Source organism: Nocardia sp. NPDC049737 (assembly GCF_040674755.1).
GTDB lineage: Bacteria > Actinomycetota > Actinomycetes > Mycobacteriales > Mycobacteriaceae > Nocardia.
In genome coordinates this window covers 1-115,343 of sequence record NZ_JBFANH010000005.1, presented here as the reverse complement: position 1 = coordinate 115,343, position 115,343 = coordinate 1, and the positions used below count along the sequence as shown (strand labels likewise).

The 115,343-nt window shown below is 65.2% G+C and carries 89 protein-coding genes, 1 tRNA gene and 2 pseudogenes (1 of these 92 running past the window's edge); 47 read left to right on the top strand and 45 right to left on the bottom strand.

The window, feature by feature from the left end; genetic code table 11:
* The 8 genes from AB0J47_RS09040 to AB0J47_RS09005 form a co-directional block, all read right to left on the bottom strand.
* Positions 1–315, bottom strand: partial view of a hypothetical protein gene (locus AB0J47_RS09040; protein ID WP_364343068.1) — the beginning only. 975 nt of this gene lie to the left of the window's left edge; only the first 315 of its 1,290 coding nucleotides appear in the window; the start codon lies at positions 313–315; the stop codon falls past the left edge of the window.
* Positions 316–323: 8 nt separating this feature from the next.
* On the bottom strand, positions 324–968 hold the full coding sequence (locus AB0J47_RS09035) for a DUF6084 family protein (RefSeq protein ID WP_364342320.1): 645 nt from the start codon (positions 966–968) through the stop codon (positions 324–326).
* Positions 965–1,597: a DUF5947 family protein gene (locus AB0J47_RS09030; RefSeq protein WP_364342317.1), complete on the bottom strand. Its 633-nt coding sequence runs from the start codon at positions 1,595–1,597 to the stop codon at positions 965–967. The genes AB0J47_RS09035 and AB0J47_RS09030 overlap by 4 nt, the downstream gene beginning before the upstream one ends.
* On the bottom strand, positions 1,594–2,508 hold the full coding sequence (locus tag AB0J47_RS09025) for a NifU family protein (protein ID WP_364342314.1): 915 nt from the start codon (positions 2,506–2,508) through the stop codon (positions 1,594–1,596). The genes AB0J47_RS09030 and AB0J47_RS09025 overlap by 4 nt, the downstream gene beginning before the upstream one ends.
* Before the next feature lie 29 nt (positions 2,509–2,537).
* Positions 2,538–4,334, bottom strand: a complete 1,797-nt coding sequence (locus tag AB0J47_RS09020) for a nickel-dependent hydrogenase large subunit (protein ID WP_364342311.1) — start codon at positions 4,332–4,334, stop codon at positions 2,538–2,540.
* Between the two features lie 12 nt (positions 4,335–4,346).
* Complete coding sequence (locus AB0J47_RS09015) at positions 4,347–5,402, bottom strand: hydrogenase expression protein HypE (RefSeq protein WP_364342308.1); 1,056 nt, start codon at positions 5,400–5,402, stop codon at positions 4,347–4,349.
* 112 nt (positions 5,403–5,514) lie between these two features.
* The gene (hypB, locus tag AB0J47_RS09010) at positions 5,515–6,315 is read right to left on the bottom strand and encodes a hydrogenase nickel incorporation protein HypB (protein WP_364342305.1); all 801 of its coding nucleotides are present in this window, start codon (positions 6,313–6,315) and stop codon (positions 5,515–5,517) included.
* Positions 6,273–6,647, bottom strand: a complete 375-nt coding sequence (locus tag AB0J47_RS09005) for a hydrogenase maturation nickel metallochaperone HypA (RefSeq protein ID WP_364343065.1) — start codon at positions 6,645–6,647, stop codon at positions 6,273–6,275. The genes hypB and AB0J47_RS09005 overlap by 43 nt, the downstream gene beginning before the upstream one ends.
* Before the next feature lie 171 nt (positions 6,648–6,818).
* On the opposite strand from AB0J47_RS09005, the gene AB0J47_RS09000 reads away from it, so the two are divergent.
* Positions 6,819–7,946: an MAB_1171c family putative transporter gene (locus AB0J47_RS09000; RefSeq protein WP_364342302.1), complete on the top strand. Its 1,128-nt coding sequence runs from the start codon at positions 6,819–6,821 to the stop codon at positions 7,944–7,946.
* 123 nt (positions 7,947–8,069) lie between these two features.
* Here the strand turns inward: AB0J47_RS09000 and AB0J47_RS08995 are convergent, their stop codons facing one another.
* The 3 genes from AB0J47_RS08995 to AB0J47_RS08985 form a co-directional block, all read right to left on the bottom strand.
* Complete coding sequence (locus AB0J47_RS08995) at positions 8,070–15,239, bottom strand: IPT/TIG domain-containing protein (RefSeq protein WP_364342299.1); 7,170 nt, start codon at positions 15,237–15,239, stop codon at positions 8,070–8,072.
* A 663-nt stretch (positions 15,240–15,902) separates the two neighbouring features.
* Positions 15,903–16,874, bottom strand: coding sequence for an IS21-like element helper ATPase IstB (gene istB / locus AB0J47_RS08990; RefSeq protein WP_364342296.1), 972 nt, complete (start codon positions 16,872–16,874; stop codon positions 15,903–15,905).
* An 84-nt stretch (positions 16,875–16,958) separates the two neighbouring features.
* Entirely contained in the window at positions 16,959–17,126 is a 168-nt protein-coding gene (locus AB0J47_RS08985) for a hypothetical protein (protein ID WP_364342293.1), read from the bottom strand.
* A 544-nt stretch (positions 17,127–17,670) separates the two neighbouring features.
* On the opposite strand from AB0J47_RS08985, the gene AB0J47_RS08980 reads away from it, so the two are divergent.
* Positions 17,671–19,680 carry a polyprenyl synthetase family protein gene (locus tag AB0J47_RS08980; protein WP_364342290.1) on the top strand — a complete coding sequence of 670 codons (2,010 nt, stop codon included), beginning with the start codon at positions 17,671–17,673 and terminating at the stop codon, positions 19,678–19,680.
* A 72-nt stretch (positions 19,681–19,752) separates the two neighbouring features.
* On the opposite strand, the gene AB0J47_RS08975 is transcribed toward AB0J47_RS08980, so the two are convergent.
* Complete coding sequence (locus AB0J47_RS08975; RefSeq protein WP_364342287.1) at positions 19,753–20,571, bottom strand: hypothetical protein; 819 nt, start codon at positions 20,569–20,571, stop codon at positions 19,753–19,755.
* Complete coding sequence (locus tag AB0J47_RS08970; RefSeq protein WP_364342284.1) at positions 20,568–21,230, bottom strand: ABC transporter ATP-binding protein; 663 nt, start codon at positions 21,228–21,230, stop codon at positions 20,568–20,570. The genes AB0J47_RS08975 and AB0J47_RS08970 overlap by 4 nt, the downstream gene beginning before the upstream one ends.
* Between AB0J47_RS08970 and AB0J47_RS08965 the strand changes: the two genes are divergently transcribed.
* Entirely contained in the window at positions 21,146–21,766 is a 621-nt protein-coding gene (locus AB0J47_RS08965; RefSeq protein ID WP_364342281.1) for a hypothetical protein, read from the top strand. The genes AB0J47_RS08970 and AB0J47_RS08965 overlap by 85 nt on opposite strands.
* Here the strand turns inward: AB0J47_RS08965 and AB0J47_RS08960 are convergent.
* Positions 21,725–22,003, bottom strand: coding sequence for a hypothetical protein (locus AB0J47_RS08960; protein WP_364343120.1), 279 nt, complete (start codon positions 22,001–22,003; stop codon positions 21,725–21,727). The two genes, AB0J47_RS08965 and AB0J47_RS08960, sit on opposite strands and share 42 nt — an antisense overlap.
* Before the next feature lie 247 nt (positions 22,004–22,250).
* On the opposite strand from AB0J47_RS08960, the gene AB0J47_RS08955 reads away from it, so the two are divergent.
* The 4 genes from AB0J47_RS08955 (at position 22,251) to AB0J47_RS08940 (ending at position 23,984) form a co-directional block, all read left to right on the top strand.
* Positions 22,251–22,433 carry a hypothetical protein gene (locus tag AB0J47_RS08955; protein WP_364342278.1) on the top strand — a complete coding sequence of 61 codons (183 nt, stop codon included), beginning with the start codon at positions 22,251–22,253 and terminating at the stop codon, positions 22,431–22,433.
* Between the two features lies 1 nt (position 22,434).
* On the top strand, positions 22,435–23,259 hold the full coding sequence (locus AB0J47_RS08950; RefSeq protein WP_364342275.1) for a DUF998 domain-containing protein: 825 nt from the start codon (positions 22,435–22,437) through the stop codon (positions 23,257–23,259).
* A 101-nt stretch (positions 23,260–23,360) separates the two neighbouring features.
* Entirely contained in the window at positions 23,361–23,588 is a 228-nt protein-coding gene (locus tag AB0J47_RS08945; protein WP_364342272.1) for a hypothetical protein, read from the top strand.
* Positions 23,589–23,714: 126 nt separating this feature from the next.
* Positions 23,715–23,984 (top strand): dioxygenase, encoded by a 270-nt coding sequence (locus AB0J47_RS08940; RefSeq protein ID WP_364342269.1) that lies wholly within the window; start codon positions 23,715–23,717, stop codon positions 23,982–23,984.
* A gap of 416 nt (positions 23,985–24,400) precedes the next feature.
* Here AB0J47_RS08940 and AB0J47_RS08935 read toward each other — a convergent pair whose 3' ends face one another.
* The gene (locus AB0J47_RS08935; RefSeq protein WP_364343062.1) at positions 24,401–26,491 is read right to left on the bottom strand and encodes a trehalose-6-phosphate synthase; all 2,091 of its coding nucleotides are present in this window, start codon (positions 26,489–26,491) and stop codon (positions 24,401–24,403) included.
* Between the two features lie 98 nt (positions 26,492–26,589).
* On the opposite strand from AB0J47_RS08935, the gene AB0J47_RS08930 reads away from it, so the two are divergent.
* Positions 26,590–27,576, top strand: a complete 987-nt coding sequence (locus tag AB0J47_RS08930) for a carbohydrate kinase family protein (RefSeq protein WP_364342266.1) — start codon at positions 26,590–26,592, stop codon at positions 27,574–27,576.
* Between the two features lie 51 nt (positions 27,577–27,627).
* On the opposite strand, the gene AB0J47_RS08925 is transcribed toward AB0J47_RS08930, so the two are convergent.
* The 6 genes from AB0J47_RS08925 to AB0J47_RS08900 form a co-directional block, all read right to left on the bottom strand.
* A complete protein-coding gene (locus AB0J47_RS08925) occupies positions 27,628–28,845 on the bottom strand; it encodes a hypothetical protein (RefSeq protein WP_364342263.1) in 1,218 nt (405 codons plus the stop codon).
* A gap of 9 nt (positions 28,846–28,854) precedes the next feature.
* A complete protein-coding gene (locus AB0J47_RS08920; RefSeq protein ID WP_364342260.1) occupies positions 28,855–30,261 on the bottom strand; it encodes a pyridoxal-dependent decarboxylase in 1,407 nt (468 codons plus the stop codon).
* Between the two features lie 1,215 nt (positions 30,262–31,476).
* Complete coding sequence (locus AB0J47_RS08915; protein ID WP_364342257.1) at positions 31,477–32,043, bottom strand: isochorismatase family protein; 567 nt, start codon at positions 32,041–32,043, stop codon at positions 31,477–31,479.
* Positions 32,044–32,428: 385 nt separating this feature from the next.
* A complete protein-coding gene (locus AB0J47_RS08910; RefSeq protein WP_364342254.1) occupies positions 32,429–34,261 on the bottom strand; it encodes a tetratricopeptide repeat protein in 1,833 nt (610 codons plus the stop codon).
* Between the two features lie 26 nt (positions 34,262–34,287).
* Positions 34,288–34,788 carry a hypothetical protein gene (locus tag AB0J47_RS08905; RefSeq protein ID WP_364342251.1) on the bottom strand — a complete coding sequence of 167 codons (501 nt, stop codon included), beginning with the start codon at positions 34,786–34,788 and terminating at the stop codon, positions 34,288–34,290.
* 631 nt (positions 34,789–35,419) lie between these two features.
* On the bottom strand, positions 35,420–36,481 hold the full coding sequence (locus AB0J47_RS08900) for a LacI family DNA-binding transcriptional regulator (protein ID WP_364342248.1): 1,062 nt from the start codon (positions 36,479–36,481) through the stop codon (positions 35,420–35,422).
* A 134-nt stretch (positions 36,482–36,615) separates the two neighbouring features.
* Here AB0J47_RS08900 and AB0J47_RS08895 point away from each other — a divergent pair, with 134 nt between their 5' ends.
* From AB0J47_RS08895 to AB0J47_RS08875, 5 genes are all read left to right on the top strand, one after another.
* Entirely contained in the window at positions 36,616–37,644 is a 1,029-nt protein-coding gene (locus AB0J47_RS08895; RefSeq protein ID WP_364342245.1) for a sugar ABC transporter substrate-binding protein, read from the top strand.
* A 137-nt stretch (positions 37,645–37,781) separates the two neighbouring features.
* Positions 37,782–38,780 (top strand): ABC transporter permease, encoded by a 999-nt coding sequence (locus AB0J47_RS08890; RefSeq protein WP_364342242.1) that lies wholly within the window; start codon positions 37,782–37,784, stop codon positions 38,778–38,780.
* On the top strand, positions 38,777–39,619 hold the full coding sequence (locus AB0J47_RS08885) for an ATP-binding cassette domain-containing protein (RefSeq protein ID WP_364342239.1): 843 nt from the start codon (positions 38,777–38,779) through the stop codon (positions 39,617–39,619). The genes AB0J47_RS08890 and AB0J47_RS08885 overlap by 4 nt, the downstream gene beginning before the upstream one ends.
* The gene (locus tag AB0J47_RS08880) at positions 39,606–40,580 is read left to right on the top strand and encodes a carbohydrate kinase (RefSeq protein ID WP_364342236.1); all 975 of its coding nucleotides are present in this window, start codon (positions 39,606–39,608) and stop codon (positions 40,578–40,580) included. The genes AB0J47_RS08885 and AB0J47_RS08880 overlap by 14 nt, the downstream gene beginning before the upstream one ends.
* A gap of 585 nt (positions 40,581–41,165) precedes the next feature.
* Positions 41,166–41,417 carry a tyrosine-type recombinase/integrase gene (locus AB0J47_RS08875; protein ID WP_364342233.1) on the top strand — a complete coding sequence of 84 codons (252 nt, stop codon included), beginning with the start codon at positions 41,166–41,168 and terminating at the stop codon, positions 41,415–41,417.
* Between the two features lie 40 nt (positions 41,418–41,457).
* Here AB0J47_RS08875 and AB0J47_RS08870 read toward each other — a convergent pair whose 3' ends face one another.
* Positions 41,458–41,769 carry a hypothetical protein gene (locus AB0J47_RS08870; protein WP_364342230.1) on the bottom strand — a complete coding sequence of 104 codons (312 nt, stop codon included), beginning with the start codon at positions 41,767–41,769 and terminating at the stop codon, positions 41,458–41,460.
* A 211-nt stretch (positions 41,770–41,980) separates the two neighbouring features.
* Between AB0J47_RS08870 and AB0J47_RS08865 the strand changes: the two genes are divergently transcribed.
* The gene (locus AB0J47_RS08865) at positions 41,981–42,418 is read left to right on the top strand and encodes a DoxX family protein (RefSeq protein ID WP_364342227.1); all 438 of its coding nucleotides are present in this window, start codon (positions 41,981–41,983) and stop codon (positions 42,416–42,418) included.
* Between the two features lie 459 nt (positions 42,419–42,877).
* Here AB0J47_RS08865 and AB0J47_RS08860 read toward each other — a convergent pair whose 3' ends face one another.
* On the bottom strand, positions 42,878–43,036 hold the full coding sequence (locus tag AB0J47_RS08860; protein ID WP_364342224.1) for a hypothetical protein: 159 nt from the start codon (positions 43,034–43,036) through the stop codon (positions 42,878–42,880).
* 200 nt (positions 43,037–43,236) lie between these two features.
* Positions 43,237–43,542, bottom strand: a complete 306-nt coding sequence (locus tag AB0J47_RS08855) for a DUF1330 domain-containing protein (protein WP_329090650.1) — start codon at positions 43,540–43,542, stop codon at positions 43,237–43,239.
* A 188-nt stretch (positions 43,543–43,730) separates the two neighbouring features.
* On the opposite strand from AB0J47_RS08855, the gene AB0J47_RS08850 reads away from it, so the two are divergent.
* A complete protein-coding gene (locus AB0J47_RS08850; protein WP_364342220.1) occupies positions 43,731–44,633 on the top strand; it encodes a LysR family transcriptional regulator in 903 nt (300 codons plus the stop codon).
* A 232-nt stretch (positions 44,634–44,865) separates the two neighbouring features.
* Here the strand turns inward: AB0J47_RS08850 and AB0J47_RS08845 are convergent, their stop codons facing one another.
* Positions 44,866–45,075, bottom strand: a complete 210-nt coding sequence (locus tag AB0J47_RS08845) for a hypothetical protein (protein ID WP_364342217.1) — start codon at positions 45,073–45,075, stop codon at positions 44,866–44,868.
* Positions 45,076–45,610: 535 nt separating this feature from the next.
* Complete coding sequence (locus AB0J47_RS08840; RefSeq protein WP_364342214.1) at positions 45,611–45,784, bottom strand: hypothetical protein; 174 nt, start codon at positions 45,782–45,784, stop codon at positions 45,611–45,613.
* A 108-nt stretch (positions 45,785–45,892) separates the two neighbouring features.
* On the opposite strand from AB0J47_RS08840, the gene AB0J47_RS08835 reads away from it, so the two are divergent.
* Positions 45,893–47,023: an FAD-dependent monooxygenase gene (locus tag AB0J47_RS08835; RefSeq protein WP_364342211.1), complete on the top strand. Its 1,131-nt coding sequence runs from the start codon at positions 45,893–45,895 to the stop codon at positions 47,021–47,023.
* A gap of 359 nt (positions 47,024–47,382) precedes the next feature.
* On the opposite strand, the gene AB0J47_RS08830 is transcribed toward AB0J47_RS08835, so the two are convergent.
* From AB0J47_RS08830 to AB0J47_RS08820, 3 genes are read right to left on the bottom strand one after another with little or no spacing between them, the layout of a single operon-like run.
* Entirely contained in the window at positions 47,383–48,546 is a 1,164-nt protein-coding gene (locus tag AB0J47_RS08830) for an MAB_1171c family putative transporter (protein WP_364342208.1), read from the bottom strand.
* Positions 48,543–49,046 (bottom strand): hypothetical protein, encoded by a 504-nt coding sequence (locus tag AB0J47_RS08825; RefSeq protein ID WP_364342205.1) that lies wholly within the window; start codon positions 49,044–49,046, stop codon positions 48,543–48,545. Before AB0J47_RS08825 ends, AB0J47_RS08830 begins: the two co-directional genes overlap by 4 nt.
* 14 nt (positions 49,047–49,060) lie before the next feature.
* Positions 49,061–49,279 (bottom strand): hypothetical protein, encoded by a 219-nt coding sequence (locus AB0J47_RS08820; protein WP_364342202.1) that lies wholly within the window; start codon positions 49,277–49,279, stop codon positions 49,061–49,063.
* A gap of 506 nt (positions 49,280–49,785) precedes the next feature.
* Between AB0J47_RS08820 and AB0J47_RS08815 the strand changes: the two genes are divergently transcribed.
* The 3 genes from AB0J47_RS08815 to AB0J47_RS08805 all read left to right on the top strand — a co-directional run bounded on the left by AB0J47_RS08815 (position 49,786) and on the right by AB0J47_RS08805 (position 52,922).
* A complete protein-coding gene (locus AB0J47_RS08815; protein ID WP_364342199.1) occupies positions 49,786–50,520 on the top strand; it encodes a tryptophan 2,3-dioxygenase family protein in 735 nt (244 codons plus the stop codon).
* A 91-nt stretch (positions 50,521–50,611) separates the two neighbouring features.
* Positions 50,612–51,655, top strand: a complete 1,044-nt coding sequence (locus AB0J47_RS08810; RefSeq protein WP_364342196.1) for an aminotransferase class V-fold PLP-dependent enzyme — start codon at positions 50,612–50,614, stop codon at positions 51,653–51,655.
* A 10-nt stretch (positions 51,656–51,665) separates the two neighbouring features.
* Positions 51,666–52,922, top strand: a complete 1,257-nt coding sequence (locus AB0J47_RS08805; RefSeq protein WP_364342193.1) for a tryptophan 2,3-dioxygenase — start codon at positions 51,666–51,668, stop codon at positions 52,920–52,922.
* 30 nt (positions 52,923–52,952) lie between these two features.
* On the opposite strand, the gene AB0J47_RS08800 is transcribed toward AB0J47_RS08805, so the two are convergent.
* Complete coding sequence (locus tag AB0J47_RS08800) at positions 52,953–53,381, bottom strand: XRE family transcriptional regulator (protein ID WP_364342190.1); 429 nt, start codon at positions 53,379–53,381, stop codon at positions 52,953–52,955.
* Positions 53,382–53,723: 342 nt separating this feature from the next.
* On the opposite strand from AB0J47_RS08800, the gene AB0J47_RS08795 reads away from it, so the two are divergent.
* The 6 genes from AB0J47_RS08795 to AB0J47_RS08770 all read left to right on the top strand — a co-directional run bounded on the left by AB0J47_RS08795 (position 53,724) and on the right by AB0J47_RS08770 (position 81,025).
* The gene (locus tag AB0J47_RS08795) at positions 53,724–55,121 is read left to right on the top strand and encodes a hypothetical protein (RefSeq protein WP_364342187.1); all 1,398 of its coding nucleotides are present in this window, start codon (positions 53,724–53,726) and stop codon (positions 55,119–55,121) included.
* Between the two features lie 15 nt (positions 55,122–55,136).
* Entirely contained in the window at positions 55,137–56,711 is a 1,575-nt protein-coding gene (locus AB0J47_RS08790) for a hypothetical protein (RefSeq protein ID WP_364342184.1), read from the top strand.
* Positions 56,712–56,720: 9 nt separating this feature from the next.
* Positions 56,721–76,226 (top strand): helix-turn-helix domain-containing protein, encoded by a 19,506-nt coding sequence (locus tag AB0J47_RS08785; RefSeq protein WP_364342181.1) that lies wholly within the window; start codon positions 56,721–56,723, stop codon positions 76,224–76,226.
* A gap of 102 nt (positions 76,227–76,328) precedes the next feature.
* Complete coding sequence (locus AB0J47_RS08780) at positions 76,329–76,793, top strand: hypothetical protein (protein WP_364342178.1); 465 nt, start codon at positions 76,329–76,331, stop codon at positions 76,791–76,793.
* A 291-nt stretch (positions 76,794–77,084) separates the two neighbouring features.
* Positions 77,085–77,591, top strand: a complete 507-nt coding sequence (locus tag AB0J47_RS08775) for a hypothetical protein (RefSeq protein WP_364342175.1) — start codon at positions 77,085–77,087, stop codon at positions 77,589–77,591.
* 140 nt (positions 77,592–77,731) lie between these two features.
* Positions 77,732–81,025 carry a protein kinase gene (locus AB0J47_RS08770; RefSeq protein ID WP_364342172.1) on the top strand — a complete coding sequence of 1,098 codons (3,294 nt, stop codon included), beginning with the start codon at positions 77,732–77,734 and terminating at the stop codon, positions 81,023–81,025.
* Here the strand turns inward: AB0J47_RS08770 and AB0J47_RS08765 are convergent, their stop codons facing one another.
* Entirely contained in the window at positions 81,026–81,292 is a 267-nt protein-coding gene (locus tag AB0J47_RS08765) for a hypothetical protein (RefSeq protein ID WP_364342169.1), read from the bottom strand.
* 90 nt (positions 81,293–81,382) lie between these two features.
* Here AB0J47_RS08765 and AB0J47_RS08760 point away from each other — a divergent pair, with 90 nt between their 5' ends.
* A complete protein-coding gene (locus AB0J47_RS08760) occupies positions 81,383–81,520 on the top strand; it encodes a hypothetical protein (protein WP_364342166.1) in 138 nt (45 codons plus the stop codon).
* On the top strand, positions 81,510–81,929 hold the full coding sequence (locus AB0J47_RS08755) for a DUF6262 family protein (protein WP_364342163.1): 420 nt from the start codon (positions 81,510–81,512) through the stop codon (positions 81,927–81,929). The genes AB0J47_RS08760 and AB0J47_RS08755 overlap by 11 nt, the downstream gene beginning before the upstream one ends.
* 515 nt (positions 81,930–82,444) lie before the next feature.
* On the opposite strand, the gene AB0J47_RS08750 is transcribed toward AB0J47_RS08755, so the two are convergent.
* Positions 82,445–82,903, bottom strand: coding sequence for a helix-turn-helix domain-containing protein (locus tag AB0J47_RS08750; protein WP_364342160.1), 459 nt, complete (start codon positions 82,901–82,903; stop codon positions 82,445–82,447).
* Positions 82,904–82,982: 79 nt separating this feature from the next.
* On the opposite strand from AB0J47_RS08750, the pseudogene AB0J47_RS08745 reads away from it, so the two are divergent.
* Both AB0J47_RS08745 and AB0J47_RS08740 read left to right on the top strand, forming a co-directional pair.
* Positions 82,983–83,660, top strand: a pseudogene (locus tag AB0J47_RS08745) (SDR family oxidoreductase); the annotation flags it as partial.
* The gene (locus AB0J47_RS08740) at positions 83,640–84,005 is read left to right on the top strand and encodes a DUF1330 domain-containing protein (RefSeq protein WP_327101617.1); all 366 of its coding nucleotides are present in this window, start codon (positions 83,640–83,642) and stop codon (positions 84,003–84,005) included. The pseudogene AB0J47_RS08745 and the gene AB0J47_RS08740, both read left to right, overlap by 21 nt.
* Before the next feature lie 310 nt (positions 84,006–84,315).
* Here AB0J47_RS08740 and AB0J47_RS08735 read toward each other — a convergent pair whose 3' ends face one another.
* The 7 genes from AB0J47_RS08735 to AB0J47_RS08705 all read right to left on the bottom strand — a co-directional run bounded on the left by AB0J47_RS08735 (position 84,316) and on the right by AB0J47_RS08705 (position 90,610).
* A complete protein-coding gene (locus AB0J47_RS08735) occupies positions 84,316–85,485 on the bottom strand; it encodes a CoA transferase (RefSeq protein ID WP_364342157.1) in 1,170 nt (389 codons plus the stop codon).
* Between the two features lie 40 nt (positions 85,486–85,525).
* Entirely contained in the window at positions 85,526–86,461 is a 936-nt protein-coding gene (locus tag AB0J47_RS08730) for a CoA ester lyase (RefSeq protein ID WP_364342154.1), read from the bottom strand.
* Between the two features lie 2 nt (positions 86,462–86,463).
* Positions 86,464–86,949, bottom strand: a complete 486-nt coding sequence (locus tag AB0J47_RS08725) for a MaoC family dehydratase (protein WP_364342151.1) — start codon at positions 86,947–86,949, stop codon at positions 86,464–86,466.
* Between the two features lie 112 nt (positions 86,950–87,061).
* Entirely contained in the window at positions 87,062–87,550 is a 489-nt protein-coding gene (locus AB0J47_RS08720) for a MaoC family dehydratase (RefSeq protein WP_364342148.1), read from the bottom strand.
* Positions 87,547–88,548: an acyl-CoA dehydrogenase family protein gene (locus tag AB0J47_RS08715; protein ID WP_364342145.1), complete on the bottom strand. Its 1,002-nt coding sequence runs from the start codon at positions 88,546–88,548 to the stop codon at positions 87,547–87,549. The genes AB0J47_RS08720 and AB0J47_RS08715 overlap by 4 nt, the downstream gene beginning before the upstream one ends.
* Positions 88,545–89,774 (bottom strand): acyl-CoA dehydrogenase family protein, encoded by a 1,230-nt coding sequence (locus tag AB0J47_RS08710; protein WP_364342142.1) that lies wholly within the window; start codon positions 89,772–89,774, stop codon positions 88,545–88,547. Before AB0J47_RS08710 ends, AB0J47_RS08715 begins: the two co-directional genes overlap by 4 nt.
* 29 nt (positions 89,775–89,803) lie before the next feature.
* Positions 89,804–90,610: a maleylpyruvate isomerase family mycothiol-dependent enzyme gene (locus tag AB0J47_RS08705; RefSeq protein ID WP_364342139.1), complete on the bottom strand. Its 807-nt coding sequence runs from the start codon at positions 90,608–90,610 to the stop codon at positions 89,804–89,806.
* A 256-nt stretch (positions 90,611–90,866) separates the two neighbouring features.
* Here AB0J47_RS08705 and AB0J47_RS08700 point away from each other — a divergent pair, with 256 nt between their 5' ends.
* The 9 genes from AB0J47_RS08700 (at position 90,867) to AB0J47_RS08660 (ending at position 99,899) form a co-directional block, all read left to right on the top strand.
* Positions 90,867–91,523, top strand: a complete 657-nt coding sequence (locus tag AB0J47_RS08700) for a TetR/AcrR family transcriptional regulator (protein WP_364342136.1) — start codon at positions 90,867–90,869, stop codon at positions 91,521–91,523.
* 17 nt (positions 91,524–91,540) lie between these two features.
* Positions 91,541–92,179: a TetR/AcrR family transcriptional regulator gene (locus AB0J47_RS08695; RefSeq protein ID WP_364342133.1), complete on the top strand. Its 639-nt coding sequence runs from the start codon at positions 91,541–91,543 to the stop codon at positions 92,177–92,179.
* Between the two features lie 537 nt (positions 92,180–92,716).
* Positions 92,717–93,991 (top strand): cytochrome P450, encoded by a 1,275-nt coding sequence (locus AB0J47_RS08690; protein WP_364342130.1) that lies wholly within the window; start codon positions 92,717–92,719, stop codon positions 93,989–93,991.
* Positions 93,967–95,391 (top strand): aldehyde dehydrogenase family protein, encoded by a 1,425-nt coding sequence (locus tag AB0J47_RS08685; RefSeq protein ID WP_364342126.1) that lies wholly within the window; start codon positions 93,967–93,969, stop codon positions 95,389–95,391. The genes AB0J47_RS08690 and AB0J47_RS08685 overlap by 25 nt, the downstream gene beginning before the upstream one ends.
* The gene (locus AB0J47_RS08680) at positions 95,388–96,284 is read left to right on the top strand and encodes an SDR family NAD(P)-dependent oxidoreductase (protein WP_364342123.1); all 897 of its coding nucleotides are present in this window, start codon (positions 95,388–95,390) and stop codon (positions 96,282–96,284) included. Before AB0J47_RS08685 ends, AB0J47_RS08680 begins: the two co-directional genes overlap by 4 nt.
* A 13-nt stretch (positions 96,285–96,297) precedes the next feature.
* Entirely contained in the window at positions 96,298–96,492 is a 195-nt protein-coding gene (locus tag AB0J47_RS08675; protein WP_327098883.1) for a ferredoxin, read from the top strand.
* A gap of 2 nt (positions 96,493–96,494) precedes the next feature.
* Positions 96,495–97,724 carry an FAD-dependent oxidoreductase gene (locus tag AB0J47_RS08670; RefSeq protein ID WP_364342119.1) on the top strand — a complete coding sequence of 410 codons (1,230 nt, stop codon included), beginning with the start codon at positions 96,495–96,497 and terminating at the stop codon, positions 97,722–97,724.
* Positions 97,725–97,885: 161 nt separating this feature from the next.
* Positions 97,886–98,944, top strand: a complete 1,059-nt coding sequence (locus tag AB0J47_RS08665) for an alcohol dehydrogenase catalytic domain-containing protein (RefSeq protein WP_364342116.1) — start codon at positions 97,886–97,888, stop codon at positions 98,942–98,944.
* Positions 98,945–99,365: 421 nt separating this feature from the next.
* A complete protein-coding gene (locus AB0J47_RS08660; protein WP_364342113.1) occupies positions 99,366–99,899 on the top strand; it encodes a TetR/AcrR family transcriptional regulator in 534 nt (177 codons plus the stop codon).
* A 297-nt stretch (positions 99,900–100,196) separates the two neighbouring features.
* Here the strand turns inward: AB0J47_RS08660 and AB0J47_RS08655 are convergent, their stop codons facing one another.
* Genes AB0J47_RS08655 through AB0J47_RS08645 form a run of 3 tightly spaced genes read right to left on the bottom strand, consistent with a single transcriptional unit; the run spans position 100,197 to position 103,316 of the window.
* Positions 100,197–101,486 carry an acyl-CoA dehydrogenase family protein gene (locus tag AB0J47_RS08655; RefSeq protein ID WP_364342110.1) on the bottom strand — a complete coding sequence of 430 codons (1,290 nt, stop codon included), beginning with the start codon at positions 101,484–101,486 and terminating at the stop codon, positions 100,197–100,199.
* A gap of 25 nt (positions 101,487–101,511) precedes the next feature.
* Complete coding sequence (locus AB0J47_RS08650) at positions 101,512–102,576, bottom strand: phosphotransferase family protein (protein ID WP_364342107.1); 1,065 nt, start codon at positions 102,574–102,576, stop codon at positions 101,512–101,514.
* Positions 102,573–103,316: an SDR family oxidoreductase gene (locus tag AB0J47_RS08645; RefSeq protein WP_364342104.1), complete on the bottom strand. Its 744-nt coding sequence runs from the start codon at positions 103,314–103,316 to the stop codon at positions 102,573–102,575. Before AB0J47_RS08645 ends, AB0J47_RS08650 begins: the two co-directional genes overlap by 4 nt.
* A gap of 221 nt (positions 103,317–103,537) precedes the next feature.
* Between AB0J47_RS08645 and AB0J47_RS08640 the strand changes: the two are divergent.
* Positions 103,538–103,999 (top strand): annotated as a pseudogene (locus AB0J47_RS08640) (transposase); the annotation flags it as partial.
* A 1,079-nt stretch (positions 104,000–105,078) separates the two neighbouring features.
* Here the strand turns inward: AB0J47_RS08640 and AB0J47_RS08635 are convergent.
* Positions 105,079–105,163: transfer RNA gene (locus tag AB0J47_RS08635), tRNA-Leu, on the bottom strand.
* Between the two features lie 200 nt (positions 105,164–105,363).
* On the opposite strand from AB0J47_RS08635, the gene AB0J47_RS08630 reads away from it, so the two are divergent.
* From AB0J47_RS08630 to AB0J47_RS08620, 3 genes are all read left to right on the top strand, one after another.
* The gene (locus tag AB0J47_RS08630; RefSeq protein WP_364342101.1) at positions 105,364–106,524 is read left to right on the top strand and encodes a glycosyl transferase; all 1,161 of its coding nucleotides are present in this window, start codon (positions 105,364–105,366) and stop codon (positions 106,522–106,524) included.
* 101 nt (positions 106,525–106,625) lie between these two features.
* Positions 106,626–106,820, top strand: coding sequence for a DUF3046 domain-containing protein (locus AB0J47_RS08625; protein ID WP_364342098.1), 195 nt, complete (start codon positions 106,626–106,628; stop codon positions 106,818–106,820).
* Positions 106,817–108,013 carry a phosphotransferase gene (locus AB0J47_RS08620; RefSeq protein ID WP_364342095.1) on the top strand — a complete coding sequence of 399 codons (1,197 nt, stop codon included), beginning with the start codon at positions 106,817–106,819 and terminating at the stop codon, positions 108,011–108,013. The genes AB0J47_RS08625 and AB0J47_RS08620 overlap by 4 nt, the downstream gene beginning before the upstream one ends.
* Before the next feature lie 2 nt (positions 108,014–108,015).
* On the opposite strand, the gene AB0J47_RS08615 is transcribed toward AB0J47_RS08620, so the two are convergent.
* Positions 108,016–108,531, bottom strand: a complete 516-nt coding sequence (locus AB0J47_RS08615; RefSeq protein WP_364342092.1) for a CGNR zinc finger domain-containing protein — start codon at positions 108,529–108,531, stop codon at positions 108,016–108,018.
* A gap of 154 nt (positions 108,532–108,685) precedes the next feature.
* Between AB0J47_RS08615 and AB0J47_RS08610 the strand changes: the two genes are divergently transcribed.
* From AB0J47_RS08610 to AB0J47_RS08600, 3 genes are read left to right on the top strand one after another with little or no spacing between them, the layout of a single operon-like run.
* Positions 108,686–109,147 carry a VOC family protein gene (locus tag AB0J47_RS08610; protein WP_364342089.1) on the top strand — a complete coding sequence of 154 codons (462 nt, stop codon included), beginning with the start codon at positions 108,686–108,688 and terminating at the stop codon, positions 109,145–109,147.
* Between the two features lie 35 nt (positions 109,148–109,182).
* Positions 109,183–110,070 (top strand): pyridoxamine 5'-phosphate oxidase family protein, encoded by an 888-nt coding sequence (locus AB0J47_RS08605; protein ID WP_364342086.1) that lies wholly within the window; start codon positions 109,183–109,185, stop codon positions 110,068–110,070.
* A gap of 26 nt (positions 110,071–110,096) precedes the next feature.
* Entirely contained in the window at positions 110,097–110,546 is a 450-nt protein-coding gene (locus AB0J47_RS08600) for a nuclear transport factor 2 family protein (protein WP_364342083.1), read from the top strand.
* Positions 110,547–110,632: 86 nt separating this feature from the next.
* Here the strand turns inward: AB0J47_RS08600 and AB0J47_RS08595 are convergent, their stop codons facing one another.
* Positions 110,633–112,039 (bottom strand): MFS transporter, encoded by a 1,407-nt coding sequence (locus tag AB0J47_RS08595; protein ID WP_364342080.1) that lies wholly within the window; start codon positions 112,037–112,039, stop codon positions 110,633–110,635.
* Between the two features lie 97 nt (positions 112,040–112,136).
* On the opposite strand from AB0J47_RS08595, the gene AB0J47_RS08590 reads away from it, so the two are divergent.
* Together AB0J47_RS08590 and recA are read left to right on the top strand one after the other, a co-directional pair.
* Positions 112,137–113,159 (top strand): Lrp/AsnC family transcriptional regulator, encoded by a 1,023-nt coding sequence (locus AB0J47_RS08590; RefSeq protein WP_364342077.1) that lies wholly within the window; start codon positions 112,137–112,139, stop codon positions 113,157–113,159.
* A gap of 208 nt (positions 113,160–113,367) precedes the next feature.
* Entirely contained in the window at positions 113,368–114,414 is a 1,047-nt protein-coding gene (gene recA, locus AB0J47_RS08585; protein ID WP_364343058.1) for a recombinase RecA, read from the top strand.
* Positions 114,415–115,343: the final 929 nt, after the last annotated feature.

Genomic DNA, 115,343 nt, shown 5'->3' with positions numbered 1-115,343 from the left:
GGTAGCCTCGTCCCAGCTGACCCATCGGCGACCGTCGACGATCAGTTCGGCGCGCGCGCTTCCGTCCAGTTCGACTGTTCGGCGCTGCAGTTGCAGGAACCGTGCGGTGAGCGTGATCCGCGTGGCTCGGGACGCGCGGACGAGACATTCGGCGGCAAGCGAGTCGTCCTCACCGAATCCGGCCGCGGCCGCGTCGCGCGGCCCGAGCACACCGAACTGCCAGCGGGACTGGTTCTTTCGGGCGTCGGACCGGTACGGGTACAGCAGATACCCCTCGTACAGCACGGCGTCGGCGACGGCACGGGCGCGGGTCATGGCGGCGTTCACGACGCGGACTCCTCGGTGAGAAGTTTCGCGACGGCGTCGTCGAATCCGAGCAAACCGTGCGAGGACTTGTAGGCAGCCAGCGCTTCCACATTCTCCCTGCGCAACCGCACCCAGCCGGAGTTCGGATAATGGGTGTCCATGAGATCGCGCCACACGGCGACCGGCATATCGAATTTGTCCTCGCGGTCCCATGGCACCTGCTGAACCGCGAAACCCGTTTCCCCTCTGATGAATACGGTGCCGCTGAACAGGAATATCAGCGGCACGGTGCCCTCGCGCAGGGCGTGCAGGTACTTCGATCCGGTGACCTCGAAGTCGTAGGTGCACGGCATCGGCAGTTCCACCTCGGCGCCGCCGGAGAAGCCGGACACCATGGTGGCGCAGTGCATCCAGGTGAACGACTTCTGTGTTTCGTGCCAGCGTTCGCGCGGGCCGAAAAGGTCCAGCAGCCCCGCGCCTTCGGCGTCGGAGTAGCCGCGCCGGAAGGGTTCGATGCGCACCTGGGCGCGCAGCGCGATCGCGTGCACCGGCTCCTCGGCCAGCGCGGCGATGCCGATGCGCGCGGACAGATTCGGGGCGACCGCGTACGGTTCCGGCCGCACCTCGAGCACCGCGAAGGTCATCGCATAGGCCGGACTCATGACGCCACCTCCGGCCGGGCGCGAGCCGACATCGCGGTGAAGAATTCCGCGATGAAGTCTCGGGCTTCCTTGCCGCCGTCGAATCCGCGCCACAGCATCCGCATCCGTCCGACGAACTCGTAACAGGCATCGATCGGCAGCAGCAGCACCGCGCCGGGACCGCCGCGCTCCGGCATCCGGATGAGCAGCGCCTCGACATCCGGCGCGAGCCGGTCGAGTTCGGGATGGCGATCCAGGATCGCCCGCCAATCCTGCAGCGGCAGTTCGGATTCGGTGGCCCCGGCCGGTCCCGGATAAAACGCGACAGTACGCCCGAGCGTCGAATTGACGAAGAAGAACGCCAGCCCGACCGGGATGTCGAGGGTATCCCATTCACCCTGACCGATCACACAGTCCGGGAACGAGACGTAGTGGTCGGGCACCGCCCGGTAGCGCAGCGCGGCCTGCTGATCGGTGAACAGCAGATAGCAGCCCACACATACGCACATCAGCTGTCTGCCTTCGATATCCACCACATGGCGGTGCTGTGCACCGACCGGTTCGGCGCACATTTCGCACCGCTCTCCGGCCGCCGCGGGCGGGGTCGGGTCGGTCGCGATGCGGCGCAGTGCGCGCAGGCTCTGGTTCATCCGCGGACCTCCGCGGGTACCGCCACCGAGATCTCACCGGAGCGCACCAGCACGGGCAGCGGCTCCAGATGCCCGTCGCCGTCCAGCCGCGTTCCGGCGTGCACAACATCGAAATGGGCCTGGCATCCCGGACAGCGCAGCACCGCCGAGCCTGCCGGGGCCCCCATCCTGCGGTGCAGCGCGGACCCCGCCATCGAACGCCCACAGGCCGCGCAGCGGTCGCGATAGACGAACAGGTCCGTGCCGACCCTGCAGGCCAGTACCGGCACGTCCGCCACCGTGAACCCGCCGACCTCGCCTGCCGCCAGGTCCGCGAGCTCCGGGACCGAGATCCAGCTGCCCGCGGGCGGATCGCCGGTGTGCACCCGCGCGAACAGCGCCTCGGCCGGTATCACCCCCGCCTGTGGCTGTGCCGCCGCGGCGACCACCTCGATAGCCTCGATTTCCGGCGCGGCCGCGCGCACCGCATCCTCCACCGCCAGTTCCAGCGTCACCGACGATGAAGGGCACGTGCGACAGCTGCCGGACAGCTCGAGCCGCACGACAGCGTCGGCGACATCGATGAGCGTCACATCGCCGCCGTGCGAGCCGAGGTAGGGGCGGACGCTGTCCAGCGCCGTCGCCACCCTCGTTCGCACGTCGTGCGGGTGCAGGCCGTGCACCAACAGCAGGCTCGCGACCAGATCGTCGCGGGTCAGCTCCTCGACGGTCCGGTCGTCGAGCACGGCCATAACCCGGCCGAGTGCCGCGCCGTAGAGGTCGACGACCTCACGCACAAGACGCTCGGCGCGCTCGCGCGCCATCGGGCCGCCTGCCGAACAGGCATCCAGCAGGGTGTCGATCCGATCACCCGCGCCCCGCCACTGGTTGTCGTCGGTCGGTCCGGCTCGCTGCTGCGGGCGACCATCCACGCTGTACCTCCCGTCGTCGGCAGGACCCGTCATTCCGCGGTGAGCGTCTGCGTTGGTGAATGGACCTTGTCCAGGGTTACGCCATTGCCCAGATACATGTGCACCCCGCAGGGCAGGCACGGATCGAAGCTGCGCACCGTGCGCATGATGTCGATGCCCTTGAAGTGCTCTCGATCGTTCTCCTCGAAGATCGGCTGCCCCTGTACCGCGTCCTCGTAGGGCCCCGGTGTACCGAAGGAGTCACGCGGATTGGCGTTCCACGGCGTCGGGGGATACGGGTGGTAGTTGGCGATCTTGCCGTCCCGGATGACCATGTGGTGCGACAGCACACCGCGCACCGCCTCGGTGAAACCACAGCCGATGCCCTCGTCGGGCACCTCGAAGTGCTCCCAGGTCTTCGTGTGGCCCGCCCGGATCTCACCGAGCGCCTGCTCGGCGAAGTGCAGTGCGCACGCCGCCGCGTAGGCCTGGAAGTAGGTCCGAGCCCGGTCGCGTTCGATCGTGTTGCTGCCGTGCGTCGGGATCTTCCATTCCAAGGTGACCGGGCCCTTCAACGCGGTCTTGGGCAGGTTGATCTGCACGCTGGATCCGGTGGATTTGACGTAACCGATATCCACCAGCCCGGCCAGCGCCGTCGTCCACAGGCGAGCAAGCGGCCCACCGCCGGTGTCGAGCGCGAGATGGTCCTTGCCATCGAACCAGCGCGGGGACATCACCCAGCTGTACTTGTCGTCCAGGTCGCGCTTCTGCGGTTTCGGATTGGTGTGTTGATTCCAGGGGTGGCGCCGGTCGATCGGATTGCCGAGCGGATCGGTCGTGACGAACATTTCCTGATCGGTCCAGTCCTCGTAATACGAACTGCCCAACAGGATCCGGATGCCGAGATTGATATCGACCAGCGAGGTGGTGATCAGCTTCCCGTCCACCACGATGCCGGGACTGACGAACATCCGCCGACCCCACTGCTCCATATCCTTGTAGTCGAAGTTGCACACCGCGGGATCCTGGAAAGATCCCCAGCAACCGAGGAGTGTGCGGCGCAGGCCCACCTGCTCATAGCCCGGCAGCGCCTCGTAGAAGAAGTCGAACAGGTCGTCGTGCATCGGCACGACCTTCTTCATGAACTCCACATACCGCATCAGCCGCGACATGTAGTCGGTCATCAGCTGAATTGTCGCGACCGTGCCGACCCCACCGGGATACAGCGTCGACGGGTGCACGTGCCTGCCCTCCATCAGGGAGAACATTTCGCGCGTGTACCGACTGACCTGCAGCGCCTCCCGGTAGAACTCGCCGGTGAACGGATTGAGCGCCCGCATGATGTCGGCGACAGTGCGGTAGCCGTGGTCACCGGCGTGCGGCGCCTCGGCGCGTTCGGCGCGTTCGAGCACACCGGGATTGGTCTCGGCGACCATCTTCTCGCAGAAGTCCACCCCGACCAGGTTCTCCTGGAAAATATTGTGGTCGAACATGTACTCGGCGGCCTCGCCGAGGTTCACGATCCACTCGGCGATCGGCGGTGGTTTGACCCCGTAGGCCATGTTCTGGCAATAACACGAGCAGGTCGCGTGGTTGTCACCGCAGATGCCGCAGATGCGGCTGGTGATGAAGTGCGCGTCGCGCGGGTCCTTGCCCTTCATGAAAATCGAATAGCCGCGGAAGATCGACGAGGTGCTGTGGCACTCGACCACCTCGCGACTGTTGAAGTCGATCTTGGTGTAGATGCCCAGGCTGCCGACGATACGGGTGATCGGATCCCAGGCCATCTCTACCAGGGCGTCGGGTTCGATCTTGCGAAGCGACGGATCGGGAATGATCTCTGTCATCGAAATATCTCCCTACCAGGTGCGTGTCGCGCCGGATTCGAGCTTCCCGCCCTTGTGCCGCCAGCGCGGTTCCTTGTCGACGGTGCGGCCGGTGATGTGGCGGAGACTGCGGATCACTGACCCGTACAGCCCGGAAGCGGTCGAGGAGATCTTGCCGCCCGGCGGTTCGTCCATGAACGGCATGAACTTGTCCGGGAATCCCGGCATCGTGCAGCCGATGCAGATGCCACCCACATTCGGGCACCCGCCCACACCATTGACCCAGCCGCGCTTGGGCACATTGCACTTGACGACCGGACCCCAACAGCCCAGCTTCACAATGCATTTCGGCGATCCGTACTCTTCGGCGAAATCACCCTGCTCGTAGTAGCCCGCGCGGTCGCAACCTTCGTGGACGGTGGCGCCGAACAACCACTTCGGGCGCAGTGCATCGTCGAGCGGGATCATCGGCGCCTGGCCCGTGGCCATATAGAGAAGGTATGTAAGAGTCTCGGACAGATTGTCGGGCTGGATCGGACAGCCGGGCACGCAGACGATCGGAATGCCCGCTTTGCTCTTCCAATCCCAGCCGAGATAGTCCGGGACACCCATCGCGCCGGTCGGATTTCCCGCCATGGCGTGGATACCTCCGTACGTCGCGCAGGTGCCTACGGCGACCACCGCGGTCGCCTTGGGCGCCAGCCGATCGAGCCATTCGCTCGTCGTCATCGGCTGACCGGTCGCAGGATTGTTGCCGAAGCCGCACCAGTAACCCTCGTCGTGCAACTGCTCATTGGGGATCGACCCCTCGACGACCAGAACGAACGGATCCAGTTCGCCCCGATCTCCCTTGAAGAACCACTCCAGGAAATCGTCGGCGCCGCCGGCCGGACCGCATTCGAAATCGATGAGCGGCCAATGCACGGCAATCTTCGGTAAACCGGGGAGTGATCCGAGTGCGATCTCTTCGATGCTCGGCTGGGTGGCGGCGGTGAGCGCCACCGAATCGCCGTCACAGCTGAGTCCGGCATTGATCCAGAGGACGTGGATCAGGGTGTCTTCGGCTTTTACTGCTTCCTGAGTTGGCATCGGACTGCCACCTTCCGCAGCGGGGGCACGCGGATACATCTCCGGTTAGCTACGTCGACTATTCCGCGTGTGAATCTGATCACATGAGTCTAGGTCTGAGAGCTAACCGCTTTCAAGGCGTTGGGATGCCAACGGTTAGCCGGGCAGCGAGCCAGTCGTACCAGAGGGGCAGCCCGTCGCCGGTGGTCGCCGATACCGGAAGGATTTTTACGCCCGGATTCACCGACTGCGCATACTCCGCGCACCGCTCTAGATCGAAGTCCACATATGGCGACAGATCGGTCTTATTGATCAGCACCAGCTCCGCCGCGGCAAACATGTGCGGGTACTTCAACGGCTTGTCGGTGCCCTCGGTGACCGAGATGATCACGACTTTGCCCGCCTCGCCGAGATCGAACAATGCCGGACAGACCAGATTGCCCACGTTCTCCACGAACAGCAGGCTGCCCGGCGCCGGTTCCAGTGCGTCGAGAGCGCGCCGCATCATGTCGGCGTCGAGATGGCAGCCCGCGCCGGTATTCACCTGTACGACCTTGCATCCGGTTGCCCCGATGCGCCGCGCATCCAGCACGGTGGCCTGATCACCCTCGATGACGGCCACCGGAACGGATTCGAACTCGCGGATGGTTCGCTCGATCAGGGTCGTTTTCCCCGCCCCCGGTGAACTGGTCATATTCAGTGCCAAGATCCCACATTCGCGCAATCGCGCACGATTCGCCGCGGCGAGTTCATCGTTCTTGGCGAGCACCTTCTGTTCGAGGGTCAGTGTGGTCAGAGGGTGCTCATGGGAGTGCTGGTGTTCATGCCCGGGACCATGCTCATGGTGGCCATGATCGTGCGGGTGATCGTGGTCCTGATGTCCGACGGTGATCACGGCGACCCCGTCGCCTTCGCAGCCGCAGGTTGCGCACATCGCTCACTCACCTCCATAGATACGATTCGAAGTTCCCGCCCCGCAGTGATCTCGACCTCGGCGCTGCCGCAACGGCACAGCACGATGAGGTCGGGCAGAAGGAATTCCGCCCCGCAGCTCCGACAATGCGCTGCCCCGTCGACAATGCGCAGGTCCAATCGTGCTCCCTGAGCGATCGTCCCCTCGGTGGCAAGCTCGAAACAGAACTGCATGGACTCGGGCACCACAGCACACAGCGCGCCGACCTCGACCGTCACGTGGTGCACCGGGCGCCCTTGCGCATGCTCACAGACGGCGTCGACAAGGTACTGGGTAATAGCCATTTCATGCATCCCGACCTCGCCTTTCGACAAGCCCTGGAATGGATCCTACGCCGCGGCCAGGGCGGACCGGCGGGCCATGACCGCAAACGATGGGCAATGGATCATCTTGTTATCACCCTGGTGGCGGACAGCCGCGTACTGTGCGCGAGAACATATTCGCTCGGCCGGAGGGGTAGGTCCTTGTCATCGTTGATTCCCGGATTCATCGCCTGGCCGCTGACCGTCTGCGTCGCGGTCTTTGCGGTGGGCCGTTTCCTGCTGTTCCGGGACAGGATCGTCGACCGGCTCATCAATCGGCTGTACGCATGGAGCGCGGCGGCGATGCTCCTCTACCGGTTCGCGTCCATGTCGGGTGCTTCCGGTCCGGTATCCGCGCTGGCGCTGGCGCTGGGCTGCGTCGTGATGGCGACAACGTACCTTTACGCCATCGGGTGCGTCCACCTGAGCGATATCGCCCCGGACACCCTGCGGGGTCGTCTGCGTCGATGCAGTCTCGTCGCCCTGATATCGACGGTCGCGGTTCTGATCGCGGGCGCAAGGGCAAGCAGCGAAGGGCGCCCGGTCGACATGAGCCTCGCGTGGGACGGGATCGTCATCGCGATCGCGGTCGGCGCGCCGGCCGCGATAAACACGGCGGTCTTCGTTCGAATGGTCGTCCGCGAGTACCGCGCCGACGATCGCACCGCAGCGGAAAGGGTTGTCGGTGCGGGCATGATCCTCAGCATGATGTTCGTCTGGGGAACTCTGCTACTCTCCGGTCTTCAATTGACCACCGGGTGGCCCCAACTCGGACCTCATATGCCGCGGGCAGAGCTGGCATTCACGGTCGGCGTCGTGGTCAACGGCATAGCACCCGCGTTCCCGTTGTCGATGGCGTTTATGCGTGCAGTGGGCCTGGATCGCGAGGGACGGGTGTGTCGTCGGCTGGATCCGCTGTGGCGGGATCTCACGGCGGCGGTCCCGGAGATCGTGATGCACCCGGCGGTCGACACTGGAGCCCCGCGCGATCCGGCCACGCGAGTTTTCCGGAGGGCGGTCGAAATACGTGACGCGCTGATGCATCTCGCGCCCTATATGCCTGCCGGACAGCGGCCGCTCGTCGAAAGTGGCGGAAACCCCGAGGATTACGCGAAGCGGATCGCACACGCGGCGAGAGCAAGGATGACGGGCATTGCTCCTATGTACTCGACGGTTGCATCGCAGTCGCCCATCGGTGGTGGCGATTTCCATACCGACCTCGAGAAACTGCTCGACCTGGCGCAGGCGTGGCGTAACCTTCCGACAGTTCTGCAGGCGCGACGCGCTTGAAATGACAAAATCCCTTGCATCGCAAGGGATTTTGTCTATTCCAGTGTTCGGGGGGAGCTGATATCGGGCCGTCGGCAATAGCTCGCCGACGGCCCAGTCCATCAGCTATCAGACTTCCGGGTCCTAAACATAGGTGTAACCGACGGCGTTGCTGGTTCCACCTACGGTGCTGGTGGTGACCTGCACCGTTCCGGCCGCACCCGCAGGGGCGACGGCGGTGATCTGGATAGCGGAGTCCACGGTGAACGACGTCGCCGGTGTGGCACCGAAGTCGACCGCCGTGGCTCCGGTCAGATCTGTTCCGATCAGGACGACCGTTGTTCCACCGGCCACCGGTCCCACGTTCGGAACGATCGTGGCGAGGGTGGGAACCGCGACATAGGTGAAGGAGACACCATTACTGGTTCCACCAGCGGTGGTGACGGTGACCTGCACCGTTCCCGCCGCACCCGCGGGGACGAGGGCCGTGATCTGGGTGTCGGAGTTGACCGCGAACAAGGTCACCGGTGTCGCGCCGAAGTCGACCGCGGTGGCTCCTGTCAGGCCTGTTCCGGTGATCACAACGACTGTCCCACCGCTTACCGGGCCTGCGTTCGGAACGACCGTGGTCAGGGTGGGGACCGCTGCATAGGTGTAGGAGACACCGTTGCTGGTTCCACCCGCTGTGGTTACGGTGACTTGCACGGTTCCGGTTCCTGCGGGGGCGACCGCCGTGATCTGGGTGGCGGAGTCCACGGTGAACGAGGTCGCCGGTGTGGCACCGAAGTTCACCGCCGTCGCCGCGGTCAGGTTCGTCCCGGTGAGGACGACTGTTGTTCCACCGGCCACCGGTCCCACGTTCGGAACGACCGTGGTGAGGGTGGGGACCGCGACATAGGTGAAGGAGACACCATTACTGGTTCCACCAGCGGTGGTGACGGTGACCTGCACCGTTCCCGCCGCACCCGCAGGGGCGAGGGCCGTGATCTGGGTGTCGGAGTTGACCGCGAACAAGGTCACCGGTGTCGCGCCGAAGTCGACCGCGGTGGCTCCTGTCAGGCCTGTTCCGGTGATCACAACGACTGTCCCACCGCTTACCGGCCCTGAACTGGGAACGACCGTGGTCAGGGTGGGAACCGCGATATAGGTGTAGCCGACACCGTTGCTGGTTCCACCAGCGGTCGTGGCGGTGACCTGCACCGTCCCGGCCGCACCCGCAGGGGTGACCGCCGTGATCTGGGTGGCGGAGTCGATGGTGAACGAGGTCGCCGGTGTGGCACCGAAGTCGACCGCTGTGGCTCCTGTCAGCCCTGTTCCGGTGAGGACCACCGTTGTTCCACCGGTCACCGACCCGGCGTTCGGAACGACCGTGGTCAGGGTGGGGACCGCTGCATAGGTGTAGGAGACACCGTTACTGGTTCCACCTATGGTGGTGGCGGTGACTTGCACGGTTCCGGTTCCTGCGGGGGCGACGGCGGTGATCTGGGTGGCGGAATCGACAGTGAACGAGGTTGCCGGTGTGGCACCGAAGTTGACCGCTGTGGCTCCTGTCAGCCCTGTTCCGGTGAGGACGACTGTTGTTCCACCGGCCACCGGTCCCACGTTCGGAACGATCGTGGCGAGGGTGGGGACCGCGATATAGGTGAAGCCGACACCGTTACTGGTTCCACCCGCTGTGGTGGCGGTGACCTGCACCGTTCCCGCCGCACCCGCAGGGGCGACAGCGGTGATCTGGGTGGCGGAGTCGACAGTGAACGAGGTTGCCGGTGTGGCACCGAAGTTGACCGCTGTGGCTCCTGTCAGCCCTGTTCCGGTGAGGACGACTGTTGTTCCACCGGCCACGGGTCCCACGTTGGGAACGACTGTGGTGAGGGTGGGTAGCGCGATATAGGTGAAGCCGACACCGTTACTGGTCCCACCCGCTGTGGTGGCGGTGACTTGCACGGTTCCGGTTCCTGCGGGGGTGACCGCGGTGATCTGGGTGGCGGAGTCGACGGTGAACGAGGTTGCCGGTGTGGCACCGAAGTTCACCGCCGTCGCCGCGGTCAGGTTCGTCCCGGTGAGGACGACCGTTGTTCCACCGGCCACGGGTCCCACGTTGGGAACGACTGTGGTGAGGGTGGGTAGCGCGATATAGGTGTAGCCGACACCGTTGCTGGTTCCACCCGCTGTGGTGGCGGTGACTTGCACGGTTCCGGCTGCACCCGCAGGGGCGACCGCCGTGATCTGGGTGGCGGAATCGACGGTGAACGAGGTTGCCGGTGTGGCACCGAAGTTCACCGCCGTCGCCGCGGTCAGCCCTGTTCCGGTGAGGACCACTGTTGTTCCACCGGCCACCGGCCCCACGTTGGGAACCACGGTGGTCAGAGTAGGCACCGCGACATAGGTGAAGCCGATGCCGTTACTGGTTCCACCCGCTGTGGTGGCGGTGACCTGCACCGTTCCCGCCGCACCCGCAGGGGCGACCGCCGTGATCTGGGTGGCGGAATCCACGGTGAACGACGTCGCCGGTGTAGCACCGAAGTCGACCGCTGTGGCTCCTGTCAGCCCTGTTCCGGTGAGGACGACCGTTGTTCCACCGGCCACCGGCCCCACGTTCGGCACCACGGTGGTCAGAGTAGGCACCGCGACATAGGTGAAGCCGATGCCGTTACTGGTTCCACCCGCTGTGGTGGCGGTGACCTGCACCGTTCCCGCCGCACCCGCAGGGGCGACCGCCGTGATCTGGGTGGCGGAATCCACGGTGAACGACGTCGCCGGTGTAGCACCGAAGTCGACCGCTGTGGCTCCTGTCAGCCCTGTTCCGGTGAGGACGACCGTTGTTCCACCGGCCACCGGCCCCACGTTGGGAACCACGGTGGTCAGAGTAGGCACCGCGACATAGGTGAAGGAGACACCATTACTGGTTCCACCCGCCGTGGTCGCAGTGACTTGTACGGTTCCGATTCCAGCGGGCGCGACCGCCGTGATCTGGGTGGCGGAGTCGATGGTGAACGAGATCGCTGGTGTGGCACCGAAGTTCACCGCCGTGGTCCCGTTCAGCCCTGTTCCGGTGAGGACCACTGTTGTTCCACCGGCCACCGGCCCCACGTTGGGAACCACGGTGGTCAGAGTAGGCACCGCGACATAGGTGAAGGAGACACCATTACTGGTCCCACCCGCCGTGGTGGCGGTGACCTGCACGGTTCCGGTTCCTGCGGGGGTGACCGCGGTGATCTGGGTGGCGGAGTCGACGGTGAACGAGGTTGCCGGTGTGGCACCGAAGTTCACCGCCGTCGCCGCGGTCAGGTTCGTCCCGGTGAGGACGACTGTTGTTCCACCGGCCACGGGTCCCACGTTGGGAACGACTGTGGTGAGGGTGGGTAGCGCGATATAGGTGTAGCCGACACCGTTGCTGGTTCCACCAGCGGTCGTGGCGGTGACTTGCACGGTTCCGGCTGCACCCGCAGGGGTGACCGCCGTGATCTGGGTGGCGGAGTCGACGGTGAACGAGGTCGCCGGTGTGGCACCGAAGTCCACCGCTGTGGCTCCTGTCAGCCCTGTTCCGGTGAGGACCACCGTTGTTCCACCGGCCACGGGTCCCACGTTGGGAACGACTGTGGTGAGGGTGGGTAGCGCGATATAGGTGTAGCCGACACCGTTGCTGGTTCCACCCGCTGTGGTGGCGGTGACTTGCACGGTTCCGGTTCCTGCGGGCGTGACCGCCGTGATCTGGGTGGCGGAGTCGACGGTGAACGACGTTGCCGGTGTGGCACCGAAGTCGACCGCTGTGGCTCCTGTCAGCCCTGTTCCGGTGAGGACCACTGTTGTTCCACCGGCAACCGGTCCCACGTTCGGTACCACGGTGGTGAGGGTGGGTAGCGCGACATAGGTGTAGGAGACACCATTGCTGGTTCCACCGGCAGTAGTGGCAGTGACCTGCACCGTTCCGGTTCCGGCGGGGGTAACGGCGGTGATCTGGGTGGCGGAATCCACGGTGAACGACGTTGCCGGTGTGGCACCGAAGTTCACCGCCGTGGCTCCTGTCAGCCCTGTTCCGGTGAGGACCACCGTTGTTCCACCGGCCACCGGGCCCGCACTCGGAACCACTGTGGTGAGGGTGGGAACAACGACATAGGTGTAGGAGACACCGTTGCTGGTTCCACCAGCGGTGGTGGCGGTGACCTGCACCGTCCCGGCCGCACCCGCGGGGGCGACCGCCGTGATCTGGGTGGCGGAGTTGACAGTGAACGAGATCGCCGGTGTGGCACCGAAAGTCACCGCCGTCGCCGCGGTCAGGTTCGTCCCGGTCAGGACCACTGTTGTTCCACCGGCCACCGGTCCCACGTTCGGAACGATCGTGGTGAGGGTGGGGACCGCGACATAGGTGTAGGAGACGCCATTGCTGGTTCCACCAGCGGTGGTGGCAGTGACCTGCACCGTTCCGGCCGCACCCGCGGGGGCGACCGCCGTGATCTGGGTGGCGGAATCGACGGTGAACGACGTTGCCGGTGTGGCACCGAAGTTCACCGCCGTAGCCCCGGTCAAATTGGTCCCGGTCAGGACCACTGTTGTTCCACCGGCCACCGGCCCCACGTTCGGAACGATCGTGGTGAGGGTGGGAACCGCGACATAGGTGTAGGAGACACCGTTGCTGGTTCCACCCGCGGTGGTTACGGTGACCTGCACCGTTCCGGTTCCTACGGGCGTGACCGCCGTGATCTGGGTGGCGGAGTTCACGGTGAACGAGAGCGCCGGTGTGGCACCGAAGTTCACCGCCGTAGCCCCGGTGAAATTGGTCCCGGTCAGGACCACTGTTGTTCCACCGGCCACCGGCCCTGCACTGGGGACCACCGTGGTGAGGGTGGGAACCGCGACATAGGTGTAGGAGACACCGTTGCTGGTTCCACCCGCGGTGGTGGCGGTGACTTGCACCGTTCCGGTTCCAGCGGGGGTAACGGCGGTGATCTGGGTGGCGGAGTTGACGGTGAACGAGAGCGCCGGTGTGGCACCGAAAGTCACCGCCGTGGCTCCGGTCAGGTTCGTCCCGGTCAGAATGACCGTCGTACCGCCGGCCACCGGCCCTGCACTCGGAACCGCCGTGGTCAGAGTGGGAACCGCGACATAGGTGTAAGAGACACCATTGCTGGTTCCACCCGCTGTCGTGGCAGTGACTTGCACCGTCCCGGCCGCACCCGCGGGGGCGACCGCCGTGATCTGGGTGGCGGAATCCACGGTGAACGAGATCGCCGGTGTGGCACCGAAGTTCACCGCCGTGGTCCCGGTCAGCCCGGTTCCGGTGAGGACGACCGTTGTTCCACCGGCCACCGGCCCTGCACTCGGGACCACTGTGGTGAGGGTGGGAACCGCGACATAGGTGTAGGAGACGCCATTGCTGGTTCCGCCGGCGGTGGTGGCGGTGATTTGCACCGTTCCGGTTCCAGCGGGGGCGACGGCGGTGATCTGGGTGGCGGAGTTGACGGTGAACGAGGTCGCCGGTGTGGCACCGAAGTTCACCGCCGTCGCTGCGGTCAGGTTTGTTCCGGTCAGGACGACCGTTGTTCCACCGGCCACCGGCCCTGCACTCGGAACCACTGTGGTGAGGGTGGGAACCGCGACATAGGTGTAGGAGACACCGTTACTGGTTCCACCGGCAGTGGTGGCGGTGATTTGCACCGTTCCGGTTCCGGCGGGGGCGACCGCCGTGATCTGGGTGGCGGAGTTGACGGTGAACGACGTTGCCGGTGTGGCACCGAAGTTCACCGCAGTAGCCCCGGTCAAATTGGTCCCAGTCAGGACCACCGTTGTTCCACCGGCCACCGGTCCCACGTTCGGAACGATCGTGGTGAGGGTGGGAACCGCGACATAGGTGTAGGAGACACCGTTACTGGTTCCACCGGCAGTGGTTACGGTGACTTGCACCGTTCCGGTTCCGGCGGGCGCGACCGCCGTGATCTGGGTGGCGGAGTTCACCGTGAACGAGATCGCCGGTGTGGCACCGAATTTGACGGCCGTCGCTCCGGTCAGCCCGGTTCCGGTGAGGACGACCGTTGTTCCACCGGCCACCGGCCCTGCACTCGGAACCACTGTGGTGAGGGTGGGAACAACGACATAGGTGTAGGAGACACCGTTACTGGTTCCACCAGCGGTGGTGGCAGTGACTTGCACCGTCCCGGCCGCACCCGCGGGGGCGACGGCGGTGATCTGGGTGGCGGAGTTGACGGTGAACGAGAGCGCCGGTGTGGCACCGAATTTGACCGCCGTGGTCCCGGTCAGGTTGGTCCCGGTGAGGACGACCGTTGTTCCACCTGTTACCGGCCCCGTATTCGGGACCACTGTGGTGAGGGTGGGAACCGCGACATAGGTGTAGGAGACACCGTTACTGGTTCCACCGGCGGTGGTTACGGTGACTTGCACGGTTCCGGTTCCGGCGGGGGCGACGGCGGTGATCTGGGTGGCGGAGTTGACGGTGAACGAGGTTGCCGGTGTGGCACCGAATTTGACCGCTGTGGCAGTGGATAGCCCTGTCCCGGTGAGGACGACCGTCGTCCCGCCGACCACTGATCCTGAATTGGGAGTGATGCTGGTGAGGGTGGGAACCCCGGCATAGGTGTAGGACACCCCGTTGCTGGCACCACCCGAGCCGGTGACGGTGACCTGCACCGTCCCGGCCGCACCCGCGGGGGCTACGGCGGTGATCTGGGTAGCGGAGTTGACGGTGAAGGTGGTCGCGGTGCTGCCGAAGCGCACGGTCAAGGGGCCGGTGAACCCGGTGCCGGTGATCGTCACGCTGTTACCGCCCGAGGTGGGTCCCGCGGTCGGAGAGATGGACGTGATGGTGGGTACGACGACATACGTGTAGGTCACCCCGTTGCTGGTTCCGCCCGGGGCGGTGACGGTGATCTGCACAAAGCCGGTTCCGGCAGGAGCGACAGCCGTGATCTGCGTGTTCGAGACGACCGTGAAGGAGGTTGCCGCCGTACCACCGAAGCTGACCGCAGTGACACCTGAGAGATTGGTGCCGGTGAGGGTGACCGTGTTCCCGCCAGTGGTGGGACCTTGAGTGGGACTCACGCTGGTCAGGGAAGGAACCGGGAGATAGGTGTAGGGCACCCCGTTGCTGGTACCACTCGAGCCGGTGACGGTGACCTGCACCGTGCCCGTCCCCCCGGGGGCGATCGCGGTGAGCTGCGTACTGGAATTCACGGTGAAGGTGGTGGCGGTGGTGCCGAACCGCACGGTGAGCGGGCCGGTGAACCCGGTGCCGGTCACCGTGACGCTAGTACCGCCCGGGGCGGGGCCCGCAGTCGGGGAGATGGACGTGATGGTCGTCATGAGTAACTTCCTTCGAGAGTCGATCAGAGCCCTGGTCCGACCCTGGGGCAGTGGGCCGGGGCAGATTGTGCTGCTGGTGGGGGGGCGGCCCGGGCAGGGCACGAGAGCCTGACCGCTGCCATAGCGATATCGCCGATGACGTTGCCAGCGGTGAGTAATGCGGCCACCGATTGCCGGTGACGGAGTTGCATTTCAAGTAGCAGGCGAAGCTAGGTTCGCGCTGCCACTTCCTTCATAATTGTGATTCGGCTACATTTCCCTCGCTGAAAGTTAAATGGACAGAAACCCACCCGCAAACATACGTCTGCAAAAATAGGAGCGCAATAGTTTATTTCGGGCAGAAGCCGCGAGTTCAGGCAGGTCATGGATGGTTTCAATGGAATTCCCACGAATGTCGACAGCGTTTTATCATGAATGTCGACAGCGTTTTATCACGAATGCTGACGGCGTTTTATTGCGAATGTCGACGGCGCTTCATGTCGAGTTATTCGTGAATTTTGACGGCATCGGCGGTGCGTGCCGTTTCTGAATTTGGAACATTTGTTTCTCGCATACGGTCCGGGCTATCCGATGGAGCCGAAGCGGGGCGCCGACGAGCTGTTTGTTGAGCCGACGCAGCGGCGGGCGCGACAGCATCGTCGCGTGAGTCGAGGCGCGGGCGGGTCAGCGGGGTTTGTCGGTGGGTTCGGTTGCCTTGGTATGGGCATATCGGTAGCTGCGGGTGCCGGTCTCGATGATGGTGCCGCCGAAGGTAAGTCGGTCGATGATGGCGGCGCGAAGCTCAGCGTCGGGGAAGGTTTCGGACCAGTCGGCGAAGCCGCGGTTGGAGACGATCGCGACCGACTTCCTCTCCTCGCGTTCGGTCAATACCTGGAACAGCAATTCGGCGCCGCGTCTATCCAGTTCTGTGTAGCCGAGTTCGTCGATGCAGAGCAGGTCGACGCCGCTGTAGCGGGCGATGGTGTTGGTGAGCCGTTTGCCATCGGCGGCTTCGATCAGTTTGTTGACCAGCCTGGCAGCCAGGGTGTATCTGACGCGGTATCCGGCTTTCGCCGCCTCGGTGCCCAAGGCGATGAGCAGATGAGATTTCCCGGTGCCGGAGGCGCCGATCAAGCACAACGGCAGCCCTTCCTTGACCCAGTCGCATTTAGCAAGAGCGCGGATCATGGCAGGGTCGACACTGGTGTTGGCACTGAAATCGAAGTCACGCAACGTTTTAGAGCGAGGGAACCCGGCGGCCTTGATGAGCCGTTCGGAGCGGAGACGGGCTGTCATCTGTTCCGCCTGGAGCTGTGGTTTGCGTTCGCGGACATAGGCACTGACTCGCTGATAGGACACGTCCCTCATGCCGTGCTCCTCGAGCAAACGGTGATAGATCCGGGTCGCTGTGTGTCGTTGTCTACGAGGCGCATCCAGATCGGCGCGCAGCACATCGTCGATGAACGGCTTGTAGGGATCGAGCTTCTGTGCTCGCGGCGGATACTCCTTACGCGGCTCGGGCCACACCGACTCCGTCGCTCTGGCCACCGTACGCCACCCGACCCTGTGCTTGCGCTCGATGGCGCGCTTGGACAGGCCGGCACGGAGATCCTGGCGGATTGCCGCGTACAGCTCAACTTTCGACATGTCAGACATCCGCAGGCTCCCCTCGCCCCGCAATCGATAATTCCACTATAACCGCTGGTGCTGCCTTGAATTCGTGACTCCGCAACGCGCCCGTCAACATTCGTGAGCAACCGCCGTCAGGGTTGATGGACAGGAGGCGGGGCCGACGGGGACGTCCAGTTCGCGACTGATGGTGTGTTCGGGCACGAGGAACTCCGCCGCGAACTCGGTGTCGGCGAGAAGCCTTACCACACTGGACGGTCCGATGCCGCGCACGTCCATCCACGGAGCTCCCAGGTCGAGGTCGAGCTGCCGCAACTCTTAGTCCGCAGCCCTGGTCTTTGCGTCTATAGTTTCGAGGTCCTCGATCAACTCCACTACCAGTGGCGGACCCGGCTCGCGGGATCACGCGGTCCTGCGGCGTCGGCCGCGGCCCGGTCCTGGCGTGCGGACAGCAACCGCTAGCGGTCCCAACACCAATTTCCGACGGTCGGTCCCGGTTGCCGTCGGCCCGGCCCGCTTCGGGCGACCCGTCTTCGCCACCACCGAAACATATATTCGCACAACGGATTTCACGCGCGGAACAGCCAACTCGGCGACCGCCGGGTAGCTCATTTGGGAGGATGTTCTCCCTGGCTGATCGGGTTGTCCCCGGCACCGGCGATCGGGGCGGTACTCGCCCCCACGGCCTCACCAACCGACATCACCCAAGTTGGGAAGGCATCAAAATTGGCCGATACCAACATCTTCCGCGCCAGGGTGGTGTCAAATTGCCATTGATCGGCGGTGTTGGAGATGACCGATGTAACCAGTCAGGAGCGCCCGCGTGCCACGTGAAATCGATTCCGCTGTCTTCCCGCATCTGGATGCGGACCTCGACCGCGTCCGTGACGTTCTCGGACCCGTTCGGCTGGAGGGCAGGCCCGAACTCACCACCCTCACAGACGAATGGCCGGACACTTCTCGCCGCCTGGTTCGTCCCACTCTGACCTTATTGTCGTACTACCTGCTCACCGATCCCGCGGCCCCGGCCGACGACCGGGTGGTGCGCGCCGCTGCTGCCGTCGAATTGCTGCATGTGGGCTCGCTTTACCACGACGACGTCATCGATCACGCATACGAGCGTCGAGGCCGTCCCAGTGTCAACGTGGTGTGGGGTTCGCATATGGCCGTATTGGGTGGGGACTCGGTGATGCTCACGAGCGTGCGCATGCTGGCCGAACTCGGCCAGCGCGAAGTTCTCGCGGGAGCGATGGCGGGTGAGCAGATGTGCGCGGGCATGGTGGTCGAGGCCGCCGACCTCTACGTGGCCTCCCGCGGCGAGCAGTCCTACCTGGACGCGATCGACGGTAAGACGGCGGCGGTGCTCTCGCTGGCATGCCGGGTGGGCGCGATGCAGGCGGGCCGCCACGACGATGCAGAAGAGGCGCTGGCCCTGTTCGGTCGACACTTCGGGCTGGCCTACCAGTTGCATGACGACATTCTCGATCTGACCTCGACCGCCGAAGAAATGGGCAAACCCGTCAACGCGGATCTGCCTGCGGGCATCTACACACTTCCGGTGATCCGCGCGGCTGCGCGCGACCGGGACCTTGCCCGCCTGCTGCGCAGAACGATGACGCGTGAGCAAGCCGAACGTGCCCGCGAGCTCGTCATCACCTCCGGCGCCGTGGACGAAGCGCGAGCGAGAGCCGATGAATTCATGGACCAGGCTGCCGGTCAGCTTGCCGCTGTGCCCGTTGACCCGAGCGCCCGCCACGCGATGATCGCCTATGCCCGATCCATACTCGACCGGCGAACTCCTGGTTCCGCGGTTCCCCAGCAGCCGACGCGGCCATCCCGAGCCCACGGTGATGGGCTCTCGCCGCAGCTGGCGCAATGGTTGAAAAGCTGGCTGGTGGACACCGGCTTGGCCGTCTCCCCGGCCGAGGCCGACTACCACCGATGGACAGGAGCGATCCGGATCCCGGCACAAACCTTGGCCCCAGCAGCGGACGCGGCCCGTGAACAGACCGCCTACGGCATGGCCGTGCTGGTCCTTGTGTGGGACGACCTCTTCGAGGATCCGCAGCTGAGGGACCCGGAAGCGGTCACCGCGCTGAGGCGTGGCATGGTGGCAATGCTGCGTCAGGACCCGGAGACACCGTGGCGGTCCGGCGCGATCCCGACGGCTTGGGCGAGTTTGTGGCCGCGCCTGCGCGAGGGCCGGACGACCCGCTGGCAGGAGCGGTTCCTCGACGGCATCGAGGAGTGGTTCGAAGCCGCCGAACGCGAAGCGCACCATCGCATCAATGGCTACATCCCCGCCACGGCCGACTACCTGCCGCTGCGGATGTCGACCAGTGGGATCGAAACCGCCCTTGCCTGTATGGAGGTGCGCCAGGACCGGGAATTGCCGTCGAAGCTGCGCAACCACCCCGTGATCCGCCGTCTCGAGGAACTCGCCTTCTGGGTGACCTTTGTGGAGAACGACCTGGTGGGGCTGGATCAGGACGAGGCAGACCAAGTCCCCTACAACCTGGTCAGGGCGGTCCGTCACGAGACCGGCTGCACCCGCCGCGAAGCCGTCGAGCAGGTGCAGCGCCAGGTGGCGGAGCAGCGCGCCCAGCTCGAGGCGGTGATCCACTATGTCCCCGCGCTCCTCCGCGTGCTTCCCGGCCTGTCGGGCCGAGGAAAGGACTACGCGAAGATGTATGTGGACATGACGAGTGTGGGGCTCTGGGGGCGTGAGAGCGATCGTTACGAGCAAACCTCCACTTCCGCAGCGCCGGACTTGGAACGCTTGCGCCGTGAGGTCTACTTCCGGGCCGACGAACCGGCTCCTATCGCGCCGTAAGCCCGCGTAGCCGACAAGCCGGGTGTGTCCCGCGCGATCCGATCCACCGTGGTGGCCGCGCGGGACACACCCTCAGTGCTTCGCCGACTGTTCGGACCTCGTCGGTCCGGGAAGGCGGATCCACATCGTGGATCGAAGAGACGAGCGGGTGCGCAGATGGAAAGCGACCAATCCGACGAGGGCGCTCGCGGTGAACCAGGCCAGTTGCACGGCGAAGCCCGCGAATGGCGTGGTATCGGAGAAACCGGCCGCGGTCGCAGCCTGCATGGCCCCATAGGAGGGCAGCCAGCGCACGAATTCGCTGTCCGCCCCGATGCTGGCGATAGGGTTCTGCACGGCCATGTCGAAGCAGCTGATCATCGCGATGGCGAACATCCCCTCCACCTCGCGGCGCAGCAGCGCGCCTAGGGCGACACCCAGTGCTCCATAGGTCATCGCCGCGCAGAAAAGCGCAGCAGCGAGCAGGACAGGCTGCCGAGGCGACCAGTAGCAGCAGATCACTGCGGTGGCGTACGCGCAGACCACCACCGAGGCCACCACCAGGCAGGCGATCTTCGCCAGACCCAGCGCAACCCGAGGATATCCGGCCATCGACAGACGCCGATCGAATGCTCCGCTGCTGAAAGTCGCCGCGAACATCATGAACCCGATGATCAATGACACCGCGGTCAGGGCGCCGCTGATCTGGGCGAGCTCATTGCCGTTGGCGTGCAGAACGAGACCGGTGTCCCGAAGCCGGAACGGAACCTCGATGTCGGTGACGGCCACGCGCACCAGAGTGATCAATATGGGGACGAAGACAGCAACCAACAGCATGGCGAACCGGTTACGAGCATGCTCGATGAGGCCATAACGCGTGGCGATCATGAACAGCCGCGCACTCTCGCTCATCCGGCCTTCTCCTGTGTGCCTTGTAGGACGCCGTCGTGCAACCGCCACACCTCATCCAGCTTGTCGGTGTCGTGGGCTAGATGCGAGACGACCAGAACCGACCGGCCGGTGTCACGGAACTCTGCGACCAGATCCCAGAAACGCAGATACGTCTCCCAGTCGAAACCCTGGTACGGCTCGTCGAGCAGCAGAACCTGCGGATCATGCATCACCGCAAGCGTCAGGTTGAGCTTCTGCCGCGTGCCGCCGCTCAGCGTGGCGACCCGCTCACCGGCATACTCGGAGAACCGCAAGATCTCCATGGTCTGCTCGGCCCGCCGCAGATCCGGGATCGCATAGGCCGCGGCGAAGAAATCCAGGTGCTGACGAACCGTGAAGGCGTCGTTCAGGACCACCTGCTGGGGGCAGTAACCGAACCGCCCATGGTGCCGGACCACACCGCGGTCAGGTCGCAGCTCTCCGGACAGGACCTTCAACAGCGTCGACTTGCCCACACCGTTCTCACCGACGATTCCCACCAGCGTCCCCGCAGGTAACACAATGTCGATGCCACGCAGCACCGACCGCCTGCCATATGAATGGTGGACGTCCTCCACTTCCATCAACGCCCCTTGTCTGCCTTCGACGTAGTGGCCGGACAGCCGTTCGTATGCTACCAACCGATTATGAAAACCTATGGCGGAACGGCCAATTCGCGCCACCCACGCCTCCGTCCGGGCGGCGGGCCTTCGACGGAACCGGCTCAGCACGGGACTGGGCAGCGAAAGTCACTCGACTGCTAGGAGTCCGTGCCGTCGTCGCCCGCAGCTTCGAACGCATCCATCGCACGAACCTAGTCGCATTGGGCGTGCTGCCTCTGCAATGCCCCGACCTCGACCCCGATAACCTCACAGGCACAGAGGAATTCGACATCACCGGCCTGAACGGCGCGCTGAGCGTGAACGACGAGGTCATCATCACAGTCAGGCTAGGCTGCATCATCCTGCGCCGACACACCGGTCACACTCGCATCGATACAGCGGTCGAGCTCGAATGGATCCGCGCTGGGGCACTGCTTGCACACTCCTCATCGCGACCCGCTGACCGTGCGCAGACCCGAAAGCCCGCAGTTCGCGCCGCGTGTCGGTCTTGGCCAGTCAATCTGGATCGACGATCAGCACGAGCGCCACATCAAGGGCCGAATTGCCGCGGCTGACGAGACGACGCGCTCGCCTTGATGCTCCGGCGCGACGCCGGCGCGAACCAGGCCGTGGTGCGTGGGCAGCCGGTCGAACAACTCGACCTCGACATCGGCCGGGCGCAGCAGCTCCTCGGCCGCATGGCAGGCGGCTGGGCCCGCGTCGACGACGGCGACCGCACGTGTCCAGTTCCTTGGGCACGCGGGAGGGGTGTCCAGCGGCTCGACGCGGGTGCCACTAAAAGTAGGCGGCATTGATGTCGCGGAAGCGGGCCAGTGATGTGGTCAGACCGTCTTCTGGCTTCTCCGTCGACCGGCCGTGCCGGGGTACTGGCGTTGCACCCCAGCGGGTTTGCTGTTTCTTCATGAACCCGGTCTCGTCACCAACCAGCACGGCTCCATCGCAGCACAAACGGATCACCGGGATCGTCCTACGAAATGATGACGTGCACAACGCCTTTCGGCCGATGAATGGCACCCGGCGAGGCGGCACGATTGCAGCATGCAGATACGACTCGCGGCCGTCTTCGGGCTATTGCTCCTCATCACCGGGGCAGCATTGTGGCTTTTCGCGCGGGACACCGAATTCTTCGGGTTCCGGGGTGGGCCACTCGGCGCCGTGCTCGTAGTGGTCGGAGTGATCGACATCGTAACCGCGCTCAGGACGGGCCGGCAGGGGCTTTGACGTGGATGTGATTGTTGATCGCGGCAGCGACAACCGGCCGTCGTACGAAACTCTGGAACAAAACAGTCCTCGACCGCCTCATGACAACAGGAAGATGAATTTGAACTCGAGATTTGGGGCCCGCCCGTCCGCGTCCGAAAACCGCGGAACGACGACCGCCAAGGTCGGCGCCGCGGCATGGCTGGTCGGCGCCGCACAGTTCCTGGTCGCGCAACTGATCGCAGGAGGCGATTGGAGTACGCCCTACAGCTGGAAAGACAACAACATCAGCGACCTGGGTAACGTCCATTGCCAGATCTGGGACGAGTCCCGTCCCCGGTATGTGTGCTCGCCGCTGCATAGCGTCATGAACGTGTCCTTCGTCGCCCAGGGCGTTCTGCTGCTGGCCGGCCTGCTGCTGACCGGTGTCTTCTGGGGGCGAGGAGCGATTTCGCGAAGTGCCCGCATCCTGCTTGGCATTTGCGCTCTCGGGTGGCTCATGGTGGGATTCGTTCCCGCAGACGTCGACGAGAACCTTCACCTGCTGGGTGCACTGTTCATCATGGGATTGGGCAATATCGGACTCGTCTGCGCTGGATTTCTACCGCGAGGGACTCCGTTCGGAAGGATCCGGCCCGTCACTGCTGTCATCGCCACCGTCGCGGTGCTCGCGGTGTTTCTGTTCTTCGCCCAGCACGGTCCCGTTATCGGGATCGGCGGCATGGAACGAGTCGCCGCGTTCGCTGTGCAAACATGGACGGTCGTCGTGGCAATCGCAATACTCCGGACGCGTCGCACAGTTGGTGCGCATCCAGCGCCAGTCGCAGAGATTTCAGCCGCAAGATGACAGAGTTGCCCCGCTCACTCCTGCCCTCTGAGAATTCTGATCGTCGCGCGGGATGGGCCGGGTGGGGTTCATTTTCATGGCGAGGATCTCGTGCTAGCTCAGTGAAGGATTGGGCCCGGATCGTCGCGAAGTACGACCTGCGCACCCCGGACCTGCGCGACCTGGTCGGCTACGGTGAGCAGCACGCGGACTTCGCGTTCGCCTATGGCGCAACCGCCGGACCGCGCGCGTTCGTGAGCACCGTCCAGCTGCGGCGAGCCGGATTCACCACAGTGATCGACACCGAGGACTCCTTCCGTAACGCGCTGCAATCCCTCATCGACCGGTAAATACCTGCCGCCCGCGCACAAGTGAACATCGCGGCGGGCCACCATCCGATCGGCATCGCGCGAACGCCGCCAAGTGATTACCCAGGTACCTTCCTGTCAGCCCGGTGCGTGGTGTGATCACCAGGCATGCGATTGACCGGTGAAGAATGGTTCACCGCAATCGATTTCCTCGAGCGGGTAGGAGATACCACGAACCCGACCCGCCAGGAATTCGTTCTGCAACCCGGTGCCCGGTGCGCAGGCGTCGATCCGGGCGACGGTCTGCCGGATCGGCTGGACGTCGCCGGCGAGGGAGGTCAGCGGGAGGTCGACCGCGGACATCCGGAGTATCCGCGGTGGCGAGTTCCTCTCGGGTATAGGCATCTTCGCTATTGCGCAGCGCCTGACAGTCGATGAGAGCCTGTGTCCCTCAACCCGAGACCGCACGCGCAATTCATATCGGTCGGGTGCTGTCTGGTCCACGAGTGCTGTTCGGGCGATCCCCGCTACACCGGTCACGAGGTGTGGAACAAGCAGGGCAAACAGGAGTCGCTCAGCGACGTGGACGATGTCGCCCTCGGCCACGAACCCGGCTGGCATGGGACCCGAAAACCGACTGAGTCCTTTCCGATCAGCCCGCGCACGACCTGATCATCACGAAAGACACCTTCGAGCAGACGCAGGCTCGATTCGTCTGTGTCCGGAGGGGGTATCGACCAGTACGCCAACCTGCTGCAACACCGAAAACTGCTGGTCATCGGCAACGTCGGAACGCTCGAAAAGTAGCCGATTTCCGCGTGTTTCGCGATGTCCGAATCTGCCGAGTTGCGCGATCAGGACGGCTGGTAGGTGATCGGCGCTGCGGCCGGGTCGGGGGTGCGGACACGGATGGCGTCGATGATGCGGGTTGCCCAGTCGATGGGGCGGTCGTGGCCTAAGAGGTGTGCCAGACGTTTCGCGCGAGTGCGGCGCTCGGTGTGGTCGAGGGACAGTGCGCGGGCGAGTGTGGCGGTGAGGTCTTCGGGGGAATGCGGGTCGGTGAGTAGGGCGGCGTCGCCGAGTTCTGTTGCGGCGCCGGCGTAGCGGGACAGCACCAGCACCCCGGGCCGGGAGCCGGGTCCGGCCACTGCCGACTGGGCGGCGACGAATTCCTTTGCGGTCAGGTTCATGCCGTCCTGCAGGGAGGTCACCCAGAACACGTCCGCGGCCAGGTAGTGGTCCATCACCTCGGAGAGCGGCAGGTTGTGCGGGATGTAGTCGATCGGTTGCCAACTGCCGACACGCCAGGCGTCGTTGATCTCGGTGGTGCGTCGCTCGAGAGCGCTGCGAGTGGTGTCGTAGGCGGAGATGCCTGGTTCTGGTGGTGGGCAGACGAGCCGGAACACCAATCGGCTGTGCAGGTCCGGCCGTTGCTCCAGCAACGCCGCTATGGCCTCGACCTTGTGTACGGGGGCTTTGGTGTAATCGAGACGTTCGACGGAGAGCACCAATGGGTGTCGGCTGGGCTGTGTGCGCGAGGCGCGGCTGCGGGCGAGTGTTTCGATGGCTGGACGGTCGATACCCAGCGGATGGACACCCAAGGTCGGCAGTGTGGGCTGGCCGGCCAGGGTTTGTCGAAAGTTGTCGGCGAAGGCATTGGTATGAAATCCAGCCCAGTTCAACTGTATGAGCGAGGAACGAATTTCGTCTGCGGTGGGCAGGGCGGCGAACACCACCGGCGGCGGGAACGGAGTGTGGTGGAACAGTCCGATGCGCAGATCAGGGCGGACTCGGCGAAGCAGGCCGGGGACGAGCCATAGGTTGTAGTCGTGTAGCCATACGGTCGCGCCGTGCGCTGCTCGATCGCCGATACGCTCGGCGTATCGCTGGTTGATCACGCGATAGTGGGTCCAGGCCGCGGTGTCGAAGCGCATGCGATGCGGCTCGGACATGAGGATCGGCCACAGTGTGTCCTTGCATGCGCGATGGAAGTAGCCGCTCCATTCGTCGGGGGTTACCGGCAGTAGTGACAACGGGGCCTCGTGCTCGCGTGCGTCGACACCGTCCTCGCCGACCTGAGCGGCGACCCAGATGCCCGGTAACCCTTGGGCGAACAGGGCGGTCAGGCTGGGGAGAATCCCGTTGGGGCTGGACGGTGATCGTTGCTCACTTCGGGGGACCGGTGGTCGGTGATAGCCGACTATCAGGCAGTGCCGGTCCTCGGTGCAGTTGTCCGGTGAGACCCACCCCAGCGCGTGCAGTGCTGTGAGAATCCCGCCCGCGCCCGGACGTTCGGGGCGACGGATACGCGCGTCGAGGGGAACCGCCCGGTATAAGGCGGGCTCGGCGGCGCCGACTATCACGCCGTGTGTGCCCAGTTCGAACAGCGATGCATCGTTGAGCGAATCACCGGCCACCAGGACGGAATCCATTGGCCAACCGAGCTTTTCGGCCAGCGCCGCCACAGCATTGCCCTTGGATGCGTTGGGCGGCATGACGTCGAAGTAGCGGTCCGCGGAGTACACCCACCGGCATCCGAGCGCCTGGACAGCGGTGGTGAGTTCATCGGTCAGCTGGCCCGGTGCCAGGTGGTACGAGCAGCGCCCGTCCTGCGCCACCCGCTGGTATGTCAGTTGCCCGAAGCGGCTCAAAGCTTGCCGAACTTGTTGTGTCCCAGGCCATCCGGTACGAAGATGGGCCTGAATATCGCCGACCGGCCGCAGGTCGGTGCCGTCGACCACGGTGGCACCGACATCGGCGATGATCCAGCGTGGTCTCGGCACCAGCGGATCACACAGCACCTCGGCGACCGACGCCACGCCGCGGCCGGTGGCGAAAACCACCGTCACCTCGGGATGGCGGGCCAACACCGCGCACAGCCGACGCTGGTCGGCGATCTCCCCGCCCAGCAACGTACCGTCCAAGTCGGTGACCAGGATCCTCATCACCAATCCAAAGCTAACACCCGCAGCGTGAATCCCTGTGCCGCCGTGACCGTCTCGACCTCCCACATATGCCACGTCACCCCCGGTACGCTCATCGGATGGGCACAGACGAGCCGGGCGGGCGGGAAATTCTCGTGGTGGGCGCCTATTTTGTGGATCTGATCTTCCACGGGCTACCCGCGCCCGTCCGACCTGGCCGAGAGGTCTTCGCCGATGGGTTCACAATGATGCCCGGTGGCGCCTACACCCTGGCTATGGCCGCGCATCGGCTCGGGCACGATGTTGTGTGGGCGACCGACTTCGGCACCGATCCCTTCAGCGCCCATGTCCTGCACGCGGCACGCGCAGAAGGAGTGGACGAGAGCGCTTTCCGACATCAGCCGACCCCGCTACGCAGCCTGACCGTCGCCCTGTCCACGCCCGAGGAGCGTGCGATGGTCAGTTTCCAGGACCCGAGCTCCCCGCAACCGCTATCGTCGCTGCTGCGGCAATACCGACCACGTGTCCTGATGGTGCCGCAACTACGCTACGACGCCGACACCGTGCACGCGTTGGAGCTCGCCCGCCACCTCGGCACCACCGTAGTGATGGACTGCCAAGACATCGACGTCGATGTCGACACCCCCGGAGTGCGAGCCGCGCTGGCTTCCACCGATATCTTCGCGCCCAACGCCGAGGAAGCACTGCGGCTGACCAGGGCGCCGACCATGGACGATGCGATATCGCGGCTGAACGAACTTGTGCCGACCGTGGTGATCAAACTCGGCAGCGCCGGAGCCGCCGCGGCACACGACGGAGAACGTTATGACGTTGCCGCACCAGAGATTTCGGCTCTGGATACCACCGGAGCCGGTGACTGCTTCAACGTCGGTTTCGTTCATGGTCTGCTCGCCGGCTGGCCGCCGGCGAAATGCCTCGCCGCCGCCGTTGCGTGCGGAACGGCAGCCACCACCGGCCCAGGGTCCAGCACGGCTCCGGGGACCGCCGACCTCGAGCGGTGGCTCGCGCGAACCACAATATCGAGTCTTGCGGCTGCGGCCCGCGAACGACGCCGGCCAACGGTTCAGCCTCCCACAATGCACTGAAATGCCGATTAGCGGATTAGGTCGCGCCGGGGAGCGGGTGTGTGCCGAGTGTTATCGCCAGGTCGGTGTTTGTCCGGTGTCGGCGAGGCGCCAGCCTTGGTCGGGTGGGCAGGTGTCGTCGTAGTAGTACACGGTGTGGGGAAGGGCGAGTTGGGTTCCGTCGTTGTCTGCGAATGTTTTGCGTGCGAGCGATGGCAGCAGGTCGGGATCGAAGCCGAACAGGTCGGTGGCCAATGTGTTCAAGCGTGTGAGGGCGTGGTGGCCCATGAAGCTGTCGTAGACCAGGCTCATCAGGTGAGCGCAGTCGACCGCGACATCGCGTGGCACGACGTCCATCGGGGGCAGGTCGGCGGGATGCCCGAACCTGTGGCGTAGCGGGGCGAGGGTGTAGATCCCTCCGTCGCGGTAGGCAATTCGACTGTGGCGACCGTCGCGGGTGAAGCTGAGTAGCGTGTTCTGTCCGTGCAATTCGGGCAGGCAGCCGGTGGAGAACACGGCCCGTACCCAGAACGCGATCATCGGCTCGATGATGTGCTCGGCCAGGAATGCCGCGGGTTCGACACCGGCCCGAATCACCAAACGGTGCAGCAACGGCTGGCGGTCGGGTGACCGAATATCGTTGCCATACAAGGCGAATAGCGGCACTGTGTAGTCGAAATCGTGCCCGTCGCGGACGAGTGAATCCCGGACGAGGTAGCCCCAGGCAGTGCCGAGGTCTCTGCCGAACAAGCCGCCGCCGAGGTCGCGGAGAACGGGCAGGCCCGCAGTGTGCAGCTGCGTCGTGGTCCACAGCTCGTGGCCGAGGTCGGGCGCGTTCATGGTCCGCTGGAAGCGGGAGATCCGTTGCGGGAAGTGCAGTTTCAGAAAATGCGGTGCGGTGGGGACGCCGTCGGCGCCGAGCACGAGGACGGTGCGGGCGTTCGCCAGCGGCATCACGTCGAGCACCGGTCCGGCAGCCATGGTGAGGAGTTGGTCACGGCCCGGCAGGTGCGGTAACGCCAATGTGTCGGGATGGACCGGGAGCAGCAAGCGGTCGTTGCGGGAGTAGATCTCATGCAGCGGTGACGAGGCCGAGGTGCGGCGGTATTCACCGTGTTCGGAGTCGACCCAGAATGTCGGGAGTTGAAATCCGGGCGCGCTGCCCTGGGGGTGGTAGTCGGCCGACACCGGCATCTCGGCGCTGTAGCGGCTGTAGTTGCGGGTGCCGGCACCGAGGTAACGCTCGGCGGAGGTCCACAGTGCCGTGCGGTCGTTGCCGGGGGGCAGCATATCCGCCCCTCAACCGGCGAGGTCGGCGACGAGGTCCAACAGCGGTGCGAGATCGTCGCCGCTGGTTTGTGGATGCAGCAAAGTTGCCTTGAGCCACAGCTTGATACGGCCGTCGCTGTCGGCGACGCGGGCGCGACCGAGCACCGCGCGCCCCTCGGCAAGCAGTTCCCGGCGTACCCGCGAAACGAGCGCGTCACCCTCCTCGAAGCCCAACTCGTCGGCGACGACCGGCCGGAACAGGACAGTGCTGATGCCCACCGCGCCCGGGCGGCGCCGCATCCGCGGATGCGTGTCGACGATCTGCGCGAACTTCTCCGCCGCACACACGCAATGCTCGACCAATCCAGCCAGGCCCGCCTTGCCCAACGCCCGCATGGTCACCGCGATCTTGAATGCGTCGGGACGCCGGGAGGTACGGATGGATCGGCCCAGCAGGTCGGGCAGCCCCGCTGTCAGGTCATCGTCGGCGTTGAGATACTCGGTGCGATGCGCCAGCCCGGCCAACACAGCGGCATCGCGGACGGCGAGCACACCCGCGGCCACCGGCTGCCAACCAAACTTGTGCAGATCAAAAGCCACCGAATCCGCCGCGCCGACACCGGCCAGCCGCGACCGCAGTTCGTCGCTGAACAACAGCGGTCCACCGTAGGCGGCATCCACGTGTAGCCAAGCACCGTGCGCGGCAACCACATCCGCCAGTTCGGACAGCGGGTCGATCAATCCCGCATCGGTGGTACCGGCGGTCGCCACCACCAACACCGGCCACCGCCGATGCCCGCGGAGGACTCGCCCCACCTCGGCGGCTGCCAGCACCCCCGTCGGACAATTGACCGTGATCGGCTTGGGCAAGCCCAGCAGCCAGGCCGCCCGCGCCACGCTGTGATGCGCGTTGTCACCGCACACCACTTGCACCGCGGACCCCCCTGATGCGCGCGCAGTCTCCCGGGCCAGCAGGACCGCCACTAGATTGGATTCCGTTGCCCCGCTGGTGATCACCGCATCCGGTGCCACCGCCTCGGGGTAGATCAGGGCGGCCAGCGCCGCCGCCACCTCGGCCTCGATCGCCGCCGCCGCCGGAGCCTGGTCCCACGAATCCATCGAAGGGTTCAGCGCGGACGCGGCAAGATCGGCCGCGACAGCCACCGGCAACGGTGCGCAATGCAAGTGTCCGACACACCACGCCTCGGTCGGGTCTGCCGACCCGAGCACCAACGCACGCGTCAGCTCCCGCAGCGCGACCTCCGCGCCGATCCCAACCTGCGGCAGTACCGACCCGACCCGACCGGTCACACAAACCTTCACCGCCGCCGGACCACCAGCAGGCAACGGCCCGCCACGCCGCACCCTGCCCGCAGCCAGTTCGCCCAGCACCACCTCGGTCAACCCGCGCAACGTCTCATCTTCGTGGGGTTCCACGGCACCCCTTTCCATACGAGACAGCTGCATCGCTCGTCCCAGGCGCTCCAACCTCGCGCGCCGCACGATGCGCAGCACCCACGGTGAGGGCGCGTCCTCGGCGCACAACTCTCAATCAGCCTGAAGCGCAAACAATTTGCCAGCCCGACCTACATGAACATCCTAGATGCAGGACAGGTCCTCGACTGCGCGCCGAGCAGAGCGAGCTGACCGGTGTCCGGCATACCTATCTCCGAAACTCCATCGCCGGAGCCGGACTACGTCCCAGCCGATGACCTACGAGCGCTCGACCGAAACGTCCGGAGATGCCCCGACCCGAGCGAATCCGGCTGGTGTTCTGGGCATCGTGGAGCATGAGTACGTCATCGGATATCGACGTCACCTTCGCCGGTGACGATCTCGTACTGCGGCTGGCCAGCGCGGCCTACCTGGCCCGGTTCACCGGCAGCTCCCGTATCCATTGCGGATCTGATCTGCGCCTCTACTTCACCTGGTGCACCGAACGTCATCTCCTGCCGGTGTTAGCGGTGCGCGCCGAGATCGAACGGTACGTGCGGTGGATGCAGGAGACCCGCCGGTTCAAACCCTCCACCGTTGCCCCGCCGTACCGCGGTAGTGACCGGGTTCTAGCGCACGTGCGTCATCGACGGCGCGAAGGACCACTCGCCGGCCGAGTACGTCCGCCGACCCCGAGTACCGAACGGATCACCGACACTCGGACCTTCGCATCTACAGTTCGAAGCGCTGCTCACCGCGGCGCGCGATTCCGCCCACCGGTTCGACTTCGCGCTCGTTGCGATGCTCGGACTGCTCGGGTTGCGGATCTTCGAGACCTGGAGGTCCGACGCCGAGGACATCGGCGAGGAACACTGAAAAGGTTGCCGAAGGCTGCCAGCGATGGACGCCGATCAGCCAGCTACCGTGACTGGCGTGAAGCGGTAGCGCGCAGTTCGCCGCGTTCGCGGATCGCGCAGGCCAGTACAACCGCTCGCACCGATTCCGGGACTACAGATCAGAAGGTTAGTGGTCGGCGCGATACGAGCCAGCGCCGCTGCCAGGCCGATGTCGTTCAATGGTAGAACTCCTGGTCTAAAGCAGATTCTTGCTCATCGGCCCTCTGGTGTTCGGGACAATGCGAGTCAGCCCGCGGGCGCGTGAGGCGGGCCGGCAGGCCCGACTACGGGCCCGCACACGACGGCCCGATGAGAGTGTCCGTCAGCTGTCGATGTTTTCGGCGATCTCCACGCCCGCCGCCTGGAGTTCGTCCAGGGCCCGTTCGATGTTGGCGGGGGAGACGCCGACGGACAGGCCCAGGAGCACCCGGGTGTCGAAGCCGGCGGTGCGGGCATCGAGGGCGGTGGCGCGAACGCAGTGGTCGGTGGCGATGCCGCAGACGTCGACGGTGTCGATGCCCTTGGCGCGCAACCAGTCCGCGAGGGCCGTGCCGTCCTCGGTGGCGCCCTCGAATCCGGAGTAGGCGGCGGCGTAGGCGCCTTTGAAGAAGACCTCGTCGATGGGCGCGGTGTCCAGGTTCGGGTGGAAGTCGGCGCCGGCGGTGTCGATCCGGCAATGCGGCGGCCACGTGTCGACGAAGTTTGGGTTGTCGGAGAAGTGCGCACCGGGGTCGATGTGGTAGTCACGGGTGGCGGTGATCGCGGCGTAGTCGCTGGCACGCAGATATTCGCTGATCCGTTCGGCCAGCGCGGCTCCGCCTGCGACGGCCACTGAACCGCCCTCGCAGAAGTCGTTCTGTACGTCGACGATGATTAGAGCTCTGGTCATGACGCCTCCACGAGATCGGTCCCGCAACGACTTCGGCCAGCGCCTATTGTAGGTGTCTATCACCAATGCGCATCGCCGAACGCGCCGTCGGACACCCGCGCCCCCTGATCTGCTCAAACGATTATCGGCGGTCAGCCGAGAACACGCAGGTCAGCGCCGATGAGAGTTCGAGCGGGCATCCACCCGCAGGATCTTCCGCAGACTCCACCGCGAGCGCAGTTCTTGCAGGGCCTCCTCTAATTCGCGGAGGGGCGAATTCGGTGGCGTCGTCATCACCGGGGCGGGGGATGGCCACCGCAACGAGTTGCCGGGCGGCGGGGTGTACAGGTTGAACAGGAACGGGCAGCGAGCGGAGTCGGTTGGTCGTCCTCGCGGGTGCTGAAGGCTAACCGGGCGTGGATGTGGAGCTGTCGGCGTCCGGCCTCGGCTTCAATCTACGTCGGGCCGCCCAGTATTCGGCCCACGCCCATGCCGCCGGAAGTGTCAGCGCGCTCTGCGGTCTGCCCGCAGGGTGTTCTGTGGTGTCGGTGGCGCACCCGACCGGTGCTTCGGGCGGCTTCTTGTTGAGCAGGACCTGGAGATTGAATTCGGCCGACGTATGACCGCGGGCGGCTGCGCGGCGGTACCAGATCTCCGCCTCCGCCAGTTCGCTCCGCTTACCCAGCAGGACACCGAGATTGAACATGGCGGACAGGTCACCAGCCGCGGCGGCGTGACGGTACCAAGTCTCGGCTTCCTCCGCTTCTCCGCGTTTTCGAAGCAGGACACCGAGATTGGACATTGCATTGAGATCTCCGGCTTCGGCGCACCGGCGCCACCAGGTCTCGGCGCCGTGCGTGTCGCCGCGCTCGTGCAACAGAACGCCGAGGTTGAACATGGCGGACAGATCGCCAGCGTCGGCGGCGCGTCGACACCATGCTTCGGCCTCGTGCGTGTCGCCGCGCTCGTACAGCAGGACTCCGAGGTTGAACATCGCGTTCAGATCACCGGCCTCGGCGGCGCGGCGGCAAAGTTTCTCCACGACCGATGCCCGGCCCCGGAAGAACGCAGTCAAGCCTGCGGAAACCAGCACATCGACGTCGGCGTTCTCGGTGGCCAAGTGCCAGAAATCGGTGGAGATAGGGCGTGGCGAGCGGTGCTGACCGTCGTCTGCCGCGACGAGGTAATCGAACGGCCGGTATGCGCGGGAGCGGTCGGGGAGGCGATCGGTGAGCAGGAGCGCGACGTGCCCGACACTCGGGGAGGGAGTACGGGCGGCGACGATCGCGTCCTGCACCTGATCGGTACCGACCTCGAGCTCGGGGTACTGCTCTTCGGCGATCGCCATGGCGAGTTCGGCCAGGACGGGTTCGGGGATCGGGTCCGTGCGCCCGACGCGGACCCAGTCCACGGCGACTTGGATCACGGTGTGCAGCACGGGATTCCGGTAGCGGGAATCGTCGTAGTGCTTCAGCAGTTCGGGTGCGCCGGCGAGGACTTCGGCGAGTCCGTACCGGTCCAGGTTCAGCGACGGGTAGGCGGCCGCGGCATCGGCGTGCTCGATGAGACTGTTGCTGGTCGAGGACAGATCGATCTGGATGGCCTGCTGCAGCACCACCCGCGTGTCGTGTGCGAGATCCTCACTGCCATAGTGCAATCGGTCGCGAGCTTCGCACCGCAGCGTAGCGACCACGACGGTCGGTGCCGCGCGCGCGGTGAGGCGGCTGAGTGTCAACAGCGTCAGCGGCCGACTGGTCGTGACGAACCTGTCCAGGTTGTCCAGCCAGACCACGATCTGCTCCGGGCAGTCGACGAACTCCGCGCAGGCCGGTATCTGAGCGAGCGACTCGGGGGTGGGCACCAGGACTCTGGCCGTGGGCAGCGCCTTGCTGACGGCTTCGAACAGGCTGCGTGTCTTGCCTGCCTTCGAAGGGCCGACCACCACCGTGAGGCGGTCACCGGACAACGCCGCGGCCAAGCGGATATCGACCGCGTTGTGGGTGCGCGGCACATACGGGTCGGCACCACCGAACCGGCCGGGTTCGCCGAAGCGCGACGGTGTGGCCCCCAGCATGTAGGGATCCAGCTCGGTGATCAGCGGGAGTCCGCCCCCCGCTCCCCGCCGCTCCACCAGCTCGACGAGGGGTGCCTCAGTGACCACCGGCGAGGCGCCCGCGAACCGATAGGTGGTGATGAAGTCCCCGCCGACCGTCACCCCAGTCGCGGAGACAGGCGCCATGAATGTGGGCGCAGCGGAATGCCCGGTTACCGCCGCGCCTGCGAAGGGTGTGGCGGCTCCTGCACACCGGCCCGGAGCCCTTCGATCTTCAGTGTTCCGGACACTGTTGTGTCCGTGGCGATCACACCGCTTCCGCTACTCTCGATGTCGGTGATCTTCAGCTCACCGGCTCGGACCCGGGTCAACGTCACACCCACGGCCTGGGCGGCCTGTGGCGAGTGCTCCTCGATCAGCTGTAGGAGATGATGCGCCGCCGTCAGCAACTCCTGATCGTCCGCGGCGCCTGCCCGCGCCAATTCCTCGGCGAGCACCACTCGCCGCGAACCGGCTTCCGGCCGTGCCTCCACCACACCCACGTCCACAGAGCGATACCGGCGGGTGATCAATCCGCGCAGCGATTGATAGGAGTCGAGCACTCCCTGTTTCGCGGTATCGGTCAAGCCCGCGGTGGCACCCGCCGCTACCGCGGCCGCCACCAATGCCACCGGATCCACCCCGCCGAACCTCCCGCACTCGGACCTCGCCATGGCCGCCTCGTGCAGCGGCCACGAACAACCTAGCTACAAACAAAGCACGACGGAAGCCGTTCCGCGGCAAAAGAAGTGAACCACGATAGAACAAAAGGTGACCCGAGCGTCCAGTTGGGTGAGCGAGCTGGTTTGCATACGGCGGAACGAGTCCGCGACATCAGGTGACACGGCATGCAGGGTTGGTTATGGTCGCAGCGGCGCACGGCGCGGTCGAACGATCCGGTGCGTGATCTCCGGCCCCCGGCGGTCGCGTCCCGCCCGCCGACATCGCCCTACCTCTCGACGAGGCAGTCGGCGCACTCGCCAACGCTACTGTCGCACTCGGTTCGTGTACGCGCTGCAGGCCGCGTGCCTATTGAGCCAATAGGCACTTGCGATACCACATTCCACGAGTATGACTTGAAGCTGGAATAGCGTCTCTTTGTCAGCAATACGTGTCACTACGCTGCGCGGTGCCGCAGGAAGCAAGTGAACAGTGAAGGGACCGACGGTTCGTCTGGCGAGGGCACAGCAGCAGGACGCCACCCGCAGAAAGGTGTTGGCCGCGGCCAAGCGTCCTTTACGCGCTGCCGACAGCTGTGTCGTCGGTTATATACACCAGCTGTGCAATGAGTATGAAGCATCCTGGCTATTGACTGTGAGGTGACCGAAGGTCTGCAGAGATCTCGCCGGAACCGCGGACCAGTAGGCGAGTGGGTATCACCTCGTGGCGGGGGAGTCCGTCGTCACCATCCAGGCGGGCGAAAAGGATTTCGGCGGCGACGCGGCCGATCGTCGCCGGATCCTGGGTGATGGCGGTGAGCGCTGGCTGCAGCAGTTCGGCCAGCGGCAGATCGTCGAAACCGACAACAGCAATCCGGTTTTGCAAGCCACGCTTCCGGATCGCTTGCAGCACACCAACGGTCACCAGATTCTGGGCGCCGAACAGGGCGGTGGGGCGGTCCGGGCGGTCGAGCAGCGCCCCAGCGGCGGCCTCGGCGGCCGCCGCGGAGTGCAGGTCGGCGCAGATCAGGTCCGGATCGAGGGGGATGCCGGTGTGGGCGAGGCCCTCGATGTAGCCGGCGTAACGTTCCGCAGCGGTCCAGATCGTATGCAGGTCACCGAGATAGGCGATACGGCGGTGGCCTGCGGCGGCCAGGTGTTCGACGGCAAGGCGGGAGCCGGTGCGATTGTCGACTGTGACGCTGTCGATTTCGGTGGTGGCCGGCATGCGGTCCACGAATACGACCGGGGTACCGCGACGCTGCTCGTGCAGCAGAGAGCCGTGATCGGTGCCCACCGGCATTACGATCAGCCCATCCACTCGTCTGGACAGCAGGGCGTCCAGCACCTCGCGCTGGCGGGCCGGGTTCTCGTCGCTGCTCACCGCGAAGACGAGGGTGCCCCGGCTGTGCGCGAAATCCTCGACCGCCCGGTGCAGCGCCGAGGCGTACGGGTTCGCGACATCCATCAGTACCAGACCGATCGCGGCGGTCTTCTGGCCGTGCCCGCGCAACGTGCTGGCCGCCAGGTTGTGCCGATAGTCGAGCATGGTTGCCGCATCGGTGACCCGCGCGGCCAGTTCCGGCGATACGCCGCCTTCGCCGCGGACCACGCGCGACACCGTTTTGATACTCACCCTCGCCAGCGCCGCCACATCGCGCATGGTGGCGCCCCGGCGTGGCGCCTGGGATTCTGACAACGCTGACATGGCAACCCTCTCCGTTCGCTCGTGTTCGGTCCGAGAACCGTCAAATATGCTAGAAGAAACGTCTAGACGTGGCGTAGATCACGCTATATGGTCTCTGACAACGTTGTCTAAGTAGTACCTGCAGGAGTACACCGATGTCCTCTCGTGTCGTCCGCATCGCCGCCGTCTGTTTCGCGGTCACCTCTCTGGCCTTCTCCGTCGCCGCCTGCGGCAAGGGGGCGAGCAACAGCAACAACGGGCAGGTCGTCGTCGGGCTCATCACCAAGACCGACACCAACCCCTTCTTCGTGAAGATGAAGGAGGGTGCCCAGAAGCAGGCCGATGCCGCTGGCGTCAAATTGCTCACCGCCGCAGGCAAGTTCGACGGTGACAACGCCAGCCAGGTGACGGCGATCGAGAACATGGTCAATGCGGGAGCCAAGGGCATCCTGCTCACTGCCAGCGATACGAAGGCGATCGTCCCCGCAGTCGAGAAGGCCCGTGCCAAGGGCGTCGAAGTGATTGCCCTGGACACCCCGACCGATCCCCAGAGTGCGGTCGACGCGCTGTTCGCCACCAATAATTTCACTGCAGGCCAATTGATCGGCACCTATGCCAAGGCCGTCCAGGGTGACAAGCCGGTGAAGATCGCGATGATCGACCTCAACCCCGGCGTGACCGTCGGCGTATTGCGGCACAACGGATTCCTGTCCGGTTACGGCGCCGCGCAGGCCACTCAGGACATGACGCAGTACGTCACCGCCCCGAACGTGGTCTGTGCGCAGCCCGCTCAGGGCGACCAAGCGAAGTCGCAGACGGCGATGGAAACCTGCCTGCAGAAGGATCCGGACATCAACCTGGTCTACACCATCAACGAGCCGTCCGCGCTGGGTGTCTACACCGCGCTGAAGACCGCCGGCAAGGAGAACCAGGCGATGATCGTCTCCGTTGACGGTGGGTGCACCGGCGTGCAGGCGGTCCGCGACGGCAAGATCGCGGCGACCTCGCAGCAGTACCCGCTGAAGATGGCCAGTGCGGGCGTGCAGGCGATCGTCGATTACGCCAGGAACGGCAACAAGACCAGCGGCTACACCGACACCGGCGTCACACTGATCACCGCCAAGCCGCAGGCCGGCGTCGACTCCAAGGACGTGCAGTACGGCCTGGACAACTGCTGGGGCTGAGAACGCCCGTCCCCAGCCGGAAAGCACGCCGGGACGGCGAAGGACGCTGCGCCGTATGCCGGGACGGTGACGGCCCTCGTTGTCCCGGTGTGCGCTCGGCCCGGTCCACCTGATTTCGTCGACGAGCGAGGATTCGCATGACCGCAACTACAACGTCTCCCGCACCGCCGGAGCCGAAACACACAGCGCTGAACCGGATTCTGTCGGTGCCGAACGTCGGACCGGTGATCGCGATCCTGATCGCGGTGGTCTACTTCACCGCCCAGTCCGACCGATTCCTGGCCGGTGACAACTTTTCGCTGATCGTGCAGCAGGTGATGGTGGTCGGCACGCTGGCGATCGGCCAGACGCTGATCATCCTCACCGCCGGTATCGATCTGTCCAACGGTGCGGTGATGGCGCTGGGCAACATCGCGATCGCCAAGCTGGCCGTCGACACGGGTTTGCCTGTGCCACTGGCGATTCTGCTCGGGCTGGCGCTGACGGCCGCGTTCGGGTTGCTCAACGGCACGCTGGTGAGCCTGATCAAGTTGCCACCGTTCATCGTCACTCTCGGCACGTATGGCATCGCGTTCGCGCTCACCCACATCTACTCGCAGGAACAGACGATTTCGGGTCTGCCGGGCGCACTCACGTTCTTCGACAAGACATTTCCGCTGGGCGAGACCGACATCACCTACGGGTCGGTGGCGATGCTGGTGTTGTTCGCGATCACCTGGTACGGGCTGCGGCTGACAGCGGCAGGGCGGCACGTCTACGCCGTAGGCAATAACCCGGAGGCGGCGCGGCTCAGCGGCATCGACACTCGTCGTGTGCTTCTCGCCGTCTACACGGTCGCGGGCCTGATCTACGGCTTGGCGGCGCTGCTGCTGGTGGCCCGCACCGGCGTCGGTGACCCGAATGCCGGCCAGACCGACAATCTGGACTCGATTACCGCCGTGGTACTCGGCGGCACCAGCCTGTTCGGCGGACGTGGCAGCGTGATCGGCACGCTACTGGGCGCGCTCATCGTCGGCATCATCCGTAACGGCCTGCAACTGACGGGGGTGCCGTCGATCTACCAGACGCTGATCACCGGCATCCTGGTGATTGCTGCGGTGGCCGTGGACCAGCTCAACCGCAGGAGGCAGAAATGAGCGAGACAGCCACCGCAAGCGACGCCACCACCGCAGGCGACGGAGCTCAGGCCGCGGTACAGCCGGTGCTGCAGGCAAAGGGCCTGGTGAAACGCTACGGTCAGGTCACTGCGCTCGACGGCGCGGATTTCGACCTGCTGCCGAACGAGATCCTCGCGGTCATCGGCGACAACGGTGCCGGGAAATCCTCGCTGATCAAGGCGCTGTCCGGGGCGCTGATCCCGGATGAGGGCGAGATCCTGCTCGACGGCAAACGGGTGCGCTTCCGGCGCCCGACCGACGCCCGCCGGGCCGGTATCGAGACCGTCTATCAGGAGCTGGCGGTGGCACCAGCCCTCGATATCGCCGACAACCTGTTCCTGGGCCGGGAACTGCGGCGCCGCGGCATCCTCGGCTCGGTGTTCCGGATGATCGACAAGGATCGCATGGTGCGAGAATCGCAGCAGCACATGTCGAATCTGAAGATCGGGATCCGATCTATGAAGCAAGCGGTGGAGACACTGTCCGGCGGCCAGCGCCAGGGTGTCGCGGTCGCGCGCGGCGCGGCCTTCGCGCGGCACGTGGTGATCATGGACGAGCCAACGGCAGCGCTGGGTGTCAAGGAGACCGGTATGGTGCTGGATCTGATCCGCGAGGTCCGCGACCGCGGCTTGGCCGTCATTGTGATCAGCCACAACATGCCGAACGTGTTCGAGATCGCCGACCGGGTGCACATCCAGCGGCTCGGCCGCCGAGTCGCGGTGATCCGCCCGCACGAATTCTCCATGTCCGATGCGGTGGCGATCATGACCGGCGCGATGGCCGGTGCGGAGGTCGACAACAACCGTGTCCACCACTGAGGCCGTGGCCGATCGCGGCCTGATCGCGGTCGCGGGGGAGGCGCTGGTGGACCTGGTGCTAGCCGGCGCCCCCGATCGCTTCCAGGCGGTGCCCGGCGGCAGCCCCGCGAACGTGGCCGTCGGCTTGGCCCGGCTGGGCGTGCCGGTGCGGATGCTGGCCCGCTTGGGCGGCGACCCGCTGGGCCATCGCATCCGAAACCACCTGCGGGACAACGCCGTCGCCCTCGATCATGTCGTGGACGCCACCGAGCCGACCTCACTGGCGATCGTCGATGTCGACCCGGATGGCATGCCGCACTATGACTTTCGCGTCAACGGCACGGCCGACTGGCAGTGGACCGACTCCGAACTGTCCACCGCGCTCGACGGCAGCGTGCTGGCCTTGCACACCGGCTCACTGGCGCTGACCGTGCCCCCTGGCGCCGACGCCTTGACCCGCCTGGTGGACCGTGCCCGGTCTACCGCCACCATCAGCTACGACCCGAATTTCCGCCCGCAGTTGATGATTCGCGACAACACCCTGGACCGAGTACACGCCATGATCGCCCGTGCCGACATCGTGAAGGCTAGCGCCGAGGATCTGTCCTGGCTGTACCCGGGCCGCAACCCCGAGGAGGTGGTCGCCGACTGGTCCGCCCGCGGCCCTGCTCTCGTGATCGTGACACTGGGCCCCGACGGCGCACTTGCCGCCACTGCCGCAGACGCCACTCCCATCCATCGCCCCGGCCGCCCCGTCGAGGTGATCGACACGGTCGGCGCCGGAGACGCGTTCACGGCAGGCATTCTCGCCGGTCTGCGCGATCACCATCTGCTCGGTGCCGCGTACCGAGAAGCCTTGCGTGCCATCCCGAAGCACGTCCTCACCGCCATTCTCGACGAGGCCACGATGGTCGCAGCGCTGACCTGCGGCCGCCGCGGAGCGGACCCGCCGACGGCCGCCGAGCTGTTCACAGGTCGGTGACGGATCGGGTGGTTCGGCCAGCCATAAGTTGAACTGGCCGAACCGAGGTCCCTCCGCGGCATTTTGGGGGAGGCGCAGTAGGGCGTGAGCAGCGTCGGCATGAAGTCAGGTGGATCCTTTGGGGACGACGACTCTGAGTTCCGTTGATCCCGCGCTGTCATGCGATCGGCGTGTGAGCGTCGACCGGGCGGTCTCGACCGAGGAGGCGAACGGGCGAACGTTCCGCAGAAGGTCCCGCTGATCGGCGTGGCGAGCGGGGCCGTATCTCAGATCGAGTGAAGGCCTCGACCGATATCCGCAGAGCTGGAAAGAATTCCGTGATATGACGGCCCGTGATTCACCGGGCGACGTGCCGGTTTACTCAGGATTTTCTCAGCTGAACCCGAATTGAACCCCCAGGGCTCCCACCTGCGGTTCTGCGCCGATCGGCTCGACGCCGCCAGCCACCCTTCCTGCATAACCGCAGGTTGAACGGGTGACATGACGTAGTGTTTGTGCCCGGAGAGGGACACATGCGTTAAACACACAGATCGACCTGCGAAAACCAGGTCGATAAGCTGTCGAACTGCTCTCTTGGGATCCTCGATGAGGACCCGGCACACCTTTGCCTGCCGACTGATCAACCGTGACGTCCCGCAGGAAGTCCTACGCGTTCTCCCTGATCACGAGTCGTCCCGGATGACCGCCCACTATGCGCGGATCACCAACCAGACCATCCGTCAGGCGCGGCGGCCGCCGGCGAAGGCCGCCTGCTCCGAATTGCATGGAGCGGGCCGCAGGGCCTGCCTCGTTCGTTCGCGTCCGGTCATGGAGCCTGGAGGGTCGCGTCTGATCTGAAAGCTGCGCTACTTCCGGCCGGGGGAGGCGGCCGTCGGAATCAGTGCCATGGAGCTTTCGTCGACTTCGTTTCCGTCATCGTCGATGAACCGACATGCACCGGTCGTTCGGTGCCCGCGACCCGACGCAGGATGCGCCACAGCTCGTCAACGGCTTCGACGGCGTGCCCGGATTTGCGAGCAATCTCAGCGAGTCGCACAGTGCTGTCGCCGAATTGGAGCATCGCCCGGTATTCGGCATCGTCTAGGCCTGTCACGCCGAGTATGTGGGCGGGCAGGCCCAATCGCATCGCGATGTGGCGGCGGGCAGCCAGCGCCATGGGCAACTGGAAAACGGCGGGCGTCGTGGACATGTCGCCGGTCTGAGCGTCGCGATGCCGGTACCCGGGCCGGTCAATCGCTCATGAGTCGATCGTTGCGGGCGATGCTGGTGTCATCCAGGCTTCGGTGCCGGTGCCCTCGGTGTGGTAAATCTTCGCGGACAGCGATGAGTCCTCGGACGGTGCTCCGTCCTATCTGTTGAACGCGCTACCAACCCGGCGCGACCGACCAGAAGGACCAGAAATGACCACCGCCAACCCCTCCGCCGACTTCTCCAGCGACGTCACCGACCGTCCCGGCAAGATCGGCAACCGCGTCCTGTGGACCCTGCAGATCCTGCTCGGCCTGTTCTTCATCATCGCCTCCGGCGGGCCGAAGCTCGTTGTGCCGAACGCCCTGACCGACAACGCCCCCGAGAATCTGACCATCCCCCTCGGGCTGCTCATCTTCATCGGAGTTGCGGAGGTCGCCGGCGGTATCGGCCTGATGGTGCCACGGCTCAGTGCCCTGGCTGCCGCGGGTCTGTCGGTCCTCACCGTGCTCGCCGCCGGGACGCAGGCTTTCATCGCCGACAAGCCCTTGATGGGGATCTTCCCACTGGTGCTCGCCGCGATCTTCGCCTGGATCGCCTACGCGCGCCGCGCCACCATCACCGATCTGCGCAACTCGCTGTCGCGATGACAAATCCATACCTACGACAGGCGATCGGCGGCCCACCCACCGATCGCCGGTCGTGCGTTCTCGCCATCGATCGCCCGTCGGGTTGGCGGCGATCGATCCAACGGCCATCTATCCGCGCGGCGGTGACGGTCGCACTTGGAGTTGGAGTTCCTGGGTGTCGGGTTCGCGTCGGTGGAGCTGGTCGTTGACATGGCGGCCGTGGGCGATGTTTGTGCTTGAATTCCAGAGGTTTGCCAGTGTCTGCTCGCCCTATCAGCACACCGGCGGATCGAAACCTTACGAGAGGGTCGAGCACTTCAATTGTGCCACTGGCGAACAGGCCGATCTGATGGTCCGGGGTCATGACTTTCCGGCCTCCAGTCACGTGGTCCTCGAGCATCGGTCTACTCCGTTGGTTGTGCGCCGAGATCGCCTCGCCCAGTGGATATCCTTGTGTCGACAGAGGTTTTGCGGATGGCGTCAAGTGAAGTTCCACTCGGCGATGATGCTGTCGACATCGTGCTCACCGAGCACTGGGCCGCGCCCGTAGACCCGGCTGGGTGTGCGGGTCAGTTTGATGGGCTGACCGGCGACGGTAACCGGGGTGTCGCTGCCGGGTTGTTCGATCGGTACGAGCATTTCCCGCGCGGCGGTGTGTGGGTCGGCGTAGATGTCGGCGGAGGTCTTCCACCGACAGCCCGACGACGGTGCACAGCGCCAGCATCGGATATACCACGGTCGACGGATGTCCGTAGCTGCGGGCGAATTCAGCGTGAGTCGTCGTTGAGCCCCGTGTGCGTATCAGGTGACGGATGCTCAGCGATGGCTGGGCCCGCCGGTCAGTCGATGCCTTCGATGATGCGGAAGTCGCGCTCGACGCCGTCGGGGAGGGCCACCAGCGCCTTCTGGTATGCCTCGCTCTCGTATGCCGCGACGGCCTGTTCAAAGCTGTCGAACTCGATCAGAACGACGCGTTGCGTGATTCCGGCCTCGTGGGCGACGACTCGACCGCCACGGGACGGGAGGAGGGACAGGACGCGCCCGCCCCCAGCCTGGACAGCCGGACCGGCCAGCTTGTCGTAGGCAGTCAGCCTCTCAGGGTCGGAAATGGCGGGGTAGACACTGACCCAGTAGCCCTTAGCCATGGAAACCTCCTGTGTTCGGCCGGACACGTCCGACTTCGAACTGACACTCGGATCGATCGATCCCGGCGACGGGTACTGCGGTCAGTTGAATCGTCATATGCGCAGGTTAGGACTTGATGTGCGGTCGAGGGAAAGACCGGTCCGCGATAGACTCAGAACGGATCGTTATCAATCGACAGGGAGGGCACGTGGCGCCGGATACGGTGAGCCTGCGGTACTTCCTGGTGCTGGCGCAGGAGTTGAACTTCACCCGCGCGGCCACACGGATCGGTATCGCGCAGCCCGCACTCAGCGCCCGGATGCGCCGATTGGAGGCGGAACTCGGTACGGCCCTGCTGGTTCGCAACACGCGTAGCGTCGTATTGACCACGGCCGGTGCGGCTTTGGCGGAGTCCGCGCCGCCCGCGTTGGCGGCGCTGGACCGGGCATGGGACACCGCCCGGAGCGCGGGGGCCGGTGAACTGGGCACGCTGCGCATCGGATACAGCCTCAGCGCGGGGGCCGAGACGGCACCGGCCCTGGTGGACAGGCTCATTCGCAGCAGCCCGGGACTCGAGGTCGGCGCGGTCCCGATGGCGACACCGGAGATCTCCCCCGCGGTCGCCGACGGCCGCATCGATGCGGGGATCACCCGCGGTGAACAGCCGGGGCGTGGCGTGCGCCGGTTCCTGCTGCGGCGCGCGCGCGTCGGGGTCCAATTGGCAGAGCATCATCCGCTGGCCGAACACCCGGAGATCGAGATCGCCGACGCGGCCACGTATCCGCTGCGACTCCCCGACCGTGCGGCCAACCCCGTGATCCACGATCAGCTGTCCGCACTGTTCCGCGACGCCCGGCCGAACCCCCGATTCCACACGCCCGCAGTCTCTTTCGACATGTCTCAGCGCGACCTACACGACGGGCTTACCCTCGCCCCGGCCGGTGAAGCCGCGGTCACGACATCACCGGCCGGTCTCACGTGGCGACCGCTGCGGGGCGCACCCACCTTGACGATCCACCTGGTCCTCCCGCGCGTGCAGTCACCACTACACCGCCGCATCCGTGCCGTCGCCAAAACCCTGGCACACGAGCTGCACTGGCTGCCGGACTGACGCGCAGCAGGTCACGCGAGACGGACATCGGCAACTCGTCGAGCTCCTTGAATTACAGCTGACCGGCTTGTCGCCAGCCCAGGTACTGGGCGACCAGGCGAAAACCGCGCTCTCTACCAGCCCACTACGCCATATCCGCCCGAAATTCGGCCGATACGGCGACCCTGAGATGGGCGAACGGTATCGCTTTGTATCCGGTGAAATCGCTTACGCCGCTGGGTATTCCACGGGTTCACCTTTCCCGCAGCCGGTGGCGGCCCTGCGGGTGCGTGCTGGGGGAGCCGGTCACGGCGGGGATCTGGACGGTGGGTTCGTCGAGCAGCCGGTGCAGCCGTGCGCAGAACGCGTCGATCGACCCGTAGCGCAACAGGATCTCGCTGACCAACTGCCGCATACTCACGGCGACCAGGGGATCGGTCACCGTGTTCAGCGTCTCGTCCAAGTCCTGCCTCCTGTGTCCGGGGACGCCGCGAGACGAATCAGGCCCGGGACTTCTTGCTCGTCGATCGGGCTCCAGTGTGATCGGGGCTCATGAGCACCCGACAGAAAAGCGGTTTGCGTAACCGTCGAGTGATTCGACGCCGGGCGTGCGGTGGATTGCTCGCACCTTGTCGCGATCCGAGGTCATCCACTGACGTCTCGAGCTCCACGTGGGCCGGGTTCTCCGCCTTGTCTGGGGAGTCGGTCGTCATAGCCCACAAACCTAGGACCGCTACCTGACGGCGGCCTCTTCCATGTGCAGCTGCACCAGCGGTGGTGCGGCGCTATGCAATCCGCGCCGAAGGCATAGCCCTGTACTACCTCCGCCGGGCACGTTGCTGTTCAGCTGAACAACCAGTCGATGAGTTCGGCGCCGCCTTCGCCGGCCCCGCCGACAAGCGCTGCCGTTACCGCAGTGATCGCGAGGGCCCTGCCGCGTCTCCACCACGGGACGGAACTTGTCTCCTACGGTGGGTGGTCAGGGTCGGTCTGGCCCCTCAGGTGGCCCGGAGTCGAAGTGTTCCGCTGCGGGATGTGCTATCGGCTGGTTGATGCGGGGTCGTGATGTCGTATTCGTCCGGGCTGCGCAGTGCGTCGGCCAGCTCGACTGCGGTCGAGGTGAAATCGTCGCGCAGCTCCCACTCCTCATCCGGCCGCGACTTCGCCGTCAACTCAAAGATCCGGCACCCGGATTATCTACGAAGTTTGCTTGATGAGGCACTAGCGTCGATATGGTGGGTGCTGGCATCCACGGTCATGCCATCGTCGTAGGGGGGTAGTTGGCCGAAAGTATCAGGCGCGCAGGGATAGTCGGCGGCGGAATCGGCGGGCTCACCGCGGCGATCGCGTTGCGAGCGGCTGGCTGGGAGGTGACGGTCTACGAGCGAGCCGCCGAGTTCACCGAGGTCGACGCCGGGGTCATGCTGACCTCGAACGTGCTGGCCGCCCTCGATCTGATCGGGGTGGGCGAACCCATCCGAGCTGAGGCCATGGCGGACCACATCGGCGGGCTCCGTAGCCGGCGTGGGCGCGAACTGGTGCTCGGCCGGGTGAATGACGTAATCGGCGGCGACGATCTCGTGGTGGTCCATCGCGCCGATCTCATCGCTGTCCTGGTCGACGCGCTCCCGTCGGAGTGCCTGCGTCCCGGTTCCAGGGTTGTCCGCGTCGACGCGTCCGGAGACATCGAAACCGCCGAAGGCACTACCCAATTCGATCTCGTGGTCGCGGCGGACGGCATCCACAGTCTCACCCGCCGCCAAGTCTGGCCGGAGGCGGACGCGGTCCGGCACACGGGGATCACCGGCTGGCGATGGATCGTCGACGCTCCGCCGCCGGAGTGGGTGGGCCTGGTGTTGGGGTATCGGGCCGAGTTCGGCATCCTGCCGATGACGGGCAACCGGATCTACGCCTTCGCGGGCACTCACTCCGATGTCGAGGGTCTCGACCATTTCAAGGACTGGCCCGAACCCGTGCCGGCCATGGTGGCGGCAGCGGACCCGCGGCGGGTTCTCGAGAACGAGCTACTCGATATCCGCGTCCCCAAGTCGCTGGCACGTGGTCGGGTGGCGCTCATCGGCGACGCCGCGCACGGGATGCATCCCACGCTCGGGCAAGGTGCCGGGATGACGATCGAGGACGCCGTAACCCTCGCCGCCTATGCACCTGATCTAGCCGCCTATTCCAAGGCCCGGCGGCGCCGGGTCGGCCTCATCAGCTGGCTGTCGGGGCGCGCGACCCTGGTTACCGAACCCACGTCCAGGTTCGTGGACGTCACCAGGGACGCTACAGCAGCCCTGGTGCCGAACCGACTGGCTATCCTGGCCGGCAAACTGGGCACGAAGCTGCTGATCACCCGCTGGCGGCCACCAACGATTGCGACCAAACCTCGGCCAGTGCATCCCGGATGACCTGCCGGTCTTCCCGCCCGCCCCTGGCGGGAACGATCACGGAGACGAAAAGTCGTGACCGACAACCGCGCCGCCGCCGCGAATCCCGTCAACGCGACACCCGCTAACGAGCTGCTCAACCCGAATCCGCGCGATCGGCGAGCGTTCGGCCCGGTATCGACGTCGACGATGCTCGGGCTATCGAAGCCGGCAGCCAGGCGTTGGGCTGCCGCCCTATCCGCAGATTCGGACAGGCCGGTAACAACGTCTCGACCGGCTCCGCCAGCGGTGCGTTCTGTGTCGTGGATGTGGCCGAATCAAGAAGTGCTTCAATATGATTCGACGCGATGGTGGATTGGTCGCGGTCGCTGTCGTGGCAGTTAGACCTCAGCGTTGTGACGTACGATCTCGGAAGATCGCAGGGCGCGGCTGACACGTCCGAGCCATCTGGCTTCGTCGAGCAGTGTGTCAGCGCCACCATGTTCAGCGGACAGGGTCATCGTCGTGTTGTGCCGAGGCGGTATGCCTGCCCGCTTCGCCTGGATCGCGGCGGCGATGACGGCCGCCTCGATCATCGGGCCACGCTCATAGTCCGGCAAGCCGAGCGCGTCGGACCGCTCGGCGGCGAGTTGTCGCGCCCGTGGATCGGCATACCCGCGCAACGCCAGTTGCGCGTCCCGAATGTCGATGACCCGACGACAGAGCCGAAATTCCGCGTCCCGCATAGGATTCCATTCGCGACCGGCGGGCAGGGGCACAGCGCTCGCCGTGCCGGTGGCCGATGTCAGGTGCCGGCTCAGCGCACCGAGTTGTCGTTCAGCTCGGTGACATCGGTAAGCGTGCAGCAGCGCCTCCAGAAACTCACCTCCCGAGGGCAGTGCCAAACCGGTGATCACGGTGAGTAGGCCGGTCACGGTGAGTAGCCCGTCCACGGTGGCGTACACAGGCCGGGGTGGGTGGCCGAGATCGGCGGCGACGAGCACATATTGGAGGAAGACCAGGCGCGCGATCACGGCGATGCCGCCCAATGCGATGACCCGGAATCCGATCCGTAGCCACGGCTTCGCGGTGAGCGCGGCGTAGCGGAACCCGAACGCTACCGCCGCGACGGCGCTGACACCGACGTAGCAGATGAACAGATACCGATACTGGGCATCGTTCGCGGACGACGGCGGGAACGCGGCGAACAGTGCGACGATCGCGACGACGACAATAGCGAATCCCGCGTAGCACAGCGGTGACCTGCGGCGCGCGATCTCGATCGGGGTCGTGAGGTATACGAACCATATCTGGCTCGCGCACACCGCGAGCATAGCCGCGACGTCACTGAGCAGGATGCCCAGTGTCTGGATATGGGTGTGCTGGTCGATGGCATCGGATTCGAGCCAGAGCATCATGGTTGCCAGGATCGCGCCCACGAAAAGCGCACTCGCACGGTGCATCCCGTTGTCCGAGTCCCGCATGATGTCGCGAGCCTTGATGGCCAGCACCGCGCCGCAAGCGAACGCCGTGAGCAAGATCAGGAGAATCGGGTCGGGGGTCACAGTGAATTATCCAAGCGGCGGACTATGTCGGCGATCGCCGGATCGGCAGCGACGGTGACCGGTTGGCTCGACCGGTGCGCGCGCCGCAGCAGCAGCGTGGCCGTCATCTCGGCCTCGGTCTCCTGCTCGGTCGATCCGCAGGATCTGGCGAGCACCTGTCCTTGGATCTCATGGGCGATGTGGACGAACGTGCAGTGCCGTCGATCATCGCCGATCGGCCGACCCCGGTGACCGAAGAGCAGATGCGCGAATTCGTGGAAGATGATCTGCTGGCGGTGAATCGGACTGGCGGACTCCTCGTAGATGACCGAATGCCCGTGCTCGTCGGTGATCAGCAATCCGAGTGGACTTGCGGGTGGCAAGGCCATCGGGATCAGTTCGATCCGTCTGCTCACATGTCTCGCCAGACCCTCGCGCACCTCGTCGATACCGAAACGAACCGGTAGCCCGAGTACATCGATGCGCCGTTCGCAGCGCTTGCGCAAATCTGTAGTCCACATGGCAGTCTCCACGTCTACCGGGCGCCGGACGGACCGCCGGGCAGTCGCTCCCAGCGCTCGAAACAGTTGATCACGTCGGAGTACCAGACATACGAGCCCGACAGCGTCACTCCCTGGTTGCGCACGATTGCGGTGGCGATCTCCTCGTTGCTGAACTCGCGACCGTCGGGCCTGCGCACGACGTCGAACAGATGGGTCGATCTCGACGCCAACGTTGAGGCTGCCTCGTCCACCGATCGCCTTCCGTCAACTGGAATGGTTGCAATCCATTATTCCTTGACGACCGTTGACAGGACGTGCCAGCCGTGGCAATAATCAGCCTCATCAACTGGTATGAAGCAAATTTAGGTCCAATAGTCACACATGTTGACATGCTGGCAGACCCGTTATGTCGTGGCGAGAAGACCGGCAGTGGGCAGGAGCCACACCGGAGGCCGATCGTCGGCGGGTCCTCGCGAGGAGGCCACGACCCTGGCCGTCCACCGAATACAGTCCCGGCACCGCGGCCGGTGGGGACCGACTGCAGTGCGATATCGCCGGTGACGGTCGACGTACGTGCGGTTGGCATCACGCGCGGACGGGAGTTCCGAAGGAGATCATGTGGGCAACCGTTATGGGTCGATATGGCTACCCAGATTTCCGGTGACAACAAGCTAGGCTCGATCGGCTGGAAAATAACAGATGGAAATCAGCCTTGTCGGCGACGCATCGAGACAGTGTTTCGCATCGAGGTGTTGCGATGAAGGATTACTCCCAGCAGATATTGAGTGGCGAGGGCGATAATGATTATGCCCGTTACATGCGTACCGATCGACTGCTAGATTTGCAGCGCCGCCCCGACGAGAGCGTGCACCGTGACGAGTTACTCTTCCAAATCGTCCATCAGTCGACCGAGTTGTGGCTCAAGCTGGCCTGTGCCGAGTTATGCAAGGCGGCCGAGGATATCGATAATGCCGATCTGAACAGCGCAATCGCTTTGTTGACTCGAGCATCGCTGGCAATGGGGCTTATCACCGACCAGTTGGAGATGATGCGCCATCTGTCCCCGTGGGACTTCCAAATTATCCGTACCATTCTCGGCCACGGTTCGGGATCGGATTCGCCGGGCTGGATTTCGGTGCGGCGGGATAGTCGGACTATCGGGAAATCTTTCACCACGTTCGTGCAGAATCGGCGCATCGACCTTGCCGAAGTGTATCGGAACGAACAGCATTCCGAGATACACCGCCTGGCCGAGGCGCTGATTGAATGGGACGAGCGGGTATCTTTGTGGCGGGTCCGCCACTTCAAGATCACCGCACGGTTGATCGGACATCAAGCCACCGGCACACAGGGCACGCCGGTCGCAATGCTGACCAAACTGATCTCGCACAGGTTCTTTCCCGAACTGTGGGAAATCAGAAGTCTCCTTACCGAGACCGGGCCGATGGTGCAGCCGAATGCCGAACCTACCCGGAAAGTCGGAGATGAGTAGTCGGCCGATGTCTCCCGAGACATTCCGATCTCACTTTCCGATGTTGCAACGCGCAGTACATCTGGCTACGTGCAGCCTTGGGGCTCGTTCCGTGGAACTCGACCGCGCCGTGGCTCGGATGCTGGCGGAGATGACTCGTGGCGGCGCAGCTTGGGAGGCATTCGAGAACCAGATCAGTGTGGCGCGAAATCGGTTTGCGGCACTGATCGGCGCGCGGGTCGACCAAGTGGCGGTAGTGCCCAACGCATCGATCGGCGCCTTCCAAGTCGCCGCTACGCGGAGCTGGCGAACTCGCCCTCGTATCGTCACCACAACAGTCGAATTTCCGTCTATTGCCCATGTCTGGCGGGCCCAGAGGCAGCGCGGCGCCGAGGTTGTCGACGCCGGTCATACCGAAGATAGCTTCACAGCACTCATCGACCGAACAACCCGCTTGGTTTCGGTGCCTTTGATCAGTTATCAGCACGCGATCCGGCTGCCGGTCGTCGAAGTCGTCCACGCCGCGCATGCGGCCGGTGCCGAAGTCTTCGTTGATGCCTATCAGGCGGTTGGTGTGGATCCCGTGGACGTCGGAAGCCTCGGCTGCGATTTCCTCGTTGCGGGTACGTCGAAGTATTTACTCGGCTTGCCCGGCCTCGCTTTCCTCTACGCCCGTGCGCCCGAATATGGCGACCACATGCCGACTTTGACAGGCTGGTTCGGGCGAGTCGACCCGCATGCTTTCAACCCCGTGCAATTGGATTACCCGGCATCGGCGACTCGATTCGAAACCGGTACACCGGCCGTGCCTGCATGCTATGCGGCCGTGGCAGGACTGCAACTTATCGGTGAGCTGGATCTCGCAATTGTTCGCGATCACGTGCGACACCTGGGCGAACTGGCTCGCGCGCAATTGAGTGCACAAGGTGAGCATGTACGCCCCGTCCCGCTCGAGCACCGTGGCGCGCATATCGGAATTATCGACGCCGACCCCGCCGAACTCGGTCGCCAACTGGCCGGATATGACATCGCGGTCAGCCCACGTCACGACGTGGTAAGGGTTTCTTTTCATTACTACAGCAATGTCGAGGACATCATCGCCCTATGCGCAGCGCTGCGCGACATCCGACGTACGTCTGAATATTTGCATCGATAGAAAGGCTCTGATGTCCACCGCTGAACTCATGTCGTGGCTACGTGCGCCGGCCGCCGAACAATTTCCCTACGATGCAGTCCTTCGCCGGTATCACAGTGTGGGCAAGCACTTCGTGCCCACCGATACGTTGGAACTGCTCGACCGGGCCCGCGCGATACTGCCGCGGCTCGGTGGTCCTTGGCCACCGGTGCGAGTCCTATCCGCATTTCTGGACAGTGCGCTGGATAAACTGGATAACCGATATGATTATCCGACTTACCTGGCCCTGCGGCTGCTCGAGCTGCCCGTCATCGATGACCCGATAGAGCTGGCGCTTTTCGCGCAGTCTCGGTGTGATCGGCGCACAGTGCAACTTCTCGCGGATGTTCTAGCCTTCGAACTAGCCGCGATGCAGGGGCGGACCACGGTGCTGCCGACAATGCGTCCGCCACGCGATATGGTCGACAAGCGGATTCGGCATGGATTGCGTGCGATCCAGCCAGCGTTGGCGCGATTGGCACTGGACCGCGGATTGACCGATGGCGGGGCAGTCGACCGGGCGCAGCAAGTCAGCGCACTCGTGCACGCCGATATGTCCTTCGCGGAGCGGCGTGTGGTGGAGCTGAGCATCCTTCCCGTCTACACCATGCACGACGAGTACCTGTTTATTCGGGTGCTGCAGACCTTCGAAACAACCTTCACCCTGCTGGCCATGCATCTGCGCGGTGCCGTGGCGGCACTGACGGCCGGCGAAGTGAGCCGAGCGGTCTACTTCATCAGCAACTCGACGACTGCATTGCGCGAGGCGGCACCGCTGTTCTCGATGCTTGCCACGATGCAGGTCGAGTCCTTCAGGACGTTTCGTCAGTTTACCGAGGGCGCCAGCGCGATCCAGTCGCGAAGCTACAAGCTCGTCGAGTCGCTGTGTCGGCGCCCGGACGCCGAGCGTGTCGACTCACCCGCGTACCACTCGGTGCCTGAGGTGCGCGGCCGGGTCCTCGCCGGTCAGGAATGCACGCTCGACGATGCCTACACCGGTGCGAGCCGCTCGGGCGACATCGCCGGATCCGAACTGGAGCGGCTGGCAGAGGTAATGGCAAGCTTCTCGGCCGCTCTGCTCCGCTGGCGCACTACTCATTATCGACTCGCAGTGCGCATGCTCGGCGGTGCCAGTGGCACTGGATATACCGAGGGCACCCCATACTTGGCGGCCTCGCGCACGACTCCGGTTTTCACTACCGTCGAACCCGTCAGCAACGCGGCTCCCGACAACCCGATTGTGGTCTGACACCCTGGCTAGGTCGGAGTTCTTCGCGTGTTATTGGTCGCCGGGTGAGCCTGCGGGCAGTCGCTCCAATCGGCGAAAACGGTTGATCACGTCGGTGACCGCTGCCAGACTTTCGGCAGAAAGGCCCGCTGCCCGCAGCGCCACATCACGCACACCTGCGTCGCGCATGGCAGTCAGCAGACCCAGTTCGGCGTCGACTTCGCGACTGGTCTCGTCGTCGAAGAAGTACGCAGGGGGAACACCGAAGAATCGAGCCAGCGCGCTCAAGTGCCGAAAGGTCGGATTGTCTCGCTGACCGGTACGCAGGTACCAGACATACGAGCCCGACAACTTCACCCCCTGATGGCGCGCGATCGCGGTGGCGACCTCCTCGTTGCTGAACTCGCGACCGTCGGGCCTGCGCACGACGTCGAACAGATGGCTCAATCTCGACGCCAACGTTGAGGCTGTTTCGTCCACCGATCGCCTTCCCGTCAACTGAAATGGTTACGAGCCATTATCGCTTGACGACCGTTGACAGACAACGCCGGGCATGTTGCAATCACGATTATCAACTGATGTGAAGATAATTGGTGCCTCGTCGTCACGCATGTTGACATGACTGGCGCCACGCGCGGGCAGAGGTTCCGAAGGGAGATCAGGTGGGTCCACCATTGTGGGTCGATCCCGATGAGTTGCGCAGGTTGACACCGGAGCTGCATCAGCTCGCCGAGGAGATGGCGCAGTTGAACGCTGACCTCGCCCACGAAGCGGAGTGCCGGGCGAGCAGAACCCGTGGTTGCGAGCATATCGGAGGGTGCGGTGACCAGTTCCGGAGGTGAGGATCTCGCGGTGTTGGCTGATCGGATCGCGGAGGGGCTGCGCGGGCTCGCCCCGCCCGGGTGGCAACAGTTGACGGCATGGTTCGCGATGACCGTGGTCGCCGAATCGGCGCTGTTGAGGGTCGACGATGGCAGCCGGTCGATTCGGTACCAGGTTTCGGATGCGGTGTGGGACACGGTGCGTCGGCATCGGCGGCTGTCTGCGGGTTCGGAAGGTGGGCCGTGGTGGCGGTTGCTGGTGCGCATCGACGCGGACGGTGTCGATGTCGTCGCGGATCAAGGTGCGCAGGAGCCATTCCCCGGCGAGCAGTTGTTTACTCCGGATGCCTATCTGGCTGACCTGGAACGCTATCCGCGCGGTCGGTTGCCGGTGTGGTTGGCGGCTTACATCGGGCGCGGTGAACGCCAGTCGAGGCCGCCCCAGGCTGCCGTGGAGGGGATGCGGGCGGACCGGCGTGCCGGTGTTGGGGCGGTGGCCGTGGCTGGCGAGCTACCGGAGCTGGCGGTGTTGTGGGCCCGGTGGGCGGTGCTGGCTGCGGCCTTCGTGGCGGTCGGATCGAGGCGGGGCCCGCGGATAGGACCATCGGTGGGCATCTTCGAAAGTGCGGGACGCAGCGGCTCGACCTTGACTCGGCTGCCCGGTGACCGGGCGGTGCTGTCGGGCGGCGTGTGGGATGCCCCTGTCTTGGAGGCCGCGTACAACGGAAGCGGCGCGATGCCGAAATTGTTTGCGGGAGCCCCGGACTGGGTGGCGGACCCGGTGCTCAATCCGCGTGCGGTAACCGGATTGCTGTCGTTTTGTTACTGGTGGGAGGACGGTCGATGGTACGGGGGCGAGTCCGCTCCGATACCGGAGTGCGCGCCGGCGCTGCCTGCGGCGTGGACGGTCTCGACGGTTGCGGGCGTTATCGGCAGCCTGCTGGGTGAGCGGTCGGGTGCAAGTCCGGAAGCCGCTGAACTGTTGGTTTCGGCGGCGCAGGCGGGCGCGGTGACTCGCGAGGCGTTGGTGCAGGTCGTCGGCGATGGCGAGGGAGTCGACATCGCCGGTGGACTCTTCCAGTTGATGCTCGCGGATCTGGTTGCCGATCACGTTACTGGGATCCGCGAAGTGGATGCGCTCGATCTGGTACGGGATCACGTCCGCCAGCGCAGTTACGACACCACCGGTTACTCGCTGTCGACGTTGCGGGCCGATCGCATCAGCGTGGGCTGGTTGGTGCGTTCGCCGGTGCCGGACGGTGAAATGGCTTTGGACCGTGCCGTTTTCTATGTCGCTGATGATGGCGTCGTGGAGCGCTCCACCTCTTCGGTGCCGCTGTCGGTGTTCGTCGCCGATTTCGAGCGACGGTTCCGAATGCGCAGCAGCGGCCGAGCCTGACCGACGGGGTGGGACATGAACGGTGAAGTTCGGTTGGATCCGGACAGTCTGCGACATCGTGGAGCGCGGCTGGCCGAACTCGGTGACCGGGTGGGGCAGACCTATGCGGGCTTGCGCGATTGCGTGACACAGTCCGAAGGCAGCTGGGGCGACGACGATATCGGCCTCGCATTCGCCAAGGAGTTCAAGCCACACGCCGATCAGTTGCTGGCCGATGTGCGGGCAATGCAGGACAGCCTGCACGGCACGGCCGCCGGAATCATCGACGCCGCACGCCAATTCGAGGCGCAAGACGCCTACCTTGCCCGCCAGGTAGGCACCGCAGCCGAGGATACGGACCCGAACATCGGCGAGACGGCTCGGCAGCGGTCGGACGGCCCCGGCGGCACGCCTGCGCTCGCCGGTACGGACTCACCGGTGACGTACGACCCCGCGGCGACATCTCCGGCAGCGGCAGGTCAGCCGTATTCCACGGACCGGGCGCAGCCCACCGAACGATCCGCGCCCGGTGGTCCGCGGTCGCCGGACGCTTCCTCGGGGCGGTCCACGCCGCAGGATGGTCGGCGGCGCCCGGATCCTGCGGATCGGACAGGCCAGGGGTCGGATCGGGCAGGCCGAGAGGACAGTGCCAAATCCGGCGACCGTGTCGGCGACTCCGGTCGGCGGCCCTCGTCCGTGTTGCCCCCGTCCTCCCCAGTGTTGCCCCCAGCCGCCGCGCGGAATGCGGGCCGGTTGCCGGGCATGGCCGCCGGACCGCGGCCAGTGGTCGATATGGGGCGGCGAGACACCCCGTGGACCGGGCAACAGCCCCGGACACCCGGCCCACCGGCGAGCGCCCAGCCGAGTCCCTCGAGCCCTCGCTACGGTTCCCCGCCGCGATCGAACAAGCCCACCGACGAACAGCAGCGCGGGCGTGGCCGGCGCGATTCCGGCGGGCGGCCGGCTTCCGATCCCATGGTCGGATGGCTGGCGCGGACGTTGGCCGATCACCACGACGTGCGTGTGGCCGGATTCGATACGCCCGGGCTGCAGGTGTCGGCGGTGCGGGAGTTCGTGGCCGCGGTGGACCGGGTGCTTACCGACTACCCGGTGATCGCCCTGGATGTCGTCGCGGTGGCAGAACTCGGCGCCGAATCGGGCATGGTGCGGTGGCGTGCCGAACCGCACGAATCCTGGGGCGCGGCTCGCTCGATCACTCTCGACCAGCGGACCGCGCAGCAGCCGATGGAGGCTACCGAAACCGCGGAAACCGGTGCCGAGCTGGGTATCTACGAGGCCACGTTACGTGAGTTCGGCCGCGCGCTCGATGGCATCGGTGGCGGTCTCGCGCGCAGGCAGGCGCAGCGCGTCCTGCTCGCGGAGTATCTGCGTCGGGAGCCGGGACGACACCGCACACTCGCCGAGGTGGTGCACGGTTACCAGCACTGGCGTGCCGAGTTGACCGGGGATGCCACGGCCCCAGGCGGATTCGACGTGAGTCGAGCCTTCGGCGCCGCGTTCGCCGAGGTAGTGCAGCGCGGTAGCGATGCGGGCGTTCAAGCGAAAATACTGCATGCGGTGCTGGTCGACGCGGCCTCTCGGCCGGGGTAGGCGGTGCCGGTGGACGGTTCGTTGCCGCTGAACCCGGTCGTGGAGCTGCGCAACTCGTTCGAGGACCTGCCCGATCTGGTGCGGCGTCCGATCGAGATGGTGGTGTTCGGGGGAGAGTTGCCACGTGCCGATATTTCCGGAATGCGCCGGATGGCTGCGGAGTTCCGGGCGAAGGCAGCTGCGCTGGACGATCATTCGAAGGATGCGAAAGACCTACTGGCACAAGATGATTCGGTGGGCGTACTTGCCGAACGACTGCGCGAGACATTGGGTTTGCACCAGGCCGGGGCGGCCAGGCTCGGTGACGACGCGCTGGCGCTGGCCGATCAGGTGCAGGCCGCAGCCAACGATGCGGAGAAGACGCTGTGTGTGATGTTCGTCTTCGGGATCGAGCTGGCGTGGCGGATCTTCAGTGTGCTGTCCGGTGCGGCCGCGGCTGGTCCTGCCGGAGAAGTGGCGGCGGTGCCGGTGGTGGAGTCGATGCTGGTCGAGGGCCGCGGCAGTGTCGCGGTGATGCGTGCGGGCCTGGCGCAGGCGTTCAGGGCGGGCGCGATGAAGACGGCCGCCCGGCTGTCGGCGCTGGGGCCGCTCCGGTTGCCTGTCACGTTGGGTAAGGCCGCGGCGCTGCCGGTAGGTGTCGACGCGGGAGTGCAGGCGCTGCAGGTCGGGTCAGGTGATCGAACCCTCGCCGTGATCGGACCGGACGGCGAGAATCCGACGGGCATCGATCTGACATCGATCAAAGTCGCGGCCTTGTCGGGCGCAGGTGGTGCGTTGGGCGGCATGATCGCGGGCCGGGTCGCGCCGAAGGTGTTTCCTCGGATCGAAAGCAGCCGATTGGCGCTCGGGTTGGTGCATGGCACTGCGGGCGCGGTGACAGGTTTGGGTGCGGCGGCATTGGTGACCGGTTGGCCGGACCATTTCGACCACGTGCTGGCGCCGTTGCTCAACGGCGGTTTCGCTGGGGTGGTGCACGCGCACGCCGCTGCTCACCCGGGATCGAGTGCGCCGGCGGTGACCGACGGCGGTGGGGCTTTCACCCGGCCCGACCTGCCCTCGGTCATGCGCAGCACCGCGTCGCCGACACCTGCTCTCCCGCCGGTCGAAGTGTCCGCGGAATCGAAGCAGGCGTGGGCGGTCGCCAAGGCGGCGTGGGCGGCTGCTCCGGATACGGTGGCTGCCGGGGACGCGCGGGGGGAGGTGTCCACGGCCGGTGCGCACGGGAACACCGCGCCGGTCAAGTCCGGCGAATCGCGGTTGCCCGCAGCATCGGGCTCGATGCCACACAATGACGCGACTGGCCGTGCTCCGGTCGGACTCGACTCCGCGGCGCCGGCGGTGCGTTCGGAGACGGGTGCGCCGGTGGCGGGACCGCAGCGGGGCGAAGCGGTTTCCCGTACGAACGCGACAGCGCCGCGACCGGTCGAGGCCGGTGGGGAACCGTCGGCGGCGCCGACGGTTTCGACGAGCACCCCGGCCCGTCAGATCGGCACTGGGGCCGAAACACCCGTCGCCGGTGAACACCGATCATCAGGGAGTCACGAGCACGGCAACAACGGGAAGGTGAGTGCTGCGGGAGCTGAAACCCGCCACGAGACCCCCGTTGATGCCCGCCCGGCCACTGGTACCCGCGACGTGCCCGAAACGGCGGCGGCCGGTGAACACCGGTTGCCGGGGACGGAGGAGCACGCTCCCGCAGGAAAGGAGGAGCACGCTCCCCACGCTCCCGTGGCGGAGCGGAGCGTCTTGGCGGGTGCAACGGGCGACGAGGTGTCCTCCGGCCCAGCTGCGGATTCGGTCGACAGTGCCGGTTCGTCGTCGCCGAGCGCTCGTGATCAGGCGGTCGAGTTGTTGGCCGATTTCCACGCCGGTTCCGGTGACCACGTTCCGGAGCAGCTGCGGCTGTGCAACCTTCCGGACGAAGTGTTGAAGGCCGGATTGTTCGACAACGACGCACAGAAGTCGATGATCGCGACGGCGGAGATCATTCGGCGCGGCACGATCAGCGACGCGGTGCCAGGCGGGATGGTATTGCGGGTCGAGCAGGCGGAGGGGGTGCACGCGCTGGCCAAACGTCCGGTCGAAATGAAGCCGGGCGAGGGCAAGTCACTGATGTTCATGGCGGCGGCGATGCAGCGGGCAGTGCGTCACGGGGAGTGTCTTTTGGTGACGACGACCGACGGGCTCGCCCACCGGGAATTCACCAGGTACCAGCACCTATTGACCGATTTCGGGATCGACGTGTTCCGCGCCGACCAGCAGAACGGTTTCGGGCCGGTCACCGGCGGTCGGCCGGCGGTCGTGGTGGCCACCGGCGAAACGGTCGGGCATCTGTGCAACGCCGGTCATCGGCCGCCGCGCCACGCGTTGATCGATGAGATGGACGGGATCATCGACCGTGGTGAGAGGCTGTTTCTCCGGTCGGAAGGGGTGGAGCAGGCCGCACCAGAGGCGACTTCACGGGAGGTGTTCGCCGCACACGATTTCCTCGCCGACGCGCTGGCGAAGGGGACGTTGTCGCATGAGGATTTCGGTCTCACACGGATCACCGAAGAAGTCGGCCAATATTCCGACGGAACTCCTGAGGTCGAGTTCTGGTACGACGGTCGGGCGGAATTGACGCCGGTGGGAAGGGAGAAGGTCGAGGCGCTACAGGGCGGGAAACCATGGTTTGAAGGGTTGGGGTTGTCGCGGCTCGAGATGGCCGCTGCCGCCGAGTTCACCTGCCGCAAGAGCACCCACTACGTGATGGATGCGGGCAAGATCGTCATCATCGATCAGGGCGAACACGGTCTGCAACGCAACCCGAAGACCTCGAGCGAATCACGGTGGAGTGCCGAGCAGGGCAAGGCGAGCCTGGCTCAGGCCGTCGAGGCCAAGGAGATCCGGGCGGCCGAAGCCATCAGGATGAGCGCCGAGCAGCACCAGATCGTGGTGCGCGCCGACGCCGACTCGGCCCAGAAGATCAACGCCGCCGAAATCTATCGCACGGGTGGTCGACCGGAGGACCGGTTCTTCGATGAGGTCACCGGCGCCTCCGGCACACTCGCGGACCTCAACCCCGTGCTGGAAAAGATCTACGGACTGGAGGAAGCGCACCAGGTCGACCGGTCTCGGGAGCAGCGGTTGATGGAGGGTGCCCCCGAGGTGGTGGCGAACACCCGCGTCAAGCTGAGCGCTATCGCCGAAGGCGCGCACAGAGTGTGGCAGGGGGGCCGGGGCAGGTCCCAGGAAATCTTGTGTCATCGCAACGACCTGGTCGACAGGCAGGTGCAGGCGCTGGTGCACCAGGGTGTGCCGCGAGAGGCGATCGAGGCGGTCGACGCCGACCGGATCGCCGGGTGGGGCGCCGGGTGGGAAGGCCAGTTGCAGAAGATCTTCGATGCCGCCGGTGAGCAGGGCAAGATCCTGGTGATCAACCGGCAGGGACAGCGTGGTGTCGATATCGCGGTGTCGGAGGCGGTGCAGGCCAAGGGCGGCATGTTCGTGTGGATGACCGAAGTCCCCGAGCAGTCCTACATCCATGAGCAGGCCAAGAACCGTACCGCCCGCAATGGGGACCGTGGGTCCGCGCAGGCGCTGATGTCGCCGCAGGATGCGCTGATCCGCAAGGCTATGCATTTGCACGGGGTACGCGCGGCGGCGGTCCGCTACGAACAAGTCGCCGAAGCCCACCGCGCCGACCCCACCCCCGAAAACCACAACAACCTGGTCGAGGCCGGCCACAATCTCCGCTCGCTGGTGCCCGGACTGCAAGAGCGTGCTCTGCGCCACGCCACCGCCGACTTCATCCGCCACCACGCGTATCTCACCGACAACCCGGCCGCCGTTCTCGCCGCCGCCGAGGCGAGCTACTTCCCAGACCGCATGGACCTCGAGCAGCCGGACCAGGCTGCGCGCCTGGCCGGGCTGCTGGGGATTCCGACGTCGACCGTTGCCGACGCCGCTGCTGCGTTCGACCACGACGGCGCAGGCGATCCGCTGGGCCGGTTGCTGGTCCAGGCCGGTCTGCCGCCCGCCGCGGTGGAGGCATTGCGCCAACAGGTCGAGGCAACCGAACCTGCGACGGCTGCCCGGTACCCGCAGCTCACCGATGAGCAGGCCCTGGACCTGCTGATTCCGCAGCGGGACCGGCTGGCCGCCGAACTCGGCTGGGACACCGCGGACATCGACGGCGCCGAAGGCATGCGCATGATCGACCCCGCGCTGACGGAAGCCGGCGCCAACCTGGCGAAAGCGCTGGGTTACCCCGTCTCCGACATCACCCCCGCCGTAGCCCGCGACGTCCTGGGCGACGCAGTCGAGCACCACCGGGCCACCGAGGCCACCCGCCAACCGGTCGCCCCTGCCACCGCCTCCCCGCCAATGCACTCCGAATCGGTGAATCGAGTGGCCGAGCACCCGGCGACACCGGGCGACTCGGAGAACGCCGCCGTCGTCGACGACCCAGCGACCGGGGACCCGGTAGCCGATAACCCCGTGGGGGAGGAGGTTATCGCCGCAGCATCGCACTATCTGGCCACCGCGGCCCTGCTCGACCTGGTCGTGCGGATCCACCGCCGTAGCCCCAACAGCTGCGTCAACAATGCCGTGACCGGTATGCGGGTGTTGACCGCACGCCGCTTCGAGCCGCTGTCCAACGAACTGGCCGGCCACGGCCGTGACGTTGTCGAGGAGGTGTTCGGCGCCCCACTCGAGAATGCCGGCTCACTGGAGACGGTGGCCGAATCGCTGAAAGCCCGGCCGGGAGGCATCGCAGTCCTGGTCTACAAATGGAAGGACACCCAGGATCAAGGCAGCACCGCCGCCGACAACCACATGGTGCTGTTGGTCAACGACAGCAAGCCGGGTGAGCGTCCGAAACTGGTCGTCGTCGACTTGGCGGCCTCCCGAGACGGACGAAACAACACCGACTACGACCCGGAAGACCTCCGGAGCCGCCGCACGCTGCTGAATAAGGCCGTCCCGTTCGACAACTGGCGAGACGAACAGCAAAAGTTCATCGACAGACTGTCCCCGGACCAACGCAGATTCGAGACCATCGACTTCGACGCCGACGGTCACCTTGTCGCCAGTTCGCACCGCAACGCAGCCGCCGTCGCCGAAACCCTACCCCCGTCTCAGGACGTCGAGGTCAGTACAGAACTGGTGCGGGAAATCAACTCGATACAGCCAGGCCGGCCGGTAGATGACTACGGCACACCTGATCTCCCGTCGCGGACCAACGCGCACACGCCCCACAAGTCGGACATTTCCGCGTCGGCCGAACCCGCCCGCATCGGCAGCCGCCCGCACGACACCCCCGACCCGGCCGAGCCCGCACTCGAAACCGGGCAGCAACCAGAGGCGGTCTCGGCCACGCCGGCGGCGCTCGAGATGGCCCTGGCCGTGGTGGCCGGCCTCCGATGCGGCCCGGACATCGCGCGGGACGCACAGCGTTTCGTGATGAGGTGCTACGAGGAATACCGACAGCAACAAAGGGCCGCCCTTCTGAAGCGGTTCCGGGCCGCTCTGGTGAATCGGGACGGGATGGCACCTGAGGAGGCCGAGCAGGCCGCCCGGGAATACGTGGGCAGCGCTGAAGCGCGCCCCGCCATCGACGACGCCGCCGCTCAGGGCGTCGGCGAACTCATCCTCGACATGCATCGCACTGCCGATCGGGTACAGATCAATCTTCCCGGCAGTCTCGCCGACCTGTATCGAGCCGAAGCGAATACGGCGAACGCGCGGAGTCTGCAGCAGGCCTTCGCTTTGATCGGCCGTGACGAATCGAGTCCGGTTATCGCGCAGGACGCGAAGCGATTTGTTATGTCGTGCTACGAGGAATACCGACAGCGACAAGAAGCGACCGCTCGAAATGGGCGCCAGACCACTCTGGTGAACCGGCACGGGATGGCACCTGAGGAGGCCGAGCAGGCCGCCAGGGAACATGTCGGCAGCGCCGACGTGCGCGCACACATCGACAGCGCCGCCGCCGACAACACCCGCCGGCTCGTCCACAACATCCGAGCCGAGCGGACAAAAACAAGCCCGCCCCTCCTCGACATCCTCGCCCACCTTCACCGGGCAGAAGCGACCACAGCCAACGCGCGGACACTCGCGAAAAGCATGAAGGCCGACACAGGCGACACCCGAGACCCGGGCATCGAACACCGGGCACCCGGTGATCAGGTCGGCGGCCGGCCATCGGAGAATCCGGGCGATCGCTCCGATCGGTGGACGCAGGAGCGGGGTCTTCCGGAGGAAGTGGCGTCGGCCGCCGCGGACGACGCGCGATTCGATAGTCGACCGGCGACCGGCCGGACCGGAGGTCCGGCTGGGCCGATCGGTAGCAGGCCGTTCGAGGATTCGCCTGGTGAGCGTGCGTTCGCTGGTCCCGGGTTCGAGGAGTCGGTGCTGGCGGGCCTGGAATCCGGTATCGCGGAACGGTTCGTGGTGGAGGATGCGCCGGGGGTGACGGTCGAGTCGGTGACGTTCGGCACCGGCCTGCGGGTGTTCAGGGAGAGGTATACCGAGCCGATCTTCGCGCTTCTCCAGGAACTGGATACCAAGGTCGCCGCCATCATGGATGCTCCGGTCGCCCACGCGATGCTGAACCTGGACGACTTCACCGTCTATAGGGAACTCACCCCTGGGCAGCCCGGGGACAGCGTCGACATCGTGGCCCCGGACGTTCTGGATTCGGACTCGGCCCGGCGGCTCGGCTTGTTCGGCGCGGTAACCAGGACGAACCGGACAGCGCGACAGTGGAGTGTGAGCCCGGACAACACGGTGGCGGGCGGACGCTCGCAGCCCGACTTCGACTCCTCGTCGGTCGATATGTTCGCGGCGATGTTCGTGCGGCGTATCGACGGCCGTGAAGTGTGGCAGGACCACGCCATGCTGAGAATGGAACTCGCTGTCATTCGCGAGCAGGCGACGTACCTCGAATCATGGATCTCTGAACTCCCGATCCGCGAGGAAGAGCGAGATGCCCTGCACCGCGTCCTCGGTGTGTACGTGGCAGCGCTGGCGCAGATCGAACGGCACGCTGTGCGCATCCCGGTCGAGATACGGCATCGCGCGGGACTGGATGACGAAGCGAAAGACAAAGCGCGGTTCGTCGAGGCGTTCGGCCTGAAGTATCCACATGTCACGATGCTGGGGTTCGATCACCCGGATGTGCGCGCGCATGTCGTCGAGGAACTCCTCGGTGGCCTGGATGAGATGTTCACCAGGTTCCCGAACCGGACCAATATCCGCGAACTGCGCATCGATTACCTCGGCGATAAGTACACCAGCGCCGTAACACACTATTATCGGGACCTCGACTTGGCGGGTCGAGGGCGGATGCACTTCAACCTGGGTCTTGCGGCCAGACCGGACCAGACTGTCGAACTCGGTATCCAGGCGCATGAACTCGGGTGGAATCCAGTCGGCGACAGGCCGTTTCACCACGACGCTGTTCACGAATTCGTGCACGCGATCGATGCCAAGGAGTGGCTCTCGAGGGACCTGCGACAGGTGTTGTCCCAGGCCTGGTCACAGTTGTCGAGATCGGGCCTGATCAACGAGTCCTGGCAGACTTGGCTCACTCGACTGCCGGAGTACGCCTTCCTTGATGAAGCCAAGACGGGCCTCGCCGTGGAAGAGGCGCTGGCCGTCGGGTTCGCCGAGGCGGACATCCACGGCGTTTCGGTCGGCACGCCGCAGTGGGCGATCCATGAGTACGTCAGCGGTGGGCGTCCGCCGCGGATCACACCGGATCTCGAGGTAGATCTTCCGCCGCATGTGGATCGTCCGGATTCGGGTGGGCTGATCGGTAGCAGGCCAGGTGCGGAGCCTGGTCCTCAGTTGGATGTTGCGCGGGGTGAGTGGATCAAGGCGTTGCGGCTCGAGCGGGGTTTGACGCGGAAACAGCTCACGCAAGCGGCGGGCCTGGCGAACAGCGCACTGCCCGCAATCGAGAGCGGGCAGCGGAAGCCGCGGATCGGCTCCTTTCAACGGATCTGCCGAGCACTCGGGCTCGACGACGACGCGTTGAACGCCGCTGTCCGACAGTTCTATTCGGATGTCCCGCTGGATACCGGTGTAGCTGCCCATCAGTCGCCTGGTGACTGGGTGCGCGCTGTCCGTATCAGCAAAGGTATGACCCAGTCGGTCCTTGCACACGCGGTCGGTGTGGACCCTGTGCGCATCGGGGTCTACGAGAACAACCGGGAGCGTCCGCGCCCTGGCCTCTTCTTGCGGATTGCGCGAGTGCTGGGGGTAGAGCAGCAAGCGCTGGCGGAGGCGGCTCGCGAGTTCTATCGGGATATCGAGTTCGGTCTCGACCCCGCCGCGCACAACCCACGGTTGCCCGGAAGTTGGATTGCGGCGCTGCGCTATGACCAGGACATGTCCAGCGCCGAGTTGGCACGGATCGCGGGCATATCGGAAACATCTGCCAGCCGAATCGAGGGCGGACACTCTCCGAATTCGTTCGTCTTCTGGCGGATCTGCCGGGCACTGGGAGTTGCGCCGGAAGTACTCGCTGCCGCCGCGCGCCATTTCTATCGGAATCTCAATTTCGATACCGACCCGGCCGCGCACGATCCGGCGTCGCCCGGTAGTTGGTTCGTGGCGCTGCGGCATGACCGGGACATGTCCCAGAGCGAGGTCGCGAAGGCGATCGGTTCCGGTGCGGGCCATCTCTACCGGATCGAATCCGGAAGGAGCAGGCCGAGGTTCGCGGTATTCGGGCGAATCTGTGATGTGCTGGGGGTCGGTGACGAACTGCTGCGGGCCGCCATGCGTCACTTCTATTCGGATATCAATCTCGATATCGAACCTGCTGCGCATAGCCCTGGGTTGCCCGGAAGCTGGATTGCGGCGCTGCGTAATGACGCAGGTATGTCGGGCGGCGAGCTTGCGCGCCGAGCGCGGATGCCTCGGGACTCCATTTCCCAGATCGAAAACCAACGTTTTCGTCCGCGGTTGAGGAAGTTTCGGCAGCTCTGTGCGGCGTTGGGGGTCGGTGGTGATGTGTTGCTGGAGGCTGTCGAGCGATTCTACGATCGGGGTCGTTTCGGGCCGTCCGCTGATCGATATGAAGTAGACCTGTTCAATCGATATGTCGTGAGCAGGGTGGGTTCGCCGGAGGAGAGGGAAGTCCGGGACGAGATCTGCAAGAGGTTCGCGTGGGTTCGGAATGCGTTGGCGCTTCGTGAGTCTCCGGATACCCGAGACGAGGCGGGGCATGCCGCGTGGCTGGGGATTCTGAGCGCGATCGACAACCACTTCCCCTCCGCGTCGTTCGCCCATCATGCCTGGGCCAGCGGTAGCAGAGCAATTTTGCGATACCGCTCCAACCATCAGTTCCCAGATCTGAACAATCGCACCGTGCGGAAAGTCAACGCGGTGAGAGCACAAATGGCGAGAATGGTTGCTGCTGGTGAAACTCTCGACAACACGGAAATTGCCCGCGCGACACGATTGAAAATGGCCGATGTCATGCTGGCGCGGGAGATTTTGACGCGGACCACCGTACAACTGGATGCTCCGATCGGGGGGACGGACGGATTGCATCAGGAAATGGTCGATCGTGCTGCCTCCGCAGGGGCTTCCGATACCGATTTCGCGATGATGATTCGCGCCGCGCTAGCTGATATGGCTGATCCTGATGCCACGGAGCGGTTGGTGATGCTGCATCTGGTGGAGGGCGTCCCCTTGGCCGAGGTTGCTCAACGAGTGGCGTTACCGGTCGCGACCGCAGGTGAGGTGTTCGCCGATGCTGTTGCGCGGCTGCGCGATGCGTTCGACTCGGGGAGAACGGGCGAGGCGACCGCGAGTGAGCGGGGTCCGGGTGCGTTCACTGCAGGTGCCGAGGTGGCGCAGCAGGATCAACTGCCGGTAGGGACCAGTGATCCCGAGGCTGGTGACGGCGCTCCTGGTGGGCTGATCGGCAGCAGGCCGTTCGAGGATTCGCCTGGTGAGCGTGCGTTCGCTGGTCCGGAGTTCGAGGAGTTGGTGCTGGCGGGGCTTGAATCCGGTATTGCGGAACGGTTCCTGGTCGAGGATGCGCGGGGGGTGCGGGTCGAGGAATTGACGTTCGACAACGGCGTGCGGGTGTTCAAGGAGACGTATGCCGAACCGATGGATGCGCTGGTGCAGGCATTGCAGACCAAGCTCGCCATCATGATGGGTGCTCCGGTTGCCCATGCGATGCTGAACCTGGAAGACGACCGCGTTTATCGGGAAATCACCCCGGGGCGACCTGGGGACAGCGTCGAGGTTGTGGACCCGGAGGTTCTGGGCTCGGACTCGGCCCAGCGGCTGGGCTTGTTCGATGCGGTGACCGGGACGCACCGGACGGCGCGGGAGTGGAGTGTGGCCGACAACGAGGTGATGGGCGGACGTTCCGGATCCGACGTCGACGCCACGCAGACCAGTGTGTTCGCGTCGTTGTTCGTGCGGCGTATCGACGGTCGTCCGGTGTGGTTGGACCACGCCATGCCGACGTGGGAGGTCGCGGCCATTCGGGAGCAGGTGTCGCACCTCGATACGTGGATCTCGAATTTTCCGATGCCCGAGGAACACCGAGCGGCGCTGCTCCATCTCCACGCTGGGTATGTGGCAGCGCTGGCGCAGGTCGAGCGGCACGCCGTGGCTACCTTCGGCGAGCGAGTGCATCGCGCTGGGCTCGATGCGCAAGCGCAGGCCAAGGCGCGGTTGGTCGAGGTGTTCACGCTGAACTATCCGCACGTCACGGTGGTGGGGTTCGATCATCCGGACGTGTCCGCCGATGTCGTCGAGGAGATCCTGGGTGGGCTGGATGAGATGTTCACCAGGTTCCCGGACCGGACCAATATCCGCGAACTGCGGATTGATTACACCGACTGGGAGGCCACCAGCCCCAGAACGCACAACTATGCGGACCCCACGGCGGCGGGCCGGACACTCAGTATGCGGTTCAGCCTGCGCGATGCGGCCAACCCGGCACAGACTGTCAAACGTGGAATCCGGTTTCTCGAGTTCGGCTTGAATCCGGTCGGCGACAGGCCGTTTCATCACAACGCCGTGCACGAGTTCGTTCATGCGATCGATGCCGTGGAGGGGCTGTCGAAGAACCTGCAACGGATGCTGTCCCAGATCTGGGGACAGTTGTCGAATCATGGCCTGATCGAGGAGTCCTGGTGGACCTGGCTCACGCGACTGCCGAGGTACGCCTTCGTCAACGAAGCCAAGACGCTACTCAACGATGCGGAGGCGCTCGCTGTCGGGTTCGTCGAGGCGGACATTCACAGCGTGGCGGTCGGTTCGCCGCAATGGGCGATTCATGAGTACGTGACCACCGGTCGGCTGCCGCGGGTCACGCCGGATCTCGAGGTCGATCTCCTGCCGCATGAGGATCATCCGGATTCGGGCGGCCCGAGTGGGCTGATCGGCAGCAGGCCATATGCGGACGATTCGCACTCGGATGCCGCGCGGGGTGCGTGGATCAAGGCGTTGCGACTCGAGCGGGGGATGACGCAGAAACAGCTCGCGCAAGCCGTGGGCCTGACGAATAGCGCGCTGTCCACTATCGAGAGCGGGAAATCGAAGCCACGGCTCGGCAACTTTCAGCGGATCTGCCGGGCACTCGGGCTCGATGGCGAGGCTGTGACCGACGCTATCCGGAGATTCTATCGGGGCGTCGAGGTGGGAACCGCTGTGGCCGCCCATGATTCGCTGGGTAGCTGGGTGGCGGCTCTTCGTAACAGCAAGGGCATGACCAGGGCGGATCTCGCACGCGCAGTCGATATAGCGCCGACGAGCATCACGGAAATAGAGAATGGCGTGTACCCGCTGCCTGGTCTGTTCTTGCGGATTGCGCGCGTTCTGGAGGTAGGGCAGCAAGCGCTGGCGGAGGCGGCTCGCGAGTTCTATCGGGATATCGAGTTCGGTCTCGATCCCGCCGCGCACAACCCGCGGTTGCCCGGAAGTTGGATTGCGGCGTTGCGCTATGACCGGGACATGTCTCAGGCCGAGCTTGCCCGCACCGCGGGCATACCGGAACAATCTGTCGGTCGAATCGAGCGCGGGCGCACTCCGAAACTCATGGTCTTCCGTCAGATCTGCCGGGCGCTGGAAGTTGCGCCGGAAGTACTCGCCGCCGCCTTTCGCCATTTCTATCGAGGTGTCAATCCCGATATCGATCCTGCCGCGCACGATCCCGCGTTACCCGGTAGCTGGTTCATGGCGCTGCGACACGATCAGGGCATGTCCGGAAGCGAGGTTGCGAAGGCGATCGGGTCCAGCTCGGATCTGTCTCATATCGAATCCGGAAGGAACAGGCCGGAATTCGCGCTGTTCCGGCGGATCTGCGACGTCCTGGGGGTCGGTGACGAACTCCTACGGGCCGCCACCCGCTACTTCTATCCAGACCTCGATATCAATCCCCCTCCGCATACATTGCTGGGTGGTTGGATCAAGGAGCTGCGACTCGAGCGCGGGATGACGCAGAAAGAGCTTGCGCGTCGGGCGCGGATGTCCCAGCCCTACATTTCCGCCGTCGAACTCGGAACGCGTTTTCCGCCGGTGCGGAGATTGCGGCAGCTCTGTGGGGCGTTGGGTGTGGGTGGTGATGTGTTGCTGGAGGCGGTCGAGCAATTCTATGCGGGTCGCTATGAGCGTTCCGGTGACCGGGAGGAAGTAGCTCTTTTCCATCGATATGTGGTCAGCCGGGTGGGTTCATCTGAGGAGAAGACGATCCGGGACGAGATTTGCGCCACGGTTGCGTGGGTTCCGGATGCGTTGGCGCGGCGTGAATCTCCAGATATCCGCGATGAGGCGGTGCAGGCCGCGTGGATGGGAATTCTGAGCGCGATCGAGAGCCACGTCCCCTCGGCGTCGTTCACCGCCCATGCCTGGGGCGGCGGTAGGAGAGCAATTCTCCGATACCATCTCGCGCGCGCGTTCCCGGATCTCGACAATCCCACCCTGAAGAAAGTCAGCACAGTAAGAGCGCAGATCGACCGGATGGTTGCCGCGGGCGAGGTACACGACGATGCGGCGATTGCGCGCGCGGTGAGTTACCCGGTGGCCGATGTCGTATTGGCGCGGGAGATTCTGGCTCGGCCCGCCGCGCAATTGAATGCGCCGGTCCAGGGCAAAGACGGACAGCTGAGTCGAGAAGTAGCCGATCCGGCTGCTACTACAGGGTTTTCCGATACCGATTTCGTGACGACAGTTCGCGCTGCGCTGGCGGATTTGGCTGAACCTGATACCGCTGAGCGGTTGGTGATGCTGCATCTGGTGGAGGGTGAGCCGTTGGCCGACGTGGCCGCGCGGTTGGGGTTGACGGTCGCGTCGGCGGGTGAGGTTCTCGCCGAGTGTGTCGCGCGGCTACGTTCTGTGTTCGATCCGCATGGTTCCGCCGAGGTGACCGCGAGCGGACAGGATCCGATACCGGGGGACCAGATGAAGGCTGAGCCGGATCAGCCGACAATACGCGGCAGCGATGCCGAACCGGATGGCACCGACAGCCGACGGATCGGGGGTGAAGGTGGAGGTCCGAGTGATCTGATCGGTAGCAGGCCATATGAGGACGATTCGCACTCGGATGCTGCGCGGATCAAGGCGTTGCGGCTCGAGCGGGATCCGGCCACGCTCACTCCGACGGGCGAGGTGGTGGCGGCGCAGGATCAGCTGCCGGTACGGAGCACTGATCCCGGGCCGGGCGAGGGCGGGCCGACCCCGGGTGGCCTCAGCGGCAACCGACCGGTGGGGGGTGAGCGCGGTTTCGTCGGCAGCAGGCCGTTCGAGGATTCGCCTGGTGAGCGTGCGTTCGCTGGTCCCGGCTTCGAGGAGTTGGTGCTGGCGGGCCTGGATTCCGGTATCGCGGAACGGTTCGTGGTGGAGGATGCGCCGGGGCTGAAGGTCGAGGAGGTAACGTTCCGCAACGGCTTGCGGGTGTTCGCGGAGAGGTATCCCGATCCGATAAAAGCGGATATCCAGGTGTTGCAGGCCAAGGTCGCCGCAGTCATGGGTGCTCCGGTCGCCCACGCGATGCTGAACCTGGACGACGACCGCGTTTATCGGGAACTCACGCCCCACGGGCGCCCCGGGCACAGCTTCGATGTCCTGCCCCCGGAGATTCTGGACTCGTCCTCGGCCGTGCTACTCGGCCTGTTCGATGCAGTGACCAGGACGAATCGGACCGGGCAAGAGTGGAGTATGGGTCCGGACGACGATGTGATGGGCGGGCGCGCCCGATCCGACGTCGACGCTACGCCGACCGGTGTGTTCGCGGCGAAATTCGTAAAACGGATCGATGGCCGTGACGTGTGGTTGGACAACGCCCTGCCGAGCTGGGCGGTCGAGGACATTCGCGAGCGGGTGACCTACCTCGAATCGTGGATCGAAAGCTATCCGGCTTCCGAGAAACACCGAGATGTGCTGCTCGACATCCACCGCGGGTACTTGGCGGCGCTGGCACAGATCGAACGGCACGCCGTGCCCACCCCGTGGGACATGTTGCATCGTGCGGGGCTCAACGACGAATGGGGCGATGACGATGCGGAGGCCAAGGCGCGGTTGGTCGAGGTGTTCAACCTGAAGTATCCGTATCTCACGATGGTGGGGTTCGACCATCCGCATGTGCGCGCCCATGTCGTCGAGGAGATCCTCGGTGGGCTGGACGAGATGTTCACCAGGTTCCCTGGCCGGACCAATATCCGGGAATTGCGGATCGATTACCTCGGCGATCCGAAAGCCAGTGCCAGAACGTCTTGGCATGTAGATCGCGTAGTGGCGGCGGGTCGAACCCAGCGGATTCATTTCAGCCTGCACCATGCGGCCAGGCCGGAGCCGTTTGTGGAATTGGGCATCCGATCGCGTGAGGACGGGATCAATCCGATCGGCGATAGACCATTCCACCACGATGCCGTCCACGAATTCATCCATGCGATCGATGCCAAGGAGGGGCTCTCGGAGAACCTTAGACAGGTGCTGGGGCGGACCTATTCACAGTTGTCGAGGCTCGGCTTGGTCGACGAGCACTGGTGGACCTGGTTCGCTCGGCTACCGCGGTACGCTTTCGGTAACGAAGCCAAGACCGTATTCGACGACGGCGAGGCGCTTGCTGTCGGGTTCGCCGAGGCCGACATTCATGGTGCGCCGGTCGGTTCACCGCAGTGGGCGATTCACGAGTACGTGACCACCGGGCGTCCGCCGCAGGTCACGCCGGACCTCGAGGTCGATCTTCCACCGTATGTCGATCGTCCGGTCTCGGACCGTGCGCGTGGTCTGATCGGCAGCAGGCCACATGAGGACGATTCGCGGCCGGACCTCGAGCGTGGATCCGCGCATGCGATGGCGAGCGAACAGAGCCCGGCACCGCGGACACCATGGACCACGCGAGCCGAGCCGGATCAACCACCCGCGCGAAGCGGCGATACGGAGCCGGGCGAAGGCAGCCCGAAACCGGGCGGCCGCGTCGGCAACCGACCGGCGGCGGACGAGGGCGGTCCGCGCGGGCTGATCGGTAGCAGGCCGTTCGAGGATTCGCCTGGGGAGCGCGCGTTCGCTGGTCCCGGTTTCGAGGAGTTGGTGCTGGCCGGACTGAATTCCGGTATGGCCGAACGCTTTGTGGTAGAGGGGGCGCCAGGGATTCGGGTCGAGGAGGTGATGTTCGACAATGGCCTGCGGGTGTTCATGGAAACCTATGCCGATCCGATAGACGCTCTTGTGCAGGTGTTGCAGACCGAGGTCGCCGCCATCATGGGTGCTCCGGTCGCCCACGCGATGCTGAACCTGGAAGATGACCGCATTTATCGGGAGCTCACCCCGGGGCGGCCGGGGGACAGTGTCGAGGGTGTGGACCCGGAGGTTCTCGGCTCGTCCTCGGCCACAATGCTCGGCCTATTCGATGCGGTGACCAGGACTCACCGCACGGCGCGCGAGTGGAGTGTGGCCGACAACCAGGTGATGGGCGGACGTGCCCGATCCGACGTCGACGCGACGCCCGCCGGTGTGTTCGCGTCATCGTTCGTGCGGCGGGTCGACGGCCGTGAGGTGTGGCTGGACCACGCTATGCCGACGTGGGATGTCGCGGCCATTCGAGAGGCGGTGTCCTACCTCGAAGAGTGGATCTCGAATTTTCCGATGCCCAAGCAACATCGAGAGGTGCTATTCGATATCCATGGTAGGTATATGGCGGCGTTGGCGCAGGTTGAGCGACATGCCGGGCTTACCTGGGGCGAGATAACGCATCGCGCGGGGCTCGATAAAGCGGCGCGGGCCAAGGCGCGGTTGGTCGAGGCATTCCCCCTCATGTATCCGCATGTGGCTATGGCCGGATTCGATCATCCGGATGTGCCCGCTCATGTTGTCGAGGAGATTCTCGGTGGGTTGGATGAGATGCTCACCAGGTTCCCGGGCCGAACCAACATTCGCGAACTGCGCATCGACTACACCGACTCCGAGGGCACCAGCGCCAGAACGTCCTACGATGCGGACCCCGCGACGGCGGGTCGGAGCATGCAGTTCAGCCTGCGCGATGCGGCCAGGCCGACAGAGGCTGTCGAACGCGGGATCCGGTTGCTCGAGTTCGGCTTGAATCCGGTCGGCGACAGGCCATTTCATCACGACGCCGTGCACGAGTTCGTGCACGCGATCGACGCCATGGAGGGGCTGTCGAAAAATCTGCAACAAGTGCTCTCGCAGACCCATTCACAGCTGTCGAGTCTCGGCCTGATCGACGAGCACTGGTGGACCTGGTTCGCTCGACTGCCGGAGTACGCCTTCGGTAACGAAGCCAAGACCGTATTCAACGACCTGGAAGCGCTCGCTGTCGGGTTCGCGGAGGCGGACATTCATGGCGCGGCGGTCGGGTCGCCGCAGTGGGCGATCCACGAGTACGTGACCACGGGGCGTCCGCCGCGGGTCACGCCGGATCTCGAGGTCGATCTGCCCGCACCTGTAGAGCCGGATCCGGATGGTTCGAGTGGACTGATCGGCAGCAGGCCACACGAACACGACGAGACCCCACGGCAACCCACACCTGGACGGACGACGCCCTGGTCGCGGAAGGGAATCGACGAACCACACCCAGCCCACCAACACCGCGCATATCCGTCGCCCATCCCCGAGCGGCCCGCCGACAATCCGCCGAGCACGTTCCAGCTCACCCTGCGCGAGACCAACGTTCTCGCTCGGGTGCAACAGGGTATGAGACACGAGGAGGTAGCGGCGGCACTGGATATTTCCGTGCTCGATGTGCAGGCGAACCTGGCCAGTCTCCGCCGCAAGATCAGAAATGAGCAGGCACGGCAGGTTGCGGCACGCCAACTTGGCGACCTGCCGTCCACGACATCGGAGTTCGACCGTTTCCGAGCGGCCATGTACGCCGCCTTGATGAGTGCCGACCAGCCGGATCCGCGACAACTGCTGGCCGAGGCAAGCCCAGAGCAGATGGAATCCGCTGTCCAAGGGCTCAGTTCGACTCATCGAGGGGCGCTACACCAGCTGCGAGTGGGAGCGGGTACACCAATGATCCGCAGTATGGCGCTCATCGCGGCTCAGCGATGGGTGAGCACCGTGGCGGCCGCACACCACCGGTCCATGGCGCTGTGGGCCACAGCGCTGGCCGAGGCCAGTCCCGCTGACTTGCACACAGCGCTCGACCAACTCACCGCCGCCGAACGCCAACTCCTGGTCAACCGGTTCGCACCGACGACGTCGCCTGCCACCTTCGAACCCGACGGTTCCGTGCGCGCCTTGCGTGCGGTCGACATCGTCCGGCACGTCGCGGGGTGGATCGCGACCCGTGCGGGAACTCCGGCCGTAGACGAAAACGGTATCGACGAGAGCGGATTCCAGCGCGGACCCCATCTCGCGGAATACGAAACGTACACGGCGGACGAATGTCTGGACGCGGTCTTGAATTGGATGGACCGGCAGGACCCACCGGAGTCGGGCAAACGGTCCAGGCGGGTCCGTCGAGGTTCCTCGTCGGCGACTGCGGATCGATCCGACGGCCGATTGCACCAGGACGGGCTGTCTGCTGACGAGCCAGGTGTAGGCGGCCCCATCGTCCCCGGCGGCACCCATCCAGCGACCGCCTCGTCCGAGGAACCAGGGCATCCGGAGGACTCCGTGCCCGACGATGCGAGCGGCTACTGGCGCTCGTTGCCTGCGGATCACGGTTTCGAGGACGAACAGCGGCAGCTGGCCGACGAGGCGCTACGTGCCGGCGGCTTCGACAACGCGGATAGGTTGCTGCGTTGGGGGTATCGCCTGCCAGCGTGGTCCGCACGACGCCGCGCGACCGAGAACGGCGAGTGGTGGAACTCGCTGGGCGACCCCGCCGAACCAGGTGCGTTGAGCGCTGCGCAACAGGCACTCATCCAGGTCTACCCACACCCGATCGGCAACGCCGACGGCCTTCCCGCCACGATCCGCGACCACGCCAACCGGCTGTCGATCAGCCGCGATCTCGGCGAGTTCCTAGCCCGCAAGCCAGCGGACCAGAGGCTGCTCAACTGGACGCGGACCGGCCTCACCGACCCTGAGAGGAAGCAGCTCGGCAACCTGGTCCGCACCCGAAATCACTTGCGAGAGTTGGACCGACAGGCCACGAAGGTACCGGGCAGTCCGCCGGTGCATGTCCTGTCCTACGACTCGACCGCCTTCCACGGCAAAGGGAAGGCCGTTGTCGCGCTCGGCAATGTGGACACCGCGCACACGGTGAACTGGCATGTGCCCGGGACGAATACGACGTCTTCCTCGTTGGCCTACCAGTTCAAGCCGCTGCGTAACCTGTATGAGGAAACGCTGCGGGTAGATCCGTCGCTCGAGCTGGCGTCGATCATCTGGATCGGATACGACGCGCCGGCCGGGCCGGTGAAGACCGGTTATGCGAAGGCCGCCTTCCGGCGCCGCGCACGCGTGGGCGGGGACCGGTTGCTGTGTGACATCGCGGCATTCCATGCCACCAGAACTCTGGCCGGGACCGCCGCTGCTGATCGGCTTGCCATCCGGCTGTACGGGCACAGCTACGGTTCGGTCACGATGTTCTATGCGGGCAGGTACGGCAGGTTCGCCGGCTTGGTCCGCTCGGCAATCGCCGCGGGCTCGCCAGGAGCGGCCTCGGTTCGCCATGCCGCAGAGCTGGGCATCGGCGCCGACAATGTCTATGTCGCCGCATCGTGGCGCGATCTGGTGACCATGTTCGGAGCGGACGAGCCCGGCGCGTGGAGCCGCCTCAACCCGTGGCTCGGCCTCGGCATCGACCCCGCCACTGAGGCATTCGGCGGCAAACGTATTCCCGCCGAGTTCCCCGACTCGCCGAACTTCGCCGGCGTCGAGGCCACGCATCAGGGCTATCTGCACCGCGATCCGGCGACCGGGCTGCCCACCGATGCGCTGGCCAACGTCGCGCAAATCACCGCAGGACGCGGCGACACCGTCGCTTCGGTGGATCGCCGTCGAGCTGGCGGCAGGGTGGTCGCGCGACCCATCGACTCCGAGCGCGGGCGATACGCCGACGGCAACGGCGATCGAGATATCGACTGAGGTGGCCGTAGGGGGAGAACCCGGAACGGCCGGTCAGGGTGCTGGTGTGGTCCGGGACCGATGGTCACCGCTTGGCCGGGGATATGGCGGCACTGTGCGGCGATGTGGTTACGGGCGCCCGGCTCCGTCCGGGACGGCAGTTGGTCGTGCGCGGGAGGGCGGCGCAAACTCGCCAGACATCGCGCCGCTCTAGAGGCCGGTGCGGACCCCACGATGGTCGCCGAGTGGAGCAGCGACATACACCGCGAACGGACCGTCCTGGCCGCTCAACTTACCGCCGCGACGAATCACGCCGTCCCCGCTCAACGAATGAGCCGCGACGAAATCCGTCAACTGGTCGATGCACTCGGTGGAATCCTGGCGATCCTGCGGGCTGCCGACCCCGGCGACAAGCTGGAGGTATACCGCGAACTAGGGCTGAAACTCACCTACAACCACTACGACCACGCGGTTACGGCCGAGACGAACCCACGGCCAGGTGTTGGCGTACTGTCTGTGTCCGGAGAGGGTATCGACCAGTACGCCAACCTCCTGCAACACCGAAAACTGCTAGTCATCGGCAAATAGCGGGGGCGTGACGGTTCTGGTCCGGTTGTCGCAGGCTCGTGTTTCTGGCGGGGCGTGTCGAGTATGGTACGGAGTCTCGACTCCATTCTGTTCCCGCTCGTCGTTCTGATCGCCTATCGCTCCTTCGGGCCGCATCTTGAATGTCCGAATCGCGTTCTGTACGAGTGTGTTGGGGTACCGGATGCGTGCACGCTGCCCACCGCTGAGCAACCGATCCGGGTCGCGGAGTTCGACAGGTTCTTCGCCGAGTCGGTGAGCCGCCGGCCGGACCGGACGCGGCTGGATCTGCTGGTGGCCGTCGACGCCGAACCGGCCGGTGGTGATCTGGCCGTCCGGGAAACGGGCTGCTGTTCATTCTTCACCTTCGCCTTCGACACCACCGATCCGGGGCCAGTGATGTGTGTCGAGGTCCCCGGCACCTACGTGGCCGACATCGTGGCGCGGCTATTCGTCATTCCCGGTAGAGATCTGAACGCGGTGCGCGCAACCGCCCGGCGGGACATCGCGGCTTACCTGAACGTGCCGGTATACGCGGATTTCACCGCTAGCTGGGCCGGGGCGAACAATTGGAGCCGATGTGGCGGGCATGGCGGGCCGGTGATCGCGCGGGCCGCAATACCCGACGAGCTCATAGACGAACTATTCCTTTACGGTACTTCTACTCAAATCGCTACTCGCATAAGGGATTACGTCGAAGCTATCGTTACCATACGGGTCCTCGCGATCATGCCGGCCGCCAGAGAAATGCCTCCCTCATCCATTGCAGAAATAGGACGTGCGTACATCGGCGATAGCTGATTGGCCGCCAGCAGATCCGATTACTGGCAGCGATAGTCACGCCTCGGCCCTACCGCCGATGCTGCAGGGATACGCTATTAACGAAGAGTTAACGCGCGTTGCCCAGTGCAAGGGACGTGCCGGCGGATGGTACACAGCCGATGGCCGAGGATGATCCTTTTCGGACAGTCCGTGACGGCTTCGAGCTGGTCACGGAGGAGTTGAGCGCGGCCGGGTTCGCCGACGCAGAGGAGATCGGGCGGGGTGGTTTCGGTGTGGTATTTCGGTGCACGCAGGCGGAGCTGGACCGAACGGTGGCGGTGAAGATCCTGACCGCCGAGCTGGATACCCAGAATCGGGCGCGGTTTTTCCGGGAGCAGCAAGCGATGGGCCGGCTGACCGGGCATCCGAATATCGTCACCATGCTGCACGCGGGTACCACCGAGCAGGGGCGCCCGTTTCTGGTTATGCCATACCACCCGTTGGGTTCTCTGGATACGCAAATCCGAGAGCACGGTCCGTTGTGGCTCGAGGCCGTGTTGTGGATCGGGGTGAAGATCGCCGGGGCGCTCGAGAGCGCGCATCGGTTGGGCATTGTGCATCGCGATGTGAAGCCGGGAAATGTTCTGCTGACCGACTATGGCGAGCCGGCGTTGACCGATTTCGGTATCGCGCGGATCTCCGGGGGGTTTCAGACAGAATCGGGGATCTTGACCGGGTCGCCGGCATTCACCGCCCCCGAGGTGCTCGAGGGCGAGGCTCCCACTTCCGCCACGGATGTCTATGGGTTGGGCGCCACCATGTTTTGCGCATTGACCGGCCATGCGGCCTTCGAGCGGCGCAGCGGGGAGAACGTGGTGACCCAGTTCCTGCGGGTCTCCACGCAGCCGGTGCCGGACCTGCGTGAGAGCGGCATTGCCGAGGACGTGTCCGCGGTGGTGGCGACGGCGATGAGCCGGGATCCGAAGCAAAGGCCGTCGGTGGCGGCGCTCGGGGAGGCCATCCGGCAGGCACAGCGCCGCCACGGCTTCGCGGTCGAGGAGATGGCGCTGCAGGCCGAACCGAGCCTGCAGCATCGAGGTCGGAAGTCGCCGCCGCAGGGATGGTGCCCGCCTGCGGTACCGCCGTTGGATCACCGCGGCGCTGGTATTTTGCCGCTCGAGTTGACCAGTTTCGTCGACCGCCGCACCGAGGTGGCGGAGGTGAAGAATTTACTGGCCTCGTTGCGGCTGGTGACGTTGACCGGGATCGGCGGGGTCGGCAAGACACGGCTGGCGCTGCGGGCGGCTTCTACGGTGCGCCGGGAGTTCGCCGACGGGGTGTGGCTGGTCGGGTTGGCCGACGTGTCCGACCCTGCGCTGCTGGTCGTGGTGGTGGCAGGTGCCTTGGGTTTGCGCGATGAGTCGGCGCGGCCGCTGCGGGAGGTGGTGGTCGAGTTTTTGTCCGGCCGGGAGTCGCTGCTGGTGCTGGACAATTGCGAGCAAGTGGCGGCGGCGGTGGCCGAGCTGGTCGAGACGTGGCTACGGTCCTGTCCGAATTTGCAGATTCTGGCAACGAGCCGCGAACCGCTGGACATTGCCGGGGAGGTGGTGTTGCGGGTGTCGCCGCTACCGGTGCCGGACCCGGATGGGGAGGTGTCGGGGCAGGGAGTTGCCCGCTATGAAGCGGTGACTCTGTTCTCCGACCGCGCGACCGCGGTGGTGCCGGGGTTCGAGCTCACGGAGGACAACAAGGCCACCGTGGCTCGGATTTGCGCCCGGCTGGACGGTCTGCCGTTGGCGATCGAGCTCGCGGCGGCCCGGGTGCGCACGATGTCGCCCGAGCAGATCCTGCAGCGCCTCGACGACCGGTACACGCTGCTCACCCGCGCCAGCCGTACCGCGCCGACGCGGCAGCAGACCCTGCGCTGGTGTGTGGACTGGAGCTATGCCTTGTGCACCCCGTCCGAGCAGCGGCTGTGGTCTCGGTTGTCGGTGTTCGCCGGCGGTTTCGAACTCGACGCCGCCGAAGATGTCTGTGGTGCCGATCTGGCGGCGGACAGTCCCCTGGATGTGTTGTCCTCGCTGGTGGACAAGTCGATCCTGATCCGGGTCGAGGACAAGGGGGTGGTGCGGTTTCGGATGCTGGAGACGTTGCGGGACTATGGTCGGCAGAAGCTGCAGGAGGTCGGCGAATACGCTGATATGTGTGGTCGGCATCGTGACTGGTACCAACGGTTGGCGCTGGACGCGGAGTCGGGCTGGATCAGTGACCGGCAGCCCTACTGGCTGGCCAGGCTCGAGCGTGAGCAACCGAATCTGCGCGAATCGCTCGAATACTGCCTGGCCGAGGACAGTGAGCAGGCGGCCGAAGCCGGGTTGCGGATCACCAGCGCGCTCTTTATGTTCTGGAGTTTCCGCGGCAAATACGGCGAGGCTCGATCCTGGATCGAGCGGGTGCTCACCCATCCCGCCCGACAGTCCATACCCGACCGTGTCAAAGCGCTGTACGTCGGCTGTGCCCTGGCTGCGATGCACGGCGACTTGGAGGCGGGCGCCACCTTGCTCGAGCAGGGGCGGGTGCTCGCCGAACAGGCTCCAACCCCGATGACCCAGGCGCTGATCACCTATGGCGCCGGCGTCCTGGAGTTCTATCGCGGTGAGCTTGCCGCGGCTTCCACCTCGTTCGAACGAGCCGCCGAGATCTTCCGCTCCGATCGGAGTGGATACCTCTACGTTGCTGTTCTGACCGGGCTCGGTTGGGTTCATGAAATGGCCGGCGACGCAAAACGGTCGGTGGAGTATCACCGGCAAGTGCTCTCGATTACCGAGGCGTGCGGCGAATCGCTGTTCCGGGCCTCCGCGCTACGCGACATAGGTATTGCCGCCTGGCTGGAAGGTGACTGGTCCAGGGCGATCGAGCTGGTCGAAAATTCCTTGCGAATCAACCGCCGGATGGGCAGCCCCGTCAATGCGGCGTTGAGTCTCGACCCGCTGGCCTGGATAGCTGTCGACAGCGGTGACACTGAGCGTGCGGCAGTGCTGCTCGGGGCTGTGCAGGAACTGTGGCGGTCCGTGGGGAACCCTGCGAGCATTGTCCCGATGCCGCAGTATCACGACGAATGTGTGCGACTAGCGCGCTCCGCCCTCGGGTCACGTGGATACGATTCGGCCATTCGGCGCGGCCAAGCGATGGGCATGGACGAAGCCGTGTCTTATGCCCTCGGTGAGCAGTTCATCGACACGTCGCATACGTCGGGTCCGTGGGTACCTCTGACCCGGCGCGAGCGGCAGGTCGCAGATCTCATCGCCGAAGGGCTCACCAACAAGCAGATCGCCGCCAAACTGGTAATCTCGCAACGCACCGCGCAGGGCCATGTGGAACACATCCTCACCAAACTCGGATTCACCTCCCGCACCCAGATCGCAGCCTGGATCGCAGAGGGCACCGAGCGACGGATTCCACGACCGTCCTGATCATTCGAGGAGTTGGCCGCGATCCTCACCCCAGGAACCAGCGTGTAATTGTCGCGAGTCAATGTCAGGCTGGGGGAATCCCGCTGCAACCCCGGTCGCGGTGTGGTGCCCGAACTCGGAACTGTTGGGGCCGAGCTCGAGGTATCCGAGCGCAATGAGCGAATCGAATCCGTCGCCCAACATGCCGGTATACCCCGTCGCGACCGGACCGATCTGTTGGCCCGGCGTCGTGACTTTCCGGCCTTCGGTCACGTAGTCGTCGGGCATCGGTCTACTACTCCGTTGGATATGCACCGAGATCGCCGGGCCCAGTGGATGAATTCTTGTGTCGGACAGGAGGTTTGCGGATGGCGTCGTTTGATCGACAACGCGAAGAGCTACGGTCACGCACGCATCGCCGAAATGAACCAGCAGCTCGCCGAGAACCTCGACCGTATGATCGGGGAGCTGGGAGACGGCCGGGACCAGATCGAGGGGGCCGCGGATGCCGGCTGACAACTCTCACCTGATCGTTGCCTCAGCCCGTGGACGAGCTGCGGCAACCCGCCGACACGCGACCGCCGCTCTGCGGCGGATGGACGCCGCCAGCAGCCCGATCACCTTCGGGACCCTCGCCCGTGAAGCGGGCGTCTCCAGGTCTTCGCTCTATAACCAGCCCGACCTGAAAGCTGAGATCGAGCGGCTTCGAGTCGGTCGCCGTCCCGCGTCTGCGACCCGGACGATCCCAGATCGGCAACGGGCGTCCGACACCTCGCTGCTGCAACGTCTGGAGGCTGCCACCGAACACAATCGTCGACTGGAGGCCGAGAACGGGGAACAGTGGCTGCCGGGTGACGGCACAAACGCCCAAGAGGCTCAGAAATTCTCGGCGACGTGCTTGCCGAGATCGAGTTCGACTCCCTGAGGCTGCTGCAAGCCGCGTTCGGACAGGCTGCGCACGCGATCCGCGTTCTCCGGACGCCCTGGGGCCTGGACCGTCTAGCTGAGTTTACTACCACCCGCCAGATGGCACGTACGCCTGCCGTGCGGGAGCAGGCGGCTCGGGCAGGTTCTGTCGCGGGATGACGGTGTGCATCACGTGCGAGATCCCGCACAGGCAAAGGGGCGCGGCAGGTGAGCAGAAACAACCGTGCGTCCCCTCGCGGACCGGGCTGATTGCACGCCGGGGCATGTGACGACGAGACGGGCTGCCATACGACCGGCGAACCAGACCGGTCAAGGAGGCGCAGCCGGGGACATCCGCAGCGGACGCCGGACATAGACGGCGCTGCGGGACCAGCGGCCGGCCAGCCGTCAGGTGCGGCGGCCGCCGGCGAAGGCCGCCTGCTCCGAATTGCATGGAGCGGGCCGCAAGGCCTGCCTCGTTCGTTCGCGTCCGGTCATGGAGCCTGGAGGGTCGCGTCTGATCTGAAAGCTGCGCTACTTCCGGCCGGGGGAGGCGGCCGTCGGAATCAGTGCCATGGAGCTTTCGTCGACTTCGTTTCCGTCATCGTCGATGAACCCGACATGCACCAGTCGTTCGGTGCCCGCGACCCGGCGCAGGATGCTCGGCCCGTCCGGCCACGGCAGGTGCTTGTCGCCCCATTGCTGCAGGGCCAGCAGGACGACGAGGAGTTCCCGGCCGGCATCCGTGAGCACGTACGAGAAGCGAGCCCGCTCTCCCGGTTCCCGGTAGGGCACCTTCTCCATCACGCCGTATGCGACCAGCGTGTTCAGGCGTGCGGTGAGAACGTCCGGCGCCACACCGAGCCCGCTGCGGAACTCCGAGAATCGGCTCGACCCCGCCACGGCCTCGCGCAGGATCAGAAACGTCCAGCGCTCGCCCAGCACCTCCAGACTGCGGGCGATAGCGCAACTGTCATTCGGAATCCTGCCCATGCCGCAAGCCTACCCTGAGTTGACCATTCCAACTCAGAGGGTCTAAGTTGGAAAATCCTATCCAGCAGGGAGTGCTCTTATGCAGATCGAAGGACAGACCGCACTGGTCACCGGGGCGAACCGCGGCCTGGGACGTCACCTGGCAAAGCAGTTGCGCGACCGGGGCGCGACCGTCTACGCAGCAGCCCGCAATCCCGCAGCCGTCGACCTCGACGGCGTGAAGCCGATCGCCCTCGACGTGACCGACCCCGCCTCCATCGCCGCCGCGGCAGAGACGGCCGGCGACGTGTCGATCCTGGTCAACAACGCCGGTTCGGCCACCTACGCGTCGCGGCTGACGGGCGACTTGACGGACATCCGCCTGGAGATCGACACCCACTACCTCGGCACCTTGGCGGTCACCCGGGCATTCGCCCCCCAGCTCGGCTCTCACGAGAGCAGCGCGGTGCTGAACATCCTGTCGGTCGCCTCCTGGATCAACCACCCCGAGTTCGGTGCCTACTGCGCCGCCAAGTCGGCCTCCTGGTCGATGACGAACGGGCTGCGCCAGGAACTCGCCCCGCAGGGCACCCGGGTCTCGGCGCTGCACGTCGGGTACATGGACACCGACATGACCGCCGGCCTCGACGCGCCGAAGGCCGACCCAGCCGACATCGCGCGCATCGCCCTCGACGGTGTCGCCGCCGGCACCCTCGAGATCATCGCCGACGAGACGAGCAAGACCGTGCTCGCGGGTCTGTCCGGAGGCATCGGCGCGCTCTACCCGCAGTTCGGGACGGGGAAATTCACGCCCGCTTACGTCATCGTCAACTTCGATGTGCTCGACGAGCAGGCCGGCTTGGCCTACGCGGCCGTGGCCCAGCAGTCCATCCTCAACCACGGCGGCCATTACCTGGTCGCGGGACCCGCGCCCAAGCCCGTCGAAGGCACCTGGGACTCCTCCGGGTTCGTGGTCATCGAGTTTCCCGACATGGACCGGATCCGGGAGTGGTACGACTCCGCCGAGTACCGGCGGGCCCGGGAGATACGAAAGGACAAGGCCCGGGTGGCCATGCTGTTCGCCGAGGGCGCACCGCCCGAGGGCTTCTCCCGCCCGGCCTAGCCGTGCCGCTGGTGCAGTTGGACGCGCGGGTCCGCAACGAGAAACGGCGGGCGCCCGCCTGTCAATGGCCACTTTCAGGTGGAAACACGTCAGGGTGGACACGGGTACTGGCGTGATGTTCTCACGCCGCCGGTGATCACCAGAAATCCTGTGCGCCACTGGCGAACAGACCGATCTGATGGCCCGGGGTCGTGACTTTCCGGCCTCCAGTCACGTGGCCCTCGGGCATCGGTCTGCTCCGTTGGTTGTGCGCCGAGATCGCCTCGCCCAGTGGATATCCTTGTGTCGGACAGGAGGTTTGCGGATGGCGTCAAGCGAGGTTCCACTCGGCGATGATGCCGTCGACATCGTGCTCACCGAGCAGTGGGCCGCGCCCGTAGACCCGGCTGGGTGTGCGGGTCAGTTTGATGGGCTGACCGGCGACGGTAACCGGGGTGTCGCTGCCGGGTTGTTCGATCGGTACGAGCATTTCCCGCGCGGCGGTGTGCGGGTCGGCGTAGATGTCGGCGATCGAATTCACGGGACCGATCGGCACCTTCCCGCCGAGGGCGTCGACGACCTCTTTCGTCGTCGTAGTGGCGAGCCACTCTTCCAAGGCGGACCTGACCTCGATACGGTGGCGAACCCGAGCTGAATTGGACGTGTACCGCGCGTCGACGGCCATTTCCGGGCGACCCATAGCTTCGCAGATGATGGGCCATTGTTTGTCGTTGGCGGCCAATGCGATCCAACCGTCGGCGGTGGGCAGAATGTCGAACGGGCACAGCAGCGGATGCGTATTGCCTTGTGGCGCAGGGACGTTACCAGTGTAGGAGTACTGGTAGACGGTGCGTTCACACATCGATAGCACAGCGTCGTACATGGCGACGTCCATGAACTGTCCCTCGCCGGTCCGGCGCGCGTGATGCAGTGCGGCCAGAATGCCCACGGCCAGCAGTGTGGCCGGGAACAGGTCTCCGATGCCGGGGCCGGACTTGATCGGTGTTCCGTCGGGCGTGCCGGTGACTCCTAGGAATCCGCCCATCGCTTGGGCGACCACGTCGAATGCGGGCCAGCTCCTGTAGGGGCTGTCGCCGGTACGCGGATCTCCGAATCCGCGCAGGGTCGCGTAGACCAGCCTTGGATTCTCCTGCTGGAGAACTTCGTAGCCGAGCCCGAGCCGGTCCATGACCCCGGCGGCGTAGTTCTCGACGACGACGTCGGCGACGCGCACCAGTTCGAGGAGCTTGCCCTTGCCCTCTTCGGTCTTGAGGTCGAGCACGACACTGCGTTTTCCTCGGTTGACCGACTGGAAATATCCGGCCAGGCCGTCCCGGGAGTCACCCTCCCGGTACGGCCCGACCGTCCGAGTGGTGTCGCCCTGTGGAGGTTCGACCTTCACCACCTGCGCGCCGAGATCGGTCAACAGCATGGTCGCGTACGGGCCGGCCAGCATGGCCGTCAGATCGACGACCCGCACGTCTTCGAGCGGTCCTGGCATGACGTTCACCACCTCGGTGTTGATTTCAGTATCGGCCGGATCAGAGCAGCCCGCACAGGCGCGCGCGCTCCAGTGTGGTCTCGAAGACCCGGGTGGTAGCGGCGTCGACCATGATCCCGTTGTAGTTCGCCGCGCCCATTCCCTGCGCCTCGGCGTCCTGGACCGCGGTGACGATCTCGGTCGCGGTCTTGATCTCCGCTTCGGTGGGGGCGAAGACGTCGTTGGCGATGGCGATCTGGCTGGGGTGGATGCACCACTTGCCGACGCCGCCGAGGGTGGCGACCCAGCTCGCGTCGCGGCGGTAGCCCTCGGGGTTGGCGAAGTGGGCGTAGGGGCCGTCGATGGCGTCGATGCCGTTGGCGCGCGCCGCCACGATCATCCGGGTACGGGCGAAGTGCCAGATATCGCCGGGGTAGGCGCCGACCTCGCCCTCATCGGCAACTCCGACGTGACTGGCGCGCACGCCCTGGCTGGCCGACAGGTCGCCGATGCCGAGGATCAGCGCTTCGAGCCGTGGTGAGGCGGCGGCGATCTGCTCGACGCAGGCCAGTGCCTCGGTCTCCTCGATGAGCAGTTCCATGCCGATGCGGCCGACTTCGAGACCCAGCTTGTGCTCCAACTGGGTGAGCAGGTCGTCGACGAACCAGACATCGCGCGGCGACTTCACCTTGGGAACGATGATCACGTCGATGTTGGGGCCCGCACCGGTGACGACTTCGATGATGTCGTCGTGGCACCACTGGGTGTGCACGCCGTTGACACGGTAGGCGCGTACCTTCGTGCCCCAGTCCAGGTCGTTGAGCCCGGCGATGATGTTCGCACGGGCGCCCACCTTCGCGTTCGGCGCCACCGCGTCCTCGAGATCGAGGAAGACCAGGTCGGCGTCGCTGGCGGCGGCCTTGGCGATCATCTTGGGGCTGGTGCCCGGGGTGGACAGTTCGCTGCGGCGCAGGCGATTCGGTCGGGTGGCGGTCATGGTCAGCTCCAATGCTTCTTGCGTTTGATGAGGACAGTTCGCTCGCCTTCGAAGACCACGGTCTCGTCTTGGCGGCGACCCCAGTGTTTGAACCGGATGACGCCTGCGTCGTCGCGATCGGGGGCTTCGGTGGTGGCGAGCACCTCGGTGAAGGCCTCGATGGTGTCGCCGTGGTGTACGGGTGCACGGAACCGCAGTGCGGTGCAACCCAATTCGGCAAGCGCGTGTTCAGCGGTGTCCTGGGATGCCAGGCCGAACACCATGGATGCGGTCAGTAGGCCGAAGACGAGGCGGCCGCCGCCGAGCGGCGAATCCGTCAGGTAGTGCTCATTCCAGTGCCCCTGCGCGGTATTCATCGCCAGCTTGGACAGGTATGCGCCTTCGACCTCGTCGATGGTCGCCGCCCGGGCATGGCGAATGCGCTGACCCACGGCGAAGTCTTCGAACCAGCCGGTGGCCCCGAGTAGATCGGCATCGGATCGGCTCATGATCGGGCCTCTTTCGATAGGAGACGGTCGGTGGATCGTCGAGCTTTGTTCTGCGGCGCAACGTCTTCCGAGGGCCGCCGTGGGCCGCTGCGTTCCAGGGCGGTGGCGGCGCTCACCGCAGCTTCCGTTGCTCGACGAGATTGGTCCGCTTGAAGTCGAGGACCAGTTCACCGCGGTCGTTGTGTGCTTCGGTTCGCCAGGTGACGATGCCGACCCCGGGCCGACTGGCCGAGATCCGTTTGTCCAGCACCTCGGACCGGGCGGTCAGGGTGTCACCGGGGTACACCGGAACGTGGAAGACGCAGTCCTCCACCCCGAGAAACGGCCCCCCTGCCTCGCTGAGGTCTTCCACCGACAGCCCGACGACGGTGCACAGCGCCAGCATCGGATGTACCACGGTTGACGGATGACCGTAGCTGCGGGCGAATTCGGAGTTCAGATACTGCGGCAGCCAGTTGCAGGTTGCCGTGCAGAACAAGGTGTTGTCGGCTTCGGTCAGGGTTCGGCCCCAGTGGTGGGTCATCTTCTGTCCGACGGTGAAATCTTCGAACTTGTTGCCCTTCGGGGCCAGTGGGAAGGAGGTGAAATCCGGATCGCTCATAGGAGGGTCTCTTCTCGAGTTTCTAGGGTCAGAAGAGCGACACGGTCCAGGTGCTCGGCCTCGTCACCGAGCAATAGACGGTCGACCTTGGCGCGTCGCCAGAACAGATGCGCGTCGTGCTCCCAGGTGAAGCCGATACCGCCGTGGAGCTGGATCAAGGTTTCAGTCACCTCCTCCAGAACACGGGAGCTATAGGCCTTCACCGCCGAGGCGGCCAGTGGCAAGTCCTCGGGGGAGTGATCGGCGGCCCACGCCGCCCACCACATCAGGGAGCGGAGCTGGTCCACATCGACCCAGGCATCGACCAGACGGTGTTTGATCGCCTGGTAGGAGCCGATCGCACGGCCGAAAGTTGTTCGGGTGCGGGCATATTCGACACCGATCTCGACGACGCGATCGGCGGCGCCGAGATCTTCCGCGGCGAGGATCACGGTCGCGATTTGGCGGGCGCGTTCCCACAGCTGTCCGGCATCGGTTCGTAGCACGGTTCGGTCGGTCAGCCGCACCGAGGCCAATCCTCGGGTGGCATCGATCGGTTCGCCGGCGATCGGCTCACCGGTCCCCACGACGAGGGTTGTACCGTCCAGAGCGAGGAATTCGGTCGCGATACGCGCGTCGATCGAGGGCGCCGAGCCTTCCGGTGAGCCGTCGAGCACGGCATACGCGGCCGACCCGTCCGCGAGCGCGGCCAGTCGTTCGGTGTCACCGTCCAGCAGGACGGCGGCCCGCGCCGCGGTGACCAGTGACGGACCGGCCAGCACCCGCCCGGCTTGTTCGGCAACCACCGCGAGGTCGAGGATGGACTGCCCGATCCCGCCGGCGGACTCGGGTGCCATGAGCCCGTAGAAACCCAGCTGCGCCAGGCTCTTCAGTCCCGGGCGGGCTTCGCCGGGTTCCTTCAGCAGGGCGCGGGCATGAGCGAGGCAGTCCTGCCCTTCGAAGAATTCCTTCGCGGCCGCAGCGAATTCGCGATGGTTGTCGTCGAGGTCGAAGTTCACGATCGGCCTTCCCTACCTGCCGAGACTGGCTGTGTATCCGTCCGAGGTTCGGGCGGCAGTCCGAGGATTCGCTCGCCGAGGATGTTGCGCAGGACCTCGTCGGTGCCGCCCGCGATGGCCGTGCCGGGCACCGATGCCTGGGCGGTCGGCCACAGCCACTCGCCCGTCGAAGTTCGGCCGTAGACGGCCTCCGGACCGAGCAGCCGCACTCCGAGATCGGCGCCGGCGCGCGCGGTGCGCACGGCCGATAGCTTTCCGGCACTGGCCTCCGGGCCGGGGAGATCCCCCCGCGCGATCGCGGTCAGACGCCGATAGCCGGTGTAGCGCGTCGCCAGCGATTCGACGACGACCCGGCCAAGCGCTTGGCGGGCCAGCACTTGCGTATCGCCGGGCAACCCGGGCAGGCGCTCGCGGGCGTGCTGGATCAGCGCTTCGAGGCGGACACCGACCTCGTTGCCACCACCACCGACAGCCAGGCGTTCATTCATGAGCGTGGTCAGCGCGACCCGCCAGCCATCGTTCACCGCACCGAGCCGCTCGATATCCGGAATCACCACGCCATCGAGGTACACCTCGGTGAATTCATGGTCCCCGTTCATCTGCTCGAGCGGGCGCACCGTCACACCGGGTGCGCGCATGTCGACGACGAACATCGTGAGTCCGCGGTGTTTGGCGACAGTGTGGTCGGTGCGAGCCAGCAGGATGCCGTACGAGGAGTATTGCGCGCGGGTGTTCCACACCTTTTGCCCGTCCACCCGCCACGTGCCGTCCTCCTGCCGGACCGCGGTGGTGCGAAGTGCGGCGAGGTCGCTACCCGAACCGGGCTCGCTGAACAGTTGGCACCACATGTCGTCGGCGCGGAGTAGCCGTCGGATGTAGCGTGCCTTCTGGTCCTCTGTGCCGTGGGCGAGCACGGTGGGTCCGCACATGCCCAGGCCGACGAAGTTGGCGAGGGCCGGGATCGCGGCTAGGGCCAATTCCTGGGTGACGATGGCCTGCTGCATGGCCGTGCCGCCGCGGCCGCCGTACGCGATCGGCCAGGTGACGCCCACATATCCGGCGTCGTAGAGCAGTGCCTGCGTACGGCGTAGGTCGTCGATGTTCTCCACGCCCGGTTCATTGAGGTATTCGCCGTCCCCATGGACCAGCTCATCATGGTGAGCGTTCAAGAATTTCCGGACTTGGCGCCGGTATTCGGCCTCGGCCGGTGTGTCATCGAAATCCACGCGGGATCCTTTCTGGGCGTGTCCCGCCGCTAGATGATGTTCAGCGCGTCCAGCAACGGGACCGCGGCGAGCGAATCCGAGCCGGAGATGATGCAATCCGCCCGCCAGCCACGGCGTTTGGTGCCCCAGGCGATGAAGGCGTCCGCATCCGAGGTCACGATGACGTCGGCGCTGCCGTGCTCCTCGACGACCAATCCGCCCGCGGGGTCGGGCCGGTGCACGGTCCATTCGCTCGCGCCCGGCCCGGTGAACCGGAAGGTGATCGGAACGGTGACGGTGTCGTCGAGTTCATTGCCCTGCATCTGCGGCAAGCCGAGCATCATCCAGACGACCGCAGCGTGCACGATTTCGCCTTCCGGTTCGGGCAGGCTGCGCTGGAGCGGGCCGGCGGGTCCGAGCAGATCGTGGCGGAGATGGCAGTGATAGTCGAACACCTGCGCGTTCGCCAGCGAATGCATCGGGTATACGCCCAGTCCCGGTACCGGAAAGGGTTGGGACGCAGTGGGTTCGGCCTGGAATGAACCCACCAGCTCGACCAGCTTCGGACTGTAGGTGCGGTATTCGTCGACGACTTCATCGACCGACCAGCCGTGGCGACGAGCCACCGCGACGTCGTGCTGGCGTTCCCTGTTCTCGGGCAGCGGGGGAGCGTCGGCAGGCTCCGGCAACGGATCAAGGACGGCTCGCGCACTGGCGCCCAGGTGGGCGATCACATCGCGCACTCGCCAGCCGGCACAGGCGGAGGGCAGCAGCCACTCGTCGGCGCTGAGGCTTTCGAGGACGTCGTCGAGCTGAGTGCGTACGGCCTGCCAAGCGGCCATTGCCTCTGAGGTCATTGGGGACCTACCTCTTCGTAGGGAACTGTTGTGGCGATGCAGGCCCAGACTGACGTCAGCGGGACCATCGGAATCCGATGTGGGCTGGAGCACACCGGAGCGGTTCCATGACTCTACGAAAAAATTATCTAGCTGACAACTTAATTTTCTTCCGCGCAGGTCAGCAAGCCTGAGGAGGTGTGTGATCAGTAGGATGCGGAGATCGAATGGGAATATCGCCCCTCGCACGCGCAGGTGGCGAGCATGGAGGATCACTGTGGCACGTGTGGATCGCAACCTGCCCACCCCGAAGCAGGCGCGTTCGGAACTGTCGACCAGTCGACTCCTGGACGCGGCGGCGGATCTCATCGCCGAGGGCGGCTACGAGCGCATGACGCTGGCGGCGATCGGCGTCCGCGCGGGCTATAGCCCCGGACTGGTGACCGCACGGTTCGGTTCGAAGGAGGGGCTGCTGTGGGCGCTGGTTGAACGCATGGTCGTCGACTGGCAGGGTAGGTCGCTGCGTGAGGTCATCGGCGGTACGACCGGTGCGGTCGCGATCCGGGCCATGCTGGCCGAGCTGAAATCCAGCTGGCTTCGTTCGCCGAATCGAATGCGCGCGCTCTACATCCTGATGTTCGAGGCGTTGCTGCCGGTCCCGCTGCTACAGCAGCGCATGCTCGAACTGCACCGCGATCTGCGAACTTCGGTGCGTGGCGTCATCGAATCGGGTATGGCTGAGGGGACGGTGGGGTCCGACGTCGATGCCGAGGCGGTGGCCCGCCTGGTGGTCGGCGGTCTGCGTGGTGCGGCCTATCAGGCGATGCTCGATCCCGAGGATGTTGCCGTGGATCAAGCCCTCGATGACCTCGGCCTGCTGGTCGATGCGCTGCTGCCGGTAGGTGTAGATCGTGGTGCCGAAAAAATTGGTTAGTCAGCTACAATTTTTTGATGCATATTGAGGTCGAATCGCTCAACGGGCATCAAGCGCGCTCGCAGCTGTCCACGCGGTTGCTGCTGGAAGCGGCGGGTGAACTGGTCGCTGAAGGCGGGTATGCGAGCATGACCCTGGCCACGGTCGGTGAGCGTGCGGGTTACAGCCGCAGCCTTGCCACCGCGCGGTTCGGTTCCAAGACGAAGTTGCTCGAGGCGCTGGTCGATCGAATCGTCAGGCGTTGGACGATTACGACGATCACGCCTCGGGCCGAAGGTCTTTCGGGGCTCGACGGTTTGATGGTTTTGCTGGAAGGCATCCGGGATCAGTACCGGCTCGACCGCCGATCGTTGCGGGTGCTCTATGCCCTGATGTTCGAAGCGCTGGGGCCTGGCCAGGAGTTGCGGGAGCGCTTCGTCGAGCTGCACCGGGAGACCCGGGAAGTGCTCGCGGGACAGATTCGACGCGGAATCGCCGACGGCTCGATCCGCGCGGCCGTCGATCCGGTGGTGGAAGCGCAGGTCGTCGTGGCGATGTTGCGCGGAGTCGGCTACCAGTGGAGGTTGGACCCCGAAGTATTCGATCCGGTGCCACCGCTCGATCATATGATCGAGACGACGCGAACCCGGCTCGGCGCCGCTCGCCTGGGTGCGTAGCCGGTCGGCGAGCTGGATGCGGCGGTGGGCTGCGGATCCATGCCCGGTGTCGAATCGGTGACGGTCACCGTGTCCTGACCGATTGATGAGTGGACCGGTTCCGCAGCCGCGAGCCCGGTCCTCGTCGTTCCAGCGATATGGTCGCGTTGTTGCGGTGCGCTGGTCCGCTGCTAGCGGTTCAGTGCCCGGGTGTGTGCGCCAGCATCGGCTTTACCGACTTGAGCTGGGGAAACAGTGGCAGAAAAAAATTAGTGGTTGACAAAATAATTTTTGAAGTCATGCTAGGTGACATGACTCACAGCGAGGTGGAAGCGATCGACGCGTACGCCGAACACCGCGCGTCGACGTCTCGCTAGCAGTCTCTCGACGGCGGGTTCGCGACAAAATTCGGCGATCACGGCACCGGGTGTCTCTCCGACATGTCCGGTATTGCTCCCCTAGGGGCGGGCATGGCCCGAGCAATAACCTCGGCTAATTCACAGCAGCCGTAGTCGACTCCGTCAGGAATATGAAGCAGAAAAATTCGGAGGAAGATAAATGACTTTCAAGCCCGGCGACGTCAATCTCGCCGACCCGGACCAGCTACTCGAGGTGGGCATGCCTCCGTACGAGTACTTCGCGACATTGCGCCGCGAGGCGCCGGTGCATTGGAATCCGCCTCCGGATAAGCCGATCGGCGGTGCCATGCCGATGAATCGCGGATTCTGGGTGCTGTCCAAGTACCAGGATGTGAATATGGCCTCACGAGATGCAGAGTTGTTCTCGTCCTGGTTGGGCGGCCCGGTCCTCTACGACCCCAATCCAGATGCCCCGCCTGGCAGTCCGCACACCTTGGAAGGTCAACGGACCGGCTTGATGGGAAAGGATCACCCGGAACACACGGCTTACCGCAAGCTGGTGTCGGCCGGGTTCACTCCCAAGAACATCGCGAAGCTGGAACCGATGATCAAATCCCACGCCAAGCGGATCATCGACCGCGTTCGTGACGCCGATGACGGCGAGTTCGTCTTCACCGTGGCCGCCGAACTTCCCATGATGACCCTGACTGAACTGATGGGTGTACCCAAGAGCGATTGGAAGCAGTTCTTCGAATGGGGCAACGCCATCGCCGCGGTCGAAGACCCCGACACCGATGCACTCCAGGTTGCGATGGAGCTGTTCGGGTACTGCCATCAACTGGTCGAGGAAAAGCGAAAGAATCCCGACGGCAGCATGCTGAGCAATTACGCCAACAAGGATATCGACGGCGAGCGGCTCACCGACTTCGAGATCAATATGTTCTTCCTCACCCTGTCGATTGCCGGTCACGAAACGACCCGAAACACAACCGCGCACGTAATCCGCCTGCTGAGCGAATTCCCCGAACAGCGCGCGGTGCTCTTGGACGATCTGCCGGGGCGGTTGCCGAACGCTATTGAAGAGACGCTGCGTTTCTCGCCGCCGGTGGTGCAGTTCCGGCGCACCGCGACTCGTGATTTCGAGCTGCACGGTGTTCGGATCGAGGAAGGCGACAAGGTTTACCTGTCCTACGCTTCGGCGAACCGGGATGAAGAGGTGTTCACCGATCCGGACCGGTTCGACATTCTGCGGCCCAATGCCGATCAGCATTTGTCCTTCGGTGCCGGACCGCACTACTGCATGGGCACTACGCTGGCACGGTTGCAGATGCGGACGATTCTGGAGGAACTACTGACCGCCCGCCCGCAGGTGCATGTGAGTGGCCCAGTCACCCGTCTGCGCAGCATCTGGTTCAACGCCTTGACGGAAATGCCTGTCGAGTACGGCGCGTGCCCGGCACCGGTGGCGTTGTGAAGAAGTACGGGCACTGGATCGGCGGAGTGGACACCGCGCCGGTCAAGGGTGAACACCTGACATCGACCCGCCCCGGCACCGATGCGGTGGTGTGCGAGATCGCCGCTGGTACCGAAGCGGATGTGAATGCGGCGACGGAGGCCGCAACCGCGGCGCTACCGGGTTGGCGATTCCGCAAGCCGGGGGAGCGCGGCAGAATTCTGGCAGCGATCGCGGCGGGGTTGCGCGACGAATCAGCTCGCCTGGCCGAACTCGAGTCGGCCGAATCGGGCAAGCCGGATTGGCAGACTCCCATCGAGATCGAAGGAGTCGCAGCCTATTTCGACTTCTACGCTGGGCTGGCGAATCTGCCGCGAGGCGAGATCATCGATCTGGGCCCAGGGGTGCACGGCTATACCCTGCGTGAGCCGTTCGGCGTCGTCGGCGTGATCACACCGTGGAACGCGCCGCTGAACCAGGCCGCGCGGGCGATCGCACCCGCATTGGCCGCAGGCAACGTCGTGGTCGCCAAACCGTCGGAGTTCACCTCGGCGACCACGCTGGAACTGGCTCGAATCGCAGCTGCCGCTGGCCTGCCACCCGGTGTGCTCAATGTGGTCACCGGAACCGGCGTGGATGTCGGCCGACCCCTTGTCGAACATACGTCGGTCAGCAAGGTCGCGTTCACGGGTTCGGTACGCGCCGGGCGCGAGATCGCGCACATCGCCGCCGACCGGATTCTGCCCCTGACCCTGGAACTAGGCGGGAAGTCCGCAAATATCGTGTTCGCCGATGCAGATTTGGCGGCCGCGGTCAAGGGCTCGATCAACGCCTTCGTTCTCAACGCGGGCCAGGTCTGCAGTGCCGGAACCCGTCTGCTGGTCGCGGAGGAGATCCACGACCGATTCGTGGAAGCGTTGGTCACCGGCCTCGAACAGATCAAGCCCGGGCAGACCTACGGTCCGATGACCACAGAGGCGCAGTTCGAAAAGGTGCTGTCCTATTTCCGTGTTGCCGAACAGAACGGGGCCACGCTGGCCTACGGTGGCGCGGCGGTCGGAGATGGGTGGCTGGTGCAACCGACCGTCTACACCAGGGTCACGAACGATATGACGATCGCTCGCGAAGAGGTCTTCGGCCCAGTACTCGTCGTGATTCCTTTCTCATCGGAGGAGGACGCAGTGCGGATCGCCAATGACTCGCAATACGGCCTCGCTGCTGGGCTCTGGACGAAGGACCTGTCGCGAGCGCATCGGGTCGCCGCGCAGTTGGAGGCCGGGCAGGTCTACGTCAACGAATGGCAGGCCGGTCTCGTCGAAGGGCCGTTCGGCGGCTACAAGTCCAGCGGCTACGGGCGCGAGAAGGGCATGGAGGCCCTCCATCACTACACACAGACCAAATTCGTGGCGGTGAAGCTGTGAAGTTCGAAGGACGGACCGTCGTCGTCACCGGTGCTGGTAGCGGTATCGGGGCAGCGCTTGCCGAAGCAGCCGTTGTGCGCAAAGCCGCCGCAGTAGTAGTCGTCGATATCGATTCCTTCGCGGCCAACGCCACCGCGCAGAGGATTTCCGAATACCGGGTGCCGGTGGTCCCGTTCGCGTGTGACATCTCCGATGTCACGGCCGTGGCGCGGCTCGCCGACGAGGTGGAGCGGACACTGGGCACGCCGGGGTTGGTGTGCGCCAACGCGGGTGTCAACACTCCGTCGGCACCGCTGCTCGACGCGAAACCCGAGGATCTGAATTGGGCGCTGTCGGTGAATGTCACCGGCACTTGGGCAACGCTGCGCGCGTTCGGTCGCCGGATGGTCGCCGCCGCCGCCCCAGGGTGGCTGCTGGTGACCGCTTCCGAGCACGCGATCGGAATTCCTTTTCCCGGCAATGGTTTCTACACAGCCACCAAGCACGCCGTGCTGGGCCTGGCCGATGTCCTGCGGCGTGAAATGCCGCCGCATGTCGGCGTCAGCACCATGATTCCGGGGCTGGTCTCGACCGGACTGTGGCGTTCGGGGGCGCAACGGCCCCGCGAACTCGGCGGGCCGATCCCGGAAAATGAGCTCGCACGTGCACTGTTGGCGCACGGCATGGATGCGGCCGCGGTGGCCGGCATGGCATTCGATGGTGTCGAAGCCGAGAGATTCCTGATCGCGACGCACGTCAATGCGCGCCAGTACTTCGACGCGCGTGCAACGGATGTCGACGAAGCGTTCACCGCGCTGCGATCCTCCGAGCGGGACAACAGGTCCTACGACGTCTTGGAGATCGTCGCGGAGCTGACTGCGGCACATGCCGGTGAAACCCAGAAGAACCCCTGAAGTAAGGCACGACATGAAGATCGAACTCGACCGGACGAAGTGCACCGGCCTGGGCATTTGCGAATCGTTCGCACCGACTGTTTTCGAAGTGAACGACGAAGGTGAGCTCGTCCTGCTGAGCGACACCGTCCCCGACGGGCTGCTGGACGATGTCAAGAAGGCGTGCGAGGGCTGTCCGACGGAAGCGTTGACGCTGGTGGAGGAGTGACCGTGTGCCCAGCCCGCGCCACAGCACCGCTTGTCGTCGTCGGAGCCTCGCTGGCCGGGTTGCGGGCCGTCGAGGGCGCGCGCAAGAGCGGCTATACCGGTCCGATCACTCTGATCGGAGCCGAGAAGCATCTTCCCTACGATCGGCCCCCACTGTCGAAAGCGTTCCTGGACAACGCGGAACCGGAAGAGACGCACTTTCGCACCGAGCAGATGCTCGCGGGCGAGCTCGGCGTCGAACTCGTCCTCGGAGCACCGGCGACGCGACTCGGTACCGAGCGCAGAGTCGTCGAAGTCGGCGACTCCGAGTACCCCTATCGCGCATTGGTCATCGCGACGGGAGCTACGGCGCGTTCGTTCCCCGGAACCGAGGGACTGTCGGGTGTCCACACCCTGCGCACTCTGGATGACGCGCGCGCCGTGCGGTCGGCATTGGATGCCGGAGCCAGGACCGTGGTCGTCGGGGCCGGCTTCATCGGCTCGGAGGTGGCCTCTGCGGCCCGCAAACGGGGACTCGATGTCACGATCGTCGAGGCGTTTCCGGTGCCGCTGGTGCGGGCGGTGGGTGAGCGGATGGGTCCGGCGTGTAGCTCCCTGCACACCCGCAATGGTGTTGAGTTGCGTTGCGGTGTAGGCGTTTCCGCGATCGATGGACAAGGCTCGGTAGAGCGGGTCCGGCTGGCGGACGGCACCGTCCTGGACGCGGACCTGGTTGTGATCGGAATCGGGGCCACACCCGCCACCGACTGGCTGGCCGGCTCAGGCGTTCGCGTCGACAACGGTGTGATCTGCGATGAGTATCTGCGGACTTCGGTGCCCGACGTCTATGCGGCCGGCGATGTCGCGCGTTGGCGCAACAGCCTCTTCGGCCGCGAGATGCGGCTCGAACACTGGACGAGTGCTGCGGAACAGGGAGCAATCGCGGCGCGGAACGCGCTCGGCGAGCATCCCCTCTCGGCGTACACGACGGTGCCATATTTCTGGTCCGACTGGTACGACAGTCGCATCCAGTTCGTCGGCGTGCCGGATGAGGGCGAAGTGCGCGTCGTCTGTGGCGACGTGAACGACGGCCGATTCGTGGCGCTGTACCGCAGTGGCGAACGCCTGGCCGGAGTGCTGACCATGAACGAACCGCGCGAGATCATGAAATACCGCCGTTTGATAGCCGAGCGCGCCAGTTGGTCGGCAGCACTCGAATTCGCCGCGACGCGTGCCCGAGTCGCGGTGTCGTAGCCGGACGCCCTGCTCAACCAATCGTGATTGATAGCACCGACTTTCAGAAGAACTCGGAGTAAGAAATTGGGTGGAAAGCTATACGCGGCTGCTTTCGTCCTGCCCACGGACGCAGCGACTGCTGGCAGCCTGGCGATGCTCGGACTGGACGGCGGCACTCCGTGAAGGCTCTTGTCTACCGTGGCCCTCGGGACATCGCCTTCGCCGACGCCCCCGAACCATCCATCATCGAGCCGCATCAGGCGATTGTCGACGTTGTTGCGGCGGGGATCTGCGGCAGCGACCTGCACATCTGGAACGGTCACGGATTCAGCGACGCCATCGGCTACACGGTTGGCCACGAGGCGCTCGGCATCATCAGTCGAGCCGGTCGGGACTCGGGAGATCTGGCTGTCGGAACCCGGGTGCTCATCCCTGCTTCCGTCGGCTGTGCGACGTGCGACGAGTGTAGCGCCGGTCGGGTGGCCGCCTGCCTAACAAAGTCGGGGCATTGGAGCGAATCGTGCTACGGAATAGGTCCGAAGCTCCAGGGCACGCAAGCCCAGCAGGTGCTCGTGCCCCATGCCGCCCGCAACCTCGTCGCCGTGCCCGATGACGTGAGCGACGAAGCCGCGATCGTGCTGACGGACAACGCACCGACGGCGTGGTACGGATGTCGGCGCGCCCGGATCGCTCCCGGTGACAACGTCGTCGTTATCGGCCTTGGGCCCGTCGGGCTCATGAGTGTCCAGTGCGCCTTCGCGATGGGTGCGGCGAACGTCATCGGCATAGACCCCGTGGAGTCGCGTCGCAGTCGGGCGCAGGCCATGGGCGCCACCGCACTCGCAGCGGGTGAGCACGTTCGCGACGAAGTACGGTTGATCGTCGGCCGAACCGGCCTCGATGCCGTCATCGACGCCGTCGGCTCCGATGAGACCATCGTGCTGGCGGTCAAGCTGGTCCGGGTCCGTGGCCGAGTCAGCGTCATCGGCGTCAATCAGAGTCCTGCACTGCCGTTTCCGATGCAGTACGCCCAAGTGAAGGAGCTGGAATTCGCCATCGGACTGTGCTCCGTGCAAGCGGAGTTACCCGTGCTCCTCAGATTGACGAGCAGCGGCCGAATCCGGCCGGGTGACGTTGTCTCGCACCGGATGCCGATGAGTCAGGGGCCCGAGGCCTACACTCTCTACGCGTCGCGCGACCAGGACGTCAGCAAGATCGTGCTCGACCCGAACCGCTGACCCGGTTTTGGTTTCGTACGCCGCGCCTGCGTCCGCGGCGAGCCAAGATCAGCGCCGATTTCGCTCTACTGACCGCCGCGGTCAATCTCGCACGTCTCGCATGCTCGGGATCGGCCACACCAGCAACGGCTGCACGCCGGCCTGCGCCTGAGGCATACCCGGCCACAGTTCGTGACCGACGCCCAAACAACAAAGGGCACAACAGGACACAACCGATCAGCGACAACGATCACCAAGACCAGCCGAACCTGCACCGACCAGGCCGCGTGATCGTCGAAAAGGCCCGTTCGAAACGAGCCACCTAGACTGTGTACTCGTGAGTGCACCTGATCAGTCGACTAGCGGCGGTCCTCGACGTCGTGGCCGACCGCGGGGCAGTCTGGCCAGCAGTACCGAGGCGACGCGGGAGCGGATCCTCGAGGTGGCGATCGAGCTGTTCTCCACGGTGGGCTATCACGCCACGAGTGTCGCCGAGATCGGGAACCGGACCAACCTGCAGCCCGGTGCGCTGTACTACCACATCAAGTGCAAGGAAGAGCTGTTGTGGGAGATCCTGCGACGCTACACCATGAAGGCGCTGGCGGGGGCGCAGCGGGTCGTCGCCGCAGAAGCCACCCCGGTCGAGAAGCTTGGCCAGCTCATCGACGCTCACGTCCGCATCATCGTGCGGCATCAGCGTGAAGTGCTTGTTCAGATGCGCGACGCGGACGCCCTCAGCGCGGAGCACATGCGGCAGCTGCAGGCGCTGCGGCAAGAAGTCCAGGATTGCTGGGAAGGTGTGCTCGAACAGGGATATCGCGCCGGCGAGCTCACACGCGCCAACCGCATCGTGGCCAATGGCCTACTGGGAATGATGAATTCGGTCGCGCAATGGTACCGGCCCAGCCGCGGTCAGCGCATCGATGAGATCGTGGGGGAGTTCCAGGCGATGGTCATCGACGGCCTGGGTCGCTAGGACTGCGGTTCGCCAAGCCAGCAGCTGCGGCGGGCCTGGTGCGACCCGCACCTCGACTGCGGAGGTCGCCACGCCCACGGAGCCGAGCTTCACCGTCGAACCGCCGAAGAACAGCCGTGAGACCGCTGATCCGATGCCACCAGAGTGGAACAGCGGTATCGCGACCGAGACCACATCGGCGCGTCGGCAGGACAAAGCACTGATGCGTGACAGGCAGAGCGCGTTCAGGTTCGCGTGCGTGATCATCACGCCTGGGGCCGCATAGCTACTCGTTTGCCGATTCTTCGGCCTGAGCGCTCAGCCGGCGGTGGCGGTGAGCAGTTCCGCGAACCGTTGCTGGGCCGCGGCCCGACGAGTGGGTACGTGCTCGGTGGGAATGGCTGTCGTCGGAGGCGTGTAGTTGCGCAGGATCAGCTTGGCGACGCTGTCCCGGTGTACCTCGTCAGGGCCATCGTAGAAGCGCGCCGCGCGCGCCGACCGGTACATCCCTTCCAGAGGCAAGTCGGCGGAGTAGCCGAGTGAGCCGTGTGCCTGGATCGCGCGATCGATGACGTCGTGTAGCACCTTCGCCCCGTAGTACTTGATGTACGCGATCTCCTTGCGGGCGGCCGCGGTACCGTGCTGGTCGATCATCCATGCCGCGTTCAACGTCATCAGGCGCGCGGCCTGGATCTCGGCAGCCGAATCGGCGATCCAGTTGCGGACGGTCTGCTTGTCTGCCAGCACACCATCGTGGAGTTCGCGCGAGGCGGCGCGTTCGCACATCATGTCGAAGGCCCGCTTGGCCTGCCCGATCCACCGCATGCAGTGGTGGATGCGGCCTGGCCCCAGCCGTTTCTGGGCGATGCGGAAGCCGTCACCGATGCCGCCGAGCAGCGCGGTGGCCGGTACCCGGACATTGTCGAACAGCACCTCGGCGTGCGAGGGGTAGTGGTTCGGCTGGATGATCGGATGTTCCATGGTAGCCAGGTCGCGCACGATCCGTACCCCGCACGTGCCGATCGGAACTATGAATTGTGATGCGCGCTGGTGCTTTTCGGCCTCCCGGTCGGTCACGGCGACGACGATGATGAAATCCGCCGTCGAGGCGTTGGAGACGAACCACTTGTGGCCGTTGATGATCCAGTCGTCGCCGTCGCGCAAGGCCGTGGTAGACAGGCGAGTCGGGTCAGAACCCGCGTGGCCGGGCTCGGTCAACGCGAAGGCCGAGTATTTCTCGCCGGCTAGCAGCGGTTCCAGGTACTGTGCCTTCTGTTCAGAAGTGCCTGCGGCGGCGAGGATTTCGCTGTTGCCGGAATCCGGCGCCTGATTGCCGAACACCAGCGGTGCCACCCAGCTGGAGCCGATGATCTCGTGCATCAACCCGAGCTTGACCTGGCCGTAGCCCTGGCCGCCCAGTTCCGGGTCCAGGTGCGCGGCCCACAACTCCTGCTGCCTCACCTGCTCTTGCAGCGGTGCGATGGCACGGCGCAGCTGTGCCCAATCCAGGCTCAGAGTCTCGAGCGGAAGCACTTCGGCGCGGATGAAATCCCGGATCCAGTCCAGTTTCTTCTGGAACTCGGGGTCAGTGGAGAAATCCCATGCCATATCGGTCCTCGATTCGTGAATACGATCAGTTGTGGTCGATCAGGTGGTGTGCTCGGGTGAACAGGGCCGCCGCATTGGTGTGCAGCCGTTGCCCCACATCGACGGAGGCGAGCCCGGCGCACGACCGCGCATGGGTGCCCTCCAGAATGATTCCGAGTTTGAAACAGGCCAGCACGGCGTACCAGTCTGCGGCCGACACATCGAGGCCCGTGCGTTCGCCGTAACGTCGTATGAGTTCCGACGCGGGCGGCAGTCCGCCTGCGCCCGTGAGTGCAGAGCCGATGATGTCGATCGGCTGATCCGGCTCCGGCCAAGTCGCCAGCAGCCAGCCCAGATCCAGCATCGGATCGCCGATCGTGCACATCTCCCAGTCCACAATCGCCGCCACATGCGGCCCATCGGGCGCGAACATGATATTGGCGAGGTGGTAGTCGCCGTGCATGATCCCGATCGGGCCGCTGGACGGCCGGTTGCGAGTAAGCCACTCGGCCACCGACTCGACGGGCAGGCCGTGTCCGTCGTAATTGTCCAGCTGTGCATAGGACTCGAGTTCGCGCAGCCAGCGCGGTACCTGACGTTCGAGAAAGCCCTCGGGGTGCCCGAAATCGGCCAGCCCCACCGCCTTGTAGTCGACCGCACTCAGCGTGGCCAGCGCGTCGACGGCCGCGAGTCCCATCCGATAGCGAACGCCCGCGTCCGAGGCGTGCAGTACGGGCAACTCGACCGCTGCGTTGAAACCGGCCAGCGGCTCCATGAGGTAGAACACCGACTCGCCCAGCACTGATTCGTCGAGGCACCCGGCGATCAGCCGGGCATGTGGCACGACGGTGTCGGCCAACGCCGCCAGCAGCCGCATCTCCCGGCGCAGGTTGTCATTGGTCGTCGCGCGCGGATGTAGCGGGCCTCGGCGCAGTACGAATTCCCGTGCGCTGCGGGTGAATCGCAGCATGATGTTCTGAGTGCCGCCCCCGATGGCGCGTATGTCGGTCAATGGCCCGCGCCCAAGGCCATTGGCATCCATCCAGCCGGCGAGTGCGGACAACTCGACCCCGGGAATCCCGAAGCTCGCGGTCGCGCAGACGCTGCTCATCGGACCCCGCCGTCGAGCCGAAGTACGGCACCTGTGCAGAACGATGCCTTTTCGCTTGCGAGATACAATGCCGCTCCAATGATCTCGTCAGGCTTTCCACAGCGGCGCAGCGCCGCCTGGCTGTCGAACTGCACCCGCATTTCGTCGGTCCACGCCTGGGAGATGTCGGTGAGGAAGGGCCCGCACTGGATCGCGTTGACTCGGACGCCGGTCGGCCCGAACGTCTGTGCCAAGCCTTCGGTGAGGTTGTTCAGCGCGGCTTTGGCGGCCGCGTAAGGAATCGCATTGGGATCCGGGCGTATCGCCTCGATCGAGGAGATGTTGACGATCGAGCCACCGCCCCTCTCCGCCATCCGTGCACCGATAACCGATGCCAACCGGAAGGGACCTTTCAGGTTCACGCCGATCACCTTGTCGAAGTACGCCTCGGTGACCTGATCGACTGACGGGTACAGCGGCGACAGTCCGGCGTTGTTCACCAGCACATCGACCCGACCGAATTCCTGGTACACGCTGTCGATCAGGGTGTCACACTGTGCCCAGTCACTGACATTGCACGCCACGGCCAGTGCCCGGCGCCCATGCAGCGCTTCGACGGCTTTCGCCACCACCTCGCAGTCGGCGAGCTTTCGACTCGTCACCACAACGCGGGCGCCCTCGGCGCCGAAGGCCTTGGCCATCTCTTGGCCCAACCCTCGACTGCCTCCGGTGATGACAACTACCTTGCCATCGAATTCCATTGTGACCTCGTTGATTTCGTCTAACTAGCGTCCGGGCCGGCACGGTTCCGGCGTCAGGATCGTCATCGGTTCGGCGTCCCGGTAGGGAACCCTTCCTGTCTGGCGTCCTGCCGCGTTTCCAGTTATTAAACTGAGCGCCCACTATATTATAGCCGGAGAAGTTCATTGTCGAGGCGTCCATCGTCGCGACTATTTCGACATCGGGCAGTTCGACCACCGTCCCCGGGGCGGTCGCGGCCATGAAGGATATCTACATGGCCGAGGACATCGACAAGAGGCAACTGGCGGTGAAAGCGTTCGAAATCGACTACGGCGCAAAATATCCCAAAGCCGTCGCGAAGATCGTCGACGACCTCGATGTGCTGCTCGAGTTCTACCGATACCCGGCTGAGCACTGGATCCATCTGCGCACCACAAACCCCATCGAATCGACCTTCGCGTCCGTTCGTCTTCGGACCAAGGTCACCAAGGGGCCGGGCTCGCGGGCGGCGGGAATCGCTATGGCCTACAAGCTGATCGATTCCGCCCAAACCCGCTGGCGCAAGGTCAACGCACCCGAACTCGTCGCCCTCGTCCGTGCCGGCGCGCTCTTCCACAAGGGCAAGCTGCTCGAACGCCCCCGCGACATCACACCAGCGTCGACAGCCGACGCGGCCGACACCACCGGAACGGAGGTCGCCTGAAACTCACCGAATCCACAGGGTTTGACAATTCCTCATCAGCACGCGCCATGCTGGCGTAGGTGCAGAGACTGAGGGTCGCAGCCTTTGGCGCCGAGGCCGAGATGGAGCGCCAAGCCCAGGACTTCGCCCGCGACGTCTCCGCAGTTCCTGCGGACACACCACCACTGGTGGAGCCCCTTGAACTCGACTCGCAAGCCTCCAACATCCCCGATTCGGAGCCCCCTGACGCCCAAACAACCGGCCCGGAACGCTTGCGCATCATCCAGGTCGCGCCCCAGGTGGCGGCGGTAGGCAGGATTCCGGCGGCTGAGTTCCTAGAATTCCAAGCGAGTCGGAGGTCGGAGTGCGTTGAAAGACTTCTCGTATAGCGATTCCTCGGTCCTGCGGACGATCGAGTCCGAGCCTGCGGAGACCATGATTCGCATCGCGCACGACCTGAAACGGATAATGGGAAGCATCGGTGGAGGAGAGTTGTGGCCAGGCACTCCCTACTCTCTCGAGAAAACGTGGACCGAACTCCTTCGGCTTCGGAACAGAGCCGCCATGGGTGGCGCGAGCGTTGCCGCAGCACACTCGTACAACGTCGGCGCTCGGGATTGGGCACGCCGATACGCCGAGTTCCTCGAGGCGGCGGTTGAGGCGTTTGAGCAGATACCACGCAATGCGTCCGTCGATATGATTGCAGATGCCTCGACGGACGCGCTGACCTGATCGGTGCGGGACGACGACGCTGAGTTCCGTTGATCTCGCCTGTCATGCGACCGGCGTGTGAGCGTCGACCAGGGACGGTCGAGCGTTCCGCATAAAGCCCCCTTCTGATCGGCGTAGCGAGCGGGACCGCCGTATCCCAGATTGTGAAGGCCGCAACCGACTTCCCCAGAGCCGGAACGACTTCCGTGATATGACTGTCCATGATTCCCCTGGCCGACGTGTCGGTTTCTCAGGATTCTCTCAGCTGAACCCGAATTGAACCCCCACAGAGTTCCCCACCTGCGGTTATGCACTGATTCGGCTCGAAGCTGTCACCTGATCCTTTCTGCATAACCGCAGGTAGAACGGGTGACGTGACGTAGTGTCTGTGTCCGGAGGGGGACTTGAACCCCCACGCCCGATAAAGGGCACTAGCACCTCAAGCTAGCGCGTCTGCCATTCCGCCACCCGGACCGGTGTTGTTGAGCAAGGGTAACGGATGGGTGGGGAAGTGTTGAAATCGGTCTATCCAGGGGGAGTGGTGCGGACCAGCAGGCATTCCGGTTGCGTCCGAATGGCATTTCGACGAACGCTGGCGCGGGGCGCATCGGTTGCTCGCCCGAACCCGATCGGCGTCGCACCGAGTTCCGAGATCGATGTGGCAGGCTGGCCGCATGCGTGTTGCCGTTGTTGCCGGGCCGGATCCCGGCCATGCTTTTCCGGCGCTGGCGCTGTGCGAACGGTTCCTGGCCGCCGGTGACGATCCGGTGCTGTTCACCGGACCGCGTTGGTTCGACGCCGCCAAGCGGGCGGGCGTCGCGGTGCGCAGACTCAAGGGGCTCGCGCCGCGCACGGTCGACGACGACAGCGATGCCGGTCAGCGCATTCATGAGCGCGCGGCGCATATTTCGACCGAAATCCTGCCCGATTTGAGCGCGATGCTTCCCGAGCTCGTGGTGTCGGATGTGCTGACCGCGGGTGGCGGGATGGCTGCCGAGCGACTCGGGGTGCCGTGGGTCGAGCTATCGCCGCATCCGCTGTATCTACCGTCGAAAGCATTGCCGCCCATCGGAAGTGGCCTCGCGCCTGGGGAGGGGGTGCGCGGCCGCCTGCGTGACGGCATGTTGCGCACCATGACCGCCCGCGCCATTCGCAATGGTGTGCGGCAGCGCGAGCAGGCCCGTGAAAGTGTCGGACTGCCCGCCACCGATCCGGGTCCGGCGGCCCGCCTGATCGCCACCCTGCCCGCCCTCGAGGTGCCGCGCCCCGATTGGCCCGAGCACACCCACGTCGTCGGCCCGCTGCTGTGGGAGCCCACTCCGAAAATCCTCGAACCACCGCCCGGCGACGAGCCGCTGGTCATGGTGGCGCCGTCGACCGCGCATACCGGTGTCGCGGGCATGGTCGAAACCGTGCTGGACGCGCTGGACGGAGCGGGTGTCCGGGTGGCCATTTCCATGCTCGACACTCCGCCTGCCGATCTGCCGCCATGGGCAACCGCTGGACTCGGCCGCCAAGACGAACTGCTCACGCACGCCTCGGTGGTGGTTGGTGGCGGTGGCCACGGTTTGCTCGCGAAATCTCTGCTCGCGGGTGTTGCGATCGTGACGGTCCCCGGCGGTGGCGACCAGTGGGAACTGGCCAATCGCGCTGCCCGCCAAGGCAGTTCGATCCTGGTCCGACCGCTGACCGCTGATGCGGTGCGCTCTGCGGTCCTCGACCTGCTCAATACACCCGGCTATCGGGCGGCCGCGCAACGAGCAGCCGCGGGTATCGCGGATGTCGTCGACCCCATCCGCATCTGTCACGACGTGCTCAGTGTGCGGACCCACTAGCGCCTGTTCGGCCATTTCCGAGCCGATCCCGCCCGCCGATCGAACGGCCCGAGTGAGCGGCCCGAGTGAGCGGCCGCATCGGCGCGAGTATCTTGAATACGGTGCGGTTGACCGAGTTCCAGGAGCTGTTGCACACCGAGTTCGGTGTGGCCCGTGGCGATGCGCTGCTCAGGGACCACACCATCCCGGCATTGGGTGGGCGGACGGGTGCCGCCGCCATCGAGGCGGGCATCGACCCGCGTGACGTGTGGCGTGCGCTCTGCACCGACTTCGACATACCGAGATCACGCTGGTGACTGACCACGGTTACGGCTTCGACGAGCGGCTGCGCATGATCCCCACCGATCATGGGGAGTTGGCCGCTCGCGTCGCGGCGTCGCGGCCGGTCGACTTCGCCGAATTCCGCAAGATCGGCATCGAGCTGATGCTGCTCGGCCGCTATGCCGAGGCCCTCGATCACCTCGATCGCGCCCTCGAACTCGCCGATAGTGACTATCGTCGGATGTCGGTTTGGATCAACCTCGGCGATGTCTACCGCTACTGGGGTGACACCGTCACCGCCGAAACGCTGTATCGCCGAGCTGTGGACCGAGCCAGCGATTCCGAGGTCCTTTCCTTCGCGCTGCAGCACCTGGGTAAGGCTCTCGCCGAACAGGGCAGAATGTCCGAGGCGAGGGCGCGGCTCACCGAGGCGTTGAAACTGCGCGTCGTCGAGGGGGATGCCGAGCTGATCGAATCCACGCGCACCACTCTCGACTTCCTCGACGACCTGCCCACGACCTTGCCGCCGCAGGTCGCCGCAGTGCTGGGTGACAATCCCGCCTGGTCGGATGAACACGAGGGTATGAGCGGCGGTGTTGCGCACGTCAATGGTGCGTATTGGGTCAAGCGGGGGCCGCGGGCCGCGGCCGAATATGCGCGGCTGAATTGGTTGCGGGGCAAGGGGATTCAACTACCGGACATTGCTGTGTTCGAAGCAGATGTCCTGGTTCTCACCGACGCGGGTCGGCCGAGTCTGGCCGCCGAGCCGACAGAATCGGTGGGCGCGGTCATGGGCGAACTGCTGCGGCGTCTGCACGACATTCCCGTCGCCGATTGCCCGTTCGATGGCAGGTTGGATGTCATGCTGGCGCAGGCGCGGCGCCGTGTGCTCGAGGGTTTGGTCGATGTCGACGACTTCGACGACGACAATCGAGGGCTGACGCCGGAACAGATCTACCAACGACTGCTCGCCGATCGTCCACCGGAGGAGGATCTCGTTATCGCGCATGGTGATTTCACTCCGTCCAATGTGCTGGCCGGTGGTCTGTTGATCGACCTCGGTGGCTTGGGCGTTGCGGATCGATACCGCGACCTGGCCCTGGCTCAACGCGATCTGCTCGAGGATTTCGGTTCCGACGAATTGCGCGCGTTCTACGCTGCCTATGGGCTCGCCGAGCCGGACCGGTGGCGACTGGACTACTACCGACTGCTCGACGAACTCTTCTGAGTTCAGCTCTTTTTCGCGTAGTGGCGTGCGGCCTTGGTGCGGTTGCCGCAAGTCGCCATCGAATGCCATCGGCGGGTGCCGTTTTTCGAGGTGTCGTAGAAGAACAGCACACAGTCCGGATGGGCGCACTGGCGGATCCGGTCGGGTGCCTCGGCCAGTAGCCCCAGCAGGTTGTCCGCGGCGAGCCAGCCGGGGAGCCAGGCGGTTTCGGGTACGTCGACGATATCGGTGGGCCCGGTATCGGTCAGGGTGCGTCGGATCCGGCCGTGGTCGAGCACTTCGTTGAGCGCGGTGTGCGAGGCATGTTTCACCACATCGTAGATGGCGGTGCGGGCGGCGAGTACCGCCTGCAGGGTCCGTTCGTCCGCCTTCGCGCGATCGTCGAGCCCGGCCGTGGTGAGCCAGGTGCCGAGGCCCGTGACATCGGTGAGCAGATCTTGTGGTCCGTCCTGGTTCCATCGGGTGTTCAGCAGGTCGAGTGCCAGCGGTTCACCGAGGTGGGGGCGTGGATCGGGCATACCTGAGGGTAACGATCTCCTTTTCGTCTCCAGGGCAAACACCACCGTTCTAACTAGCTAACATGAGTTTAGAGGTTGACGCGCGTATCGCCGCCGGTTATGTTCTAACTGTTAAAACTATCTTGAGAAGTTATAAATTCCGAGGAGAATCACGATGACGACAGCTATCGCGCCCGAGTTGGCTACCGGGCACATCGGCCTGAATGTCTCCGACCTGAACCGATCGGTGGACTTCTATCGCCGCGCATTCGGTTTCGAGCAGCTCGCTGCCAGTGCCGACGACGACAAGCGCTGGGCTTTCCTCGGCGCCAACGGCAAGCTCGTGCTGACCCTCTGGCAGCAGTCCAACGGCACGTTCTCCGCCGAAACCCCTGGCCTGCATCATCTTTCATTCCAGGTCGACACCATCGAACAGGTGCGTTCGATCGAGGCGCTGCTGCGGGAACTCTCGGTGAGTTTTGCCCACAATGGCGTGGTCGCGCACGGCGAGGGCGTCGCCTCGGGCGGCATCTTCTTCACCGATCCCGACGGTATCCGCCTCGAGGTCTACGCACCCACGGGCGCCGAGTCCGCTCCCGCGCCCAGCGGTGCCGCTCCAACCTGTGGATTCTTCTGAGCCCGAACGCTGTTGAACATGCCAGGAGGATCCTGATGAGCCACTTTCATCCGGGCGAGGTCGCCGTGCAGCAGCGAATGGGCCAGGCGCATATCGCCGATCGGGTGGGACGGATGATTCGTGCCGATATCCCCGATATCGCAGCGGGTTTCCTGGCTGAGCAACCAATGGTTGTGATCGGCGCCACAGACCTCGAGGGACGGGTGTGGGCAGGCGCGGTGGTCGGGCCGCCGGGGTTCGTGCATGTCATCGATGCCGGGACGATCGCGATCGATGCCTTTCCGGCCGCTGGAGATCCATTACATGAAGCGCTGACTCGTCCTGCCCGGATCGGCATGATTGCGCTGCAGCCGCAGCGGCGAAGGCGAATGCGCGTCAACGGATCGGCGGTGCCAACCGAGGCGGGGTTGCTGATTACCGTCGATCAGGTGTATTCGAACTGTCCGAAGTACATCTCGCGCAGGCAGATCGAGTCGTATCGCCCCGATATCGACCTACCAGCGCCCCTACATAGCACGGAACTCGATGCGCGACAGCGCGCGCTGATCGCCGCGGCGGATGCCTTCTTCATCGCCACCGCGGATGCCGGTGGCAATGCCGATGCCTCCCATCGCGGCGGGAATCCCAATTTCCTGCAGGTGCTTTCACCTACGCGGCTGAGATGGCCGGACTATCAGGGCAATTCGATGTTCATGACACTCGGGAACATCGCGGTGAACCCACGCTGCGGCATTCTGGTCCCGGACTGGACCACCGGCGCAACCCTTCAACTCAGCGGAACCGCCGAATTGTCCTGGGCACCCGAAACCTTCACTGCCGGAGCACAGTGCTCGATCGACTTCACCATTACGGAAGTGGTCGAAGTCCACGGCGCGGGCCAGCTCCGCTGGGGTCCGGCCGAACTCTCCCCGGTCAACCCCTGACCTCATACCCGAGAAGGGAATCGCAAATGCGACCTCCGCTGCCGCCGTTCGACCTGGAATCTGCCAAGGCCAAGGTGCGTGCCGCCGAGAATGCCTGGAACACCAGGGATCCCGAGCGCGTCGCCGCCGCGTACACCGAGGAATCGGTGTGGCGCAACCGCGACGAGTTCTTCACCGGACGCGCCGCCATCGTCGATTTCCTCACCCGAAAGTGGTCCATCGAAAACGGGTACGCACTGCGCAAGGATCTCTGGGCGTTCGAAGGCAACCGCATCGCGGTCCGCTTCCAGTACGAGTGGTATGACGAATCCGGCCAGTGGTGGCGCAGTTACGGCAATGAGCAGTGGGAGTTCACCCCGGAAGGTCTGATGTCGCGGCGCGAGGCCAGCATCAACGATGTCCGCATCGACGACTCCGATCGCCGCATCTTCGGCCCGCGCCCGGAAGGTGACGAATCCGTTCTGCCGCAGCAGTAATCGATGAGTGCGGCGCGCTCGTACCGGGCACCCCGTGTGGGGTGCCCGGCCTGCCGGGTCTGATGAGGGCGACGCCGGTTCGGTGCTCAGACGACCACGGTCTGCGCCTGAGCCGGGACGTCGGCAACCTGACGTTGACGATGGAACAGCCCGAATGCGATCACGCCGAATACGATTCCGACTCCGGCCGCGACTGCGAACGCCGCATCCAACCCATCCACGAACCGCGACAATGTCATCGGCCGACTGTCATCGGCGACTTCACGGAATACGGTGCCCAGCACCGCCACGCCGAGTGCGAGGCCGAGCTGCCGTGCGGTATTCACCGCACCTGCGGCGATCCCGCCCTGCTGCGGCGGCACCGCCGCCATCCCCACCGCGACAAGGGCGGGCGCGTTGATGCCGATACCCGCGCCGATCACCACGAATCCGGGAACCAATGCGGCCCAAGATGATCCGATATCGATGATGGTCATCAACCCGGTGCCGACGCCGACCAGCACCAGGCCGGCGCCGATCGTCCATTTCGGCGAAACGTCGTGCAGCAGTTTGCCGAATGCACCGGCGACCACGAATGCCATCGCCGCCATCGGCAGCATGGCCAGTCCGGCGCGCATGGGCGATAAATGCAACTGCTGCTGCAGCCAGAGCGAAATCAGGGGAGTGGCGGCGAAGGCCGCGAACGTCTGCCCGAACGCGGAGACAAGGGTGGCCCCGAAGTTGCGATTGCCGAGCAGGGCCAGCGGGAACATCGCTGCAGTACTGCGGGATTCGACGAATACGAAGGCCAGCAGTGCGACCGCGCCGAGCGCCAGTGCGAACAGCGTAGGACCATCGGACCAGCCGTGTTCGCCGCCGCGGATGACACCGTAGGTGACCGCCGTCGCGGCCGTCGCGAACGCCAGCATGCCCGGCACGTCGATGGCCCGATCCGCATGCCGCGGCGACGGCTGGAAAACGATCGCGGTCAAAACGATCGCCAATACCGCTATCGGCAGATTGACGAAGAAGATCCAACGCCACGACAGTGCCTCGGTGAGCACACCGCCGAGCACCACGCCGATTCCAGCCGCCGCACCCGATACCGCACCCCAGACGCCGAAGGCGACACCGCGATCACGGCCGGTGTAGGTGGAGTGCAGCAGCGACAGGGTGGTCGCGAACATCGCGGCCCCGCCGATGCCCTGAAGTGCCCGCGCCGCAATGAGACTCGCCGAGGTATCGGCGATCCCGCAGATCAGCGAGGCGAGCGCGAAAACCACCAGTCCGGCGAGGTAAGCGCGCTTCGCACCGACCCGATCGGCCAGTGAACCGAGCACCAGCAGCAGCGCGGCCAGCGCGAGCGCATACCCGTCCATCACCCACTGCAGTCCGGACAGGCCGGTGCCGAGATCGGCGGCGATGTCGGGAAGCGCGACATTGACGATGGTGACGTCGATGAGCAGCATCAGCGTGCCCAGGCACGCGGCGAATAAGGGCAGCCATTTCCTCACGGGAGCCTCCGAGGCGATTCGAATGATATCGACACTCAGAGTGCGGCAGGCGTTGATATCCACATAGTCACACGGCAATGTGCGTTAGATTCCTCCTGTGCAATTCGAAGATGGCGTGGATTCCTCCATACTCGATGTCCTCGACAAGCAGATCCTGCACGCGCTGGTGACCGATGCGCGCATCCCGTTCGCCAAGCTCGGCGCCATCCTCGAGGTTTCGGAACAGACGGTGGCGCGGCGCTACCGATCGCTGCGGCAGCGCGGCATTTTGCATGTGTCGGGGCAGGTCAACGCGGTGCCGCTCGGGCATGCGCGCTGGGTGATCCGGCTGCGGTCGACTCCGGACAAGGCGGCGCGGCTGGCCGAATCGCTGGCCCGCTTTCCGGATCTGAGCTGGGTGACCCTGCTGTCCACCGGATCCGAGGTGACTTGCGTGAGCAGGCCGCGCTCGGTCGAGCGGCGCGACAAGCTGTTGATGCAGACGTTGCCCCAGGCCAGTCAGGTGATCGGACTGACGGCCCACGAGGTGATCCACCGCTTCCCGCTCGACGAGGAATGGCCGCATTTCGGGCACCTGTTCACCGCGGCGCAACTGCGCGAACTCGGCACGCGGCCACTGTGGCGGGCCGATACGGGACCGGAAGCGCCGGTGGAACTTTCGGCGCAGGACGAGGCGATGCTGGTGCTGCTCGGTCGCGACGGTCGCGCGCCGTACGCCCAGATCGCCGCCGAAATCGGTTGGACCGCAACGCGAGTGGCGCGTCGCATGGCCGAGCTCGTCGAATCTCGTGTGCTGTACTTCGATCTCGATTTCGCGATCGAACGGATGGGGTACGCCGTGCGGGCGGCGCTGTGGCTGCGCGCGCGACCGGCGGATCTCGAGGCGGTGGGCACCGCGATGGCGACCCACCCGGAGATCGTCTTCATTGCCGCGACCACCGGGCCGACCAATCTGATGGCGTCGCTGATGTGTCGCGATACCGCGCACCTCTACCGGTATGTCACGCAGCGGCTGGGTGCACTCGATGGGATCACGGATGTGGAGGTGACGCCCGCGTTGCGGGTGTACAAGCAGGCGCAGACGTTGCTGGACAGTGATCGGATTTCACTGGTGCGGTGAAGATCGGTTCAGCGCTCGGAAAAAGGGCTGCGATCGGCCGTAGCGCGGCGGTTGCCGTGTCGGAGAATTCGGGGCGCGTGTTGTCGGGCGCGTCGCTTGACTCGAACACCTGTTCGTCTAGGCTGGTCGTCAGAACTTGTCGGTGCCGCCCTCTAATGTGGGCGCCAACCACGAACGAGACTTACCCGGCGGAAAAGGGGATCAGGATATGGCACCACAGGCGTACGACCGTGATAAGGCGCTCGAGCTGGCGCTGGCTCAGGTCGAGAAGAGCTTCGGCAAGGGCGCGGTCATGCGTCTCGGTGAGGAGGCGCGCCAGCCCATTTCGGTGATCCCGACCGGATCCATCGCCCTGGACGTGGCGCTCGGCATCGGCGGTCTGCCGCGCGGCCGCATCGTCGAGGTCTACGGTCCGGAGTCCTCGGGTAAGACGACCGTCGCACTGCACGCGGTGGCCAATGCCCAGGCCGCGGGCGGCGTCGCTGCCTTCATCGACGCCGAGCACGCGCTCGATCCCGATTACGCCCGCAAGCTGGGCGTCGACACCGACGCGCTGCTCGTCTCCCAGCCCGATACCGGTGAGCAGGCGCTGGAAATCGCCGACATGCTGGTGCGTTCGGGTGCGATCGACATCATCGTCATCGACTCGGTGGCCGCGCTGGTCCCGCGCGCGGAAATCGAGGGCGAGATGGGTGACAGCCACGTCGGTCTGCAGGCGCGTCTGATGAGCCAGGCGCTGCGCAAGATGACCGGTGCGCTGAACAACTCCGGCACCACCGCCATCTTCATCAACCAGCTGCGCGAGAAGATCGGCGTGATGTTCGGTTCGCCCGAGACCACGACCGGTGGTAAGGCGCTGAAGTTCTACGCCTCGGTGCGCCTGGATGTGCGCCGCATCGAGACGCTCAAGGACGGCAGCGATGCGGTCGGTAACCGTACCCGCGTGAAGGTCGTGAAGAACAAGGTCTCGCCGCCGTTCAAGCAGGCCGAATTCGACATCCTCTACGGCCAGGGCATCTCCAAGGAGGGCTCGCTCATCGATATGGGTGTCGAGCAGGGCTTCATCCGCAAGTCCGGCTCCTGGTACACCTACGAGGGCGACCAGCTCGGCCAGGGCAAAGAGAACGCCCGCAAGTTCCTGCTGGAGAACACCGACATCCGCGACGAGGTCGAGAAGAAGATCAAGGAGAAGCTCGGCATCGGCGCCGACGTGACCGCCGACGGCGCGGCCACCGAGGTCCCCGCCGACTTCTGATCCGATGCCCCCTCGGCACCCAGCCTCGAATCCCACCCGGCCCGCACCAGATCCAACGCGGCCCGACCCCGTAACCGAGGCTCGCCGCCGCCTGAACGAACTACTCTCCGCCTCAGGCCGCCCACCCATCCCGCCCTCTACTGGCTCGGGTGAGCCCGAGCCGGATCGGGTGCGGTGGTCTCAGAGCGATTCGGAGGCCGCCGGTCTCCGGCCGGGTGGTTTCGAGCGGAACCGCAGTCGGCGGTCCGAGATCGACTTGGCGGCCGCCGGTTTCCGTTCGGGGGAGCCGGAGCTAGGGCGTGGCCGGTGGTCCGAGGGTGGCTCGGACGCCGACGGGTTTCGTTCGGATGAATCCGAAGTAGGCCGGGTGCAGTGGTCCGAGGGTGACTCGGTGGATGCCGGTTCTTGGTCTTCCTGGTCGGGCGGTCCTTGGTTGTCCGAGTTCGGTCCGGAGGCTGCTGATTTCCGGTCGGGCGAGTCCGAGTCGGGCCGCGGGCAGTGGTCCGAGGACGATCGAGGGAGCGACGGATTCTCGTCGGGTGAAATCGAGTCGGGTCGAGATCAGGAGCGGTGGAACGCTGCACGGCTCGGTCGTGCCGGGGCGGAGGAATCTGGGGAGGGCGAGTCCGGATCGGGGCGACAGGGGTCCGAGGGTGATTCGGCGGAGGCCGGATCTCGGGTGGCCGGAGGCGATTCAGCGCGGTGGGACGAAGGGGGCTCGGGTTTTCGGGGGAGGGGGCAGGGGGATAGGCGGGTCCGGTTGGCCGAAGGTGGTTTGGCCGATTCGGACATCATGGGAACTCGGTCGAGCGGGGGCGGGGGCCCGCGGGGGCGCGCGACGGGGGGCCGGCGCGGGGGGGGGGGGCGGGGCCCGGTGGGGCGGCCCCACAACCCCGACGCCGACGAACAGAACAAATTATGGCCCTGGG

Bases quoted from the DNA above. Each gene is read 5' to 3' on its own strand.
- AB0J47_RS09035 (WP_364342320.1), bottom strand. From the start codon at position 968: ATGAGTCCGGCCTATGCGATGACCTTCGCGGTGCTCGAGGTGCGGCCG.
- AB0J47_RS09030 (WP_364342317.1), bottom strand. From the start codon at position 1,597: ATGAACCAGAGCCTGCGCGCACTGCGCCGCATCGCGACCGACCCGACC.
- AB0J47_RS09020 (WP_364342311.1), bottom strand. From the start codon at position 4,334: ATGACAGAGATCATTCCCGATCCGTCGCTTCGCAAGATCGAACCCGAC.
- AB0J47_RS09015 (WP_364342308.1), bottom strand. From the start codon at position 5,402: ATGCCAACTCAGGAAGCAGTAAAAGCCGAAGACACCCTGATCCACGTC.
- hypB (WP_364342305.1), bottom strand. From the start codon at position 6,315: ATGTGCGCAACCTGCGGCTGCGAAGGCGACGGGGTCGCCGTGATCACC.
- AB0J47_RS09005 (WP_364343065.1), bottom strand. From the start codon at position 6,647: ATGCATGAAATGGCTATTACCCAGTACCTTGTCGACGCCGTCTGTGAG.
- AB0J47_RS08995 (WP_364342299.1), bottom strand. From the start codon at position 15,239: ATGACGACCATCACGTCCATCTCCCCGACTGCGGGCCCCGCCCCGGGC.
- istB (WP_364342296.1), bottom strand. From the start codon at position 16,874: ATGTCTGACATGTCGAAAGTTGAGCTGTACGCGGCAATCCGCCAGGAT.
- AB0J47_RS08985 (WP_364342293.1), bottom strand. From the start codon at position 17,126: ATGGACGTGCGCGGCATCGGACCGTCCAGTGTGGTAAGGCTTCTCGCC.
- AB0J47_RS08975 (WP_364342287.1), bottom strand. From the start codon at position 20,571: ATGAGCGAGAGTGCGCGGCTGTTCATGATCGCCACGCGTTATGGCCTC.
- AB0J47_RS08965 (WP_364342281.1), top strand. From the start codon at position 21,146: ATGAATGGTGGACGTCCTCCACTTCCATCAACGCCCCTTGTCTGCCTT.
- AB0J47_RS08960 (WP_364343120.1), bottom strand. From the start codon at position 22,003: ATGCCGCCTACTTTTAGTGGCACCCGCGTCGAGCCGCTGGACACCCCT.
- AB0J47_RS08955 (WP_364342278.1), top strand. From the start codon at position 22,251: ATGCAGATACGACTCGCGGCCGTCTTCGGGCTATTGCTCCTCATCACC.
- AB0J47_RS08940 (WP_364342269.1), top strand. From the start codon at position 23,715: ATGCGATTGACCGGTGAAGAATGGTTCACCGCAATCGATTTCCTCGAG.
- AB0J47_RS08935 (WP_364343062.1), bottom strand. From the start codon at position 26,491: ATGAGGATCCTGGTCACCGACTTGGACGGTACGTTGCTGGGCGGGGAG.
- AB0J47_RS08930 (WP_364342266.1), top strand. From the start codon at position 26,590: ATGGGCACAGACGAGCCGGGCGGGCGGGAAATTCTCGTGGTGGGCGCC.
- AB0J47_RS08925 (WP_364342263.1), bottom strand. From the start codon at position 28,845: ATGCTGCCCCCCGGCAACGACCGCACGGCACTGTGGACCTCCGCCGAG.
- AB0J47_RS08915 (WP_364342257.1), bottom strand. From the start codon at position 32,043: ATGACCAGAGCTCTAATCATCGTCGACGTACAGAACGACTTCTGCGAG.
- AB0J47_RS08910 (WP_364342254.1), bottom strand. From the start codon at position 34,261: ATGGCGCCTGTCTCCGCGACTGGGGTGACGGTCGGCGGGGACTTCATC.
- AB0J47_RS08905 (WP_364342251.1), bottom strand. From the start codon at position 34,788: ATGGCGAGGTCCGAGTGCGGGAGGTTCGGCGGGGTGGATCCGGTGGCA.
- AB0J47_RS08900 (WP_364342248.1), bottom strand. From the start codon at position 36,481: ATGTCAGCGTTGTCAGAATCCCAGGCGCCACGCCGGGGCGCCACCATG.
- AB0J47_RS08895 (WP_364342245.1), top strand. From the start codon at position 36,616: ATGTCCTCTCGTGTCGTCCGCATCGCCGCCGTCTGTTTCGCGGTCACC.
- AB0J47_RS08890 (WP_364342242.1), top strand. From the start codon at position 37,782: ATGACCGCAACTACAACGTCTCCCGCACCGCCGGAGCCGAAACACACA.
- AB0J47_RS08885 (WP_364342239.1), top strand. From the start codon at position 38,777: ATGAGCGAGACAGCCACCGCAAGCGACGCCACCACCGCAGGCGACGGA.
- AB0J47_RS08875 (WP_364342233.1), top strand. From the start codon at position 41,166: ATGAGGACCCGGCACACCTTTGCCTGCCGACTGATCAACCGTGACGTC.
- AB0J47_RS08870 (WP_364342230.1), bottom strand. From the start codon at position 41,769: ATGTCCACGACGCCCGCCGTTTTCCAGTTGCCCATGGCGCTGGCTGCC.
- AB0J47_RS08865 (WP_364342227.1), top strand. From the start codon at position 41,981: ATGACCACCGCCAACCCCTCCGCCGACTTCTCCAGCGACGTCACCGAC.
- AB0J47_RS08860 (WP_364342224.1), bottom strand. From the start codon at position 43,036: ATGCTCGTACCGATCGAACAACCCGGCAGCGACACCCCGGTTACCGTC.
- AB0J47_RS08855 (WP_329090650.1), bottom strand. From the start codon at position 43,542: ATGGCTAAGGGCTACTGGGTCAGTGTCTACCCCGCCATTTCCGACCCT.
- AB0J47_RS08825 (WP_364342205.1), bottom strand. From the start codon at position 49,046: ATGTGGACTACAGATTTGCGCAAGCGCTGCGAACGGCGCATCGATGTA.
- AB0J47_RS08815 (WP_364342199.1), top strand. From the start codon at position 49,786: ATGAAGGATTACTCCCAGCAGATATTGAGTGGCGAGGGCGATAATGAT.
- AB0J47_RS08805 (WP_364342193.1), top strand. From the start codon at position 51,666: ATGTCCACCGCTGAACTCATGTCGTGGCTACGTGCGCCGGCCGCCGAA.
- AB0J47_RS08790 (WP_364342184.1), top strand. From the start codon at position 55,137: ATGAACGGTGAAGTTCGGTTGGATCCGGACAGTCTGCGACATCGTGGA.
- AB0J47_RS08780 (WP_364342178.1), top strand. From the start codon at position 76,329: ATGTGGTTACGGGCGCCCGGCTCCGTCCGGGACGGCAGTTGGTCGTGC.
- AB0J47_RS08770 (WP_364342172.1), top strand. From the start codon at position 77,732: ATGGCCGAGGATGATCCTTTTCGGACAGTCCGTGACGGCTTCGAGCTG.
- AB0J47_RS08765 (WP_364342169.1), bottom strand. From the start codon at position 81,292: ATGCCCGACGACTACGTGACCGAAGGCCGGAAAGTCACGACGCCGGGC.
- AB0J47_RS08755 (WP_364342163.1), top strand. From the start codon at position 81,510: ATGCCGGCTGACAACTCTCACCTGATCGTTGCCTCAGCCCGTGGACGA.
- AB0J47_RS08750 (WP_364342160.1), bottom strand. From the start codon at position 82,903: ATGGGCAGGATTCCGAATGACAGTTGCGCTATCGCCCGCAGTCTGGAG.
- AB0J47_RS08735 (WP_364342157.1), bottom strand. From the start codon at position 85,485: ATGCCAGGACCGCTCGAAGACGTGCGGGTCGTCGATCTGACGGCCATG.
- AB0J47_RS08730 (WP_364342154.1), bottom strand. From the start codon at position 86,461: ATGACCGCCACCCGACCGAATCGCCTGCGCCGCAGCGAACTGTCCACC.
- AB0J47_RS08725 (WP_364342151.1), bottom strand. From the start codon at position 86,949: ATGAGCCGATCCGATGCCGATCTACTCGGGGCCACCGGCTGGTTCGAA.
- AB0J47_RS08720 (WP_364342148.1), bottom strand. From the start codon at position 87,550: ATGAGCGATCCGGATTTCACCTCCTTCCCACTGGCCCCGAAGGGCAAC.
- AB0J47_RS08705 (WP_364342139.1), bottom strand. From the start codon at position 90,610: ATGACCTCAGAGGCAATGGCCGCTTGGCAGGCCGTACGCACTCAGCTC.
- AB0J47_RS08695 (WP_364342133.1), top strand. From the start codon at position 91,541: ATGCATATTGAGGTCGAATCGCTCAACGGGCATCAAGCGCGCTCGCAG.
- AB0J47_RS08690 (WP_364342130.1), top strand. From the start codon at position 92,717: ATGACTTTCAAGCCCGGCGACGTCAATCTCGCCGACCCGGACCAGCTA.
- AB0J47_RS08675 (WP_327098883.1), top strand. From the start codon at position 96,298: ATGAAGATCGAACTCGACCGGACGAAGTGCACCGGCCTGGGCATTTGC.
- AB0J47_RS08655 (WP_364342110.1), bottom strand. From the start codon at position 101,486: ATGGCATGGGATTTCTCCACTGACCCCGAGTTCCAGAAGAAACTGGAC.
- AB0J47_RS08650 (WP_364342107.1), bottom strand. From the start codon at position 102,576: ATGAGCAGCGTCTGCGCGACCGCGAGCTTCGGGATTCCCGGGGTCGAG.
- AB0J47_RS08645 (WP_364342104.1), bottom strand. From the start codon at position 103,316: ATGGAATTCGATGGCAAGGTAGTTGTCATCACCGGAGGCAGTCGAGGG.
- AB0J47_RS08630 (WP_364342101.1), top strand. From the start codon at position 105,364: ATGCGTGTTGCCGTTGTTGCCGGGCCGGATCCCGGCCATGCTTTTCCG.
- AB0J47_RS08615 (WP_364342092.1), bottom strand. From the start codon at position 108,531: ATGCCCGATCCACGCCCCCACCTCGGTGAACCGCTGGCACTCGACCTG.
- AB0J47_RS08610 (WP_364342089.1), top strand. From the start codon at position 108,686: ATGACGACAGCTATCGCGCCCGAGTTGGCTACCGGGCACATCGGCCTG.
- AB0J47_RS08605 (WP_364342086.1), top strand. From the start codon at position 109,183: ATGAGCCACTTTCATCCGGGCGAGGTCGCCGTGCAGCAGCGAATGGGC.
- AB0J47_RS08600 (WP_364342083.1), top strand. From the start codon at position 110,097: ATGCGACCTCCGCTGCCGCCGTTCGACCTGGAATCTGCCAAGGCCAAG.
- recA (WP_364343058.1), top strand. From the start codon at position 113,368: ATGGCACCACAGGCGTACGACCGTGATAAGGCGCTCGAGCTGGCGCTG.